This window comes from Ciceribacter sichuanensis, assembly GCF_024055605.1.
GTDB lineage: Bacteria > Pseudomonadota > Alphaproteobacteria > Rhizobiales > Rhizobiaceae > Allorhizobium > Allorhizobium sichuanense.
The window spans coordinates 57,672-173,014 of record NZ_JAMXLX010000003.1 but is presented as its reverse complement, the minus strand read 5'-3'; the positions used below and the strand labels follow the sequence as shown (position 1 = coordinate 173,014).

Sequence of the window (115,343 nt, the reverse complement as noted above, 5' to 3'; positions counted from 1 at the left end):
TTCGGCGCGATCAACGATACCGGCCACAACGTTACCTTCGTGCTGGATGCGGACCTGATGGAACACGATATCATCAACGGCCACCCGCTTTCCAACGATGCGACGACCTCGATCGGTCGCAACGACCTTTTACGCTTTCTTGAAGCGACGGGCCATACGCCGCTTGTCTTGAAAGTCACGGCCTGACATACGATCTTATGCCAAACTCGGCCCCCGAAGAGGCCCCAAGGTGCGGGAGAGATTTCGATGAGTGACAACAGCAATCCCTATGGCGGTTTCGGCAGCCAGATGACGGGCCAGGCCCATTTCGGCGGCGCATCCGCCGCTCCGGCGCAAGCTGCCGGCGGTGCAGCCATCAAGGACACCACCACATCCGGCTTCACCAAGGATGTCATCGAGGAATCCCGCAACCAGCCGGTTCTCGTCGATTTCTGGGCGCCCTGGTGCGGCCCCTGCAAGCAGCTGACCCCGGTGATCGAGAAGGTGGTCAACGAGTCCGGCGGTCGCGTCAAGCTCGTCAAGATGAACATCGATGACCACCCGGCCATTCCGGGCCAGCTCGGCATTCAATCGATCCCCGCCGTCATCGCCTTCGTCAACGGCCGTCCGGTAGATGGTTTCATGGGCGCGCTTCCGGAAAGCCAGGTCCGCCAGTTCATCGACAAGGTCGCAGGCCCCGCCGGCGCCGACCAGGCAGCCGAGATCGAGGCAGCGCTGGAGGAAGCGGCAACCCTGCTTGCCGCCGGCAACATCCAGGAAGCTGCACAGCTCTTCGGCGCCGTCATGCAGGCCGAGCCGGAAAATCCCAAGGCGATCGCCGGCATGGCCGAATGCATGCTCGCCGCTGGCCAGCAGGACCGCGCCCGGCAGCTGGTGGAAGGCCTGCCGGAAGAGGTGAAGAAGGTTGCCGAAATCCAGGCGCTTCTCAAGAAATTCGAGCAGATCGACGAGGCCCGCAAGCTGGGTGACCCGGTGGCGCTCGAACATGCGCTGGCGCTCAATCCGGACGATCACGAAGCCCGGATGAAGCTCGCCAAGATCCGCAATGTCGAGGGACGGCGAGAAGAAGCGGCCGAGCACCTGCTGCTGATCATGAAGCACGACCGCGAATTCGATGACGACGGCGCGCGTCGCCAGTTGCTGCAATTCTTCGAGGTGTGGGGTCCCAAGGATCCCGCAACCATCATGGCGCGCCGCAAACTTTCGTCGATCCTGTTCTCGTGAGCGAGGAAATACGCTTCCGCCCTTGAGATTTCCCTCGCCGCAACCACATTATGAAGATGGTTGCGGCCGGAAGCGGCCGGAGTGGGTGCAATTTTATGCATGTCGGGAATGCCAGATATCTGACTGAAAACGACGTTCCGGGGATTTTGCCGATCTTTCCGGTCTCGGGCGTGCTTTTGCTGCCCGGCGGACAGCTGCCCCTGAACATCTTCGAACCGCGTTATCTCGCCATGTTCGATCATGCGCTGGCGGGCAATCGCCTGATCGGCATGATCCAGCCGGCGCTTGGCGAGGTGCCGGAGGCGGATATCCTGCCGGAACGGCCACCGCTGGCGCAGGTCGGCTGCATGGGCCGTATCACCTCGTTCACCGAGACAGGCGACGGTCGTTATATCGTCTCGCTCGGCGGCGTCTGCCGCTTTCGCCTGATGGAGGAAGTTCCGGGCTCGAAACCCTACCGCAACTTCCATATTGCGCCCTTCATGGCTGATCTCGCCACGGGCGGGGATGAAGAGGCGCAGGTCGATCGCGCCGCCCTCCTTGCCGCCTTCCGCGCCTATCTCGATGCCAACAAGCTCGAAGCGGACTGGGAGAGCGTCGAACGGGCAAGCAACCTCACCCTCGTCAACTCCCTGTCGATGATGTCGCCCTTCGGCCCGGCCGAGAAGCAGGCGCTGCTCGAGGCACCCGATCTCAAGACCCGCGCGGAAACACTCGTCGCCATCACCGAAATCGTGCTCGCCCGCACCTTCGGCGATGCGGACTCCGTCCTGCAATAGAGCAATTCCAGCAAAGGCCTGCAGTGGCTTTGCTGGAATTGCGTCAAAACAAACAGATAGAGCATTGAAGGCGATTGCGTTATCGCCGGAATGTTCTGGAACCCCTGCTGGAAGACACCCATGGAAAATCGCCCTGCGGATCATCGGATGAGCACCGTCGACCCGAAGCTTCTGGAGCTTCTGGTTTGTCCGTTGACGCAAGGGAGACTGACCCTCGACCGCGAGAAGGCCGAACTTGTCTCGGAGCGCGCCGCCCTTGCCTACCCCATCCGCGACGGCATTCCGATCATGCTCGTTTCCGAGGCCCGCAAGCTGGAGAACTGAGCGAAAGACAGCCGGTCGAGCCGTCGCGATTTTCGGTGAAGGGTTTGAGACCCGGTCAGATCGCCTCACCCGCCAAAAGCTTCGGCGCGCCGCCATTGGTCGTGCCGGCCGCTTCCCGGATGAAGAAGGACTTCAGCGACGGCATCCGGTCGACCACCCCAAGCCCGAAATCCCTCAGCACCCGAATCGGCGTCACGTCGTTGGAAAAGAGCCGGTTCAGGACGTCGGTGGTGACCCCCATGCGGAAGGTGTCGAACCGACGCCAGGTCTGGTAGCGCTCCAGAACATTGAGGTCGCCGATATCGAGGCCGAGCCGGTCCGCCTCGACAATGGTCTCGGCGAGCGCCGCCACGTCCTTGAAGCCGAGATTGAGGCCCTGGCCGGAAATCGGATGGATACCGTGGGCCGCGTCACCCGCCAGCGCCAGCCGCGGCGCCACGAATTCACGGGCAAGCGTCAGCCCCAGCGGAAAGGCACGCCGGTCGGCGGTCGCGCGGATCGCACCGAGCTTGTGACCGAAACGGCGTTCCAGCTCTTCCTCGAAAACCAGTTCGTCCGATGCCACGAGACGTTCGGCATCGCTGGTGCGCTCCGTCCAGACCAGCGAGGAACGATTGCCCTTGAGCGGCAGGATGGCAAAGGGACCGGCCGGCAGGAAATGCTCCTCCGCGCAACCGTCATGCGGCCGCTCGTGCTCGACGGTGGTGACGATGCCGGACTGACCGTAATCCCATGTCACGGTCTTGATGCCCGCCATGTCGCGCAGCTTCGAGCGCACGCCGTCGCAGGCGACGACCAGCCGCGCCGAAACCACGCTGCCATCGGAAAGGGAGAGATCGGCTGACGGCCCGGTATTGTGGAAGCCCGTCGCCATGACGCCATGACGGATCCGGATCCCGGCAGAGGCGCAGGCGTCGCGCAGCGCCCCCACCATCGCCACGTTCGGGATCATGTGGGCGAAGGGACGCCCCTCCTCCACCGCACCGTCAAAGGTCAGGAACACCGGCCGCACCGGATCGGACGTCTTCGAATCGGTCACGATCATCCTGGTGATCGGCTGCGCTTCAGGCTCGATCCGGTCCCAGATGCCGAAGACTTCCAGCATCTTCGTCGCCGCGGCGATGATCGCCGAGGCGCGCGGGTCCTTCTTCCATGCGTCTTCCGGCGCCGCCTCGATCACCTCGACGGCGAGATGCGGGGCCGCCTGCTTGACCGCGACCGCGACCGCCAGACCGACATAACCACCACCGACGACCAGAACATCCAGCATGGCGAACTTCCTTTATCCCGGCACCCGGGGCAGCGTCTTTGCCCTTGTGCATCTCACTTGCCGCTATATAGATCAGCCTTGAACGACTTCCTACAACCGGGAGCATTATAATATGTCGCAGGCGGAAGAGAAAACGCGGATCATGGAAAAGCTGATCGCAACGCTCGACCTCGAGAAGCTGGAAGAAGATCTCTTTCGCGGCAAGAGCCCCCAGAACGGCTGGCAACGCGTATTCGGCGGGCAGGTCATCGCCCAGGCCCTGATGGCCGCCCAACGTTGCGTCGCGACCGACCGCTTCGTCCATTCGCTGCATGCCTATTTCATGCGTCCCGGCGATCCCGCCGTGCCGATCATCTACCAGGTCGAGCGCATCCGCGACGGCGCAAGCTTCACCACCCGCCGGGTCGTGGCCATCCAGCATGGCAAGGCGATCTTCTCCATGTCGGCATCCTTCCAGCTCGATGAAGAGGGTCTCGATCACCAGGTCGAAATGCCTGACGTGCCGGCGCCTGAAAGCCTGATGGGCGAAAAGGAGTTCCGCGACGTCTTCCTCGCCAAGGCGCCCGACGCCGTGCGCCGCTACTGGGGCCGCGAACGGCCGATCGAAATCCGTCCCGTCTCGCTCGTCCACTACCTTTCCGACGAGAAGCTGGAGCCGAAAGCCCATATCTGGGTGCGCACCAGCGCGCCGCCGCCGGACGACCGTCACTATCAGGCGGCCATTCTCGCCTATCTCTCTGATATGACGCTGCTCGATACCTCGCTTTATGCCCACGGAACCTCCATCTTCGATCCGTCGCTGCAGGCGGCAAGCCTCGATCACGCCATGTGGTTTCATCGCCCGACACGGCTGGACGACTGGCTACTCTATACCCAGGACAGTCCGAGCGCTTCCGGCGCACGCGGCATGACCCGCGGCAGCATTTACAGCCGTGAAGGTGTGTTGATCGCGTCAGTGGCTCAGGAAGGGCTGATTCGGAAAAGGGCAAATGACTAATCGGAAGGCAAAAAGATATTTTTGCACATAATTTGTGCGCACATCTGCCGTCCAAATGCCTGTTTATTAGATTTGCTCTTTATAGCCTTTAGATTTCAATAACTTATTAGTCGTCACGAAACTGGCACATACTTTGAATGTCTGACCACAGTCGCTGGACGCTTTGGGGGCTGGCGGCAAGGAGAGTCGGCTCCGAGCCGAGGACAAGCAAAGGATGGGAAACCAGATGAAGATTGTGATGGCCATCATCAAGCCGTTCAAGCTGGATGAGGTGCGCGAAGCCCTCACCGCTGTTGGCATTCAGGGCCTGACCGTGACCGAAGTAAAAGGTTACGGCCGCCAGAAGGGGCACACGGAAATCTACCGCGGCACCGAATACGCCGTAAGTTTTCTGCCGAAACTGAAGATCGAAATCGCCGTCTCTTCCGAACTCGCGGACAAGGCCGTCGAGGCAATCGCTTCTGCTGCCAAGACCGGCCAGATCGGCGACGGCAAGATCTTCGTCTACTCGATCGACCAGGCGGTCCGCATCCGCACCGGCGAAACCAATTCTGAAGCTCTGTAAGAACGGCTGTTAGGGGAGTTGTTACTGATGTCGTTTACCAAGTTTTCTTCCACTTTCGCGCGGATCGGCGCCGCTTCGGCCGCGCTGCTGGCGCCGGCCATTGCCTTTGCGCAGGAAGCCGCACCGGCCGCCGCGGAAGCTGCAGCCGCAGCACCCGTGCCGGACAAGGGCGATACCGCCTTCATGTTCCTTTGCACCATCCTCGTCCTCTTCATGCTGGTTCCGGGCCTTGCCCTGTTCTACGGCGGCCTCGTGCGCGCCAAGAACATGCTCTCCGTCCTGATGCAGTGCACCGTCATCGGCGCCTCCATCATGCTGGTCTGGGTCATCTACGGCTATTCCTTCGCCTTCGGCGGCTCGACCAACGCCTTCTTCGGCGGCACGGCCAAGCTCTTCCTGTCGGGCGTGACGATGGACTCGACGGCTGCCACCTTCTCGGATGCCGTTATTCCGGAATACATCTTCATGCTGTTCCAGATGACCTTCGCGGCAATCACCCCCGCGCTCATCATCGGCGCCTTTGCCGAACGCATCAAGTTCTCGGCCGCGATCCTGTTTTGCCTTCTGTGGGTCACCTTCGTCTACTTCCCGATCGCTCACATGGTCTGGGACGCAAACGGCCTGATCTTCGGCTGGGGCGCATTTGACTTCGCCGGCGGCACCGTCGTGCACATCAACGCCGGTGTTGCCGGTCTGATCGGCGCGATCATGGTCGGCAAGCGTACCGGTTACGGCAAGGACATGATGGCTCCGCACTCCATGACGCTCACCATGGTCGGCGCAGCCATGCTCTGGTTCGGCTGGTTCGGCTTCAACGCCGGCTCCAACCTCGAAGCCTCCGGCGGCGCCATGCTCGCAACGGTCAACACCTTCATCGCGACCGCTGCTGCAATCGTCTCCTGGGCCTTCGTCGAAAGCCTGACCCGTGGCAAGTCCTCGATGCTCGGCGCCGCTTCGGGCATGATCGCCGGCCTCGTCGCCATCACGCCTGCTGCCGGCATCGTCGGCCCGATGGGCGCGATCGTCATGGGCCTGATCGTTTCGCCGCTTTGCTACTTCTTCGTCTCCGTAGTGAAGAACAAGTTCGGCTATGACGACACCGCGGACGTCTTCGGCGTTCACGGCATCGGCGGCCTGTTCGGCGCTCTTGCAACCGGTATCTTCGCTTCCACCTCACTCGGCGGCATCGGCTATGCTGAAGGCGTTACCATGGGCGCCCAGTTCTTCACCCAGGTGAAGGCCGTTCTGGTCACGCTCGTATGGTGCGGCGTCGGCTCCGCGATCCTCTACAAGATCACGGACGTCATCGTCGGCCTGCGCGTTCCGGTCGAAGCAGAGCGCGAAGGTCTCGACCTCGCCTCCCACGGCGAAGCCGCATACCACTCGTAAGGATATCGCCGCACCGGACGCCGGTGCGGCTCTTCCTCCCGTCGCGGCCGTCGAACGGCGAGCCGCTCTTGGCCCGGACCCCGCGTCCGGGCTTTTTTTTGTCGCTGAAGCAATTCCAGCAAAACTGCGCTGCGGTTTTGCGTCCGGGATTGCGTGAAACCAGAAAGATGGAGCGTTTTCGCGTTTCCAAAAAAAGCGAAAATGCCCAAAAGCCGGAAAACCAGCCATTTCGGGCGGTCGATGGTTAATGCACCATTAACCCTGTCCCATGTAATGTGCCCTATGGAGCCGTGACAGGATCGCCTCGCCTCGTGCCGGGCGGCCCCCGGCAGGACCTTACTTCGACGAACGGGCAGGCAGGGGATGAACAGAGGCAATTCGGCAGCGATGGGCGATCAGCCCGGCCGCTTCGCGCTCAGCGCTTTCATCGTGCGGCAGATGCTGGCACTCCTGGGTTTCGCTATTTTCCTGGCGCTGGTGCTGGCTGTCGCCGCCCTCGCCACATGGAATGTCGCCGATCCCAGCCTTTCCTATGCAACGGCCAACGAGCCGACCAACATTCTCGGCCATGGCGGCGCGATCTTCGCCGACGTCATGATGCAGTTCTTCGGCCTCGCCAGCCTACTTGCCCTGCTTCCCGTGCTCGCATGGTCGCTGGCGCTCATCACCGGGCGCCCGCTTCATCGCATCCCGGCCCGCATCGCAGCCTGGCTCGTCGGCTCGATCGTCTCCTCCGCCGTGACAGGCTGTTTTCCGCCCCCGGCCACATGGCCGATCCCGAACGGTATAGGCGGCGTCTTCGGCGACATGATCCTGCGTTTCCCGAGCCTCTTCATCGGCGCCTATCCCACCGGCACCGTTTCCATGATCCTCGGCGCCGTCCTGGCATTTCCCGCCGCCTGGCTGCTTCTCTTTGCCGCCGGCCTCATCGGACGTGAACCGGTGGCCGAAGAAGAAGACGAGGCCCCCGCCGAGCGCCGCAAACCGGTCGCCCGCACTGTGGCGGCAGAAGACGAAGATGACGGGGAAGGACCGATCGCGCTTGCGCTCGGCGCCTTCACCCACCACTGGTACACGACGCGCGCGCGCATGCGCCGCCTGCTCGGTATGAAGCCGGTGGATCGCAGCCATCGTTTCGAACAGCCCTACGATTTCAACGATGACGAATTCGGCACGCTGAACGAGCCCGTGCGGCCCAAGGCGCCGGGTGCCTACGAGCGCCTCGAACCCTCGCTCGATGGCGCTCCGCGCGTGCTGTCGCCCAAGCGCAATATCGTCTCTCCGCCGCCGATCAGCGCGGACGACGACTATGATGACGATCCGCCCTTCGATCTCGATGACATGCCACGTCCCGCGGGCATCCTGCCCGACAATAGCGGCTGGTCGCCTTCGCCGGCCGCAGGCCGCGGTGCCGATCGCGGCTCGCCGCGCGTTGTGGCGCCCGCGCCCCGCCCGAAGCCGGGCGCGCGCGTCGAACGGGATGCGCAGGCTTCGCTGCTGAGGCCCGAAGGTTTCCAGCTGCCCTCCGTGCATCTTCTCGCCGAACCGAAGACGATTGCCCGCGACGCGACGCTCTCGGCCGACGCCCTGGAACAGAATGCCCGCATGCTGGAAGGCGTGCTGGAGGATTTCGGCGTCAAGGGCGAGATCATCCATGTCCGCCCCGGCCCGGTGGTGACGCTCTACGAACTGGAGCCCGCGCCCGGCATCAAGTCGTCGCGCGTCATCGGCCTTGCTGACGATATCGCCCGTTCCATGAGCGCGATTGCCGCCCGCGTCGCCGTCGTTCCCGGCCGCAACGCGATCGGTATCGAACTGCCCAACCAGACGCGGGAAACCGTGTACCTGCGCGAACTGATCGGTTCGCGCGATTTCGACACCAACAAGGCCAAGCTCGCCATGGCGCTCGGCAAGACCATCGGCGGCGAGCCGGTGATCGCCGATCTCGCCAAGATGCCCCACCTTCTGGTCGCCGGCACCACCGGTTCCGGTAAATCCGTCGCCATCAACACCATGATCCTGTCGCTGGTCTACCGGCTCCCGCCGGAAAAATGCCGCCTGATCATGATCGACCCGAAGATGCTGGAACTTTCCGTCTATGACGGTATCCCGCACCTGCTCTCACCCGTCGTCACCGATCCGAAAAAGGCCGTCGTCGCGCTGAAATGGACCGTGCGCGAGATGGAAGAGCGTTACAAGAAGATGTCGAAGATCGGCGTGCGCAACATCGACGGCTTCAACAGCCGCGTCGAGCAGGCGCTGGAGAAGGGTGAGGTGCTGACCCGCACCGTCCAGACCGGCTTCGACCGCCAGACCGGCGAGGCGATCTACGAAACCGAAGAATTCGACCTGAAGCCGATCCCCTATATCGTCGTCATCATCGACGAAATGGCCGACCTGATGATGGTTGCCGGCAAGGACATCGAAGGTGCGGTCCAACGCTTGGCGCAGATGGCGCGTGCGGCCGGCATTCATGTCATCATGGCGACCCAGCGTCCGTCGGTCGATGTCATCACCGGCACGATCAAGGCCAACTTCCCAACCCGCATCTCCTTCCAGGTGACGTCGAAGATCGACAGCCGCACCATCCTTGGCGAACAGGGCGCCGAACAGCTGCTGGGCATGGGCGACATGCTCTACATGGCCGGCGGCGGCCGCATCCAGCGTGTCCACGGCCCCTTCGTCTCGGACAATGAGGTCGAGGAAATCGTCGCCTACCTGAAGACTCAAGGCGCACCCCAGTATCTCGAAGCGATCACCATCGACGATGACGACGATGAAGGCGGCGGCGGCCCGGCCGGCACCTCCAACCTCGCCGATTCGGACGATCCCTACGATCAGGCCGTCGCCATCGTGCTTCGCGACGGCAAGGCCTCCACCTCCTACGTCCAGCGCCGTCTCGGCATCGGTTACAACCGTGCTGCCTCCCTGATCGAGCGCATGGAGCAGGAAGGCATCATCGGCCCCGCAAACCATGCCGGAAAGCGCGAAATTCTCGTGCCGACCGAAGGCGACATCATCGAACGTTGAACCCCGGGGCAGCTCGCGCGTTAAGCCCCGGCAACGATATCTCGGCCATGAAGACGCCGCCTTTTTCGGCGATGGAATGACCACATGAAGGAGTTCCGGATGATTGAAGAAAATGCCGAACGTCTGGCGATTGCGCCGACGTCCACGACCCGTCGACAGTTCGTGCTCGGTGCTGGCGCGCTGCTTGCGCTCGCCGCCCTGCCGATGCCCCGCGCCCAGGCCGCGGCCGACGCCGCCCAGAAGATTGCCGACCATTTCTCCTCGGTAAAGACGATGATGGGCGAGTTCGTCCAGTTCGGTCCGCGCGGCGAACAGACCGGCGGCAAGTTCTTCATCCAGCGTCCGGGCAAGCTGCGTTTCAACTACGAGAAGCCCTCGCCGATGCGCGTGATTTCCGATGGCAAGAACGTCGTCATCGGCAACATGAAGCTGAAGACCTGGGATCTCTATCCACTGTCGAAGACGCCGCTCAGCCTGCTGCTCGCCGAAAAGATCGACCTCGGAAACCAGCTGGTGCGCGACGTCAAGGAAGAGGCCGACCTCACCACGATCGTTCTCGGCGACAAGACCATCTTCGGCGATTCGACCATTACCCTGATGTTCGACCCGAAGACCTACGACCTCCGCCAGTGGACGATCACCGACGTTCAGGCCAAGGACACCTCCGTGATGATCTTCAACGTCCAGACCGGCGTCAATCTCGATCCGAGCGTCTTCGAAATCCCCTATGCCGACGTTCACGCGCCGAAACGTTGATTTGCGCGGACTCTGACGGTCGAAAACCGTTTTGAATTTCGCCGGGATCCGATAGACCATGCCCGACCCAATCGGAGCACGAAGCATGTCACTGTCGATCACCACGTGGAATATCAACTCGGTCCGGCTGCGCCTGCCGATCGTCGAGGATTTCCTGAAGCGGGTGAGCCCCGACATTCTCTGCCTGCAGGAAATCAAGTGCCAGAACGACCAGTTCCCGGCCGATGCGCTGAAGGCGCTCGGCTACGAGAACATCATCCTGCATGGCCAGAAGGGCTATCACGGCGTCGCCATCGCTTCGCGTTTCCCGCTCACCGAGGATCACCGCCAGGATTATTGCGGCGTCGGCGACTCGCGCCACATCTCGGCGATCTTCGAATGGCAGGGCAAACGCATCCGCCTGCATAACTTCTACGTTCCCGCCGGCGGCGATGAACCTGATCGCACGATCAATCCCAAGTTCGGTCACAAGCTGGATTTCATCGAGGAAATGAAGGCGCTGAAGGCCGATGCCGAGCCCGGCGTTTCGGCCATCCTCGTGGGCGACCTCAACATCGCCCCCTTCGAGAACGACGTCTGGTCGCACAAGCAGCTCCTGAAGATCGTCAGCCATACGCCCGTCGAGACCGAGGGACTGCTGGATGTCGTCCGTCAGGGCGGCTGGGTCGACCTGATGCGGCAATTCACGCCCGAGCCGGAAAAGATCTACACGTGGTGGAGCTACCGCGCCAAGGACTGGGAAGCCGCCGACCGCGGCCGTCGTCTCGACCACATCTGGTCGTCGCCTGATATGACCGGCCATCTGAAGCGGATCGATATCCTCAAGGAAGCCCGCGGCTGGGAAAAGCCGTCGGACCATGTGCCGGTGACAGCCTGGTTCGATCTCTGAGAGCAGCGACCGATCAGCGGAAGCGGTCAGCCATGGCGGCAGCCCCATCGATCAGCCCGCTTATCGATGCGCGGATACGCGCCTCGATGATCGCCGCCATCTCGGGATATTCCTCGAGCAGCCTGTGAAACAGCGCGCGGGTGATGCGGATGACATCGGCATCCTCCATCGCAACCGCCGTATACTTGCGTTCGACCATCGTCACCAGCGCCAGTTCGGAAAGCATGGTGCCGCGTTCGGCAACGGCCTCGACCCTGGGCTTGCCGCCGCGTCCGAGCGAGGAAAGCTCGAAACGTCCCCTCGCCACCACATAGGCGCATTCGGCCGGCGATTTCTCGCGGAAAAGCGCCTGCCCGCTGGCGACCGGCCTGTGCTCCGCACCGAAGGCGATCAGCCTCAATTGGTCGCCGTCGAGCCCTGAAAACAACGGAACGCCGGAAAGCAGTTCAATGTCGTCGGCAAGCGCCATGCGGGTTCTCCGGCGTCACGGGGGTCAGGGGATGATCTTGTAGCCACCGTTTTCCGTGACGAGGATTTCGGCGCTGGACGGATCGCGCTCGATCTTCTGCCTGAGACGGTAGACATGGGTTTCGAGTGTATGCGTCGTTACACCCGAATTATAGCCCCAGACCTCTTCGAGCAAGACGTCGCGCGTCACGACCTTCTGGCCGGCGCGGTAGAGATAGCGGATGATCGCCGCTTCCTTCTCGGTGAGCCGGATCTTCTTGCCGTCCTCGGTGGTCAAGAGCTTCTGGCTCGGCTTGAAGAGATAGGGACCGACGCCGAAGGTCGCGTCCTCGCTCTGTTCGTGCTGACGAAGCTGGGCGCGGATGCGGGCGAGCAGCACGGCAAAGCGGAAAGGCTTCGTCACATAATCGTTGGCGCCCGCTTCAAGGCCGAGGATCGTGTCCGAATCGGTGTCGTGCCCGGTCAACATGATGACGGGAGCCTTGAACCCGCCCTTGCGCAAGAGCTTCACCGCTTCGCGACCGTCCATATCCGGCAGGCCGACATCCATGATCATCAGGTCCACCTGACCGCTGCGAGCCGCTTGCATGCCTTTCGTGGCGTTCGGCTCCTGCAGCAGATTGAACTCGTCATAGAGCGAAAGCTGCTCGACCAGCGTTTCCCTGAGATCGTCGTCGTCATCAACCAGAAGGATGGTGCGCGCGCTCATGTCTGTGCTTCTCCTGCATTCTCCGTCGCCATTCATGCAACGGCTTGAACCCGAAACGCCGTCACGCCGGAAGAAACGCTGTCACTTGCGTCCTCGGCGCTAATTTGAAGTGCTATGAATACACCGAACTTCACAGACAACGCAAAATCTCGTGAGCGGTTTCAATGGCTCGCCCTGCAACAATGCGTGAAACCCGCCTGAAGCGTTCCACGCCCCCCGGAACGCCGCTCAAAGCCTGCTCACTCAGACAAGCGAACGTGGGGTAACGAAGCGTTCAAGGACACCCGAGCCGGAACCGATCGTCTGCCACGTACCCGCCGTAAAATCGATCACCGCCAGTCCGCCCGTCGGATATTTCTCTGAAATTCGCCGCCGCGCCTCAGGATCACCGCCACCGATCAGCTTGGCTGCAAGATCCTCCATGCCGGGATTGTGACCGATCATCATGACGACGCGAAAGGCCGGTTCCACGCATTTGAGGACGGACATCAATGTCTCGGCCGGCGCCTCGTAGATCGCATCGACATCGCGAACCTCAGGCGCTTGCGAAAACGCCTTCTTCACCCGCCCCCAGGTCTGCTGCGTGCGTTCGGCGGTCGAGACCAGCACGAGGTCGGGAACGAGCCCCTCCCGCTCCAGATAATCCCCCATGACAGAGGCCGCCTTGCGGCCCCTGTCGGCAAGTGGACGTTCCTTGTCGTCCACGCCTTCAGGCCAGTCCGATTTGGCATGACGAAGCAGGATGAGCCGCCGTCCACCGGCGGGCGCGTCCCTGTTCTTGTTCGACATGACCTCCCCTCCTCCCATGATTCACGTGTGACAATCATGGTTAACAATATGTTGCATCCGGCCCAGCGAGCCGCCCGCTCCCCAAGCTAACGCATGTCGCGCAAAAGTATGCAGTGGTTTTACAATTAAGATCCGGGTGTCAGAGGCTGACGCAGATCGCGCCCAGCGCGACGATCAGGCAGGCGACGAGCCGCTTGACGGTCAGCCGCTCTCCGAGGAAGAGCGCTCCGATCAAAACGGCAAACACCACGCTCGTCTCGCGCACGGCAGTCACGAGGCCGGCAGGCGCAAAGGAATAGGCGACGACCACGAGGCCATAGGCGATCATCGCCACCACGCCGCCGCCAAAGGCCTTCCATGTGACCGATGAACGAAAATCGATGGAAAGCCCCTTCCGCAGCACCGCATAGGTGACCGCAAGTATCAGGCCGTAGAGGAACAGCACCCACATGGCATAGGCCGCCGGCTGTTCCACGAACTTCACACCCTTGGAATCCACCGTCGAATAACAGGCGATGATCAAGCCGGTCGCAAACGCAAAAAGCAGCGACGAGGTCGCGGCCCGGGTCTTGCCAAGCGAAAGGCTCATGATACCGGCCGCCACCAGCATGACCCCGATGGTCTGGAACGTGCCGAGGATTTCGCCGAAGAACAGGAAACCGCCCAGCGTCACCAGCAGCGGCACCGTGCCGCGAACGATGGGATAGACCTGCCCGAGTTCGCCATGTCGGTAGGCGGCCACGAGAAACAGGCTGTAGCCCACCTGCAGCGATGCCGACATCAGGATATAGAACCACGCCTCGCCCTCAGGCAGCGGGAACCAGGCGATGAACGGCAGGGCGACCAGCGTTCCCGCAAGGCTCATCACCGTCACCGACCACAGCCGATCCGCTCCGTTTCTGAGGAACGCATTCCAGCTCGCATGCAGAATGGCCGCGACGAGGGCAAGCACGACGGCAATCGTGCTCACGATACCACCCCGGCAAGACGATGAAGGAGGAAGGACGAGATCGGCGAAATAGGCATCGGCAAAGGTCAATATGACAGTTTTGTGAAGCCCCGGACCATAGCTCCTTTCGGCTGCTTTACAATGCCGCTTTCGCGTAAAACTATCGACCGTGGACCCGCTGCACGCAATCGATCAACGTGCGGAAACGCTCAGCCTCGCGCGGTGATCACATGGGCGCTCAGCCCACCTTCGATCGGTCCCGAGCCAAAACGTTTCTCGAGTGCCTCCGCCACCAGTTCGGTAACGGCCTGCAGGCCGCCCGGCGCGCGTTCCTCGATCTCGTTGCGCATCGGGTTGGCCTGACAGTAGCCGGTGGCCGCGTCGAGCGCCGAGGGCGAGCGACCCGTCAGTTTCAACGTTTCGGTCTCGACAGCCGAAAAGCCGGCTGCTCTCAACTGGCCATCGATCAGCCCGAGATCGTGATAACCATGCGGTGCGCGCCGCATGAACTGCGGAGGATTGTCGGCAAAACGCTTCGACAGGACTTCGCTCACCACGCCGACAAAGGCGTTGTTCTCGATCCCGTCCCAGACGGCAAAGAGATAGGCGCCGCGCGGCTTGAGAACGCGGCGAACCTCGCGATAGGATGCCACCTTGTCGGGAAAGAACATCACCCCGAACTGACAGACCACCGCATCGAAGGCGTGATCGGCAAAGGGCAGCGCCATCGCATCGGCCTGCTGCCAGAGAACATTCCCGGTCTCCTGTAGCGTCATCGCCAGATCGATCATCGGCTGATTGAGATCGGTCGCGGTGATCGCCGTCATCTCAGGCAATTTCTCCGCCATCGCGCGGGTTGCAACGCCCGTTCCCGCGGCAAGCTCCAGAACGGTGGCAGGCCTCAGCACCGCCACCCTCGAAGCCATCTCGCCTGCATACGGAATGAAGATCATCGGCACCATGAACCGCTCGTAAAGCGCGGGAATGCTGCCTGCAAATACCTTGTCGGCCTCGGTCATGGCTGCGTCCTCCCAGACGGGGCGATTATACCGCAGGAGCGCTCCGGCGAGAAGCAGAGCATAGACCTGGGAACCGTGCGTCCCTGAAACGACAAAGGCCGCCCGCATTTCTGCGGGCGGCCCTGACAGCGAGACTTTCAGGCCGGCGGGGCCTTGGATCTCACTTCCAGTCGCGGATATCGACGAAATGGCCGGCAACGGCAGCAGCAGCAGCCATGGCCGGGGAGACCAGATGCGTGCGGCCCTTGTAGCCCTGACGGCCCTCGAAATTGCGGTTCGAGGTCGAGGCGCAGCGCTCGCCCGGCTTCAGCCGGTCGTCGTTCATGGCAAGGCACATGGAGCAGCCCGGCTCGCGCCATTCGAAACCGGCTTCCCTGAAGATCTTGTCGAGGCCTTCGGCTTCAGCCTGTTCCTTGACGAGGCCGGAGCCCGGCACGACCATGGCGGAGACGGTCGATGCGACCTTCTTTCCTTCGATGACAGCGGCGGCAGCGCGCAGGTCCTCGATACGGCCGTTGGTGCAGGAACCGATGAACACGCGGTCGATCGCGATGTCGGTCATCTTGGTTCCGGGGGTGAGGCCCATATAGTCGAGCGCCCGCCACTTGGAGACCCGCTTGGTCTCGTCCTGGATCTCGTCCGGGTTCGGCACGACGCCCTGGATCGACACCACGTCTTCCGGAGACGAGCCCCAGGAAACGATCGGCGGCAGGTTGGCGGCGTCGAGCACGACGGTCCGGTCGAAATGCGCGCCTTCGTCGGTGTGCAGGGTCTTCCAGTAGGCAAGGGCCTGTTCGAGGGTTTCGCCGGTCGGAGCCTTGGGCTTGCCCTTGATATATTCGAAGGTCTTTTCATCGGGCGCGATCAGGCCGGCGCGGGCGCCACCCTCGATCGTCATGTTGCACACGGTCATGCGGCCTTCCATCGACAGCGAACGGATCGCCTCGCCGGCAAACTCGATGACGTGGCCGGTGCCTCCGGCAGTGCCGATCTCGCCGATGATGGCAAGAATGATGTCCTTGGCGGTGACGCCTTCCGGAAGCTTTCCATCGACACGCACCAGCATGTTCTTGGCCTTCTTCTGGATCAGCGTCTGGGTTGCCAGAACGTGTTCCACTTCGGACGTGCCGATACCATGCGCCAGCGCACCGAAGGCACCGTGCGTCGAGGTGTGGCTATCGCCGCACACGATGGTCATGCCCGGCAGGGTGAAGCCCTGTTCGGGGCCGACGATGTGCACGATGCCCTGGCGCTTGTCGCGCTCGGAATAGTATTCGACGCCGAATTCAGCGGCATTGTGGGCGAGAGCCTCGACCTGGATGCGGCTTTCCTCGTTCTTGATGCCTTCCAGACGGTCGGCGGTGGTCGGAACGTTGTGGTCGACCACTGCCAGCGTCCGCTGCGGCGCGTGTACCGGCCGGCCGGCCATGCGCAGTCCTTCGAAGGCCTGCGGGCTCGTCACCTCATGCACGAGATGACGGTCGATGTAGAGAAGACAGGTGCCGTCGTCCTGACGGTCGACCAGGTGGTCATCGAAGATCTTGTCGTAAAGTGTACGCGGTGCGCTCATGGCGTGTTTCCATCCGGCTGAAGAAGTGGGATTGGTTCTTGGTATTCTGAAGCGCCGCCGATGCGGCCGGCTACGTTCAGCCTAGGCGGCTGTTGAGCGCTCCGGAGACGCACGCGAAGAACCGTGCCGGCAGACGCTTGTGGTCCTGCAGCACGATGAACTGGTTCGCGAGACATCCGAATTTAGATCCCATGGCGTGGCAATAACAGTTTTCCACAAAATCGGCAACGGATTTGCGTCGTCAGCCGCCTGACATATGCCTGTCATAAAGTGTTCGCGGAAACATGCTTCATCTGTCGTGCCAAACGGAGATAGACCACATGTCCGAACCCATTCACGACGAAATCAGCCGCATCAAGGAAGACATCATCGACAGCTTCGACGAGGAGCTGGAACAACAGATGGAAGAGGAGCGGATGGAAGAGATGGTCGCCGAAGGCCTCTCGGAGCCGACCATCGACCGCCGTATCTATTTCCGTGAACTTTTCCGGCTGCAGCATGAGCTGGTCAGCCTGCAGGACTGGGTGCAGTACAAGAAGCTCAAGGTCGTCGTCCTGTTCGAAGGCCGCGATTCCGCCGGCAAGGGCGGCGCGATCAAGCGCGTCACCCAGCGGCTCAACCCGCGTGTCTGCCGCGTCGTGGCCCTGCCCGCCCCGTCCGAGCGTGAAAAGAGCCAGTGGTATTTCCAGCGCTACGTCAACCATCTGCCGGGCGCCGGCGAAATGGTGCTGTTCGACCGCTCCTGGTACAACCGCGCCGGCGTCGAGCGCGTCATGGGTTTCTGCACCCCGGAAGAGCTGGAGGAGTTCTTCCGCTCCGTGCCGGAATTCGAGCGCATGCTGGTCCGCTCCGGCATCATTCTCCTGAAATACTGGTTCTCGATCACCGATGAGGAACAGGAATTCCGCTTCCGCATGCGCATCCACGATCCGCTGAAGCAGTGGAAGCTCTCGCCCATGGACCTGCAGAGCCGCATTCACTGGGAAGAATACACCAAGGCCAAGGAAGACATGCTGGAACACACCCACATCCCGGAAGCGCCGTGGTGGGTCGTGCAGGCCGTCGACAAGAAGAAGGCCCGCCTCAACATGATCGCCCACCTTCTCGGACAGATCCCCTACGAGACGGTGCCGAAGGAACACATCGTGCTGCCGGAACGCGTCCGCAACTCCGACTACATTCGTCATCCGGTCCCGCCGGAAATGTATGTGCCGGATGCGTTCTAACGAGCGTGGTGCCGGCGCTAGCGGCCGGCACCTTTCCGGCGCATGCGCTTTTCCACGCGCCTCAGCAGCATGGACAGGCCTATCGTCAGGATAAGATAGATATAGGCGACGATGGAATAGGTCTCGAAGAAGCGGAAGGAACCGGACGCATAGATCTTGCCGGCCTGGCTGATATCGGCGACGCCGAGCACCGAGACCAGCGAACTATCCTTCACCATCGCCACGAAATCATTGGAGAGCGGCGGAAAGATCACCCGGATGGCCTGCGGAAAGACGATCAGCCGGAAGCGCTGGTAGCGGTTGAGGCCGAGCGACATCGCCGCCTCTACCTGCCCCCTGTCGATCGACTGGAAACCGGCGCGGAAGATTTCGGCGATGAAGGCCGAATAGCCGATCATCAGCGCGAAGATCGCCCGCCACATCAGCGATACGTCGCGGACCTGAAGGGCCGACAGCCAGCCGCCCTCGACCAGCGGACCGATCAGGAAATTGTAGAGGCTGACGAAGCCCGGAGCACCGACGAAGGCGATGTAGAACAGAAGGACGAGGATCGGAATGCCGCGGATCACCTCGACATAGAACCGCGCGATCTGCCTGACGATCAGGCTGTCCGACATGCCGGCGAGCGCCACCAGCAGGCCGAGCATGGTTGCCAGCGCAAAGCCCACCACGGTGACGAAGACCGTCACCCCTATGCCGCGCGAAATGGTGGCAAAGACCTGCGCATAGAGATCATTGAAGGCAATGACGGCGGCAATTCCAAGCGCGATCGCGACAAGGGCGACCAGCCACCACGGCCGGTCGCCCTCGCCCTTTCCATTGCCTGCGCCCGAAAGTGTCTGAAAACCCATCAGCTCATGGCCCCGGCTTTCTCAGCCTCGGCTCCCGCACCCTCACTCGCCCATCTTGTATTCGAGAAACCACTTCTTGTTCAGCGTATCGAAGGTGCCGTCGGCCTTCAGTGCCGCGATCGCCGCATTGACCGGCGCCACGAGATCGGAACCTTTCGGGAAAATGAAGCCGAAATCCTCCGCACCGAGCGCGCCGCCGACAACCTTCAGGCCGCCATTCGATGCATCGACATAGCCCTTGGCGGCGACGCTGTCGGTGAGGACGAGGTCGACGTCGCCGGCTTTCAGCGCCTGAACGGTAGCGCCGAAGGTTTCGAACAGCTTGATGCGCGGGTTTTGCTCGTTGCCGTCGAGGATTTCATAGACGGCGGTGTAGAAGGGCGAAGTGCCCGGCTGCGCGCCGATCAGGCCATCCTTGAATTCGCCGAAGCTCTTGGCGTCCGAAAAGCGGCTCTCGTCGCCCCTGACCAGCATGAACTGCTCGGAACGCATGTAGGGGTCGGAGAAGTCGACCTTCTCCTTGCGGTCGTCCTTGATGGTGATGCCGGTCATGCCAATCTGGTACTGACCGTCCGACACCGCCTGGATCATCGCGTCCCACGAGGTGTTCTGGTACTCGACCTTGAAGTTCAGCCGCTTGGCGATCTCGTTCATCGCATCGTATTCCCAGCCGATGGCCTGGCCCGACTTCGGATCGACAAACTGCAGCGGCGGATAGGCATTTTCCGTGACCACCACGACCGTCTTGCCGCCGAGATCCGGCAGGTCGGCGGCAATGGCGGTGAACGGCAGCAGCGAAAAAACGGACAGACCGGCGAGCACGGCGCGGCGAAGAAGCATCATTGTCTCCCTGATTGTGGCGGGCCGACAGTGTCACAGTTCAATCGCGCCTTGCAAGCGGGCGGCGTTGCGTCCACAGCACCGGGTGAGAAACGGCCTTCTCAATCCCGCACACCCCGCCGAAAAGCCATCCGCTCACGCTTTCTGGCAATGGCTCGCCTGAACGCCGTCACCGACCTCGAAATCACCCTTCTGCGGCGGGGCGATCGGCTTGAACAGATTGCGGTCGGGCTTGAGGTCGATGAGCGGTGTCCCGTCGAGGCAATCGAGACCACGAACGAACAACCTGCCACCCTCGACCTTCTCCAGAACGACGATGGAGGTACCGATCGGATTGGGCCTGACCGGCGAGCGGATGGAGAAGGTGCCACGCACCTCGCCATTGTTTCCCGGACTCTGCAGCACGAGATCGCGTCTGGAACGGTCGAGCCAGTAGAGAATTTCCAGCCGCTCGAATGTCTCGACGCCTTCCAGCGCCGGCACCCAGGGTTCGAAGATCTCGATCTCGCAGAGCGGACCATCATGGCGTCCCTGCCGCGGCGTCTCCATCCGCGAGGTCCACGGCGTATGGATGCGGCCGATGAAGACCAGCCAGGCATCGCGGGCCTCCGGCGCCTCGATCTGCACTTCGTTTTCCCGGATCTCGTTCTCACGCACCATTGTCATGTCTCCAGCAGGCCTTCCCACGATATATCTGACGGAATACATCGTGGGAAGAACCATATCACCGGTCGCAGGCGTTCAACCGAGCGCCCGCTTCAGCGGCCCGATGTGCCGCAGAACGGCGAAGTCCAGCAGAAGGACGCCGATCAGCACGGCGCCGGTCAGCGGAAAGAGCAGCGATACGGCAAGCATGATGATGGCACCGGACTTCCACAGCGGGCCGGACTCCCCAACACGCGGCGCAAGCAGGCGTGCTCCGGCGCCCTTCGGCCGTCGCATCCACCACATCGCTACACCGGAGACCGCAAGAAAGATCACCGAGAGGCAGAAGATCGTCACGAGGGCGACGTTCCAGGCACCCATGTCGCCTTCATGAAAGGCGATACCGGCAGCCATGGCCTTGCCCGCGACGCCGTAATCGGCAAAACCGACATCCGCCAGCACCTTGCCGGTATACTGGTCGATATGCACTGTCCGGTCGGAGAAGGGATTGCCGCTGTCATTGCTCATGGTATCGCGCGCAATCGTCCAGACACCCGTCTCGCCCGATGGCAGGCCAAGCTGGAAACGGCCGTCGAAACCGAGCGAGCGGGCAAGAGCCACGACCGAATCGATATTGACTGCCGCCCCTTCCGGAATTCCCGGCACGCCTGCATGCGAGCCGGAGGCCGGCATCGGCGTCTGTTCGAGCGTCCACGGCACTTCCTTTATGCCGCCGTGGTTCATGCTGGCATGGGTGGAATCGGAGAGCGGCACATTGTCCCATTTCTCGGCGGGAAAGGTGCTCCAGGCTTGGGTAAATTTCTCGCCCCATATACCCGCCCAGGTCAGCCCCGACAGCAGGAACACGAGAAGAATGGCGGAAACGTAGAATCCGACCGTCAGGTGCAGCGACTTCCAGAATTGCCGGCCCCTCGCCGAAAGCCTCGGAGCGAGCACGCCGGCGAAACTGCCTTCACGAGGCCACCAGAGGTAAAGCCCGGTGATAATCAGCACGACGCCGAACCCCGCGGCGATCTCGATAAGCCTGTCTCCGACATCTCCGATCAAAAGCGTGCCATGGATCGTGTCGGCGAGATCGTAAAGCGCGTTTCGCCGCTGCCAGTCGCCCAGCACCTTGGCCGTATGGGGATCGACGGCGACCATGGTCGACTGATCCCCCTGATTGATGCGGAGCACCGCCGGCTGCTCGGGCGTGCGCGGCACGATATACTGGACGAGCTTTCCTCCGGGAATGATGGAAAGCGCCGCTTCGGCCTGCTGCGACACGGCGAGTTCAGGTCCGGCTGACGTTACCTTGTAGTATTTTTCGCCGTCTCGGCCGACGAGCACGGCCGACCACAGCATGATGAGACCGGTTACGGCCAGCATGACGAGAAAGGGAGCGACATAGAGCCCGGCGTAGAAATGCCAGCGCCATGCAGTGGTGTAGAAGCGTCGCGAAAACGACGCCGATGCCGGCGCGGCCGGCACATCGGTCAGGATGGTCATGGGCTTCCTCAAGGGGTGTTGGAATTGTCGAATTGACGCCGGCCAGCGGCGATTGCCTGGAGAACGGTCGGCTGCAGCAGCGTCACGATCTGCGGATCCGTGAAGCCGACGAGGCCGGCCCGCCTGAAGCGCTGGAAACAGCGACTGACGGTTTCGACCGTCAGTCCCAGCCAGTCGGCCATTTCTCCCCGGGTGAGATAGAGATTGAAGGTCGTCGTGCCCTTGCGCTTCGCGCGCGGCCGGGCAAATTGATCGGCAAGGTCGAGAATTGCCGAAGCGACGCGCTCCGGTGCGGTCTTGCGCCCCAATAAAATGGCATGCGACTCGACCCTCAACACCATCTCGTTGACCGCCCCGCGAAACTCGGCCAGGCCGAGTTCACGCGCGGGTTCTATCTGACAATAGGTGAGCGTTTCCGCGGTGGTCCGGTTGTGTTCGCCAAAGACGAGACCGATCAGCCGGCCCGGCCCGACGATGTCGATGATCTGGCGGCGTCCGTCGGAGAGCGATCGGGAAAGGGCGACACAGCCGTCCGTCAGCCGCAATTGCGGCACCGCGTCGAACCCCTCACGGAAGATGATGGTTCGGGGCGCAAGGAATTCGCGACTCTCGGCAGGGGTATCGGGGTGCGATTTGGCAGGCAGCGCGCATCCCAGCGCTGCCAAGGATGCAAGTTGGAGCATGGTGAAATCCGGATATCGGACCGGACCTCATGCGCGCGGGCACGGTTCCGGCCTGTTGAACGTAACGGTTCGCACGGCGGGGCCATGCGGAAACCAGGTTCAGGCGATAACCGGAAGAGGAGGCGCCCTTGGCGCCGCATTGGGTGGGAAAAGCTGCCTGTAAAGGGCCTCGGCCCGTTCGGGAACGAGGATTTCAAGCGTGACGGAAAGGGTCCGCCCCGTAATGTCCACGGGAGCGGGCAAAAGGGTGGAGCCGGCGATGACGCAGGCCTCGCATCCCGTCATGCCCATCTTGTGTCCGGCCTTGCCATCCCCGTCCTGGCCGGGCAGGCAGAGTTCCGGAAGCGTGCCGTCAGGCAGCGTCAGCGTGGCGATCTCGGCCGCGGAAAGCGCTGGAACAACCCCCGCCGGGACCTGATGCGCAAACCCGACGGCAAAGAGCGCCAACACGCACAGGGCGCGTATCGCGGTCTGCCATGTCGGTCGCCTGCGCTGCATCGATGATCCCCTGCCTGAGGGAAGAATTACCAGTCGCATCACTTGGACGCAAGCATCCGGGTCCGCGCCAAGAGGTCGCGAAAACGGACCTGAAAACAGAAAAGGCGGCCCAGAGGCCGCCTTCCCAAAAACCCGAAATCGGGAATTCTTATTCTGCAGAGGCTTCGGCTGCAGCTGCAGCTTCGGCAGCAGCCTTTGCTTCGGCGGCTTCTGCTGCTGCCTTTTCGGCGGCCAGAGCCTGTGCTGCTGCGATCTTTTCAGCTTCCAGACGTGCCTTTTCCTCGGCAATTGCGGCGCGCTCGGCGTCGTTCAGCTTGCGGGCGCGGGTGCCGGTGTTCTCGACGATACGAGCCGACTTGCCGCGACGGTCGCGCAGGTAGTAGAGCTTGGCGCGACGGACCTTACCGCGGCGAACGACTTCAACGCCTTCGACCATCGGGGAGTAGATCGGGAATACGCGCTCGACGCCTTCGCCGTAGGAGATCTTGCGAACGGTGAAGCTCTCGTTGAGGCCGCCGCCGGAACGGGCGATGCAGACGCCTTCATAGGCCTGCACGCGGGTACGGTTGCCTTCCGTGACCTTCACGTTGACGCGGACGGTGTCGCCCGGGGAGAATTCAGGAAGCGTACGCTTGGCGGCGATCTTGGCGGCCTGTTCGGCTTCCAGCTGTTCAATGATGTTCATTTGTCTAACCTTCGGTTCTTCTGGAACAGCCAGAGCGCTCAACGGATCATCCTTCGGTCGAAGCCTCCGGATTTGCCTTGTGGGCAGGAGCGGGTACGCATGCTCTTTGTTGTGGCAGACGGGCAAAAGCCCATTTCCGTGGGCGCAAATACACCAAACGCCCCCGGTTGTCACCCCCGGTACAACACTTTTGTCGGAGGCGACCGTCCGCCGCTTGCCCGCACGAACGGGAAGGCATAAGCCTTGTCGCCGTGGCCGGGGACATGACATGCCGATTGCGACGATCCTTCTTCTCTTTGCCGCCGGTTTCTTTTCCGGTGTAGTCAATGCGATTGCAGGCGGCGGCACCTTCCTGACCTTCGGCGCGCTGACGCTGGCCGGCCTGCCACCGATTGCAGCCAACGCCACATCGTCCATCACCCAGTTTCCCGGCTACGTCACCTCGACTCTTGCCTATATTCGCGAGCTGAAGAGCTTCTGGCAGGGGGCCGTCGTACTCGCCCTCGTTTCGGCGGCGGGGGCGTTCGCCGGCGCGCTCCTCCTGGTTTCGCTGTCCAATCCGACATTTCGCGCCATGGTTCCCTGGCTGCTGATCGCCGCCACGGCCGTCTTCGCGGCCGGGCCGAAGCTCAGGCCGAAAACCGCGGGCGAGGGCCATCCGGCGACGCCGCTCGGCCTTGTCCTGCAGACGCTGACAGCCTTTTATGGCGGCTTCTTCGGAGCCGGGATGGGTATCATGATGCTCGCCTCGCTCGGCCTTGCGAGCGGCGGCGATTATCATCGGCTGAACGCCTTGAAGAACTTCTTGTCGATCGTCATCGCGGCGGTGGCGATCGCAGTCTTTGCCACCGCCGGCGCCGTCTCTTGGACTCATGCGCTGGTCATGGTCCCGGCCGTCGCGCTCGGCGGCTATGCCGGCGTCAGCCTCGCCAGGCGGGTCCCCCAGTCGATCCTGCGTTTCCTGGTCGTCGCGGCCGGCCTTCTGCTCGCCGTCTATTATTTCCTGACCGGCTGATCCTCGTCCGCACTCAACAGATCCGGCCGCCGTTCGGCTGTCAGTTTGACCGCTTCCGCCAGCCGCCATTTCTCGACCGCCGCATGATCCCCCGAGGTCAGCACCGCCGGGATCTCGCGACCCTCAAACACCTGCGGCCGGGTGTAATGCGGATGCTCCAGAAGCCCCGCCTCGAAGCTTTCATGCACGCCGGAAAGCTGGTTGCCCATCACACCGGGCAGGATGCGCACGACCGCATCGAGCAGCGTGAGCGCCGCAGGCTCGCCGCCGGAGAGAATATAGTCCCCGATGGAAACCTCTTCGAGATTGCGGGCATCGATCACCCGCTGGTCGACCCCCTCGAATCGCCCGCAGACGATCACCACGCCTTCGCCGCCGGCGATCTTGCGCACGCGTTCCTGCGTCAGCGGCCGCCCGCGCGGGCTCATCAGCAGGCGCGGACGGGTATCGGCCGCGACCGAATCGATAGCGCGGGCAAGCACATCGGGCTTCAGCACCATGCCCGCCCCGCCGCCGGACGGCGTGTCGTCGACGCTGCGATGCTTGTCGATGGCGAAGTCGCGGATCTGCACCGACTCGACCGACCAGTCGCCGCGCTCCAGCGCGCGGCCGGCAATCGCAGCACCGAGATGGCCCGGAAACATCTCCGGATAAAGGGTCAGAACCGTCGCCTTGAAAGCCATCAGCGTCTCACCCGTCCTTCCTCGGACGCGCCTTCCCGCCGCCATAGGGCTTTTCGTCGTCGTCCTTCAGGCCGGCGGCAATCGGATCGACGAGGATCTTGCCGCCCTCGAGGTCGATTTCAAGAACGGCCGCCTCGGAGAAGGGAATGAGGACCGGACGCTTGCCGGGACCTTTCAGCTCGAGAAGATCGCCAGCTCCGAAATCGTAGATGCCGGTCACCGCGCCGTAGTGGTTGCCCTCGGCATCATGCACTTCGAGGCCTTCGAGGTCGGCATAGTAGAATTCGTCCTCGTCGAGTTCCTCGTCGGGAAGCGCATCGCGGTCGATGTAAAGCTCCAGCCCGTTCAGCGCTTCCGCCGCATTGCGATCGTTGACCCCGCGAAACCGCACGATAGCGACATTCTTGCCTTCGCGGATCTCGAGGATTTCGAAGACGCGACCGTCGAGGCTGTGCAGGTTGCCGTATTCGCCGAGCGACATGGGATCGCCGGTATAGGCCCTCACCCTGACTTCGCCGCGCAGCCCCTGGGCCGCGCCGATCACGGCCATCAGAACGGGATTTTCTAGCTTGGTCATGGGTTCTGTCGCATTTTCGGGCAATTGTCGGATACCTGCCTTGTAGTGCGAAAGTTGCCGAAAGAAAACGCTAAAACGGGCGGCAGGAGACCTGCCGCCCGTTCAAACCGGACAAATCCGGTGCAAAAATTATTCAGCAGCAGCTTCGGCGGCGGCAGCAGCGAGCTCAGCAGCCTTTGCTTCCTTTTCCTTGACACGCTCCATAGCCTTCTTGCCCGGCTTTGCCTTTTCCGGGTTGTTGCGGGCGTCGCGGGCGGCAACGCCGGCTTCAGCGAGGAAGCGCAGGACGCGGTCGGTCGGCTGTGCGCCCTTGGCAAGCCATTCCTTGATGCGGTCGACGTTCAGTTCGATGCGCTTTTCATTGTCCTTGCCGAGCATCGGGTTCCACGAACCGACCTTCTCTAGGAAGCGGCCGTCGCGCGGCGAACGGGCGTCGGCGACGACGATCTGGTAGTAGGGGCGCTTCTTGGAACCGCCGCGGGCGAGACGAATCTTGAGGGACATGATGTACTCCTTGAGTTTTCTTTGGGCCGCCTTCCGGCGGTCCGGTTGTTGTTGAGGCCGCCGTCAGGCGGTCTTTTCGGTTGCACCGCCATGTTCGGCGGCAATGGCTTCATGATGCCGGATGACTTCCGTGATGATGAAGTTCAGGAACTTCTCGGCGAAATCCGGATCCAGATGCGCGTCCTGTGCCAGCCGGCGCAGGCGAGCGATCTGGTATTCCTCGCGCGCCGGGTCGGCCGGCGGCAGATCGTACTTGGCCTTCAGCATGCCCACTGCCTTGGTGCAGCGGAAGCGTTCGGCCAGAATGTGCACCAGCGCGGCGTCGATGTTGTCGATCGACTGGCGATAGCTGGAAAGCTGTTCCTTGACGGCTTGATCGACCATCTTTTCTTCCCTCACTTCTTCTTCGGCAGGCCCGGCAGACCGCCGAGACCGGGAAGCTTCGCTCCGCCCATACCCGGAAGCCCTCCGCCACCGAGACCCGGAAGACCGCCCATGCCACCGAGACCCGGCGGCGGCTTGAGGCCGGCGGCTTCCGCCTGCTTGGCCAGCGCTTCGAGCTGCTTCGGGTCCATGCTGGAGAGGTCGGGCATGCCGCCCATACCGCCACCGAGCCCCATCTTGGAGGCAAGGCCGCCCATCATCTGCTTCATCATCCCGCCTTTGCCCTTGCCGCCCATCATCTTCATCATGTCGGCCATCTGGCGGTGCATTTTCAAAAGCTTGTTGATCTCGGCGGCGTCCGTGCCGGAGCCTGCCGCGATGCGCTTCTTGCGGGAATGCTTGAGAATGTCGGGATTGGCGCGCTCGGCCCGGGTCATCGAGGAAATGATGGCGATCTGGCGGTCGAACAGCTTGTCGTTCAGACCAGCGGACGCCATCTTGTCCTTCATGCCGGACATGCCGGGCATCAGGCCCATGATGCCACCCATGCCGCCCATCTTCTTCATCTGCTTGAGTTGTTCGGACAGGTCGTCGAGGTCGAACTTGCCCTTGGCCATCTTGGCGGCCATGGCGGCCGCCTTCTCGGCGTCGATCGTCTCGGCCGCCTTTTCGACCAGCGAAACGATGTCGCCCATGCCGAGGATGCGGTCGGCGATACGCCGGGGATGGAACTCCTCAAGTTCCGTCATCTTTTCGCCGACGCCGATCAGCTTGATCGGCTTGCCGGTGACCGCGCGCATCGAAAGGGCGGCGCCGCCGCGGCCATCGCCGTCCATGCGGGTCAAGACGAGACCGGTAATACCGACGCGCTCGTCGAAATTGCGGGCGAGATTGACGGCGTCCTGACCGGTCAGGCTGTCGGCGACGAGCAGGATTTCATGCGGCTTCGACCTAGCCTTGATCTCGGCCATTTCGACCATCAGCGGCTCGTCGATATGGGTACGGCCGGCGGTGTCGAGGATGACGATGTCGTGGCCGCCGAGCTTCGCCGCCTGCACGGCGCGCGATGCGATGTCGGTCGGCGACTGGCCGGCAATCACCGGAAGCGTGTCGATGCCGGTCTGTGCGCCAAGCTGGCGAAGCTGTTCCTGGGCGGCCGGGCGTCGCGTATCGAGCGACGCCATCAGCACCTTCTTCTTCTCGCGCTCGGTCAGCCGCTTGGCGATCTTGCCGGTGGTGGTGGTCTTGCCCGAGCCCTGCAGGCCGACCATCATGATGACGACCGGAGCCGCCGCATTGAGGTCGATGCCGACGCCCTCGGAGCCCAGCATCTCGACGAGTTCGTCATGGACGATCTTGACGACCATCTGGCCGGGCTTGATCGATTTCAGGACCGCGGCGCCGACTGCCTTTTCCCGCACCTTGTCGGTGAAGGAACGCACCACTTCCAGCGCCACGTCGGCTTCCAGAAGCGCACGACGCACCTCGCGCAGCGCGGCGGAAACATCCGCCTCGGACAATGCGCCACGGCCGGTCAGTCCATTCAGAATGGATCCAAGGCGGTCCTGGAGGTTTTCAAACATCGGCTCTTCCTTATCGTTCCGGTTTCGTCGCTTGCCCCGGAACGTTGGTCTTTTTCCCGCCGAAAACAAGACGCAAAGCCAAAAAGCACCCGAGGGCGCATCGCGCTGTCGGGTGTTGACCTCCGGGATCTCTTTATACCTGTCAGGGTCCCGGTCGGCGGCTCGGAGTTCTTGTCTCGTCGCAGATTTCGCCGCGATAAACAGGAAAAGCCCGGGAAAGTCAAGGCTTGCCGGAAAACAGGCCCAAAAGCACGCAATTCACGCAATGCCTCTTCCAAACCGGCCGCCCCGTTCCCAGATGCATGTCCTCATCGACAACGGCAAGGCACCATGGCGAGAAAACCGGCCAACCCCTATTATTCAGGCCCCGTCACCGATCATTTCGACGGCATCCGCTTCTTCAATCCGGAAGGCGTGGAACCCGGCAATCTCCGCGATCTCTGGAAATGGCGAACCAACGGCGAGCGCGCCCGCTGGCCGAAGCGGGTCGAACGCCCGTCGCAGCCGGCAGCGCCTGCCGAACGCATCGGCGGTGACGGCCTGCGCGTCACCATGATCGGCCATGCCAGCCTGCTGATCCAGGTCGCCGGCCTCAACATCCTCACCGACCCCGTCTGGTCCGAACGCGCCAGCCCCTTTTCCTTCGCCGGGCCGAAACGCGTCATCGAACCGGGCATCCCCTTCGAAGCTCTGCCGCCGATAGACCTCGTGATCGTCACCCACAATCACTACGACCATCTCGATCTTCAAACGCTTTCCCGCCTCGGCAAGCGTCATGCGCCGCAGGTCGTCACCCCGCTCGGCAACGACCCGCTGATCCGCAAGGCGATGCCCGAGGCCCTGATTTCGGTCATGGACTGGGGCGACCGCATCGCGCTTTCCGACGGCGTTTCCATCGATGCGGAACCCTGCCATCACTGGTCGGCGCGCGGCATCAACGATCGCCGCATGGCGCTCTGGGCAGCCTTCATCATCTCGACACCGGCCGGCAAGGTCTACCACATCGGCGACACCGGCTTTCACGACGGCATCAACTACAAGGCTGCCGCAGCAAAACACGGCGCCTTCCGCCTCGCCGTGCTGCCCATCGGCGCCTACGAGCCGCGCTGGTTCATGAAGGGGCAGCACCAGAACCCGGAGGAAGCCGTCGCCGGCATGCGGCTCTGCAACGCGGCTTACGCCGTCGGCCACCATTTCGGCACCTTCCAGCTCACCGATGAGGCCATCGAAGCGCCGGTGGAACACCTGTCGCAAGCCCTTGCCGCTGAGGGCGTGGAGCCGCAACGCTTCCGCCCCTTGCGCGCCGGCGAGGCCTTCGACGTGCCGACCGTGGCGTGAACCCATCTCTTCCAGCCATTGACAGGCGCGCCGGAATTTTCGAAAATCACCGAATTCACCAGGGGTGTCCCGACAAGGGGCTGAGATTCCGCTGGGCCATCCGGTATGACCGATGGCAGCGCGGTGACCCGTTGAACCTGATCCAGTTCATACTGGCGTAGGGACGGTGCGAGCGCTGCCAGATCGATTCCGAACACGGGACCCTTGGGTTCCTCCGGAATGGCTAGGGCAAACCTGGGATCCGAAACAGGATCCGCAAGGCGCATTCCATCATTCCGGCTGACATGACTGGGTCTCCAACATCAAACCTTGGAGCTCCACGATGAACATCGCCCCGCAGATCGTAAAACCCGAAATCACCACGGCCCCTCTTCCCGCCTCGACCCGGATCTACATTCCCGGCGAGATCCACCCGGCGATCCGTGTCCCCATGCGCCAGATCGCCGTCCATCCGACCGCCGGCGAGCCCCCGGTTAACGTCTACGACACCTCCGGTCCCTACACCGATCCCGCCTGCGACATCGCCATCGACCGGGGCCTTGCCCGCCTCAGGACCGAATGGATCGCGGCCCGCGGCGACGTCGAGACCTATGAGGGACGCATCGTGAAGCCGGAGGACAACGGCTTCGTCTCGCCCGAAAAGCTGACGCCCGAATTTCCGCTCTGCCATGCGCCGCTGCGCGCCAGAAACGGCAATGCCATCACCCAGCTCGCCTATGCCCGCGCCGGCATCATCACGCCGGAGATGGAGTTCGTCGCCATCCGCGAAAATCTCGGCCGCAAGGCGATGCGGGATGCTTCCCTCCCCACGCCCCGCGATGGCGAGAGCTTCGGCGCCCACATTCCCGACTTCGTCACCCCCGAATTCGTGCGTCAGGAAGTGGCCGCCGGCCGCGCCATCATTCCCGCCAACATCAACCATCCCGAAAGCGAGCCGATGGCGATCGGCCGAAATTTCCTCGTGAAGATCAACGCCAATATCGGCAATTCCGCCGTCACCTCGTCGATGGCCGAGGAGGTGGAGAAGATGGTTTGGGCGATCCGCTGGGGCGCCGATACGGTGATGGATCTCTCCACCGGCCGCAACATCCACAACATCCGTGACTGGATCGTGAGAAACGCCCCTGTGCCGATCGGCACCGTGCCGCTCTATCAGGCGCTGGAAAAGGTCGGCGGCATCGCCGAGAACCTGAGCTGGGAGGTCTATCGCGATACGCTCATCGAGCAGGCGGAGCAGGGCGTCGACTATTTCACCATCCATGCCGGCGTGCGCCTCGCCTATATCCCGCTCACCGTCGACCGTGTCACCGGCATCGTTTCGCGTGGCGGCTCCATCATGGCCAAGTGGTGTCTGCATCATCACCGGGAGAGCTTCCTCTACGAACATTTCGAGGAGATCTGCGACATCTGCCGGACCTATGACGTGTCCTTCTCGCTGGGCGATGGTCTGCGCCCCGGCTCCATCGCCGACGCCAACGACCGCGCGCAGTTCGCCGAACTCGAAACGCTCGGCGAACTCACGAGGATCGCCTGGGCGAAGGACTGCCAGGTTATGATCGAGGGTCCGGGCCATGTTCCCATGCACAAGATCAGGGAGAACATGGACAAGCAGCTGGCAGTCTGTGGCGAGGCCCCGTTCTACACACTCGGACCGCTGACCACCGACATCGCGCCGGGCTACGACCATATCACGTCTGGCATCGGCGCGGCGATGATCGGCTGGTTCGGCACGGCCATGCTCTGCTACGTCACCCCGAAGGAGCATCTCGGCCTTCCCGACCGCAACGACGTGAAGGTGGGCGTCATCACCTACAAGATCGCCGCCCACGCCGCCGATCTCGCCAAGGGCCATCCGGCGGCAAGAACCCGTGACGACGCGCTGTCGCGCGCCCGCTTCGAGTTCCGCTGGGAAGACCAGTTCAACCTGTCGCTCGATCCCGATACCGCCCGCTCGATGCATGACGAGACCCTGCCGAAGGAGGCCCACAAGGTCGCCCATTTCTGCTCCATGTGCGGCCCGAAATTCTGCTCCATGCGGATTTCCCACGACATTCGCGCGGAGGCTCAAAAGGAGGGCATGGACGCCATGGCTGCGAAATATCGCGACGGCGGCGATCTCTACATGCCAAAGGCATAAACCGTTCGCCCGCTTCGCCCGACTTTGCCCCTCTCCCCGCAGGCGGGGAGAGGGGACGGTAGCGTTGCGGCTCGTCCCGCGTCTTGTTCTGCGCCGTGCCCCGGACCCCTTCTCCCCGCTTGCGGGGAGAAGGTCCCGGCAGGGGGATGAGGGGCAGGCTTCCCCTCGTTTCGCGGTGCCCCCCTTTCTTCCCCGTTTTCCCACAAAATCCCCGCGCTCCGTGCCTGGCCTAGAATGGCCCCGTCCCGTCGCGGTTACACCGGCTTGCGTTGCCGGCGAGGCGGGACCGGTGATCCGGCTGTCTGTTCGAAACGCGGAACAGGCTCCGGGGGCTGGATGAGAATGGTCTCCCTCTCGCCTGAAACAGGGCGGGGCGTGCCTGCAGGGCACACATGACTGGACCGGCGACTGGCCGCCAACACGGCCTTTCGTGGCGTCACGAACGAGAATGTTCGCGAGCGCAACCCTGGAAAGGTGCCGTCATCCGCGCAGAGAGACCGAGTTCGTTCGGAAAAACACACCGAACGGGGCGCCGGAAGGTGTCACATATTTTTACTTTACGAGGCAGCTTCCAGCGCCCCGACCGATCCCTTGGCTGAAAGGCCGAAAAGGGGAACCGAAATGACCCGAACCACGCGACCGGAAGGTCCGCGCGGCGCATTCGCTCGTGTAACGGGAGGTGCACTGGTAATTTCCGCCCTTTTCCGCCATATAGACGGCAATGGAGCATAATCCGACCGGAGTGAAACGAGGATCGATAAGATTATGCTTCAAACAAAAAGGGCTTAGAGTGCCGATCTGATTCAATCAGATCGAACAGCGCTCTAGCGCAAGGAATGACTTTCAGGAAAGATACCATGGCAGCAACGGTCGAATTCGCGAAGATGAACGGGCTTGGCAACAAGATCCTCGTCGTCGATATGCGCGGCCGTGGCGACCGGGTAACACCGGAAGCGGCCGTCGCCCTTGCCGGCGAGGCGGAAACCAGCTTCGACCAGATCATGGCGATCCACGATCCGAAGATCGACGGCACCGACGCCTATATCGACATCATCAACTGCGACGGTTCCAAGGCGCAGGCCTGTGGCAACGGCACACGCTGCGTCGTGCAGGCGCTTTCAGCCGAAACCGGCCGCAAGGCCTTCACCTTCCAGACCGTCGCCGGCATCCTCAACGCCGTGGAACATGAGGACGGAATGATCTCCGTCGACATGGGCAGGCCGGTGTTCGAATGGAACCGCATTCCGCTGGCGGAAGAATTCCACGACACCAGCCGCATCGAACTGCAGATCGGCCCGATCGACGATCCCGTCCTGCATTCGCCCTCCGTCGCCTCCATGGGCAATCCGCACGCGATCTTCTGGGTCGACCGCGATCCCATGTCCTTCGATCTCGCCCGCTTCGGACCGCTGCTCGAAAACCATCCGATGTTCCCCGAAAAGGCAAACATCACGCTCGCCCAGGTCACCGGCAAGGATCGCCTGCGCACCCGCACCTGGGAGCGCGGAGCGGGCCTGACGCTCGCCTGCGGTTCCGCCGCCTGCGCCGCCGGTGTCTCGGCCGCGCGCACCGGACGAACCGGCCGCAAGGTGACGATCGACGTCGCTTCAAGCCCCAGCCGCCAGCCGCTCGTCATCGAGTGGCGCGAGCGCGACGATCACGTCGTCATGACGGGCCCCGCCGAATGGGAATGGTCCGGCCATCTCGATCCCGTGACCGGCTCCTTCGAACGCGATGTGGAAGCCGGGGCCTCGGCAAGGTGAGCCGCGACGCTTCGAGCGCGGGCGGACAGGGCGGCATCGACGTCGTCACCTTCGGCTGTCGGCTCAACACCTATGAATCCGAGGTGATGAAGGCGGAGGCCGCCAAGGCGGGGCTGAACGGCGCAATCCTGTTCAATACCTGCGCTGTCACCGGCGAGGCGGTGCGTCAGGCCCGTCAGGCGATCCGCAAGGCACGGCGCGAAAATCCGGAAATCCGCATCATCGTCACCGGCTGCGCCGCCCAGACCGATGCGGCGGGCTTTGCCGCCATGCCGGAAGTGGACGCCGTGCTCGGCAACGAGGAGAAGCTGCGCTCCGAAAGCTACCGGTCGCTGCCCGACTTCGGCATTTCCGCCGAGGAGAAGGTTCGCGTCAATGACATCATGAGCGTGACCGAGACCGCCCCGCAGATGGTCGGCCATCTCGACGGTCATGTCCGAGGCTTCATTCAGGTGCAGAACGGCTGCGACCATCGCTGCACCTTCTGCATCATCCCTTTCGGCCGCGGCAATTCGCGGTCCGTGCCCATGGGCGCGGTGGTCGAACAGGCCCGCAAGCTTGCGGAGAACGGGTATCGCGAAGTGGTGCTCACCGGCGTCGACGCCACCTCCTACGGCGCCGATCTGCCGGGAGAACCGACGCTCGGCCTGCTCGCCAAAACGCTTCTGAAGCAGGTGCCGGAAATCCTCAGACTCAGGCTCTCCTCCATCGACAGCATCGAGGTCGACCGGCACCTCCTCGACCTGATCGCCGAGGAGCCGCGCTTCATGCCGCACCTGCACCTCTCGCTGCAGCATGGCGACGACCTGATCCTCAAGCGGATGAAACGGCGTCACAGCCGCGCCGACGCGCTGAAATTCGTGTCGCACGTGAAACAATTACGCCCCGGCATGAGTTTCGGAGCCGATATGATCGCAGGCTTCCCGACCGAAACCGAGGAAATGGCTGCAAATTCCGCCCGTCTCGCGGAAGAGATCGGGATTTCCCAGCTTCACGTCTTTCCCTACAGCCCGCGTCCGGGCACGCCCGCCGCCCGCATGCCGCAGCTCGACCGCCGTCTCGTCAAGGAGCGCGCCGCCCGGCTGCGCGAAACGGCGGAGAAGCTTCAGGCCCGCCACCTCGCCGCAATGGTCGGCACACGACAGACGGTGCTTGTGGAAATGAGCGGCATGGCCCATACGGAAAACTTCGCGCTCGTTGCCACGCCCGGCTTTCAGCCGCGCGACCTTGTGACGGTCACGATCACCGGCCACAATGGCCGCCACCTCGACATTCAACCGGCCTCAGCCTCGGCCGCCTGATCGGGCAAACCGGTCAAACGGGCTGATCGAACGGAAAGACAGAACGGAAAGCTTCATGGCGCTCGGCTTCATCAAGAAAGTCTTCACCTTCGGCAAGGAGAAGCCGGCAAGCGAAAAACCGCCGGAGGGCGAGGATTTCGCAAGCCTGATCGAAGCCGCCGAAAAGGCCGAAACCGACGCAACGCCGGAAGAAGCCGTCATCGCCGCCGAACCGGTGCTGCCCGAAGTGATCGAAACCGCCGGCGGCCCAGCGCCGGACGAGACGGTCGAGGAGGAGCAGGTCTCCGCAGCCGAGGAAACGCCTGACGTTGCCGAGATCCCGCAAGAGACAGAAGCCGCCTTCCACCCGCAGCCGGAACAGCCTGCCGACGTTTCCCATGGGGAAATCGCACCGCAGGCGGACATCGCTCCGGAGCCGGAAGGGCCGGTGGCGCTTCCCAGGGGCTTCGCCACGGTAGAAACGACGCCCGAGCCGGAAGCGGAAACGCCGAAGGAAAAGCTCACCTGGTTCCAGCGTCTGAAGGCGGGCCTCTTCCGCACCTCCTCGCAGCTGACCGGGCAGATCGCCGCCCTCTTCACCAAGCGTAAGCTGGACGAGGATACGCTCGACGAACTTGAAGACCTGCTGATCCAGGCGGACCTCGGCGTCGAGACTGCCATGCGCATCACCGGTGCGCTGTCCTCCGAACGCTACGGCAAGGATGTGAGCGGCGAGGATGTCGCCCGCATCATGGCGGCCGAAATCACCAAGGTGCTGAAGCCGGTGGCCAAGCCGCTGGCGCTGGACCTCAACCACAAGCCGCACGTCGTCCTCGTGGTCGGCGTCAACGGCACCGGCAAGACCACCACCATCGGCAAGCTCGCCGCCAAGCTTTCCGGCTCTGGCCTCAAGGTCATGCTCGCCGCTGGCGACACCTTCCGCGCCGCCGCAATCGAACAGCTGAAGATCTGGGCCGACCGCACCGGCTCAACCTTCATCGGCACCAAGCTCGGTGCCGATGCCGCAGGCCTCGCCTACGACGCCTTCGAAAAGGCGAAGGTCGAGAAGAGCGACGTGCTGATCATCGACACCGCCGGCCGGCTGCAGAACAAGGCCGAGCTGATGGCCGAGCTCGAAAAGATCGTGCGCGTTCTCGGCAAGCTCGATCCGGAAGCGCCGCACACCGTTCTCCAGACGCTCGACGCCACCACCGGCCAGAACGCCATGAACCAGGTGGAGATCTTCCGCAACGTGGCGGGCGTCAACGGCCTCATCATGACAAAGCTCGACGGCACCGCCCGCGGCGGCATCCTCGTCGCCATCGCGGCGAAGCACAAGCTGCCGGTCTACTTCATCGGGGTCGGCGAAGGCGTCGACGATCTCGAGCCCTTCGAGGCCGAGGATTTCGCCAGTGCCATTGCCGGCATCGCCCGCTGACGACCGACTGCAGGCCGAAGCCCAGGGATTACAAACGGACATCTCAATGAACAACTTCGAAAGCGACACCCAGCCAACCACCGAGGAGCGTCACCATCCGCTTCTCAAGATGGCGCTCGAACTTGGCCCGCTGCTTGTCTTCTTCTTCGGCAACCTGCGCGGCGAATGGCTGGCGAAAACCTTCCCGGCCCTCACATTGGTGGGTGGACCGCTGTTGATCGCGACCGCCCTCTTCATGGCCGCGACGATCACCTCGCTGATCGTTTCCAAGATCGTCTTCAGGCACCTGCCGGTCATGCCCTTCGTCTCGGGCGTGGTGGTCATGGTCTTCGGCTCGCTGTCGATCTGGCTGCAGGACGAGACCTTCATCAAGATGAAACCGACCATCGTCAACACGCTGTTCGGCGTGGTGCTGCTTGGCGGCCTGTTCTTCGGCAAGTCGCTGCTCGGTTATGTGTTCAACGCCGCATTCCAGCTCGATGAGGAAGGCTGGAAGAAGCTCACCCTGCGCTGGGGCGTCTTCTTCCTGTTCCTCGCCGTCATCAACGAAGCCGTCTGGCGCAACTTCTCCGACGATGTCTGGGTGAACTTCAAGGTCTGGGGCACCATGCCGATCACCATTCTCTTCACCCTCGCCCAGATGCCGCTGATCATGCGTCATAGCGTCGAGCAAAACACGGAAGGAAAGACGAAGTGACGACGGGCGCCGGCAACCTTGAGATACGCAACAGTTCCACCCGCTTCTGGCTGATCGTCGCCGGCGCGCTGCTGCTGGCCCAGATCGTCGTGCTGCTCGGCATGGGCCGTATCCCGATCTGCGAATGCGGCTACGTCAAGCTGTTCGAACCCGGCGTCAACACGCCAGGCAATTCCCAGCACATCGCCGACTGGTACACACCCTCCCATATCATCCACGGCTTCCTGTTCTACCTGCTCGGCTGGGCGGTGCTGCGCCGCGGCTCGTTCGGCGCCCGCCTGACATTGGCCGTGATCATCGAGGCCGCCTGGGAGATCCTCGAGAACTCGCCGATCATCATCAACCGCTACCGCAGCGAGACCATGGCTATCGGCTATAGCGGCGACAGCGTGCTGAATTCGGCGATGGATACGGTCGCGATGATGCTGGGCTTCCTCTTCGCCGCCCGTGCGCCCGTCTGGCTGACGGTCGTGATCGCCATCGCCTTCGAACTCTTCACCGGCTGGCTGATCCGCGACAACCTCACCCTCAACGTGCTGATGCTCGTCTGGCCACTGGATGCGGTCCGCGCGTGGCAGGGCAGCTAATTGCTCCTCAAGCCGACCATTGTTGACGATCTTCAAATGGCGGCCGGCGAAGTGCCGGCCCTGCGCATCATTTCGTCGTCGTGACCTGAGGCCCGCCGAGCGCCTTCTCGATGGCCGGGAAAAGGCCGTTCTCCAGCGACTGCGGATCGAAGGGACCGACCTTCTTGTAGAGGATCGTGCCGTCGGCTGCGACGAGATAGCTTTCCGGAATGCCGTAGACACCCCAGTCGATCGCAGCCTTGCCGTTCGGGTCGACGCCGATCGCATGATAGGGATTGCCGAGTTCGCCGAGGAAACGCAGGGCGTTCTCGTTTTTATCCTTGTAGTTGATGCCCACCACGTTCAGCCGCGGATCCTTGGACAGTTCCTTGAGGATCGGATGCTCCTGCCGGCAGGGTACGCACCAGGACGCGAAGACGTTGACCAGCGTCAGCTTGCCGGAAATGGCAGCCGTGGTCAGCGGCACCGTGTTCGAGCCTTCGAGTGCCGGCATATCCAGTGCCGGCGCACGCGTGCCGATCAACGCCGAAGGAATGTCGGAAACGTTCTTGCCGTTGACGTCCTGCTCGTAGAGCATCTTGCCGGCCGTACCGGCAATGATGGCGAACACGGCGAGCGGCACGAGCGCCAGCGCATAGCGGGCAATGCCCTTGCGGGCCTTTTCATCCTCGACGACGGGCTCGCTCATTGGCCGGCACCCTCGACCCTGGCCGAGGCGCTGCGGCGGCGCATACCGGAGGCTTCCAGCACCTTGAGTTCGGCCTGACGGGCACGGCCATCCAGCCAGACCCAACCGATCAGCGCCAGGATGATCAGGCCGGCAATTCCGTAGGACAGGTAAACGTAAAAGGCGTGGCTCATGGAGAAGCCTCCCGGCCCGCCATGCGGGCTGCCATGCGGCGCTGCGTCGCTATGCGCCGGCGCCAGATCTCGTTGCGCATGGCCATCAGATGCAGCGTGAAGAAAAGCATGGTGAAGGCGACGGCCATGATCAGCAGGGGCCAAAGGAATTCCGGATCGATGGTCGGCCCGTCAAGCCGGATCACCGACGCCGGCTGGTGCAGCGTGTTCCACCACTCGACCGAGAACTTGATGATCGGGATGTTGACGAAACCGACGAGGATCAGCACGGCGCTGACGCGCGCGGCCTTGGAGGCATCGTCCATCGACCGGTTGAGGGCGATCAGGCCGAGATACATCAGGAACAGCACGAAGACGGAGGTGAGACGCGCATCCCAGACCCACCACGTCCCCCACATCGGCTTGCCCCAGAGAGAGCCGGTAATCAGCGCGATCAGGGTGAAGGCAGCGCCCAGCGGCGCGGCAGCCTTGTGGCTGACATCGGCCAGCGGATGACGCCAGACGAGCGTGCCGATGGCCGAAAGCGCCATGACCGAATAGCACATCATCGAAAGCCAGGCTGCCGGCACATGCACATACATGATACGCACCGTCTCGCCCTGCTGGTAATCGCCCTCGGTCGTGAAGCTCAGATAGAGCCCCACGGCAAAGAGCGTGGCGGTCAGACAGACAAACCACGGCAGGACGCGGGCAACCAGCGCCAGGAACCGGGTCGGGTTGGCGAGATCGCTGAACTTCGAAATGGCAAGGCTCGTGTCGTTCATGGAATGCTTCTAACCTGAGAGAGGGTCGTCTGCAATTGATCCGGGTCAATCGGACGCGTTGCGCAACGCCAGTGCGGCGGCAAGCGGACCGATCACCGCGAAGAACAGCGTGATCGCAATCAGAAACAGGAACGGCGGCATAAATGGGGCCGGCTCCTGCACCGCCGCATAGGAGGCGCTGACCCCGAAGATCAGCACCGGAATGGCCAGCGGCAGCACCAGAATGGATACCAGAAGTCCGCCGCGGGGCAAGGCAACGGCAACGGCGGCACCGGCCGCTCCAATGAAAGTGATCGCCGGTGATCCGACCAGAAGCGTCAGCATCACCGCGCCGATCGCCACCTCGTTCATGTTCATGAACAGGCCGAGCAGCGGCGAGGCGATGACCAGCGGCAGGCTGGTGGCGGTCCAGTGCGCCAGGCATTTGACGAAGACGGTCAGGACCAGCGGCGTCTCCTGCATCAGGATCAGGTCGAGCGACCCGTCGTCGCGATCCGCCTGGAACAGCCGGTCGAGCCCGAGAAGGGCTGCAAGCAAGGCTCCGATCCAGACGATGGCCGGCCCGATGCGCGACAGAAGGTTGAGATCGGGACCGACTCCGAACGGGATGACGGCAACGACCGTCATGAAGAACAGGACGCCGATCAGCGCGCCGCCGCCCGCCCGCACCGAGAGTTTGAGGTCGCGGAAGAAAAGGGCGATCATGCGGAAACTCCATGCACGGCGGGGCAGAGGGAGGTAATCAGCATCACAAGACCTCCTCCGCCTCGTGATATTCAAACCCCTTCATCACCAGCGTCTGCGTGCCCTTGAGACCGAGCGGCTGGTGGGTGGCGGCGATCGCCATGCCGCCCTTGGCGAGATGGGCGTGGACGAGGCCGGCGAACATCTCGTCGGCGCTGGCGTCGAGCGCGGCCGTCGGTTCGTCGAGGATCCAGACCGGCCGGTGGGCGACGATCAGCTTGGCCATGGCGAAGCGCCGCTGCTGGCCGGCGGAGAGATAACCATAGGGGAGATGCGTGATGCTGCCGAGGCCGACGGCTTCCGCCGCCTCTTCGACAGAAAGACCCGACCCTCCCTCGGCATCGCCAAGGAAGTCCCGCCAGAAGACGAGGTTCTCGCGAACGGTAAGCTCCTGCTTCATGGCGTTGCGATGGCCGAGATAGTGGCTCGCCTCACGCGCCGGCCGCGGTTCTTCGCCGTCGCCGAACCGGAATTCCACCCTGCCCCGGTCAGGCCTCAGAAGCCCCGCGACCACCCGCAGTAATGTCGATTTTCCCGAACCGTTGCGGCCGGTCAGCACCATCGCCTCGCCGGCGCGCAACTCGAATGAAATATCGAAAAAGATCAGGTCTTCGCCCCGCCTGGCGGCGAGCTTTTCGGCGGTGAGCCGCATCCCCGTTCGCTTTCCGGCAACCATATTGGCCGCCTGTCGAAAAAAATTGTCTCGTTTCGCCATTGCTTGGTCTGGCAGCTTTCTTAGAAATTATCTATATGAGTTTCAACCACGCCAGCGATCGGCGTGAACTTCATCCTTGTGCCGAACTTGATGATTGCTAAGGGCAATTTTCACGGGCGGGCAGCGGAAATGGTCGCACCCGCATCCTGATGTGCATGAGTGCATGGGCGTCCGCACGTATGTGTAGGCTATCAGAATAAGCGGGGTTTCTATCCGTGTCCAAATCCATCGACAGCTTTCAATGTCGTTCGACGCTGACCGTCAACGGCAAGGATTACGTCTATTACAGCCTGCCGAAGGCGGAAGCCGCCGGTCTTGCCGGCATTTCCAGGCTTCCCTATTCGATGAAGGTTCTGCTTGAGAACCTGCTGCGCAACGAGGATGGCCGTTCGGTCACCAAGGCCGACATCGAAGCCGTTGCCGCATGGCTGGTGAACAAGGGCCTGAAGGAAGCGGAAATCGCCTATCGTCCGGCCCGCGTGCTGATGCAGGACTTCACCGGCGTTCCGGCGGTGGTCGACCTCGCCGCCATGCGTGACGGCATCAAGACGCTCGGCGGAGACCCCGAAAAGATCAACCCGCTGGTTCCCGTCGATCTCGTCATCGACCACTCGGTGATCGTCGACGAATTCGGCACCCCGCAGGCCTTCGCCCGCAACGTGGAACTGGAATACCAGCGCAACGGCGAGCGCTACCGCTTCCTGAAGTGGGGCCAGCAGGCATTCAAGAATTTCCGCGTGGTTCCGCCGGGCACCGGTATCTGTCATCAGGTGAACCTTGAATACCTCGGTCAGACGGTCTGGACGAAGGAAGAGGACGGCGAAACCATCGCCTATCCCGACACCTGCGTCGGCACCGACAGCCACACCACCATGATCAACGGCCTGGGCGTTCTCGGCTGGGGCGTGGGCGGTATCGAAGCGGAAGCCGCCATGCTCGGCCAGCCGGTCTCCATGCTGCTGCCCGAGGTCATCGGTTTCAAGCTGACCGGCAAGCTCAAGGAAGGCGTGACCGCAACCGACCTCGTGCTGACCGTCGTGCAGATGCTGCGCAAGAAGGGCGTGGTTTCCAAGTTCGTGGAATTCTTCGGCCCGGGCATGGACAACATGCCGCTCGCCGACCGCGCCACCATCGGCAACATGGGCCCGGAATATGGCGCGACCTGCGGCTTCTTCCCGGTCGATGGCGAAACCGTCAACTACCTGACCATGTCCGGCCGTTCCAAGGACCGCATCGCCCTCGTCGAAGCCTATTCGAAGGCACAGGGCATGTGGCGCCACGGCGACGGCTCCGACCTCGTCTTCACCGACACGCTCGAACTCGATCTCGGCGACGTTGTTCCCTCGATGGCCGGTCCGAAGCGTCCGGAAGGCCGCCTGGCCCTCGAAACCATCGCCCCGAACTTCGCAACGGCTCTTGAGAACGACTACAAGAAGCCGGGTCAGCTCACCGACCGCTATGCGGTGGAAGGCACCGATTTCGACCTCGGCCATGGCGACGTGGCGATTGCCGCCATCACCTCCTGCACCAACACTTCTAATCCGAGCGTGCTGATCGCCGCCGGCCTTCTCGCCCGCAACGCCGTGGCCAGAGGCCTGAAGACCAAGCCGTGGGTGAAGACCTCGCTTGCACCGGGATCGCAGGTCGTCGCCGAATATCTCGAGAAATCGGGCCTCCAGACGGATCTCGACGCGCTCGGCTTCAATCTGGTCGGCTTCGGCTGCACCACCTGCATCGGCAACTCCGGCCCGCTGCCGCCGCCGATCTCGAAGACGATCAACGACAAGGGCCTGATCACCGCGGGCGTGCTCTCGGGCAACCGCAACTTCGAAGGCCGTATCTCGCCGGACGTTCAGGCGAACTACCTCGCCTCGCCGCCGCTCGTCGTTGCCTATGCGCTCGCCGGCACCGTGCAGAAGGACCTGACGAAGGAGCCGATCGGCGAGGACAGGGACGGCAAGCCGGTCTACCTCAAGGACATCTGGCCGACCTCGCAGGAAGTCCAGTCCTTCATCCAGAAATACGTCACCCGCGAACTTTACGAAACGAAGTACGCCGACGTGTTCAAGGGCGATGCCAACTGGCAGGCCGTGCAGGTTCCGGAGGGTCAGACCTATGCGTGGGACGACAAGTCGACCTACGTTCAGAACCCGCCGTATTTCGTGGGCATGGGCAAGACCGGCAGCGGCCTGAAGAACATCAAGGGCGCCCGCGTCCTCGGCCTGTTCGGCGACAAGATCACCACCGACCACATCTCCCCGGCCGGTTCGATCAAGGCGGCTTCTCCCGCAGGCGCATACCTGATCGACAACGGCGTTCAGGTCGCGGACTTCAACCAGTATGGCACGCGCCGCGGCAATCATGAAGTCATGATGCGCGGCACCTTCGCCAACATCCGCATCCGCAACCACATGCTCGGCCCGAACGGCAAGGAAGGTGGCTACACCATCCACTATCCGTCGAAGGAAGAGATGTCGATCTACGACGCGGCCATGAAGTACAAGGAAGAGGGCGTTCCGCTCGTCATCTTCGCCGGTGTCGAATACGGCAACGGCTCGTCCCGCGACTGGGCTGCGAAGGGCACCAACCTGCTCGGCGTGAAGGCCGTGATCGCCCAGTCCTTCGAGCGTATCCACCGCTCGAACCTGGTCGGCATGGGCGTCGTTCCCTTCACCTTCGAGGACGGCACCACCTGGGCCTCGCTCAACCTCAAGGGCGACGAAACCGTCACCATCGAGGGTCTCGAAGGCGACATCAAGCCGCGCGAAACCAAGATCGCCAGGATCACCTATGCCGATGGTTCGGTGAAGGAAGTTCCGCTGCTTTGCCGCATCGATACGCTCGACGAGGTCACCTATATGGAGAACGGCGGCATTCTGCAGACTGTTCTTCGCGATCTCGTAGCCTGATCGGGCTCGTCTCCATCCGCAAGAACCGCCGGTCGACCTTATCGGCCGGCGGTTTTCTTTGCCATTCCGGTTCCGCTCGGGTCTCGTCTCGTACAGAGCATTTTCAGCGAAACGGTTACGCCTCCAATGCTCTGTCTCCTTCTTTACCCGCAATTCCAGACGCAAAACCGGTTCCCACTTTTGCTGGATTTGCTCCAGTTTCACCCCATCGTGACTTTGCCTTGAACGCCGGAAGAGCTATGTGTCGGCACGCACAAGGGAAGATCAACGGCGGCGCATCCACGAGCCGCCGGATCGAAGGACGGGGCACTCCATGAACCGGAGCATGTTCAAAAGTCTGGCATTCTTGCTGACGCTGGCGCTGAGCGGCCCGGCGCTTGCCGGCGACGGCACGCCTCTGAGGGGCGTCGTGGAACTGTTCACCTCGCAGGGCTGCGGCTCCTGTCCGCCGGCCGACCGCGCCTTCGAGACGCTGGTGCGCCAGGGCGATGTCGTGGCGCTCGCCTATCACGTCGATTACTGGAACTACATGGGCTGGGCCGACACGCTCGCCTCGAAAGAAAACACCAAGCGCCAGTATGGCTATGCCAGCAGCCTCGGCCGCAGCGGCGTCTATACCCCCCAGGCGATCCTCAACGGCCGCGACCACATCAAGGGCACCGATGTCGGCGCTATCAACCAGAAACTCGGCGCGCTGGAAAAGGCTGGCGGCGGCCTGACCATTCCGGTTGCTGCCGAACGCAAGGGTGACGAACTGGCGGTGAAGGTCGGCGCAGGCGTCGGCAGGGCCGACGTGGTCGTCGTCTATTTTCGCCGCAAGGAAACGGTGGAGCTATTGAAGGGCGAGAACATCGGCAAGAAGATGGTCTATTGGAACAGCGTCACCGACGTCCAGACCGTCGGCATGTGGGATGGTTCCGCGCTCGATCTCGTGCTGCCGGCCAAGCTGATCGACAAGGACGGCAACAGCGGCTGCGCCATTCTCCTGCAGTCGACGGGACCGCAGGGCGAACCCGCGGGCATTCTCGGCGCGACCATGATGACCGGCCCGACGAAATCCTGAGTTTTTCTGGAGTTTGCCTTGGCCGGTCCGGCCCGGGTGCATTGGGGGGCTGGGGGTAAGGGGTCAATGCGCCAGACCGGACCGTTTTGGCGCACCGCGCCAACCAAGAGCCGGCAGTCTCAATTCAAATTTGGGCGGTGTTTTGTCCAAAATACGGCGGAGCTAAAAAAAGCACATTCGACCGGACCGATGCTTTTCGCAGGCCTGTGACGGCGCCCGAACCGGGACACGACAAAAGTTCGCCCTATGTTCTTGCCGAATCGCCCATAGTCAGGCACATGATGGGCATGACCTCCAGCCCGACACTGCCGGTGCAATCGACCTATCTGGATGCCCTGAACGAGCAGCAGAGGGCAGCCGTCGCTCATGGCATTCCGGCCCCCGAGGGTGGCGCCGGGCCTCTTCTGATCATCGCGGGCGCCGGATCGGGCAAGACCAACACTCTGGCCCACCGCGTCGCCCATTTGCTGGTCAACGGAGCCGACCCCCGCCGCATCCTGCTGATGACCTTTTCCCGGCGCGCCGCAAGCGAGATGGCCATCCGCGTGGAGCGCATCTGCCGCAAGGTGCTGGGCAACGACGCATCCACCCTGACGGACGCCCTGACATGGGCCGGAACCTTTCACGGCATCGGCGCACGCATCCTGCGCGAATACGCCTACGAGATCGGCCTCGACCCGGATTTCACCATTCATGACCGGGAGGATTCGGCCGACCTGATGAATCTGGTCCGTCACCAGCTCGGCCTTTCGAAGCTGGAAAGCCGCTTTCCCACCAAGGCGACTTGCCTTGCAATCTATTCCCGCGTCGTGAATGCGGAATGTCCGCTGAAGGAGGCGCTACAATCCTCCTTCCCCTGGTGCAGCAACTGGGAAAGCCAGTTGAAGGAACTGTTTGCCGGCTATGTCGAGGCCAAGCAGGCGCAGAACGTGCTCGATTACGACGATCTCCTGCTTTACTGGGCCCATGCCGTTACCGATCCCCATCTCGCCGGTGCGATCGGCGGCCGCTTCGACCATGTTCTGGTCGACGAATACCAGGACACCAACCGGCTGCAGTCGACGATCCTGACCGCGATGAAACCGGAGGGCATCGGCCTGACCGTGGTCGGCGACGACGCCCAGTCGATCTATTCCTTCCGCGCCGCGACGATCCGCAACATTCTGGATTTTCCCAAGCAGTTCGATCCGCCCGCCGATGTCGTGACGCTCGACCGCAACTATCGCTCCACCCAGCCGATCCTGACGGCGGCAAACGGCGTCATCGGCCTTGCCCGCGAACGCTTCACCAAGAACCTCTGGAGCGAGCGGGCAAGCGAGGCACGCCCGATGCTGGTCGGCGTGCGCGACGAAGCCGATCAGGCCCGCTATATCGCCGAACAGGTGCTCGCGGCCCGCGAGACCGGCACGACGCTCAAGCAACAGGCCGTGCTTTTCCGCGCCTCCAACCATAGCGGCCCGCTGGAAATCGAACTCACCCGGCGAAACATTCCTTTCGTGAAGTTCGGCGGGCTGAAATTCCTCGACGCCGCCCATGTGAAGGATCTGCTGGCAACCCTGCGCTTCGCCCAGAATCCGCGCGACAAGGTGGCAGGCTTTCGCCTGTTACAGCTGCTTCCGGGTATCGGCCCGCAGACGGCCGGCAAGATCCTCAACACCTCGGCCGCCGATCCTGAACCGCTTATTTCGCTTGCCGAAATGCCGCCGCCGCCCCGCTGCGGCGAGGAATGGGGCGCATTCACCAGAATGCTCATGGAGCTCAGAGGCATGGGCCTCGGCTGGCCGGGCGAAATCGCCAGGGCGCGGGAATGGTACGAGCCGCATCTTGGCCGCATCCATGAGGATGCCGAGACCCGCATGGCCGACCTCCTGCAGCTCGAACAGATCGCAGGCGGGTATCCGTCGCGGGAACGCTTCCTGACCGAACTCACGCTCGATCCGCCGGATGCGACCAGCGATCAAGCGGGCGTGCCGCTGCGCGACGAAGATTACCTGATCCTTTCGACCATTCACTCGGCCAAAGGGCAGGAATGGACGTCCGTCTTCGTGCTGAACTGCGTCGATGGCTGCATTCCCTCGGATCTCGGGGTTGGCACCACCGACGAGATCGACGAGGAACGCCGCCTGCTCTATGTCGCGATGACGCGCGCCAAGGACAGCCTGCATATCATCACGCCGCAACGCTTCTTCACCCATGGCCAGAACGCACAGGGCGACCGTCATGTCTATGCCGCCCGCTCGCGCTTCATCCCCGCCATGCTGCTGCAATATTTCGAGAAGGTAAGCTGGCCGCTGGCCACCGCCGGCGAAGGGCTCGGCGGACAGGGCGAGCGGCAGAAGCGGATCGACGTCGGCGCCCGCATGCGCGGCATGTGGCGCTGAACACTGCGAAATCATCATCCGCAAACGAAAAGCCGCCGGAAACCGATCGGTCCCGACGGCTTTCTGGAGCCGTTAAGTCGGCAGACCTGTATTACCAGGTCTTGCTGAGCTTCAGCGTGAAGGTACGTCCCTCGCCATAACCGCAGGTCAGCGTGCCCTGGCAACCCTTGACGTATTCCTTGTCGAACAGGTTCGCGACATTCAGCGACAGACCCCAGCCATCCTTCTCGTAGCGGACAGCGGCATCGGCGAGCAGCGCATCCGGCACCTTGAGCGTATTGGCGTAGTCGGCCCAGGATTCGCCCTGGTAGCGCAGGCCGGCACCGACGCTCAGGCCCTCGAGAACACCCGTCGGCACGGTGTAATCGAGCCAGGCGGAAGCGGTAACAGCAGGAATGAGGTAGGGGCTGTTGCCGACAAGGGTCGGATCGGCATGTTCCGTCATTTCGAGATCCTGCCAGGTAAAGGCCGCCGTCGCCTTCCAGTCGTCGGCAATCTGCACCTTGGCTTCGAGTTCGATGCCGGTGGAGGTGACTTCGCCGATCTGCGACTGCAGGAAGGTAGCCGGATCTGTAACGGTCCAGTTCTGCTTGACCAGATGGAAGACCGACGCCGTGAACAGGCCTTCGAATGCGGTCGGCTCGTACTTGAAGCCGCCCTCGACCTGATAGCCTTCTTCCGGCTTGATCGGCGCGGTGGCGCTGGAACCGATCACGGGATTGAAGAAGGTCGAGGCGCTGGCATAGGGCGTGAAGCCGTTGGCGAACTCGTAGGCAAGACCGACACGGCCGCTCGCCGCCTTGTCGTCGGCATCATAGGAATAGCCGACGGTCGCATCCGATTCCGTCTTCACAAAGTCGTAGCGGCCATTGAGCGTGGCGATGAAGCCGCCGCCGAACTTGATCTGGTCCTGCGCGTAGATGCCGACCTGCTGCTGGGTCAGAACCTGGTCGAGATAGACAAAGTTGGTGCCCTGCGGTGCGCCATAGACCGGGTCCGTCACGCTGATCGGCGTCGAGCCACAGCAGGCCTGCTCATGATCGAGGCGGTAATATTTGTAGTCTAAGCCAATGGTCAGGTCGTGGTCCAATCCGCCGGTTGCGAATTCGCCGTTGACCCGATTGTCGATCACGAAGCTGTCGACCTTGGACTTGCCCTCGAAACCGATGCGGTAGAACTCGTAGTCCGGGCCGGCCGGTTCTTCGAGATAGCCGGTACCGGTGGAGGAGTCGTAGTAGCCGTAGGTGTAGGGTGCGTTCTCGTACTTGTTGAGATGGGCGTAGCGGGCGTTCTGGGAAAGCGTCCAGCCGCTGTCCAGCTCATGCTCGATTTCGTAGCCGATCATGGTCTGCTGGTATTCGCCATGGTCGATATCCGGCTCACCATAGAAGGACTTCGGATCGATCTTGCCAAAGGGAGCATCGACCACCGTGCCGACATAAGGATAGAAGCCGTTGCCGACATGCACCTGATCGAGCGCGGAGTAGAAACCGTAGACGTTGAGCTTGGTGGATTCATCCGGCTTCCAGGTGAATTGCGGCATGATCCCGCCGCGGAAATCCTCGGAATAATCGGTATACTGGTCGCCACCGGCAATCTTGCCGGTCAGGCGATAGCTGAACGCGCCGTCCTGCAATACATCGCCCGCATCGAAGCCGAAGAAGGCATTGCCGTCGCTGTTGATACCGGCTTCGGTGTAGAGCAGCTTTTCATCCGGCGCCCGCTTGCCGACCATGTTGACGAGACCACCGGGGTTCGATGCACCGTAAAGAACGGAGGCCGGTCCCTTCAGCACCTCGACGCGCTCCAGGAAGAACGGGTCCATCTGGAAGCCGCCGAAGCCATAGGAATAGAGGCTGAGGCCATCGAGAAACACGCCTGTCTGCGTCGCGTCGAAGCCGCGGATATAGATCCAGTCGGTGTCCGGATCGACGCCGAAGGGTTCGGCGAAGACGCCGGCGGTATAGCGAAGGGCTTCGTCGACCTTGTTGGTGACGCCGCGATCGTCGAGTTCCTCGCGACCCACGACGGAGACCGACTGCGGGATCTCGGAAATCGGCGTATCGGCCTTGGAACCCGTCGAGGAGCGGCTTGCCGCATAGCCGTCGACCGGACCGGTCGAGGTTTCTTGTTTGCCCTGAACCACGATGGTCTGAAGCGTCGTGCCCGCATCCTGGGCTGCGGCTGCTGCCGGCCAAGCCAGTATCGCCAGCGCTGCCCCCGCGCGCCAAGCCCTGCTCATCGAGCGATATCCCCTGTTTCTCTGCATGATTTACCCCGCTTCACCGGCTGGTCCTGCAACCCGCCGGATCGAATAGTGTCGAAAATAAGATGAGTATTTATATCAGGATTAACTGCCCTGCTTGTCCGTTCCTGCTCGCGCTTGACCGTATTTGGTCAAACTTCGGCCGACGGACCGGTGCTCATCCTCAATCGAGGTTGGCCTTGCGCCAGATGGACGGCGATACGCCGACCTGCCGACGGAAGACGCGGGCGAAATGCGCCGGATCGGCAAAGCCCGTTTCGGCCGCAACCGTGGTCAGCGACATGTCACGCCGGCGCAGGAATTCCTTGACCCGCACCATGCGGACCTTCATCTGCCAGCGATGGGGTGGCAGTCCGGTGGACGCCTTGAAGGCATGGCTGAAATGGGAGGGCGACAGCCCGGTCAGAGCCGCAAGCTCGTCCAGACGAATGGCGCGCAGGCAATGCTCCTCGATGAACTCCGTCGCCTTGCGCAATTGCCAGGCGGCGAGCTTGGAGCGCTGCCGCTCGACGGTGGCGCCGATCTTCAGGACGTCGATCAGCAGGGCCAGCGTCAACCCGTCGCCATAGAGACCATGTAGGGGATCGGGAGCTGCGCATTCGGCGGCAATCAGATCCGCAAGCGCAAGCAGGCGCACCTCGTCGCAAAGGAACCGCGGCTCCTCAAGTGTCTGCGGAGGCAGATCCTCGCCGAAACGGCGGGTCAAACCATCGACGTCGAAATGCAGGTCCAGATGGCGCAGGAAATGGATGCCCCGCATTTCGGTGCGCATCTCCATGCCGGCCGGAATGAAGGAAATGGCGCGCCGCTGGCAAGCCGTCAGCGGAACGTTTCCGAGTTCCGCCATGCTGAAATCGCCGTCCGCTCCGAACTGGGCATCGAGCACCGCAAAGAGCCGCGGATCATGCCCGACATAATAGCCTCCGGCTTCCGGCGCGCAGTCGACATTCCAGAGATCGGCGACCATGCCGTCCCAGTAGCGGCGATGAAATCCCTGAATGACCGAGAAGCCATCGATGCGATTGTTCATGCGGGGCAGATAACTCATTCCGCTCCTCGTAAGGCAGACCCGGGTAAGGCGGCACCTCGAGTCGATGACGTTGTTGGAAAGATATACTTGATCACAATTATCATATTTAGTAACGCAGTGACAACCGATGTTGCGCGGGTGCGAAGGAGCGGAGCATGACGAAGAACCAGTGGCCGATCGACGGAACGGACCGAGCCCGTCAGGCCTTCCGCGTCGAAGCCGTCGGACTCACCCTCCAGGGACGCGCCATCCTGAAGGATGTGTCGCTGGATTTCGCCGCGGGCGAGATCACCGCCCTCGTGGGTCACAACGGCTCCGGCAAGTCGACGCTCCTGAAGATCATGGCCCGCCAACAGGGCCAGAACTCCGGCACGGTCTATTATGGCGGACAGCCCACCTCGTCCTTCGACGCGCGCGCCTTTTCCCGCTCCGTCGCCTATCTGCCGCAGGATGTCGGCGCCGGCGCCGGCATGACGGTGCGCGAACTGGTGGCCTGCGGGCGTTACCCCTGGCACGGCGCGCTGGGCCGCTTTACCGATCGCGACCGCCACAAGGTCGAGGAGGCCCTGGCGCTCACCCATCTCGACCCCTTCGCCGACCGGCTGGTGGAGACACTGTCGGGCGGCGAACGGCAACGCGCCTGGATCGCCATGCTGGTGGCCCAGGACAGCGAATGCCTGCTTCTGGACGAGCCGACCTCTGCACTGGATATCGCCCATCAGATGGAAGTGCTTTCGCTCGTTCGCCGGCTTTCGCGCGAAAAGGGGCTCAGCGTGGTGATTGTGCTGCACGACATCAACATGGCGGCCCGTTTCTGCGACTGCATCCATGCGCTCAAGGGCGGCATCGTCGCCGCGAGCGGTACTCCCGCCGAGATCCTGCAGCGTGACGCGCTCGAGAACATCTACGGCATCGCCATGGATGTCATGCCTCATCCTGCGCTCAGCATACCGCTCGCCTATGTCTCCTGACGATCACGGCCGGCGCGGAGTGCAGCGGCGGGCGCTGCTGAAGATGATGGCGGGCGCCGCGGCCCTGCCTGCCCAGCTGGCGACATTGCCTGCCCGGGCAGAAGGCATACCGACGAAGATCGTCAGCCTCGACTACGGCCTCGCCTCCACCATGCTGTCGCTCGGCGTTACGCCGGCTGCAGTGGCCTCGCTCGCCGACTGGGACAGGTGGATGGTCGAACCGGAAATGCCGGCAAGCGTCATCGACCTCGGCAGCTCGTGGGAGGTCAACTTCGAGATTCTCACCGCGCTGAAGCCCGATCTGATCCTCACCACGCCTTATCTCGACGCACTGCTTCCCAAACTAGAAGCGGTGGCGCCGGTGCTGCGTCTGGAGATCTACACCCCTGAAGGCGGGGAAATCCTGCCGGCCGCAATCGCGGCCACCCGCAAGCTTGCCGCCGCCATCGGCCGGACGGAAGAGGGGGAACGCTTTCTTGCAGAGGTGGACGCCTTCTTCGCCGATTGCCGCCGCAGACTTGAACCTTTGTCGCCGCCGCCTCTGGCTCTGGTCAGCTTCATGGATGCCCGCCACGCCCGCATCTATGGGGCGCCGGGCCTGTTTGATAACGTGCTGCACAAGATCGGCGTCGAGAACGCCTGGAAGGAGGCGTCGAACTTCTGGGGCTTTCAGACCATCGGCATAGAGGAATTGTCGCGCGTGACCGATCAACAGGCACGGCTGATAGCCTTCGAACCGCTTCCCGGAGACGTCCTGCCGAAACTCGACCAGAGTCCGCTATGGCAGGCCCTGCCCTTTGCCCGGCCCGGACATTTCTCGGTCGTGCCCCCTGCCCTCATGTTCGGCATGGTCAACGAAGCCATACGCTTCGCCTCGATCATAACCCGCGAACTGGAATCCGGCTCATGACCGAGACATCCACGAGACTTTCCCTCGGGCCGGCGATCGTAACGCTTGCAATGGTACTGCTCGCGGCAGCCATCGCCTGGCTGCAGGTCGCGCCTGCCCTCGAGGCCGCACCGGCAGCCGGCTATGATGTTACTCGCATGGTGCTACTCTATTCCACCCTGCCCCGCATGGCGACCGCACTGCTGGCCGGCGCGGCACTTGCGCTTTCCGGCGCGCTCTTCCAGCAAGTGCTGCGTAATCCTCTGGCTTCGCCGACGACACTCGGCATTTCGGCCGGTGCAAATCTGGCACTGGCGATCGCGACCCTCTTTTTTCCTGCGCTGCTCGGTTTCGGCCGGGATCTTGTCGCCATCGCCGGCAGCGGGATTGCCGCAGCTCTCGTCTTCCTGCTCGGCGCGCGCCGGGGTTTCTCTCCCTTCTCGCTGGTGCTCTCGGGCCTCGTCATCAGTCTCTGGTGCGGCGCGCTCTCGGCGATCCTGATGCTGCTGAACGAGCGCTACCTGGTCAGCCTGTTTATCTGGGGGGCGGGGTCCCTCTCCCAGCAAAGCTGGTCCATTCCGCTTTCGCTGCTGCCGAAAATCGGCGCCGTCGCACTCCTTTCAACGCTGATCATCCGGCCGCTCTCCCTGCTGGAGCTTGGCGAGGCCGGCGCATCCGCTCTTGGCCTGCGCATAGCCCAGCTACGCTTCATTGCCGTCGCCGCAGCCGTCACGCTTGCGGCCTTCGTTACCAGCGCCGTCGGCGTCATCGGTTTCATCGGTCTGGTCGCCCCCACCATCGCCAGACTTTCCGGCGCAAGACGTCCGGTCGAAATTCTCGTATGGTCGACCCTGATAGGTGCATCGCTCCTGTGGTTTGCCGACGGGGCCGTACAATATCTGGCGGGGGCAATGGCCGACTTCCTGCCGACGGGAGCCGTCACGGCAGTGTTTGGTTCGCCCCTGCTTCTCCTGCTCCTTCCGCGGCTGAAGACCCGCCACAGGATCCTGCAGGGACGCACAAGGCAAGCAAGCCGGCTGACCGTCGGCCCCAAGGCGCTCCCTCTGGCGCTTGCGGCCGTCATGCTGGCCGTGCTGGTCGGCCTCTTCATCGGCCGCGCGATCGACGGCGCCTGGGCCCTGCCCGATGCCTCCATCGCAAGCGAGATCCTGGGGCTGAGAACGCCAAAGGTCTTCGCAGCACTCGCCTCCGGCGCCATGCTCGCCGTTGCGGGTGTTATCCTGCAGCGCCTCACCGGCAACGAGATGGCAAGCCCTGAAGTTCTCGGCATCAGCGCCGGCGCAACCTTCGGCGTGACCATCGCCGTCTTTGCGATCGCCGCTCCGGGCCTTGCAAGCCAGCTCGGCTTTGCCGCTTTCGGGGCTCTCGTCGTCCTTGCGGTGATCTTCGCCTTCGCCATCCGCTCGGGCCTGGCACCGGAAAGAGTTCTGCTCGCCGGCATCGCGCTCAGCGCCATGGTCGATGCCGTCGTCGGGATCCTGACGGCGAGCGGCGATCCCCGTTCCCTGTTCCTGATGCGGTGGATGAGCGGATCCACCTACAATGTCGATGGCGTCACGGCAATCACGGTCTCGGTCGCCGGGGTCATCCTGATCGGGGCGGCGTTCTCGACGCGGCGTTGGCTGGATATCCTGCCGCTCGGCCCGGAGGCGGCAACTGCCGTCGGCCTGCCGCTCACACCGTCCAGGCTGGTGCTGTTCGGCCTTGCCGGACTGCTGAGTGCCGCGGCGACCCTGAGTGTAGGCCCGCTGAGTTTCATTGGCCTGATGGGGCCGCATCTGGCTCGCGAGGCGGGCCTTGTCCGGGCGTTTCCCCAGATGGCGGGTGCGGCTGCGATCGGCGGTGGACTGATGGTGCTGGCAGACTGGGCGGGGCGCACCGTGGTCTTTCCTTACGCCATACCGGCAGGGCTGGTCTCCGCACTGGTCGGCGCCCCCTTCCTGATGCTGATGCTGAGACGAAAAGCCTGAGAAATCAGTTGCGGCCCTGCGGAAGCGGACAGACCATGCCGCAGCCGGCAATGCCCGGCAGCGCATAGCGCAGGCAGCAGACCCGGCGACGGTCGATGGTTTCGCCACCCTGCCCGCATTCCTGCCGGATCATGCCATGCATCGGGTTCTTCCAGCCATCCGGCCAGAACGGATCATCAAGCAGCGCCCTGCCTTCGACGGCAAGCACCGGATCGGTGAGACGCCCGATTTCTCCGGCGATCCAGCCGAGATAGCCGGCCGCATTGGCCCACAGGAGCTTGCGGCTGACACCGGCCTGCGCAGCGATTGCGTCGATCAAAGGCTCCGCATGCTCGCGGATGACCTCGTGAAAGGCTTCGTGGACGCTGGCCCCCTCGTCCTCCCGTCCCCAGTCGGAAAGCACGAAGGCGCGCGGTTCGCCGCTTTTGGCGTCGACGGCAAGGCTCAGGCGATCGAGACGGAGCGGCAGGACGCGCCGCAGTTCCAGCCAGGAAACGGCCGCGCCGATCATCAGGGTGCTGAAGTAAGACATGGTCCACATGGAGACCACTGCCCGCCGGTCGCCATCCCCGTAACGAAGAGCGTAGCGGTCGATAAGGCCGGAGAATGTTTCCTCGCTTGTCAGCGCCCGACAGCTCAGGACTTCGGTATCATCAGGTGCGCGCGAGACGAACTTGCCGGTGCAATAGACGTATTTCGCCCCGGCCTTCCGCGCCAGTATATCGGCAAAATCGACGACACCGGCCACGTCCTTCGACGCGGCCGGATGATCGATCATCGGTTCTTCGCTGGCGACGCCCGGGTTCACGGCCTCACCAGGTGTATTTCAGCGTGCCGACGACCTTGCGGCGGTCGCCATAATAGCAGGTGCCATAGTAGCAGGTCGTCTGATACTCGCGGTCGAACAGGTTGGTCGCGTTGACGGCAAGGCTGAGGTTGTCCGTCACCTTGTACTTAACCGAGGCATCGACCACGGTGTAGGCGTCAACCGATACGGTGTTTTCGGCGTCGCCGAAGGTCTGGCCAACATAGCGCACGCCGCCACCGAGCGTCAGGTCGCCGCGAATGCCGTCACCGGGGATGGTGTAGTCGAGCCATGCGGAAGCGATATGCTCAGGCACACGGTCCGGCCGGTTGCCGGCATTGCCGCTGATGCCGTCCTCCACAATTTCGCCGTCCCAATAGGAATAGGCGAGCGTGAGGTTGAGGCGATCGTTCAGCGCCATCTTGCCTTCAAGCTCGATGCCGCGCACCCGGACCTCGCCGATCTGCCGCTGCTCGACCGGCGAGATGTAGGTGGGCACATTGCTCTGCGTCAAGTCGAAGAAGGCGAGCGTGAAGAGCGCGTCGAAACTCTCTGGGCGATACTTGACGCCGACCTCGTACTGGGTGCCTTCCTGCGCCTTCAGCGAACCATCCACCGCATAGCCATTGGCATTCGCAGCAACCAGCGGCTGGAAGGATTCCGAATAATTGGCGTAAACGGCCAGTTCCGGATTGATCTTGTAGGTAAGACCGACGCGCGAAGTGAAGGCCTTTGCCGTGTCGTCGTCCTGCAAGCCGGTATCCAGATAATCGGCCACCGTGTTGACGTAGTCGTAGCGGCCGCCAAGCGTGAGGATCCAGCGATCGTCGAAGGTCAGCTGTTCCTGTGCGTAGATGCCGAGCGCCTTCTGCTTCACACGCCAGTCGACATAAGGTCCGAGCGTGATGCAGCTTCGGCCGCAATAGACGGGATCGTAGATGTCGATGCCCGGCGCCGTGCCGATATCGATATCTTCCCGGGTGTTGTCATAGGTGTAGTCGAGACCGACCAGCGTCTTGCTGTCGAACGCCCGCCAGCTCGCATCGTACTGGAGCTGATTGTCGATGGTGAAGCGATAACCGCTGCTGTAGACCTGAAATGCCGTGCGATCGTTGGCCGGATCGGTCGTGCCGCCATAGACCTGCTCGTAATCGAGATCGATATGACTGTAGCGGGCGTTCTGCCGGAAGGTCAGGCCGTTGTCGAACTCATGCTCGAACTGATAGCCGAGATCGGTCTGCGTGGTATTGAACTTGTTGTATTCGGGCTCGCCCAGGAAGGTGTCGAGGTCCATATCGACGCCTTCGAAGAAACCATAGGACAGGCTGCTGTCACGCTTCGAATAATCCGTGAGGATGGTGAGCGAGGTGCCTTCCTCGGGCTTGATGGTCAGGGCCGGCGCGATATAGAGCCGGTCGTCGTTGGAATAATCGTAATTGCTCGCCGCATCCTGCCACTTGCCGGTGAAGCGGTAGCTCCAGACGTCGCTGTCACCGATCGGACCGCCGAAATCGGTGCCGGTCTCGATGTGCTCGTCACCGAAGGTCGTGTAGACCTCCGCATGGAAATCATCCTGCGGGCGCTTGGTGATAGCGTTGACCAGACCGCCGGGGCCATTGAGGCCGAACAGGGTCGATGTGGAGCCCTTGAGCACCTCGACGCGCTGCAGGCCATAAGGCTCGAGGCGGCTTGCGGTGAACCATGCCGGGATGCGGGCCGGGAGGCCATCACGATAGCTGCCGAGCGCAGTCTGGTCGAAGCCGCGAATGCGGAGATAATCGTAACGATCGTCAGACCCGAACTCGTCCACGAGGACGCCTGCCGTATAGGAAACAGCCTGCTGAATGTTCTCGACGCCGCGTGTCTCCATTTCCTTCTGCGTCACGACCGAAACGGAAGCCGGCGTATCGAGGATCGGAGTGTCGGTTTTTGTGCCTGTCGCCGACTCGCTCGCGACCACCGTCGCATCCGGGCCAATGGGTCGCTCCTGCTTTCCTGTCACCACGATGGGCTTCAGTTCGGTGGATGCTTCCTGGGCAGCATCCTGCGCAACCGTACCCCCTGCGGCAGCAAACAGCGAGAGTGTCGCCGCGCCCGCGAGAAGAGCTTTGCGCCTCGCCCCTGACACCTTTCCGGTTAAACCCGTTCCGACCGCCGGTCGATCATTCCGCCGCTTCATAGACCTCTCCTGTTCATGTCCGTCCACAGGCTCGCTGCGGGTTTCCCCCACCGCGTTGCGAACGAGTGGACACTATAAAGTGAACGAAAAGAGTCAACTTTAAACTTGATAAAAAAGGAAGAGATTAACAGCTCTTCCCTTTCCTCAAGGCGATGTCAGCCGGCCGAAACCGCCTCATCATAGACGACTATGGTCTTGACCGCCCGCTCCTCGACGGCAGCGGCATCGTATCCCGGCTTGTAGAGGCTGGAGCCAAGCCCGAAGCAGGTGACGCCGACCTTGAGGTAGGCGGAAAAATCGGTCTCGGAAACGCCGCCGACGGCACCGATCGGCAGGCCGGCCGGCAGGATCGCGCGGATGGCATTGATGCCCTGAGCGCCAAGCACGCTGGCCGGGAAGAACTTGAGCGCCGCAGCACCGGACTTGGCAGCGAGAAGTGCCTCGGTCGGTGTGAAGACACCCGGCATGGTGACCATACCATGACCGACCGCGCGACGAATGACATCCGGCTCGACATTGGGCGTGACGAGAAGATTGCCGCCGGCATCGGCGAGACGGTCGACATTGGCGACATCGAGTACCGTCCCGGCACCAATCAGGCAGGACGCCGGCGCGCGCTTGCGTGCCTTTTCGATCGACACGAAGGCATCAGGCGAATTCAGCGGAACCTCGATCGCCTCGAATCCGGTTTCAAGCAGAACATCGACGATCGGCTCGATTTCATCCGGCCTGACGCCGCGCAGGATAGCCACCAGATTGCGCTTGAGTTGAGGCCAGGCGACTGCGGAAGTTGTCATGACGGGTTACTCCTTCAGGAGGCGGAAACGAGGGAGCGGGCGGCTGCGAACAGGCCCTTGCGGACGAGTTCGCCGCCATCGAGCGCCACGGCGCGGATGCCGGACAGGGCAAGCGCCCTGGTGTAGAGGCTGGCGAGCGCACCGGTGCCAATGATGTGAACGTCGCCGGCCGGCGAGTAGCGACGGCGCATGGCGGCCACTTCCGCACCGATCAGCAGGCCGGAAAGACGTGCGGCGGCGGCAGCGCCGTCCGCAGCACCGAGCAAGCCTTCAGCGCGGATCGAGAAGAGGCGCGTCGTCAGCGAAAAATGCGGCTCGGCCGCCTCGGAAACGCCAGCGGCAAATGACGGATGATCAGCTTCGGCGCGTACGTCTTCAGGCACGGAAAGGCGCAGGATCGACTGGCGGCTCAGGAGCTGGAAAAGCTCGCCCGTCATCGCCGTGGTGAAACCGCGAACCATTCCGGCATCAAGCTCTGCCCATTTGGAATGGGTTCCGGGTAGGCAGAAAAGACCGCTGGCAACACCAGATTCGATGGCGCCGGCAAGCTGGGTTTCCTCGCCACGCATCACGTCCTCGGCACCGGCTGTGCGCTGGCACACACCGGGTAGAATGAACACCCGGCGGCCGGAGTGCTCCGGCGTTACGGCATGGCGGAAAAGACCCTCGAGCGGTGCGGGCGTTTCGACATAGGCTGCTTCCAGCCAGCCGCTGCGGGCTCCCGCCATGCCGGCAATCACCACAGGCAGGTCCGCAGGCGCGGAAAGCGCCTGCAGATGTCCTTCCAGAACGGCACCGAAACGATCCCGTTCGAGGCGACCCATGCCGTCATCCGATTGGCGCTCTGCGAGAACCCCGCCTCCGGCATCGACGATCCAGAGACGGAAATTGCTGGTTCCCCAGTCAACGAGGGCGGCAAACGGTGAGCCGGTCATGGATGCAGGGCCTTCTTACTGCAGATCTTCGGGCAGAAGAGCGGCCGGGATATCCTGATAGCAGACCGGACGGAGGAACCGGCGGATCGCCATCGTGCCGACCGAGGTCGCGCCGAAATTGGTGGAAGCCGGGTAGGGACCGCCATGCACCATGGCATCGGCAACCTCGACACCCGTCGGGAAGCCGTTCGCCAGGATGCGGCCAGCCTTGCGCTCAAGCACGGGCAAGAGACGGCTGGCGACCGGCTCGTCACCGGCTTCGAGCTGCAGCGTAGCCGTGAGCTGGCCCTCGAGGCTGCGGGCAAGCTTCACCATCTCGTCGGCGTCCTTCGCCGTCACAATGATGCCGAGCGGGCCGAAGACTTCCTCGCCGAGTTCATGGTTCGCCAGCCAGTTTTCGGCCGTCGTCTGGAACAGGTAGGGCTTGGCATTGCGCAGGTCGCAGGTCGAGGTCAACACCGAGCGGACGTTTTCGACGGCGGCGATGCGGGCAGCACCCTTGCGATAGGCATCGGCGATGCCGTCCGTCAGCATGGTCTGAGCGCCAACCTGGGCAAGGGCCTCTTCTGCGGTCGTCGTGAAGGTTTCAGCGTCCGTACCCTCGGTCACCACGACGATGCCCGGATTGGTGCAGAACTGACCGGCGCCATTGGTAAGAGACGCGACCCAACCCTTGGCAATCGCCTCGCCACGGGCGGCAACGGCCTCGGGAAGCAGGAACATCGGGTTGACAGAGCCAAGCTCGCCGAAGAACGGGATCGGCTCGGGGCGACGGGCGCAGAGATCGAACAGCGCGCGGCCAGCGCCGAGCGAACCGGTGAAACCGACGGCCTTGATCAGCGGATGCTGGACGAGTGCGGTACCGACTTCGCGGCTTCCGCCCTGAACGAGCGAGAAGACGCCCGGATGCACACCGGTACGCTTGATCGCCGCATCAATGGCCTGGCCGACAATCTCGGCGGTGCCGGGATGGGCTTCATGACCCTTGACGACAACCGGGCAGCCGGCGGCAAGCGCCGACGCAGTGTCGCCACCGGCCGTCGAGAAGGCGAGCGGGAAGTTGGAAGCGCCGAACACGCCGACCGGACCGATCGGACGCTGGACCATCTTCAGGTCAGGACGCGGCAGCGGCTTGCGATCTGGCAGTGCCTCGTCATGGCGACGGTCGAGATAATCGCCCTTGCGGATGTGGGCGGCGAACAGACGAAGCTGGCCGACGGTGCGGCCACGCTCGCCAATCAGGCGGGCTTCCGGCAGGCCGCTTTCCTGCGAGCCGATCTCGGTGATCGCATCGCCGCGCGCATCGATTTCCTCGGCGATCGCCTCAAGAAAGGCGGCGCGCGATTCGCGGCTCGAATAGCCATAGGTCTCGAAGGCTTCCTCGGCGGCCTTCACCGCCTGATCGACCAGCGCGGTCGTCCCGATGGAGAAGGAACGGACGGGGCCCGTAGCCGGCGAAGAGTCGAAGGTTTCGCTACCTGCAATCCAGTTGCCTGCGATCAGGTGCTTTCCGGTCAGTGTATAGGCCAAGACAGGGCCTCCTCGTTTTGATCAATCTTCGAAGGAAGCGACAACCTTCCGTTCGCCGCAGAGGAAGGAATCCGCCACGAGTCTCAACGGTTGGTAGTCGGTATCGCTTTCACGCGCGCGGATGAGTGCGCCGAAGCGCTCGTAGATGCCGGCATATTCCCGGTCGGAACCTGCCGTATGGAGCACATCCCCGATATAGAGTTCCGAACCGCCCTTTGAAAGACGCAAAAGACCCTGATCGGTCTCAATCGTGATGTCCCAGGTCTGCGGACCTTCCTGGCGCCAGTCGAATTCGGCGCTGACGGGCGCGCCATCGACGGTGCGCATGGCAATCGAGGCGGCAATCGGCTGCTTTTTGTTTTCCGGGAATTCCAGCGTCGAACGCTCGACGAGGATCGGACCCGGTACGACCGCGGTCAGGATCGACAACGCGTTGATGCCCGGATCGAACACGCCAAAGCCGCCCGGCTCCCAGATCCACGCCTGGCCGGGATGCCAGCGGCGGACATCTTCCTTCCACACGATGGATACGGTCTTTATGGTCTTGTCCGAAAGCCAGATCCGCGCCGGCTCCACGCCGAGCGCAAAGCGCGAATGCCAGGTGGCAAACAGCGTCACGCCGGCTTCCGCAGCAAGCGCGCTCAGCGCTTCCGCTTCACCGAGCGTTGTTGCCGGCGGCTTTTCCATCAGGACATCGCGGCCGGCGGCAATCGCCTTCTTCGCCATGTCGAAGCGGACTTCCGGCGGCGTGCAGAGCGATACGACCTTCACATCCGGGCGAGCGGCGAGAAAGGCATCGAAGTTTTCGAAGTTCTCCACTCCATCGACCTTGCCGTGCCGGCTGACGGCAGCGGCGAGCTCGAAATCCGGCCCCCCGGCAATCGAGGGAATGTGCTGGTCGCGGGCAATCTTGCCGACGCCCACGAGCGCCAGCGGAATACGCTTCGTCATGGGTCTCTCCTCAGTGCGAATCCTTGCCGACGGCGCTGCCGCGACAACCCTTCAGGAAGTCGAAGTCGGCACCGGTATCGGCACCTTCGACATGATCGTGGAAGAGACGCTCGTAACCGCCATTCGGGGCTTCCGAGGCCGGACGCCATGCGGCAAGCCGGCGCTGCAGCTCGTCATCCGGAATGTCGAGATGGACGCGACGATTAGCAACGTCGATCTCGATCATGTCGCCATTGCGAACCACGGCGAGTGGACCGCCGACAGCGGCTTCCGGCGAGGTGTGCAGGAGGACGGTGCCGTAGGCCGTGCCGGACATGCGGGCATCCGAGATACGGACCATGTCAGTGATGCCCTTGCGCAGGACCTTGGGCGGCAGGCCCATGTTGCCGACCTCGGCCATGCCGGGATAGCCGCGCGGGCCACAGTACTTCATGACCATGACGCAGGTCTCGTCGATATCGAGCGCTTCGTCGTTGATCTTCGCCTTGTAGTCGTCGATGTCCTCGAACACGACGGCGCGGCCGCGATGCTGCATCAGGTGCTCGGAGGCAGCCGACGGCTTCAGCACACAGCCCTTCGGGGCGAGATTGCCCTTGAGTACGGCAATGCCGCCATGTTGGGTCAGGGCCTTTTCGACCGGACGGATGACGTCCTCGTTCCAGTTGCGAACGTCCTTGACCTCATCCCAGATTGGGCCGCCGGAGACGGTCAGCGCATCCTTGTTGAGCTTGCCGGATTCGCCGAGCATCTTCAGGACGACGGGCAGGCCGCCGGCATAGAAGAACTCTTCCATCAGGTACTCACCCGATGGCATCAGGTTGACGATGGTCGGGATCTCGCGGCCAAGGCGATCCCAGTCGTCGAGCGACAGGTCGATGCCGGTACGGCCGGCAATGGCGAGAAGGTGCACGACCGCATTGGTCGAGCCGCCGATGGCACCGTTGGTGCGGATCGCGTTCTCGAAGGCAGCCTTGGTCAGGATGTCGGAAGGCTTCAGGTCGTCCTTCACCATCTGTACGATGCGACGGCCGGAAAGCTGCGCCATGACGCGACGACGGCTGTCAACGGCCGGAATAGCGGCGTTGCCCGAGAGCGTCATGCCGAGCGATTCCATCATCGACGCCATGGTCGAAGCGGTGCCCATGGTGTTGCAGGTGCCGGTGGAACGCGACATCGAGGCTTCGGCTTCCAGGAATTCCTCCTGGGTCATTTCACCGGCCTTGACCGCCTCGGAGAACTTCCACAGATGCGTGCCGGAACCGACGCGCTCGCCGCGGAAGTAACCGTTGAGCATGGGGCCACCCGACACCATGATCGCCGGCAGGTCGACAGATGCAGCGCCCATCAGCAGCGACGGCGTGGTCTTGTCACAGCCGACGAGAAGCACGACGCCATCGAGCGGCTGGCCGCGGATGGTTTCTTCCACCGCAAGAGCCGCGAGGTTGCGGTACATCATCGCGGTCGGACGATAGGTGTTTTCCGAAGCGGAGAAGACCGGCACTTCGAGCGGGAAGCCGCCGGCTTCCCAGACACCCGCCTTGACCTTCTCCGCGAGTTCGCGAAGGTGGCCGTTGCAGGGCGTGAGGTCCGACCACGTGTTGAGGATGCCGATCACCGGGCGCCCGTCGAACAGGTCGTGCGGGTAACCCTGGTTCTTCAGCCAGCCGCGGTGATAGATGTTGTCACGCGAGTTGCCGCCGTACCATTCCTGGGATCTCAGTTTGCGTGGCCAAGCTGCCGGTTTGAAAGCGCTCATGGCTTGTCTCGATTCTGTTTGGTCGAAGGGCGGGCGGCTCATGTCGCCCGATTTTGTCCAGGGGCCGCTCTCAGAGGGCCTTGACCGCCGGCGCCTGCTCGGCCGCGGTCTTCAAGGGATTGCGGAGCGCAAGCCCGAACTGGGTCGCGCTGACTTCGAACACGTCACCGTCCTGCGTCTTGATGCCGTCGGCAAAGGAAAGCGTCGCCGTGCCGAACATGTGCACGTGCAGATCGCCCGGCTGGCGGAAAAGATCGTATTTGAAGTGGTGGTATTCGAGGTTGGCGATGGTGTGGGACATGTTGCCTTCTCCCGATAGGAAGGGCTTTTCCCAGATCACCTTGCCGTCGCGCAGGATGCGCGAGGCACCCGTCACGTGTTCCGGCAGTTCACCCACCAGCAGTTCCGGGCCGAAGGCGGCCGGACGCAGCTTGGAATGGGCGAGATAGAGGTAGTTGATCTTTTCCGTGACGTGGTCGGAAAACTCGTTCGCCAGCGAGAAGCCGATGCGGAACGCCGTGCCGTCCTCGCCCATCAGGTAGAAGCCGGCAATCTCCGGCTCTTCACCACCATCGAGTGCGAAGGAGGGCGATACCAGGGCTTCGCCCGGCGCAATCGCGTTGACACCCGTTCCCTTGTAGAACCATTCCGGCTGAACCCCGGTTTCGCCCGGCTTCGGCTTGCCACCCTCAATGCCCATGCGGAACATCTTCATCGAGTCGCTCATGCCGGTGGTATCGGCATGCATGCTGTCGCGGGCGGAGGCCGAACCGGTGTGGGTCAGACCCGTTCCGGTGAGGAACATGTGGGCAGGATCCGGATGACGGACAGGGCAATCGAGCTTGCCGCCTGCGGCAAGTGCCGCGAGATCGACGGCATCGCCGGCGCCCTGACGCTCGATGAGGGCTGCAATCGATATCCCCGACGCGATGGCGGCTTTCGCCAGCTCGTAGGTGGAAGCGAAGCCCAGAACGAGGCGCGCAGAGTCTCCCTGGCGGCAGATTACCCCACCACCCTTCAATTGCGACAGATACATGGCCTTTACCTCAGACTGCTTTGTTCTTGTTGTAGACGTCGAAGAACACGGCAGCGAGCAGCACCAGGCCCTTAATGAGCTGCTGGTAGTCGATACCGATGCCCATGATCGACATGCCGTTGTTCATGACGCCCATGATGAAGGCGCCGATGACGGCACCCGTGATCTTGCCCACACCACCCGAAGCCGAAGCTCCGCCGATGAAGCAGGCCGCGATGACGTCGAGTTCGAAGCCCACGCCGGCCTTCGGGGTCGCCGAGTTCAAGCGGGCCGCGATGATCATGCCGGCAAGAGCCGCCAGCACGCCCATATTGACGAATGTGTAGAAGGTCAGCCGCTCGGTGTTGATGCCCGAGAGCTTCGCAGCTTTCTCGTTGCCGCCCATCGCATAGATGCGCCGACCGATGGTCGTACGGGTGGTGACGAAGGAATAGACCGCGATCAGCACGCCCATGACCACCAGAACGTTCGGCAGGCCGCGATATGTTGCGAGCTGGTAACCGAGGAACACGGCGACCACGCTGATGATCAGCATCTGGGCGGCGAAAAAGACGAAGGGCTCGTTCGGGGTGCCGTGACGCTCGTTGATCTGGCGTTCGCGCATGCCGGAATAGATGGCGAGCGCGACGAGAACGAGAACGACGATCAACGCAACATAGTTCTTGATATCGCTGGTGGCCGGATCCGTGAACGACAGGAAATCAGGAATGAAGCCGGTCGACAGGAGCTGGAATTCCTTCGGGAACGGCCCGATCGGCCGTCCCTCGAGTACGACATAGGTCAGGCCGCGGAAAACCAGCATACCCGCCAGCGTCACGATGAAGGACGGGATTTTCTGGTATGCCACCCAGTAGCCCTGGGCGGCGCCCATGGCGGCGCCGATTATGAGGCAGAGCGGAACAACCAGCGAGAAATGCCAGCCCCATTTCACCAGCATGATTGCCGATATGCCGCCGATGAAGGCGACGATCGAGCCGACCGACAGGTCGATATGGCCCGCCACGATGATTAGCAGCATGCCCAGCGCCATGATGACGATGAAAGAGTTCTGCAGAACCAGGTTGGTGATGTTGACCGGGCGGAACAGCACGCTGTCCGTCGTGTACTGGAAGAACAGCATGATGACAACGAGAGCCAGAAGCAGGCCGTATTCGCGGATATTCTTCCTGAGGTAATCGCTGACGGAAACTTTCGGGGTTTCGGTTCTTGTGTCGATTGCCATTAGTGTTTCTCCCCCGAGCGCATGATGGCACGCATGATGGATTCCTGACTCGCCTCTTCCTTCGAAAGCTCGGCAACGATCCGGCCTTCGTTCATCACGTAGATGCGGTCACAGGTTCCCAGAAGCTCCGGCATCTCAGACGAGATCATCAGGATGCCTTTGCCCTCTGCGGCTAGCTGGTTGATGATGGTGTAGATTTCGTATTTCGCACCGATGTCGATACCGCGTGTCGGCTCGTCGAGGATAAGCACCTCGGGATTGGTGAAGAGCCACTTGGACAGCACGACCTTCTGCTGGTTGCCGCCCGAAAGATTGACGGTTTCCTGATAGATCGAGTGGGAACGGATGCGCAGCTTGGTGCGGTAGTCCGACGCGATCGAGGCTTCCTTGCGGTCATCGATCACGCCATTCGCGGAAACCGCCCGCAGGTTCGCAAGCGTGGTGTTTTCCTTGATGTTGCTGTTCAGCACGAGGCCGAGATGCTTTCGGTCCTCGGTGACATAGGCGAGACCGGCATCGATCGCCCGCGGGATCGTACTGACGTCGACCGCCTTGCCGTTCATCAACACGTCGCCGGTGATCTTGTGACCCCAGGAGCGTCCGAAAAGGCTCATCGCGGTTTCGGTACGACCCGCGCCCATGAGGCCGGCAATGCCGACGACTTCGCCCGCGCGTACGTTGAAATTGACATCGTGCAGGAATTTACGGTCGCGGTGGTTCTGGTGATAGACGTTCCAGTTCTTCACCTCGAGCAGCGTTTCGCCGATCTTCGGCTCGCGCGGCGGATAGCGATCTTCCATCGCACGACCGACCATGCCGTTGATGATACGGTCTTCGCTGACATCACCGGTGTGACAGTCGAGCGTCTCGACCGTTCCGCCATCGCGCAGGATGGTGATCTGGTCGGCGACCTTGCGGATCTCGTTCAGCTTGTGGGAGATGATGATCGACGTCATGCCCTGCTTGCGGAATTCCATCAGCAGGTTGAGCAGAGCGTCGGAATCGGTCTCGTTGAGCGAAGCGGTCGGCTCGTCGAGGATGAGCAGGCGTACCTTCTTGGAAAGCGCCTTGGCGATTTCCACCAGCTGCTGCTTGCCGACGCCGATATCGGTGATCCGCGTCGTCGGCGAATCCTTCAGGCCGACCTTGGAAAGCAGTTCCTGAGTGCGGGAGAAAGTCTCGGCCCATCGGATGACACCATTGGTCGCGACTTCGTTCCCGAGGAAGATGTTTTCGGCGATCGACAGGAGCGGCACGAGCGCCAGTTCCTGATGGATGATGATGATGCCGAGCTCTTCGCTATCGGAAATCGTGGAGAAATGACGGACCGTGCCGTCGAAATGAATTTCGCCTTCATAGGTACCGGCCGGATAAACCCCGCTGAGCACCTTCATGAGGGTAGACTTGCCGGCACCGTTTTCGCCGACCAGAGCGTGGATTTCGCCTTCGCGAACCTTGAGATTGACATTGTCCAGGGCCTTCACGCCCGGAAACGTCTTGGTGATGCCACGCATCTCGAGAATGATATTATTCATGTGCAGAATTCCAGCGCGGATGCGGCAGACCAGGGCCGGCCAAAAGCGCAAGCTCCCTCAATGCGACGGGAAAGGGGTCCGCGACTGATCGCGGACCCGACATGTCCTAAAGGATCAGTTGCCGATCTGGTCGGCCGTGTAGTAGCCGGAAGAGATCATGACGTCCTTGACGTTGCTCTTGTCGACTGCAACCGGCTTCAGCAGGTAGGACGGAACGACCTTGACACCGTTGTTGTAGGTCTTGGTGTCGTTCACTTCCGGTTCCTTGCCGTCCATGATGGATTCAACCATGTGCACGGCAACCTTCGCCAGTTCGCGGGTGTCCTTGAACACGGTCGAGTACTGCTCGTCTGCGAGGATCGACTTGACCGACGGCAGCTCGGCGTCCTGACCGGTCACAACCGGCATGACCATGTCGCCCGAACCATAGCCGACGCCCTTGAGAGCGGACAGGATACCGATCGAGAGACCGTCATAGGGAGACAGAACGCCGTTGACCTTGGCGTCGGTGTAGGTCGAGGACAGCAGGTTTTCCATGCGGGCCTGGGCGACGGTACCGTCCCAACGCAGCGTGCCGACCTGCTCCATGCCGGTCTGGCCCGACTTGACGACGATGTCGCCGCTGTCGATCAGGGGCTGCAGGACGGACATTGCGCCGTCGTAGAAGAAGAAGGCGTTGTTATCATCAGGCGAACCGCCGAACAGTTCGACGTTCCACGGCTTGGTGTCGGCGAACTTTGCCTTCAGGCCGTTGACCAGGCTGGTAGCCTGCAGGACGCCAACCTGGAAGTTGTCGAAGGTTGCGTAGTAGTCGACATTGGCGCTCTCACGAATGAGGCGGTCGTAGGCAATGACCTTCACGCCGGATTCGCCGGCCTTCTGAAGGATATCCGACAACGTCGTACCGTCGATCGCACCGATTACGAGAACCTTGGCACCCTTGGTAACCATGTTTTCGATCTGAGCGAGCTGATTGGGAATGTCGTCATCGGCGAATTGCAGGTCCGGCGTGAAGCCGGCTTCTTTGAACAGCTTTTCCATGGTCTCGCCGTCCGAGATCCAGCGCGTCGAAGTCTTCGTCGGCATCGAAATACCGACGACGCCCTTCGTTTCTGCGAATGCCGACGACGCGAATACGGCAACGCCGATAGCGACAGACGCAATAAGACTGCTGATTTTCTTCATGGATTCCTCCCTTGGCTGATCGTCCGGCCCCAGCTCCTTCTGGCAACCGTCCATTGCTAGAACCGGCGCTCGCACAAGCGGCCCCCGATCTGTGGCGAGTCTTAACGGCTCGGATATATCGATCAAATGAATTATTTGACTTTCTTCATACCATAATCGATATGTCGCTCATGTCCGACATCATCGCCAACCGACTGCTACCCAAGCACTTCAATCTCATCCGGGCCGTTGTCGACCTCGGACAGCTGAGCCTTGCCGCCAACTCTCTGGCGCTCACACAGCCCGCCGCGTCCCGTATGCTCTCGGAAATCGAACATATTGTCGGCAGCCCGCTCTTCAGCCGCACACCGAAGGGCATGGAGCCAACCGCGGTCGGCCGCGCACTGGCGCTCAGAGCGCAGAACCTGCTCATGGAGATCCGGGAGGCGGCCCGTGAGGTCGAGGCGATCAAGCGCGGCCTCTCCGGCACCGTGCGCATCGGAGCAGTGACCGGCGGCGCGGTCGGTTATGTCGTCCCGGCGATCGACGTGCTGAAGGCGGAAGCCGAGACGGCCGACATCCATGTCGATGTTGCCCCGAGCGGACCGCTGATCGCCGATCTCATGGCTGGCCATCTCGATTTCGTCCTTGGACGCATCCCCGCCGGCATCGACGCGCGCCAGTTCAACATACAGGCATCGTTGTCCGAAGAGGTCGACCTTCTGGTGCACCAGCGTCACCCGCTGGCCAATGCCGAGCATCTGACCTTTGCGGACCTTGTGCATTTTCCCTGGGCCATGCAGGCGCCCGGCGCACCGGTGCGTCAGGCCGTCGAGGAAGCGTTCCTTGAGCAGGGCGCTCCCATTCCCGTCAACATCGTCAACACGACCTCCCTCCTCGTCATGATCGGCATGCTCGCATCCTCGAACGCGATCGCGCCGATGTCGCGCGAAGTCTCCGACCTCCTCTGTCGCCAGACCACCGGCGCGGGGCTTTGTCAGCTCGACATAAGGGCGCCGATCAGCGTGGCGCCCTATCATCTGATCAGCATGGGCGGGAAACGCATGTCTCCCATTGCTCTGCGTCTGCGCGACCTGCTGCTGGCCGAATTCGAAAACCGCAAGAGGCTGGGAAACTGACTTTCACGACCGTTGGTCATCACTCGCGAAGGCTTGCAATTTCGATCCGGTCAGGCAAACTGTCATCTATCCGTCACGATGGAGACGTCGAGGAGTCTTGATGACCGATGAGCCGGATTTGCAGGGACAGCCGTCGCACAGACGGGACGGCGGACCCGCTGCCATCGTTGACCTGCAGGAATATCGCCAGAGTCGGGATCCGCTGCCGGTCACCTTTCACCGCCGGGAACTCGACGCGATCCTCTGGATCTACGGCCGCATGGTCGGCGAGGGCGAATGGCGCGACTACGCGATCGACCACCTGAGGGAAAAGGCCGTCTTTTCAGTCTTCAAGCGATCCGGCGAATATCCCCTCTACAGGATCGAGAAGAACCCGAAGCTCGCGGCAAAGCAGGGCGCCTTTTCCGTTGTCGGGACAGATGGCCGCATTTTGAAACGGGGCCACGAACTCAAGCAGGTGCTGAAGGTCTTCGACAAGGCTCTCAAACTCGTCGACTGAAGCATTCCGCACAAGAGCGCGCGAGGCTTTACGATAAAGCGAAGCGAAAACGTAAGGCGCGCGGTTCTGCTGTATCGCGGTGCGCTTTGTTTTCCCGGAGGAACATCCGCCGAGACCTCAGCCAGCGAACAAGGTTCCCGGATAACGTTTCGGATCAGGATGGCTCGTATCGCCGTCCCCAAGCGCGATCTGCATGAAGATGGTATCCAGCCATTGTTCGTGCTTGAAGCCCGTGCCGTTCAGCGTACCGACCATTCGGAAGCCGCAGGACCGGTGCACCCCGACCGAGGCCGGGCTGGCGCCGCCGATCACGGCCACCATCTGGCGAAAACCAAGCGCGGTACAGCGTAAAACCAGCTCCTGCAGCAGCAGGCGGCCGATCCCCTTGCCCCGGCCTTTCTGCGCAATGTAGATCGAATCCTCCACCAGCCAGCGATAGGCCGGCCGGGTGCGAAATGCCGAGGCGTAAGCATAGCCCACCACGTCTCCGTCTTCATCGACAGCCACGATGTAGGGATAGCCCTGCCCGGTGATTGCCTGAAAGCGCCGTGTCATCTCCGCTTCATCAGGCGGTGCGATCTCGTAGCTCGCCGTGCCGTTGAGCACGGCTTCCGAATAGATCGAGGCAATGGCGGGAATATCGTCCGACATGGCGTCGCGAAGAGCAGGGGTCATGAAAATGCAACCGATAGAAACAAGGTATGCTTTTCTGTTTCACACTCATCCCACTCACGCAAGGCGGATAACACTGTGATGCCTTTCAGCGCGCAAACCCGAGGAGAGATAACTGCGGACAAAGAAAACCCGGCGGTTTCGCCGGGTTTTCCTGGATCTGGCCTGATGCGCGATATCAGGCGTTGATGTCGTTGTCCTTGGTCTCGCGAAGGAAGATCATGCCGACCACGAAGGAGAAGGCAGCGATCACGATCGGGTACCAGAGGCCGTAGTAGATGTCGCCCTTGGCGGCGCTCATTGCAAACGCCGTCGCCGGAAGCAGACCGCCGAACCAGCCGTTACCGATGTGGTAGGGCAGGGACATGCCGGTGTAGCGGATACGCGTCGGGAACATCTCGACGAGCATGGCGGCAATCGGACCGTAGACCATGGTGACGTAGATCATCAACACGGTCAGGACGGCAATGACGCCAACCCAGTTCACGCTGGCCGGATCGGCCACCATCTTGAACGCACCGCCCTTGGCGATGGTGTAGACGGGCATCTCGGTAGCGCCGGCAGCTTCTTCGGCGGTCAGCAGCTTGTCGGTGACGAGCTGGCTGGTCGCAATGGTTTCCTTCCCACCGGCACGGACGGCAGCAGCGTCGAGCGCGAGTTCCGGATTGGCGGCGACGAAGGCGTCGAGCTTGGAGTCCGGAACCTTCACGGGACCGCGAACCAGCGGGTAACCGTTGGCCTGCAGTGCAACGTTCATGCCCTTCTGCATCTTGGCGTCCAGCGCCTTGGACTGGTCGGCCGCCTTGATCGCATCATAGCTTTCGATCGTCGCTTCGCCGATCTTGATCGTCGCGGCAGATCCGGCCGGTCCGGCAACGACGTCATAGGGAACCGAGTTCTTGGTCAGCGTTGAGGTTGCGATATCGCAGGAGGTGGTGAACTTCGCCGTGCCGGTCGGGTTGAACTGGAAGTTACAATCCTTCGGATCGGCGGTGACGGTCGCGCGGATATTGGACTGGGCTGCGGCAAGCGCCGGGTTGCCGAACTCGGTCATGGCCTTGAACAGCGGGAAGTAGGTCAGCACGGCGAGCAGCAGGCCTGCCATGATGATCGGCTTGCGGCCGATCTTGTCGGACAGCCAGCCGAACACGACGAAAAACATGGTGCCGATGGCAAGCGCGATGGCGACCATGATGTTGGCGTTCTGAGCATCGACCTTCAGGACGTTCTGCAGGAAGAACAGCGCGTAGAACTGTCCAGAGTACCAGACCACGGCCTGGCCGGCGACGGCGCCGAGCAGGGCGAGAATGGCAACCTTGGCATTCTTCCACTGGCCGAAGGCTTCGGAAATCGGCGCCTTCGAATGGGTGCCCTCTTCCTTCATCTTCTTGAAGGCGGGGGATTCGTTCATCTTCATGCGGATCCAGACCGAGACGGCCAGGAGAAACGCGGAAAGAAGGAACGGAATGCGCCAGCCCCACGCGGCGAATTCCTCGCGACCCATGGCCGTCTGGATGCCGAGGATGATCAGCAGCGAAAGGAAGAGACCGAGCGTCGCGGTCGTCTGGATCCACGAGGTGTAGAAACCACGGCGACCATGCGGCGCATGTTCTGCGACATAGGTCGCGGCACCACCGTATTCACCGCCGAGCGCCAGGCCCTGCAGCATGCGAAGCGCGATCAGCAGGATCGGCGCGGCAATGCCGATGCTGGCGGAACCCGGCAGAAGACCGACCAGGAAAGTCGATGCGCCCATGATCAGGATGGTGATGAGGAAGGTGTACTTGCGGCCAACCATATCGCCGAGCCGACCGAACACCAGCGCACCGAAAGGGCGCACGAGGAAGCCCGCCGCAAAGGCGAGAAGGGTGAAGATGTTACGGGTCGCTTCCGGATACTGCGAGAAAAAGGTTGCGCCGATATAAAGCGCCAGTGAACCGTAAAGATAGAAATCATACCATTCGAAGACCGTACCGAGAGACGACGCAAAGATAACCTTGCGTTCCTCGGCGGTCATGCCACGCGGCGAGCCGCTAACGGCTGCGACATTTGCCATTGTAATTCCTCCACTAAGATAAGTTCCCCCTTCACAACGACCGACCCATGCTCCTCCGGGTCGTTTTGTCGCGATACAGGTTGTTAACAGACTGGCAGAAATCCGGAAAAAGCAGAGAGATGCTTTGGGCGTATGACTTAAGTCTAATTTCATGGCTCCGATATGTCGTAAATAGAATGAAAAGTTCGATTAATATCTTCTTAACGACGAAATTGGAGATTGCCATTGACATTGACCGCTCCGCCATTGCGGATGGCAGGCGTGGCGCAGGCCTGAAATCACGACAATGAACCCGATTGCGTGCTTTTGCTTGACTCCGAGCAAAAACGCCTTATTAGCTCGGCGCGAAAAGGGACCTGATCATGCAATTCTTCGGCTCATCCGTTATTGATGTGTCCGACCTGGTGCTCGCCGCCGGGGCGATTTCGCATATCGCCCTTTCATCCACGACCAAGGCCAAAACGACGACGAAAACCGTCTAACGTCTCTGGCCACCGCTCTCTCCCCGGCACGGCCGGGGACATGGAAGGTGTGCGCTCGAGCTTCCTTCCTCCCTCACCACCCGCGGAGAGACAGAAAGAGAGCTTTTAAATGGGTTTCAAGATTGCAGTCGCGGGCGCTACCGGCAACGTCGGGCGCGAAATGCTGGGCATCCTCTCCGAGCGGGGCTTCCCTGCAGATGAAGTCGTGGCGCTGGCCTCCGCCCGCTCGCAGGGCACCGAAGTCTCCTTCGGCGACAAGACGCTGAAGGTCCAGAACCTCGAAAACTACGACTTCTCCGACACCGACATTTGCCTCATGTCCGCCGGCGGCGCCGTATCGCAGAAGTGGTCGCCGAAGATCGGCCAGCAGGGTTGCGTTGTCATCGACAACTCATCCGCATGGCGCTATGACGCCGACGTTCCGTTGATCGTTCCGGAAGTCAATCCGGACGCGATCGCCGACTTCAAGAAGCGCAACATCATCGCCAACCCGAATTGCTCCACGGCCCAGCTCGTCGTCGCGCTGAAGCCGCTGCATGACGCGGCCACCATCAAGCGCGTCGTCGTATCGACCTATCAGTCGGTATCCGGCGCCGGCAAGGAAGGCATGGACGAGCTGTTCACCCAGACCCGCGCGGTGTTCGTCGCAGATCCGATCGAAACCAAGAAGTTCACCAAGCGCATCGCCTTCAACGTCATTCCCCATATCGACGTCTTCATGGAAGACGGCTACACCAAGGAGGAGTGGAAGGTTCTCGCCGAGACCAAGAAGATGCTCGATCCGAAGATCAGGGTCACCTGCACCGCCGTGCGCGTACCGGTCTTCATCGGCCACTCGGAATCGGTCAACATCGAGTTCGAAAAGGAAATCACAGCCGACCAGGCCCGTGACATCCTTCGCGAAGCTCCCGGCTGCCTCGTCATCGACAAGCACGAGAACGGCGGCTACATCACCCCGGTCGAATGCGCAGGCGAAGACGCGACCTACATTTCGCGTATCCGCGAGGACGCAACCGTCGAGAACGGTCTCAACATCTGGGTCGTCTCCGACAACCTGCGCAAGGGCGCTGCACTCAACGCCGTCCAGATCGCCGAGCTTCTCGTCAATCGCGGCCTGATCAAGCCGAAGAAGGCTGCCGCCTGAGGATGATGTTACGGCCCGCCAATCACGACAGAGGCGGGCCGGTTCATCTTTTTGTGAGTGGTAACCAGTCGGAAATACTTCCGGAATAGTTGAATGACACGTGACAGAATCAGCGTCTGCTGGCATGTTGCGGCAAAGACTAAATAAGCGAACAACGAGGCATCGATGCGACTGTCCAGTTTCTCGGCAGCAGCTCTTTTGACAGCGGCAGTATTTTCCATGACGGCCGGCAGCGCCGCTGCCGCTCAATGCAGCAGCACGTCAGCCGGGTTCGATCAGTGGATAGACGAATTCAAGCAGGAAGCCAGCAGGCAGGGTGTCAGCCCGTCCGTGCTGAACAAGGTCTTCTCGACGGTCTCTTACAACACTGCGACGATCCGTGCCGATCGTGGCATGAAGAGCTATAAGCTGTCCTTCGATCAATTCATGCAGAAGCGCGGCGGAGCCGCGATCATCTCCCGCGGCAAGGGCATGAAGAAAAACAATGCCGCTCTCTTCGCCAGGATCGAGCAGCGCTACGGCGTTCCGGCCGGTCCGCTGATCGCGATCTGGGGCATGGAAACGGGCTTTGGCTCCTTCCTCGGCAAGGAACACACCCTTTCCGCCGTCGCCACGCTCGCTTTCGATTGTCGCCGCACGGAATATTTCACCGACCAGCTCTATGCAGCCCTTGAACTCGTCGCCAGCAACGAACTCTCCCTGACGGCCGTTGGCGCCGCCCACGGGGAAATCGGCCAGACGCAGTTCCTGCCGCGCAACGTCGTGCGCTATGGCGTCGATGGGGACGGGGACGGCCGCATCGATCTCGTCCGCTCGAAGGCTGATGCGCTGGCTTCCACCGCAAACTTCCTGAAGGGCCACGGCTGGCAGGCCGGCGCCGGTTACCAGCAGGGTCAGCCGAACTTCGCGGCCATCCAAGGCTGGAACGCGGCCACCGTCTACCAGCAGGCGATCGCCTATATCGGTGCCCAGATCGACGGCCAGTAAGTCGCTGGCCCGATAAAAATTCCGAAAAGTCAGTTGGCCTCAGGTCTTCTGTGAATTGCGACGTTCAACGGTAGGCATATCGGCTTCGCCGTCGATGACGACCCGGTTTCGGCCGGAGAATTTCGCCGCATAGAGCGCCAGATCCGCCTTCTTGATCAGCTCGTTGATCGCGCCGCGAACGTTTTCGTCCTCGGTCCCCGAACAGCCGAAGCTTGCAGTCACCGTCAACGCGGTGCCGTCGGCCAGACGGATTTCGGTTGCCTCGATGGTCGCCCGCACCCGTTCGGCGATGGTGGCCGCCTCATCGAGAGAAGTATCGGGCAGCAGAGCCACAAATTCCTCCCCGCCATGGCGCGACAGGAGATCCTGTGTGCGGAAGCTGCTCTGGGCGACCTGTGCCACGCGCTGAAGCACCATGTCTCCGACATCATGGCCATGAGCATCATTGATCTGCTTGAAACGATCAAGATCGAAAATGACCATGGAAAGGGCGCTTGATCCACTTTCTCCGCGCAGCAGGGAGGTCGTCGCCGCATCGAAGCCGCGTCGATTGTAGAGACCGGTCAGAAGATCCGTCTGGGCCGCATTGCGAAGCTCGCTCACGAGCAGTTCCCTGTCCCGTATCAGCCGGTCTGCCAGCGCCACGCCCTTGACCGCCAGCAGGATGACGACACCGACCAGCAGGGAGAAGACGACAGTCGCGCCGACCAGCATCTCGAGGAAGAAGCGGGAGCGCAAGGCAAGGGCATCGCCGCTCGCTCTGGTCTCCTCCACGACCGAGCGGATGCTGTCTTGCCACAATTGGATACGTTCGTTCTGTAACTGCGACCAGCGCCGCAGCATCAAGCGTGATGGCGTGGCGTCCCCGGTGGCGATCTCGTGGGCGGTGCGGGCCAGCCATCGGCCATCAAGCGAACGAGCGAAATCGTCGATCGGCTTGATGGCGGCTGAATCCGGAAAAGCGGAAAACCTGCCCACCGTAACGTTCAGAAGAGCCAGGGCCTGATTGAAAGTCTCGCGATCCTGATCCGATAACCGTAGCCCCCTGAAGTGTTCGGTTCCATAGAACGAGACGACCAATCCGGCCTCGTTGGCATCAAGAATGTCGATCAGCAAACTCAACTGTCGCGAAAGCGCCGGATCGGCGATCTCGTAGCGAAGAGAAGTGACCAGTTCCAGAAATGCCATGGAAGCGGGCTTGTATTGCCCGATCACCTGTTCGGGCCTGGCTGTCCCCTGATCGACCGAATCTCGGAACGCTTTCAGATGCTCGGCAGCCTGCCAAAACCCGCGAATTCGCGCATCGAACGACGGCTGCGTCTTCGCTGCCTCAGCCAGAAACGCGAGAAAACGGTCGAACCGGGTGTCGACATCGAACCTTCGAGCCGCCAGCTTGCTATGATTTTCATTGCTGCGATCGGCAAGGAAAACAAGCGTCGCACGGGCTTCATCGGGGATAACGGATGAACCGATATTGCCGGCGTCGGACGCGATATAGGCATAATGCTTGCCGGCGGCGAAATCCCGGTAGCTATGATAATAGTTGCGCAGGAGAAGAACGGCTTCAGCAGCCATGATCAGGCTCGGCAACAGCAGTGCCGCAATGACGATCTTCTTCGTGCCTTCGAGATTCATCCACTCACCGCGAGCGTCGGGTAAGCGCCGCTCTTACGCCAGCATCTCCCCGCACGGAGCCGCCCCCTCCAAAACTCGGGGCAGTCTAGGGTGAACTTAATAACAACCTCTAAATTAGGTTTATTGATACCCTTGGAGCACTGTGCATCCGAATTGACGCGTTGAGGACAACTCCGACTTATTGAATCTTCGCGTCATGCTTTCCGGAAAACGATTCCGGTTTTCAGGTCGATGCGCCAGCCGCTCTCAGATGTCGAGACGGGAAAAATCCTGTGAATCCGGGTCCATGATCCAGAGCTCGCCATTGGCGATGTCAAACCACGCGCCATGAAGCTGCAGCTTGCCGCGTTCTTCGAGAATGCGAACGCAGGGGAAGGTTCTGAGATTGGCGATCGAATTGCGGATCGAGATGCGTTCGAGAGCCGTCTGGCGCTCGCTGTCCGTCATCACGGAATTGCCCTGGATCTGCTCGGCGGCGGAACTGACCAGCCCCATCCATTTTCCGATGAAATCGCCGGGGGAAAGCGGCTCGGCATTGGGATCGAGCGCTGCGCGAATACCGCCGCAACGGCCATGCCCCATGACGATGATGTCCTTCACCCGCAGCGCCTGCACGGCGAATTCGAGTGCTGCCGACGTCGCATGGTAGTTGCCATCGGGTTCATACGGCGGGACCATGTTGGCAACGTTGCGCATCACGAACAGTTCGCCCGGACCGGCGTCAAAGATCGTCTCGGGCGCCGCCCGCGAATCGCAACAGGCGATCATCAGGGTCTGCGGCTTCTGTCCCTGGTCGGCGAGGTGTCGATATCGCTCGCTCTCGGCGGTGTAACGACCGCTCATGAAGTTGCGATAACCGGCGATGAGGGAGGAGGGAAAACGCTTCATGTTTTTGAATTAGCGTGTGCTGACGCTCAAGGCAACAGTTTCGCGCAAGCTTCGGCGTTCTGGCAGCCTTGCATTTTCAACTTTGCTTCGGACGCTGGGCCGGATGGACCAGCCGCCGCATCTGCACCAGCGCCATCGGCGACGACAAACTGGAAGCGTCGCTTTCCAGCGTCAGTTCGTCTCCGCCCTTCTTCGCCGTGCGCGCCAGCATTTCATAGACACCGGCCGTGGCGAGCTGCAGCGCCCGTTCTTCGGACAACCCCTCGAGCAACCGCGCGAGGAACAGCGCCGATAGCAGATCGCCGAGGCCGTTCGGCGGATTGTCGATCAGCCTGTGCTCGGCAAGAAGCGCATTGCGGCCACTGAGATAGAGATTTCCCGTGCCCCCCGCCATCATCGGCACCGCGGACGTCACCAGCATCTGCGGCGGACCGAGTGAAAGCGCTGCATCCATGATGTCCTTGTTGGTCTCAAGCGCGCTACCGACCAGCCAAGCAAGCTCGTAGCGGTTCGGCGTGGCGATCGTCGCAAGCGGGATGAGATGGTCACGAATGCCGATGGCGGTCGCTTCGGGAACATAGAGCCCGCCGAGATCGCCCATCACGGGATCGCAGACATAGATGAGATCGGGATTACGCTCTTTCAGTGCATTGATGAGTCGCGCCACGGAACGCGGCTGCGCGCCATTGCCGAAATAGCCGGTCAGCACCGCGGACACTTCGGAAAGCCAGGGCGCCCGGATGAGATCGTCGATCACCTTGTCGAAATCCGCCTCCGGAAAGGTCAGCCGCGTCGAGGGGCCATGACCCGGATGCCACGGCAGCACCACGGTCGGCAGCGCCCAGACGGGGAAGCCGAGGCTTTCGAGCGCGAAGACGGCGGCCCGGTTGCCGACCGACCCCCGCACGACATGGCTCGAAATGACGATGACCGCGCCCTGCGACTTTTCTGTCATGACCGGATACTCACCTTTGTTCGCGTCGTTGATCATCCCTTTATGTCGGATCTGTCAACGCTTCGCATTCTTTGCTTCATATTTATCGCATATTCAAACAGCGGAAATTTCCGTATCGCGGTCAAATGCGGATACATCATCCTGCAAACTGCTTTATGAATCAGCTGCACGACATAAAAGTGACATTGAAAGGGAGAGAGCAATGGTCGCGAACAGGAAGCTTAAGCGGGAACCCCAGCTGGAGGCCGCCTGCAAGATCGCGGAGGCGATCCAGGAGCCGTTCATCGATCCGGCTATCCTTTTCGGCCGCGCCAGCGGTGACGATCTCGACAATTACACTCCCGAAATGCTCGCATTCTCCTCGCTTCGCGCAGCAAGCGACATTGCCGCCTGGGACGGCAAGGCGCCGCGCGTCGTCATAGCGCCGATTGCCGATGTCACACCTGCCGGCACGCCGGTCAGCGTGCTCTCGATCATCGAGCGCAACAAGCCCTTCCTCTATGATTCGGTGATGGGCGAGGTCACCAGCCTCTACCGCGATATCTTCATGGCCGTTCACCCGATCCTGTCGATCGTGCCGGGCGGCCCGGTCTCGCTCGCCGGCGCCGACGAGGAAGCGCAGGGCGCGATCCGCACGAGCTATATCCAGCTTCACCTCGCGCCGCTGACCGATGCGCAATCAGCCGCCCTCAAGTCGCGTCTGGAAATCGTTCTCGCTCAGGTCCACATGGCCTCGGCCGACTGGAAGCAGATGCTCTCGCTTCTCGACACGACCATGCGGGAACTCGGCGAACTCTCCCCCGGCCGCCGGAAGGGCGACCGCGATGAGGCGCTCGCCTTCCTCGACTGGCTGCGCGATGACAATTTCACCTTCCTCGGCATGCGCGAATACGTCTATTCCGGCGAAGGAGAGGCCGCGATCCTCGAGCGCGACAAGGGCACCGGGCTCGGCATTCTTTCCGATCCCGACGTTCTGGTCCTTCGCCAGGGCAGGAACGCCGTCACCACCACGCCCGAGATCCTCGAATTCCTGCAGGGACCGGATTTCCTCATCGTCACCAAAGCGAATGTGAAATCCATCGTGCATCGCCGCGCCTACATGGACTATGTCGGCGTCAAGCGCTTCGACCAAGACGGCAAGGTGGTGGGCGAACTACGTATCGTCGGTCTCTTCACCTCGACCGCTTATACCGGCTCGGTCAGCCAGATCCCGCTGCTCAGGGCCAAGGCCCGCAAGGTGACCGACCATTTCGGCTTCGACCCGCAGAGCCATTCGGGACGCATTCTGCAAAACACGCTGGAAGCCTATCCGCGCGACGACCTCTTCCAAATCGAGCCGGATCTGCTGGCCAAGTTCTGCGAGCAGATCAACGATCTCTCGGAACGGCCACGCGTGCGGGTCCTTCCGCGCATCGATCAGTTCGACCGCTTCGTTTCGCTGATCGTCTACGTTCCGCGCGAAGACTATAATTCCGTCGTGCGCGAGAAGATCGGGGCCTATCTGACCAAGGTCTATCAGGGCCGCGTCTCCGCCTATTACCCGGCTTTCCCGGAAGGCGGTGTGGCGCGTGTGCATATCATTATCGGCCGCTCCGAAGGCAAGACGCCGCGCATTGCGCAGGCGACGCTGGAGGAAGCCGTCCGCGAAATCACCGCCCGCTGGAGCGACCGCTTCGAAGCGCTGGCCGGGCCGAAGGCGCCTGCGCTTGCCGTCAGCCAGGCCTATCAGGAGGCTTTTTCGCCGGAAGAGGCGGTCCGCGACCTCGCCCATATCCAGGCCTGCCTCGCCGGCGAGCCCGTCTCGATCGCCTTCCATGAAACCACGACGGAAGCCGGCAGGCAGCTTTACCTCAAGATCTTCCATGCGGGCGTTCACCTGCCGCTGTCGCGGCGCGTCCCGCTCCTTGAAAATCTCGGTTTCCGCGTCATCAGCGAGCGCACCTTCGACATCCATGTCTCACCGGAAGGGGGAAACGAGATTCTCGTCGTGCTGCACGACATGGAACTGACGGTTCCTGACGGGGAGAGCTTTGGCATCGCCGAAAAGGGACCGATCACCGAGGAAGCCTTCTTCGCCGCCTTCACCGGCAAGGTGGACAACGATATCTTCAACCGCCTGGTGCTGGCCTCCGGCCTGACGGCACGGGAAGTCACGGTGCTTCGCGCCTATGCCGCCTATCTCAGGCAGGCCGGCTTCGTCTATTCACAGGGCCATATCGCCGAAACGCTGAACCGGCACCCCGCGATCGCAAAGCTGATCTTCGAACTCTTCCATGTGAGCTTCGATCCCAAGCTCGCCGAGAAGGCGCGTACCCGCAAACTCTCCGACATCCACGGAGAAATCGAGACGGCGCTTCTCGCCGTACCGAGCCTCGATGAAGACCGCATCCTGCGGCGCTACATCAACGCGGTCGATTCGACGCTGCGCACCAACTATTTCCAGAAGAACGACACGGCAGCCACGATGCTTGCCTTCAAGTTCGACCCGCAGCTTCTCGACGGTCTGCCGGACCCGAGACCCTTCCGCGAAATCTTCGTCTTCGGCGTGGAAGTCGAGGGTGTCCACCTTCGTTTCGGCAAGGTCGCCCGCGGCGGCCTGCGCTGGTCGGACCGCGCCCAGGACTACCGCACGGAAGTGCTGGGCCTCGTCAAGGCGCAGCAGGTCAAGAACGCGGTCATCGTGCCGGTCGGCGCCAAGGGCGGCTTCTATCCGAAACAGCTGCCGGTGGGCGGAAGCCGCGATGCCTGGCTTGCCGCCGGCACCGAGGCCTACAAGACCTATATCCGCACGCTGCTGTCGATCACCGACAACATCGTCGACGGCAAAGTCGTGGCCCCGGCCGACACCGTGCGGCTCGATGAGGACGATCCTTACTTCGTGGTGGCTGCCGACAAGGGCACCGCAACCTTCTCCGACACCGCCAACGGCCTTGCCCAGGCAGCCGGCTTCTGGCTGGACGACGCCTTCGCCTCCGGCGGTTCCGCCGGCTACGACCACAAGAAGATGGGGATTACCGCGCGCGGCGCCTGGGAAGCGGTCAAGCGCCATTTCCGCGAGATGAACACCGACATCCAGACGACGCCGTTCAGCGTGGTCGGTGTCGGCGACATGTCCGGCGACGTCTTCGGCAACGGCATGCTGCTTTCGGAAAAGATCCGCCTAATCGCCGCCTTCGACCATCGTGACATCTTCATCGATCCCGACCCGGATACCGCGATCTCCTTTGCCGAGCGCAAGCGGATGTTCGAGCTGCCGCGTTCGAGCTGGCAGGATTACGACCGCAGGACCTTGTCGAAGGGTGCGATGATCATTTCGCGTGCGGAAAAATCCGTGACGCTCACACCGGAAGCCGCAGCAGCCATCGGGCTCGGCAGGACGGTCGCCACGCCCTTCGACATCATGAGCGCTATCCTGAAGGCACCGGTCGACCTGCTCTGGTTCGGCGGCATCGGCACCTATGTGAAGGCGGCGAGCGAAACGGATACGGAGGTCGGCGACCGCGCCAACGACGCAATCCGCGTGACCGGCACCGAGGTGCGGGCCAGGGTGATCGGCGAGGGCGCCAATCTCGGCGTCACCCAGCGCGGCCGTATCGCTTATGCGCTGAACGGCGGCCGCATCAATTCCGACGCGATCGACAATTCCGCCGGCGTGAATTCGTCTGACGTCGAAGTCAACATCAAGATCGCGCTCGCCCCTCCTATGGCCGATGGCCGTCTGACCCGCGACAAGCGCAATCGTCTGCTCTCGGAAATGACCGAGGAAGTCGGTGAACTCGTGCTGCGCAACAACTACCTGCAGAGCCTCGCGATCTCGCTCAGCGAACGCAAGGGGTCTGGAAACAGGGAAGAACTGAGCCGGCTGATGAATTATCTCGAGGCGGCTGGCAGGTTGAACCGCAAGGTCGAGACGCTGCCGGATAACACCGCGCTTGCCGAGCGTTATGCCGGAGGGAAGAGCCTCACCAGACCGGAAATCGGCGTGCTGCTCTCCTACGCCAAGATCGTTCTGTTCGACCAGATCGTTGAATCCGGCCTGCCGGACGATCCCTATTGCGCAGCCGCTCTGACCAATTATTTCCCCGCCCGCATGCGCAAGACCTATGCAAAGGACATTGCCGGCCACCGCCTGCACCGCGAAATCATCGCAACCGTGCTTGCCAACCACGTCATCAACCGTGGCGGACCCGGCTTCGTGGTTGCTGTCGGCGACGCGACCGGCACCCTGCCGGCGGAAGTGGTGAAGGCGGCATTGCTGACTCGGGACGGCCTCGACCTGCCGGCACTCTGGGACCGCATCGACGCACTCGACGCCACCATTCCCGGTGAAATCCAGAACCGTCTCTATGCGACTGTAGGACGTGTCTATGAAGGAATGACCCGCCTGATCGTCGAGACGGGACTGTCCACTATCCCGCTCGGCGAGGCGCTGCCGCGCCTGAAGACCGCCGTGAAGGCCAGCGAAAAAGCGCTCTCCTCGACCCTTCCCGCTCATCTCAGGCAGCAGTTCGAAGCCGAAACGGCGGAACTGACGGCTGCGGGCGTGCCGGCGGACGTGGCCGCCGATGTCGTGAAGCTGCAGGCGCTGCTGCTGGTGCCGGAGGTCATGCAGATCGCGGAACGGACGGGAGCCCCGCTTGCCCGCGCCATCGAGGGCTATTTCGCGGTATCGGAAATCTTCCGCATCGACCGCATTCTGGCGCTCGGCGCCCGCGTCGCCACCAACGACCACTATGACAGCCTCGCGCTGTTCCGCAGCCTCGACCAGATCGGTGCAGCGCGCCGCGAAATCGTGATCTCGGCGCTGACCAGCCATGCGGGCGAGAAGCAGCCGGTGCAGGCCTGGCATGCCGCCGACCTCCAGCGCATCAATCGTCTCGGGGCCGAACTGCTGGCACTGAGCGAGGGCGCGGAGGCAAGCCTGTCGAAGATCGCGGTCGCGGCCGGTCTCGTAAGCGACCTTGCCCATGGCCGGTCACGATAAGCGTGGAGCGGGTTAAGGGGGACGGAAATTGACGGCGACAGTGGAAACGGCGAAGCAACCCGTCTTCAGCCGCGGGGTCGTGAGCTGGATGTTCTTCGACTGGGCCGCCCAGCCGTTCTTCACTGTCATCACGACCTTCATCTTCGGCCCCTACTTCGTCTCGCGGCTGACCAGCGACCCGGTCAGTGCGCAGGCGATGTGGAGCAACATGGCGACGATCTCCTCGGTGATCATCGCGGTGCTTTCCCCGGTTCTCGGCGCAATAGCCGATGAATCCGGCTCACGAAAGCCGTGGATCGCCTTCTTCGCCGTCATCAAGATCGTAAGCCTCTGCCTGCTATGGACCGCCGCACCGGGTTCACCGGTTGTCTATCCGGTGTTGCTGATGATTCTGGCGACGATTTCGGCGGAGTTTTCCATCGTCTTCAACGATTCGATGATGCCGCGGCTGGTCAACACGCGCGATGTCGGGCGTGTCTCCAACATCGCCTGGGGCCTCGGCTATCTCGGCGGAATGATCGTGCTGATCGGCATCGTGCTGTTCGTCGCCGCAAGCCCGGAGAAGGGCACAACACTGCTCGGTGGCACGCCGCTCTTCGGTCTGGATCCCGTGACCGGCGAAGATGCCCGCGTCACCGGCCCGATATCGGCGCTCTGGTATCTGCTCTTCATCCTGCCGATGTTCCTCTTCACGCCCGATGCCGGTCGCGGCAAACCGCTTCCGGCAGCCGTACGCGCAGGCTTCAACGAACTCGGCAGGACACTTCTGGAACTGCGCGGGAAGCCCGGCATCTTCCGTTTCCTGATTGGCCGCATGATTTATCAGGACGGCGTCAACGGGCTTCTGACCCTTGGCGGCATCTTCGCAGCCGCCATGTTCGGCTGGTCGACCATGGAAATCGGCATCTACGGCATCATCCTCAACGTCGTGGCGATTTTCGGCTGCATGGCGGCAAGTTCCATCGACCGCCTGCTCGGCTCGAAATTCGTCGTGGTGCTGAGCCTTTTCTTCCTGCTGACAGCAACCGTCGGGATCATTTCCACCGGCAGGGATTTCACCCTGTTCGGTCTCGTTCAATGGCCAGCCAGCGTCGGCGAAGGCCTGTTTTCGTCTCCGGCGGAGAAGGCCTATATTCTCTACGGCACCCTGATCGGCATCGCCTTCGGTCCAGTGCAGGCTTCCTCGCGCTCCTATCTCGCACGAAGCGTCAGCCCCTCGGAAGCCGGACGCTATTTCGGCATCTATGCCCTGTCGGGCCGTGCCACGAGTTTCATGGCGACGCTGAGCTTTTCGCTGCTCACCTACTGGACCGGATCGGCACGCGTCGGCATGGCGAGTCTGATCGTCTTCCTTCTCGTCGGTCTCATCATCCTCCTGCGCACGCCTTACCCGGCTGCCCGTCCGGCTGTTTCGGCGGAGGCATGAAAAAGGCCCGGTCTCTCGACCGGGCCTTTGAAGCATTCTGACACCCCAAAAAAATCAGTGCCGGAAATGGCGGATGCCGGTGAAGACCATGGCAACGTTGTGCTCGTCGGCAGCGGCGATCACTTCCGCATCGCGCATCGAACCACCCGGCTGGATGACTGCGGTAGCACCCGCAGCGATTGCCGCCAGGAGACCGTCGGCGAAGGGATAGAAGGCTTCCGAAGCGACGGCGGAACCCTTGGTCAGTGGTTCGGCGAAACCGAGCGCCTTGGCGGCATCCTCTGCCTTCAGCGCTGCGATACGGGCCGAATCCACGCGGCTCATCTGGCCAGCGCCGATACCGGCCGTCTGGCCGTTCTTGGCGTAGATCACCGCATTCGACTTCACATGCTTGGCGATCTTGAAGGCAAAGCGCATGTCTTCGAGTTCGGTCGCCGTCGGCGCACGCTTCGTCACGACCTTGAGATCCAGATCCTCAACCAGGACGTTGTCGCGCGACTGGACGAGCAGGCCGCCCGAAACCGTCTTGGCAACGATGCCGGCTGCGCGCGGATCGGGCAGGGCGCCGGTGGTCAAAAGGCGCAGATTGGGCTTGGCCGCAATGATCGCCCTGGCTTCATCCGTCACTTCGGGAGCGATGATGACTTCGGTGAAGAGCTTGACGATCTCGGTTGCCGTCTCCGCGTCGAGCAACTGATTAAGCGCGATAATGCCGCCGAAGGCCGAGACGGAATCGCAGGCGAGCGCCCGCTTGTAGGCCTCGACGAGACTCGGACCGGTCGCGACGCCGCAGGGGTTGGCGTGCTTGATGATCGCGCAGGCCGGACCGTTTTCCGGGCGGAATTCGGCCACCAGTTCGAAGGCCGCATCGGTGTCGTTGATGTTGTTGTAGGAAAGCTGCTTGCCCTGCAGCAGTGTTGCCGTCGCCACGCCCGGGCGCTGGTCGCCGGTGACGTAGAAACCGGCGCTCTGGTGCGGATTTTCGCCGTAGCGCATCTTTTCCTTCAGGACGCCACCGATGGCGCGGTAATCCGGCATGTCGATGCCGAGCGCTTCCGCCATCCAATTGGAGATGATCGCGTCATAGGCCGCCGTGCGGGCGAATGCCTTGGCGGCAAACTTCTGACGAGCCGCATAGGAAATGTGACCGTCATCAGCGTGAAGAGCGTCGAGCAGCACCGCATAGTCGGACGGGTCAGTCAGGACCGTTACATAGGCATGGTTCTTGGCCGAGGCACGGATCATCGCGGGACCGCCGATGTCGATGTTCTCGACCGTGGTCGGATAATCGCCGCCGGCCGCGCGAACGGCTTCGAACGGATAGAGGTTGATGACCGAAAGGTCGATGCCCTCGATACCATGTTCGCGCATCGCAGCCTGGTGTTCCTCGTCATCACGGATTGAAAGAAGACCGCCATGCACGCGCGGATGCAGGGTCTTTACCCGGCCATCCATGATTTCCGGAAAGCCCGTGACCTCAGACACGTCGATGACCGGCAGGCCCGCCGCCGCAATCGCCTTGTGCGTGCCGCCGGTTGACAGAAGCTTGACGCCAAGCGCGTTCAGCGCCTGCGCAAGTTCGACGATGCCGGTCTTGTCGGACACCGACAGGAGCGCTGTGCGGATCCGGATGCGGTCCGGCACGGGAATTTTCTTGGAAACGACGGCCATGGTTTTCTCCGATCTGAATTGCGCCTTCGATGGAGATCGCAGACGCGATGCCGCCGCCTACCACAGCCGGCCACAGGAGGAAACCTTTTCCCTTAGAAACTATGCATGATGGGCAAGAAACCAGCGGATTTCCGGACCGGCAAAGCTCAGTTCGAGCTGTTGCGAGGGACGCACGCCCGAAACATCGGCGAAGAACACGTCCTCGCCGATCACCAGATCATTGGCAGGCGACGAAAACACCCAGCTCTCACCATCAGGCGCGACGAGACGCACCTTGCGCTGGTCGATCCGCTCTATCGTGATCGCCGGATGGATGTGAAAGCGCGCCACCGCGGTTTCCGAAGGAGCATTCGCGGACGGCGTCCTGTCCGGCAGCATGAAACGGTCGCGTCCCGCGATCTTGTTGCCGGCTTCGTTGAGCCGGATTTCGCGTTCATGCAACAGGCCGAAGCGGGTGAGATAGCCGTCATGGCTGACGCAGAGCCGGTCGCTGCCATCGGGTCCGGTCTGCCGCTGCTCCGCGACATCGGAAACACCGCCGCTCATCAGCGGACCAAGGAAGGCGGAAGACGAGATGCGCGCCGACGAACTGGTGCCAACGGCAACAGTCGAATGCGCCGCCGTTGTGCGGGCAAGCTGCCGGAGTTGGTCATTGGCGAAGCGGGGAGAACCGCTGTTGACGATGAATCGGTTACGCCCCGACGACAGCTCGAAGGAAAGGCAGCCGGCATGGGCCGTCTTCGAAAGCTCCGGGCAGAGCGGATGGCCGGTGTCCATAATGATTACGGTCGCACCGGCCGCAAGCCGGTGAAAATGCGAGTGGGGCAGGGCCTTGAATGGTTGGCCGGCACTTTCATCGTAGCGCAGGACGCACATCAGTTCATTGGCAAGCGTTGAACTCGCACCGTTGAACAGCGCCAGATCGCCGCCCTGATGGCGGAAAAAGCGGATCGCGGGATACATGCGATCGATGGCCGGGATGAGCCGCGCCGGAACCTCATGGCCGAGATTGATATAGGTCTGGCGAAGCGGCAGGAGGTCGAACAGAAGCTCGACCGCTGCCTGCGGATTGCGCGAAACATGGCCGCCATCGGGAAGAATCTGCCGGTCGATCTCCCGGTTGAGATCGCGCGCAGCGCGACGGATCGTCGAGGAACGGGACTCCATGGCGATGGAGGCCATGGCAAGTGCAATCCGGACACGCAGCCGCTTCAGGCCGATCGGCAGGAAATCCGCCTCGCGACGCAGGAAACGCACTTGAAACACCAGGCTCGCAAGAAAGCGCCGGTAGAAGCCGCCATCTGTATCCTGCAATACGATGGGTGAATGGGAAAGCCAGGCAATAATACGCTGGGCGACCACGTCATGATCCCAAGCCGCACCTCCGGTCCGCGCTCCGTACTGACCGATCCAGGAATCGGTGATGGCACGCGCATTGGCGCAGGCACGAGCGCTCTTGTCGGAGCGGATATGACGAAGCCATGCGAAGCTGTGGAGTCTCGTCGCGAAAGCCGGCGATGGAGGTTCGAAGTCGAAGGGCGAACGGTCGCCCGCATCGAGAACGCGGCCGGCGAGCGGAAAACGTCCCTGAAGGATTTCCTCCGCCACGAAAGGATCGACGACCCGCAGATCGGTCGGAGCGACGATCAGCTTGGCGGCATTGGCCGGCGACCATTTGAGGCGCATGGAGCGGCCGATCGCCAGCCCGCGCGTCGCCCGTCGCCAGGCTTCGCCGAGATAGAGAGAGATCAGCCTCTGGCGTTCTGTAATCTGCATTGTCTTTCCATGCCGCCCCGAAGAGATCGGGCGCGCAAGACCCTGCGAACGAGACCGGTCATATACCTTGTCCCCCCACGCAGGTAGCCATCGCTCCGCTCCGTCCGGTGATCCCGGTTTCCGGAGACGACTCGTCCACATAACGCCATCTGCCGCCGCCAACGGGCAGGCGATGCCGAGCCTCTTCAAGTTCCAACAATTTTAGTGAAGTTTCCGTTAAATTTTAGCAAGAACGCAAGCATAGAAACCATCCATGCCACCGAGATCCGCCAGAACGGCAGGGGTGGCGCGGAAATCCCCCTTCGGGGAGATGGCGGCTTCCATGCCCGGCCAGCCCGAAGGACCGATCGGGACCCGGCTGAAGGCGGGATTATCAGCGAGAACGCGCTCGATCAGCTCTTCGCCCTCGAGCGGATCCAGCGAACAATTGGAGAAAACCACCCGGCCGCCCGGCCCGACCAAGGTCAGCGCGTGCCGCAGGAGCTTCTCCTGAACGCCTGCCAGCTTGACGATGTCCTCCTGGCCCTTGGTCCAGAGCACATCCGGATGACGTCTTGTGGTTCCCGTCGAGGAACACGGCGCATCGAGGAGGACGACGTCAAAAGGCTGTTCGCCCGAAAAATCGAGAAGATTGGACCGGACGCAATCCGCCGAAAAGCCGAGCCGCTCGAGATTGCCCTTCAGCCGCTTCAGTCGGGATTCCGACTGTTCGACCGCCGTCACGTCCGCTCCTGCTGCGACGAGCTGCGCGGTCTTGCCGCCGGGTGCAGCGCAGAGATCAACGACACGCTTGCCGCGGACATCCCCCATCAGGCGAGCGGGCACGGCCGCTGCCGCATCCTGCACCCACCAAGCGCCATCCTCGAAACCCTCGAGCGTCGTGATCGCCCCGCGGAAGGGATCGAGCCGGACGCTACCGGTCGGCAGCACCTGTCCTCCGAGTTTCGCGGCCCAGCCGGCTGCATCTTCCTTCACCGTGATATCGATTGCCGCCGGCTGCAATTGCGCTCTGGCGATCGCATCCGCTGCCTCGCGACCATAGGCCTCAACCAGCCGGTCGAAAAACCAGCCGGGCATGCAGACGACATCGGCGACGCTTTCCAGAAGCTCTGCCTTTTCCCGGCCGAGGCGGCGCAGGATGGCATTGGTGAGCTTGGCGAAGCGGCGATTGCGCGGGTCGCGATTGGCCTGTTCGACGGCGAGATCGACGGCCGAATGGTCGGGAACGTCGAGATAGAGCATCTGCACGGCGCCGACGACCAGAAGGTGATGCAGCGAACGCGCGCCTTCCGGCAGTGGCGAATCGAGCAGCTGACCGAGGATCGCCTCGATCCGCGGCAGATAGCGCAGGGCCGTCTGCAGGATCGCCCGGACGAGACCACGGTCGGCGTCACCCAGCGCCAGGAAGGCGGGATTGCCATGTTCGGCGTCCAGCATGCCGTCAAGTGAGGTCTTTCGATCGACGACGGCCGACAGGATCTTGGCGGCGGCTATGCGGGCATCGAGCCCGGCTTTGGGCGGAGCGGCCGGCACCTTTTCCTTGCCGTCAGCCGATCCGCCGCGCGGTTTCGCCTTGTGGAAGAATTTGCCTGATTTGCCGCGTTTCTGTTCGTTCAAGACCATGGTCCCTTGGGGCGTTCTGGGGGGCGTTCGGAGGGGCGTTCGGAGCCGCCACGCCCCCAGCCCGTATTCGGAACGGAGCGTGATTTACGGGTGGCATTATCAGCGGGCGCCTGCCGCGTCGATCCCCCAAAGCCGCTCTCTTCCATCTGCATGAGCGCCGCGATGCGGTTTTCAGTGTCCGGATGGGTGGAAAACAGGTTGTCCATGCGCTGGCCGGAAAGCGGATTGATGATGAACATATGCGCCGTTGCCGGATTACGCTCGGCATCGGCATTTTCGATGTGGGCGGCATCGCCGGCAATCTTCTGCAGGGCAGAAGCAAGCGCACGAGGGCTGCCGCAGATTTCCGCGCCGCGTCGGTCCGCCGAATACTCGCGTGTACGGCTGATCGCCATCTGCACCAGCATCGCCGCGAGCGGCGCAACGATCATGGCGACGAGGACCCCAATGAAGCCGAAGGGATTGTTGCGGTCGTCCCGGTTGCCGCCAAACAGGAAGGCGAAATTGGACAGCATGGAGATCGCACCGGCAAGCGTCGCCGTGATCGTCATCGTCAACGTATCGCGGTTTTCGACATGCGCCAGTTCATGCGCCATCACGCCGGCGACTTCCTGGGGGGTAAGCCGACGCAGAAGTCCGGTCGAGGCGGCAACAGCCGCGTTCTCGGGATTGCGCCCGGTCGCAAAGGCGTTCGGCTGCTCGCTATCGAAGATATAGACTTTCGGCATCGGCAGATTGGCATTATGCGCCAGTTGCCGGATCGTCGCATAGAATTCCGGTGCGTTGCGCTCGTCCACTTCCTGGGCGTGGTAGTTGGAAAGCACCATGCGGTCGGAGTTCCAGTAGGAAAAGAAGTTCATGGCCGCAGCGACGACGAACGCGATCAGCATGCCGCTCTGGCCGCCGATCAGGTAGCCAACACCCATGAACAAGGCCGTCATGAAGGCCAGGAGCATGGCGGTTCGCATGAAATTCATCGTTTCCCTCCGTCGTTGGGCGCAAATGGGGCTTCAAGCCTTGGTTGGTGCGCAAGACTGAACTAGATGTAAAGGGACTTGGCCAAGTTTCAATGATCGCTGGACGAAACGGACATGAGCAGTAACGCCGACAATGACAACAATCCCGTCAATACCGAAAGCGAAGCACCCGTGAAGGTTCTGAGCGAAGCGGCAAAGCGCGCCCTTGCAGAAGCCGAGGAACGCCGGCGCAATGAGCAACAGGCCGCGCCGCCGACTGAAATCGGCGGCCGGGGCGGTGCCGACCCCGCCCGTTTCGGCGACTGGGAGATCAACGGCCGCGCCATCGATTTCTGATTGTATCGGCCGCAGAATAAATACCTATTGTTCGACGGTTTGCATTGGAATATATTCCTTTCATGCAAAGCCGCCGATTCTGTTTTTCATGTCTCCTCCTTGCCAGCCTGATCGCGCCCGGTCTGGCGGAAGAAGTTTTGGCTGGCCAGCGCATCAGCGGCCCGGTGGAAGCCTCGGCAATCCGGGTAATCGACGGAGACACCGTTCTCGTGGATGCGACGCCGTGGCCGAACCAGCATGTGACGACCTATGTGCGGCTGCGCGGCATCGATGCGCCCGAGCTCAAGTCTCGCTGCCCTGAGATACACGACGCGGCGGAACGCGCGCATTCGGCTCTGGAGGAACTCGTCGCCTCCTCCTCCACGCTTTCGCTCTCCAATATTTCCGGCGACAAGTATTTCGGCCGCGTCGTTGCGAGCCTTGAGCTGGAAGATGGCCGCGACGCATCCTCCATCCTGCTGGATGCGGGCCTTGTGGATCCCTATCAGGGCGGACGGAAGAAAACCGCCTCCTGCCCTTGAGAAACAGGAACCTGCACGCCTGAGCTGTCAGCGATTGCTGGACAGGTCCCGCCCCATCCTCTTCTATTCCTCAGCAAGGGACCGAAGATGAAGATGTCGCTCAAGCACCTGTTTCCGATCGCATTACCGCTGATAGGTTTTTTGCTGGCAGCCCCGGCTGCCGATACAGCTTCGGCAAGGAACTCCGGGGGCACGATCATGCTCGTGGCCGCCCAGACCTGCAAGCAGGTCTCAAGCTGCCAGGAAGCGGTCGAACTCTGGTGCAACGGCTATCGCCGCGCCGATGCCGACAAGGATGGAATCCCTTGCGAAAACATCTGCCATTCGCTGGAGCAGGTCGAGGAGATCCGCAGCGCCATCGGCTGTTGAGCAATTCCAGCAAAAGTGTCGAGCGACTTTGCGTCAAATTAGACAGATGGAGCATTGAAGGCGATTCCGGTTTCGTCGGAGGTGCTCCAAGCGACATGAAAAAGGCCCCTCGAAAGGGACCTTTGTCTTTTTTTGGCAGCCTTGGAAACTCAGGCGCTGCGGTTCTGGCGGTTCTCGATCAGATCGTCGACCACGGCCGGATCGGCAAGCGTCGAGGTATCGCCGAGTGCGCCGAAATCGTCCTCCGCGATCTTGCGCAGGATGCGGCGCATGATCTTGCCCGAACGGGTCTTGGGCAGGCCCGGCGCGAACTGGATCTTGTCCGGCGTGGCAATCGGTCCGATCTCCGAGCGGACATGCTTGATCAGCGCCTGTCGCAGCGCCTCGTCGCCATCGTGATCGGCCATCAGCGTCACATAGCAATAGATGCCCTGTCCCTTGATCGGATGCGGATAACCGACGACGGCAGCTTCCGACACCAGATGATGCGAAACCAGTGCCGATTCGACTTCCGCCGTGCCGAGACGGTGACCCGAGACATTCAGGACGTCATCGACGCGGCCAGTGATCCAGTAATAGCCGTCCTCGTCACGCCGGCAGCCATCACCGGTGAAATACTTGCCCTTGTAGGTTGAGAAATACGTCTGGGCGAAACGGTTGTGGTCGCCGTAGATGCTGCGTGCCTGACCGGGCCAGCTGTCGGTGATGCAGAGATTGCCGTCGGTGGCGCCTTCCAGCACTTTCCCTTCATTGTCTACCAGCTCCGGCTTGACGCCGAAGAAGGGCAGGGTGGCCGAGCCCGGCTTCAGATCCGTGGCGCCCGGCAGCGGCGAGATGAGGATGCCGCCGGTTTCCGTCTGCCACCAAGTATCGACGATCGGGGACTTCTGGTCGCCGACAACGTTATAATACCATTCCCATGCCTCGGGATTGATCGGCTCGCCCACCGATCCGAGAAGGCGAAGAGAGGATCGGGAAGAACGCTTCACGAACTCGTCGCCGGCGCCCATCAGCGAACGGATGGCAGTTGGCGCCGTGTAGAAGACGTTAACCTTGTGCTTGTCGATCACTTCCCAGAAACGACCCTGATCCGGGAAGTTGGGCACGCCCTCGAACATCAGCGTCGTGGCGCAATTCGCCAGCGGTCCGTAGACGATATAGGAGTGACCCGTTACCCAGCCCACATCGGCCGTGCACCAGTAGGTCTCGCCGTCCTTGTAGTCAAACACGTACTCATGGGTCATCGAGGCGTAGACGAGATAACCGCCCGTCGTGTGCAGCACGCCCTTCGGCTTGCCGGTCGAACCTGAGGTGTAGAGAATGAACAGCGGATCTTCCGCCTTCATCTTGACCGGCGGGCAGTCCGGCTTCGCCTTGGCGACTTCCTGATGATACCAGATGTCGCGGCCCGGCGCCCAGCCGATCTTGCCACCCGTGCGGCGAACGACCAGAACCTTGTTGACGATGACATACTGCTTGGCGGCGATATCGATGGCGATATCGGTGTTTTCCTTGAGCGGAACAGGCTTGCCGCCGCGCACGCCTTCGTCACAGGTGATGACGAAGGTGGATTCGCAGTCGACGATACGGCCCGCCAGAGCCTCGGGGCTGAAGCCGCCGAAGACCACGGAATGGATCGCGCCGATACGGGCGCAGGCGAGCATGGCATAGGCCGCCTCGGGGATCATCGGCATGTAGATGGTGACGCGATCGCCCTTCTTGACACCCTGCTCCTTCAGCACGTTGGCGAGACGGCAGACGGCGTCGTAGAGTTGGTTATAGGTGATCTTCTTGTCGATATAGGGGTTGTCGCCTTCCCAGATGATCGCGGTGCGTTCGCCATGGGTCTTCAGGTGACGGTCGATACAGTTGTAGGAGACGTTGGTCAGGCCGTCTTCAAACCACTTGATGGAAACCTTGCCCTTGAAATTGGTGTTCTTGACCTTGGTGTAAGGCTTGAACCAGTCAATACGCTTGCCGTGCTTGTCCCAGAATTTCTCGGGGTCTTCGATGCTTTCCTCGTACCATTTCAGGTACTTGTCCTTATCGATCAAGGCACGGGTTTTCGCCGATTTGAGCACCGGATAAATCTTGGCTGACATGAACTCCTCCTCATGTTGACGCGCCAGTTTCCTGACGGCCGCGGACCACTCCTCCCCGGCCCATATGATTTATTCATAGCAGTTCGCAAGCCACCAGCAATTAGACAAAGGTCATTCGGAGCTTCAAGAATTGCAATTACGATACAATCCGGGTATAAGACCGATGATTTCCCGGAAATTGTGGTTAAGACCCACGGCCCGCGACACCCGGCGCGGACGCGAAGAAGGATTATATCCATGGCTCAGACCTTGCTCATGCCGAAGGCCACCGCCGTATGGCTCGTCGACAATACCGCGCTGTCATTTGATCAGATCGCGCAGTTCTGCAAGCTTCACCCGCTTGAGGTCAAGGCCATTGCAGACGGCGAAGCAGCGCAGGGCATCAAGGGTCTCGACCCGATCTCCACCGGCCAGCTCTCCCGCGACGAAATCGCCCGCGCGGAAGCCGACGTGAACTACAAGCTGAAGATTTCCGAGCCGAAGGTGCGAGTTCCCGACTCCAAGCGCCGCGGTCCGCGTTACACACCGGTTTCCAAGCGTCAGGATCGCCCGAACGCCATTCTCTGGCTCGTGCGCAACCATCCCGAACTCAAGGATGCCCAGATCTCGCGTCTCGTCGGAACCACCAAGAGCACCATCGAGCAGATCCGCGACCGCACCCACTGGAACTCGGCCAACCTGACGCCGATGGATCCGGTGACACTCGGCCTCTGCAGCCAGATCGACCTCGACCTCGAAGTGGAGAAGGCATCGAAGGGCCGTCCGCTGCCGACCGCCGCCGAACTCGGCGCGACCTTGCAGGCAGCCAACGAGACCGAAAACCTCGGCTTCAGCTACGAGCGCGAGGAGGAGAAGGAAATCGACGCCAATGCTGTCTTCGCAAAGCTGCAGTCGCTGAAATCCGACCGTAACCAGGACGAGGATGACGACCGCTTCTGAGGCGGTCGAATCCGGCTAAAGGAAAGCCCCGGCGTTTGACGCCGGGGCTTTTTTCATGTCCGCTGCCGGTCAAGCTGCCCAAGGGCGGCCCGCACGGAGCTTGTCACGCAAAAGCTTGCAGCCCTTCTCAGCCGTGCCCGTGCGACTTCAGCACGACCGTGATCTCGTCGAGGATGGCGGGGTCGTCGATCGTCGCCGGCATCTTCCAGGGCAGGCCGTCGGCGATCTTCTGCATGGTTCCACGCAGGATCTTGCCAGACCGGGTCTTCGGCAGGCGCTCGACCTTCATCACCGTCTTGAAAGCCGCGACAGGTCCGATCTCGTCGCGTACGAGCTGTACGATCTCACGCTGGATCGCCGAGAAATCGCGGCTCACATCGCGTTTCAGCACCAGGAAGCCGCAGGGAATCTGGCCCTTAAGCTCATCGGCAATGCCGATGACCGCGCATTCCGCGACATCCGGATGCATGGCACAGACTTCCTCCATCGCGCCGGTCGAAAGGCGATGACCGGCGCAATTGATGATGTCGTCCGTGCGCGCCATGACGAAGACATAACCATCGTCATCGATGATGCCGGCGTCAGCGGTCTTGTAATAGCCCGGAAACTCCTCGAGGCAGGACGAGCGGAACCGTTCATCGGCATTCCAGAAGGTCACAAGGCAACCGGGCGGCAACGGCAGTTTCACGACGATATTGCCGAGCGTGCCACGCGGCACCGGGTGGCCTGCATCGTCCAGCACCTCGACCCCGTAGCCCGGCATCGGTACGGCGGGAGAGCCGTATTTGACCGGCAGGAGACCGAGGCCCGCAGGATTTGCGGCAATCGCCCAGCCGGTTTCCGTCTGCCACCAGTGGTCGATTACCGGCACCTTGAGCATCTTCTCTGCCCATTTGATGGTTTCGGGATCGGCCCGTTCGCCGGCAAGGAACAGCGCCCGGAGACCGGAGGTGTCGTATTTGCGGATCAGCTCACCATCCGGATCGTCGCGGCGAATGGCGCGGAATGCGGTCGGCGCTGTGAAAAGCGCCTTGACGTCATGCTCGGCCACCACGCGCCAGAAGGTTCCGGCATCAGGCGTTCCAACCGGCTTGCCTTCGAAGATCACCGTCGTATTGCCGGCAAGCAGCGGTCCGTAGACGATATAGGAGTGACCGACGACCCAGCCGATATCGGAGGCCGCCCAGAAGACTTCCCCGGGCTTGACCCCGTAGATGTTTTCCATCGTCCAGGCGAGCGCCACCATGTGACCGCCATTGTCGCGCACCACGCCTTTCGGCTGGCCGGTCGTGCCTGAGGTATAGAGAATATAAAGGGGATCCGTGGCCGCAACCGGCTCACAGGCGACGGGGGTCCCGTTGATCCGCTCGACCTCGACGGCCTTGGCAAAGTCCACGTCGCCATGCTCGTAACGCAGTGGAGCATGCAGCTCGTCACGCTGCAGTACGAAGCAGTATTCCGGCTTCACCTTGGCCATGTCGAGCGCGTGGTCGAGCAACGGCTTGTAGGGAACGACACGTCCCGGCTCGAGGCCACAACTCGCGGAGATCACGACCTTGGCGCCGCAATCATCGATGCGCGTTGCAAGCTCGCTTGCGGCAAATCCGCCGAAGACCACCGAATGAATAGCCCCGATGCGGGCGCAGGCCAGCATGGAGAACACGGCTTCCGGGATCATCGGCATATAGATGATGACCCGATCACCTTTCGCAACACCGTGGTTCTTGAGTACGGCGGCAATCGCCGTCACTTCGGCAAGCACGTCATCGAAGCTGTAGTGCTTCTTCGCACCGGTCATCGGGCTGTCGTAGATGACAGCCGTATCCTCGCCGCGGCCGGCGGCGACATGACGGTCGAGACAGTTATGGCAGGTATTGGTTTCGGCACCCGCAAACCATCGGCCATAAAGGCCGGCGTCGCCGTCGAACACCTTGTCCGCCGGCTTGAACCAGTCGAGCCTGTCCGCCTGGGCTTTCCAGAATGCCTCCGGTTCCCCCATCCACGACTGATAGGTTTCCAGATAGTTGCTCTGCATGACTTCCTCCCAATGCAATGCCCGACGTGATGTCGCGCGCGATAGTAGGCACCGGCCCACAGGGAGGAAAGTCAGACCAAAGCTCTAGGTCATAAGGCGAAGACGTAAGGTGATACCTCCGCTCAGCGGGCACCAAAAATGGCCGACCCGACACGCACGCTCGTCGCACCAAAGCCGACCGCCGTCTCGAAATCGCCGGACATGCCCATGGAAAGCTTCGCCAGACCATTTTCCGAGGCAAGCTTTGCCAGCAACGCGAAATGCGGACCGGGATTTTCGTCAGCCGGCGGAATGCACATCAGCCCTTCCACGGAGAGCTGCAGTTCCGACCGGCACAGATCGACGAAAGCAGCCACATCGTCAGGAGCAATACCGGCTTTCTGAGGCTCCAGTCCGGTGTTGACCTGGATATAGATGCCGAGCTTCCGGCCCTGCCGTTTCATTTCATCGGCAAGCGCCCGTGCTATCTTCTCCCGGTCCACGCTTTCGATCACGTCGAACAGCGCCACCGCATCGGCCGCCTTGTTCGACTGCAACGGGCCAATCAGGTGAAGCTCGATACCAGCGGTCTCCGCCTTCAGCTCAGGCCATTTGCCCTGCGCTTCCTGAACCCGGTTCTCGCCGAACACCCGCTGACCCGCACCGATCGCGGGGCGGATCGCATCCGCATCGAAGGTTTTGGAAACCGCTACCAGCGTTGCCGAATCCGGCTTACGACCTGCCTCCCTGATTGCTTTCGCAAGCCGCACCTTGACCTCGTTCAACCCTTCGACTGCTGTCATATTCCTGTCCGTTCGATTCCTGCTGTGCTTCGGCCATAATCGCCTGCCCTTGTGGGACGATGCAAGCCCGAAGCATGTGCCTGCCACACCTGCCTCCGCCGTCGTCTCCAAAGCCGCTTTAGGGCGCTCAGAAACTTGACGCTTGGCCGGTTTCGTGGTGAAGGTCACGCCTTCCTTTCTTACTACTCCGGAAATGCGATAAATGGCCACCGAACGTTACAATCCGCGCGACGCCGAGCCCCGTTGGCAGGCGAAATGGTCCGAAGCAGGCGTCTTCGTTACCGACAACAACGACAAGCGCGAGAAGTATTACGTGCTCGAAATGTTCCCCTATCCGTCGGGGCGCATTCATATGGGCCATGTCCGCAACTATGCGATGGGTGACGTGGTGGCCCGTTACAAACGTGCCCGTGGTTACAGCGTTCTGCACCCGATGGGCTGGGACGCTTTCGGCATGCCGGCCGAAAATGCCGCCATGCAGAACAAGGTTCACCCGAAGGAATGGACCTATCAGAACATCGCCACCATGCGCGGGCAGCTGAAGTCGATGGGACTGTCGCTGGACTGGTCCCGCGAATTCGCCACGTGCGATGTCGAATATTATCACCGCCAGCAATACCTCTTCCTCGACATGATGGAAAAGGGTCTCGTCTACCGCAAGCAGTCCAAGGTGAACTGGGACCCGGTCGATCAGACCGTACTTGCCAACGAGCAAGTCATCGACGGCCGCGGCTGGCGCTCCGGCGCGCTGGTGGAACAGCGTGATCTCGTTCAGTGGTTTTTCAAGATCACCGACTTCAGCCAGGACCTGCTGGACGCGCTCGACACGCTCGACCAGTGGCCGGAAAAGGTCCGGCTCATGCAGAAGAACTGGATCGGCCGTTCGGAAGGCCTGTCGCTGCGTTGGGAAATCGCGTCCGGCGCGCCTGCTGGCCATTCGGAAGTCACTGTTTACACCACCCGTCCGGACACGCTGTTCGGCGCCTCGTTCCTGGCGATCGCCGCGGATCATCCGCTGGCGAAGGCGATTTCCGAAAGCAACGCGGAAGTGGCCGCCTTCTGTGACGAATGCCGTCGCGCCGGCACGTCTTTAGCCGCCCTGGAAACCGCTGAGAAAAGGGGCATGGACACCGGTGTCAAGGTTCGCCATCCCTTCGATGCCTCCTGGGAACTGCCCGTTTACATCGCCAACTTCGTGCTGATGGATTACGGCACGGGCGCAATCTTCGGCTGCCCGTCCGGTGACCAGCGCGACCTCGATTTCGCCCGCAAGTACGATCTTCCGGTCGTGCCCGTCGTCATGCCCGCAGATGGCGATGCAGCAACATTCACCGTCGGCGACACCGCCTATGACGGCGATGGGGTCATGATCAATTCCCGCTTCCTCGACGGCATGTCGACGACGGAAGCCTTCGAAACGGTCGCAGGCCGCCTTTCCGACACCTTGCTGGGCAACGCACCGCAGGGCGAGCGCAAGGTCAATTTCCGCCTGCGCGACTGGGGCATTTCCCGTCAGCGTTACTGGGGCTGCCCGATCCCGGTCATTCATTGCGAGGCCTGCGGCGTCGTCCCCGTTCCCAAGAAGGACCTGCCAGTAAAGCTACCCGACGACGTGACCTTCGACGTTCCCGGCAACCCGCTGGATCGCCATGCGACCTGGCGTCATGTGGCCTGCCCCGAATGCGGCAAGGATGCACGGCGTGAAACCGATACGATGGATACCTTCGTCGATTCGAGCTGGTATTTCGCCCGCTTCACCGCCCCTCGCGAGGATCTGCCGACGGTGCCGGCCATCGCCGACCACTGGCTGCCGGTCGATCAGTATATCGGTGGCATCGAGCACGCGATCCTGCATCTTCTCTATTCCCGCTTCTTCACCCGCGCCATGCGCGAGACGGGCCATGTCAGCGTCAAGGAGCCCTTCAAGGGCCTCTTCACTCAGGGCATGGTGGTGCATGAGACCTATCGTCTGGGAACCGGCAACAACGGCCAATGGGTAACGCCGGCCGATATCCGTATCGAGGAGATCGACGGCGGCCGCCGCGCGACCCTGATCGCCAGTGGCGAGGAAGTCACCATCGGCTCGATCGAGAAGATGTCGAAGTCGAAGAAGAACGTCGTGGATCCGGATGATATCATTGCGTCCTACGGCGCTGATACCGCCCGTTTCTTCGTCCTTTCCGACTCTCCGCCAGATCGTGACGTCATCTGGTCCGAAGCCGGTGTGGAAGGCGCTCATCGTTTCGTTCAGCGCGTATGGCGCCTGATTTCCGAAGCCGCCGATGTGCTTGCCAAAGCACAATCGACTCCGGCTAAGGAAGGCGAAGCGCTGGCGATCTCGCAGATCACTCATCGTACGTTGAAGGCCGTGCAGGGCGATCTCGACAAGCTGTCGTTCAACAAGGCGATCGCCCGCATCTATGAACTGGTGAACGCGCTCGCAACGCCGTTGACGACAGTCGCCGCCGGCAAGGCCGACGCGGTCTATGTCGCCGCGGTTCGCGATGCTGCCGGTATCCTCGTCCAACTGGTCGCTCCGATGACCCCGCACCTAGCGGAAGAATGCTGGCAGGCCATTGGCGGCGAAGGCCTCGTCGCCAACGCGCCCTGGCCGACTTTCGACCCGGAACTCGTCGTCGAGAACGAGGTTATCCTGCCCGTCCAGATCAACGGCAAGAAACGCGCTGAATTGACAATCGCACGCGACGCGGATCAAAATGCCGTGCAAGCTGCGGTTCTTGCACTGGATGTCGTCAAGGCAGCCCTCAATGGACAGCCGCCGAAAAAGGTCATTGTCGTCCCGCTAAGGATTGTGAACATTGTCGTCTGATTCCGTACGCCTGCCGCGGCGCCGGGCCAGCATCCTGCTTGGCCTTGGTCTTGCCACTCTTCTCGCCGGTTGCCAGGTTCGTCCACTCTATGACGAAGCTTCTGGCACCAGCGAAAATTTGGCCGCAATTGCCTATTCCGACGTAAGCAGCCGCGTCGGCCTCGAAGTTCGCAATCGCCTGATCTTCCTGACAGGCGGTGGCGCAGGCGAGGCGAAGACCCCGCAATATCGGGTCGAGTTGAATATCACGTCCTCGGTGATGGGTGTCGAGCTGCAGAAAAATACGGACAATCCGAATGTAGGTCGCGTCACGGTGACCGGTTCCTACACGCTCAAGCGCGTCTCGGACGACGTAACCCTTCGTACAGCCAGACGCCAGGCCACAGCGCTTGTCGATTTCCCAGAGCAGGAGTTTGCCAAGGTTCGCGCCATACGCGACGGCGAGGACCGGGCAGCCCATCAGCTCGCTGACCTGATCAAGGCCGATCTGGCAGCGACCCTCGGCCGCTGAGCCTTCAGGGATGGTAGAGGTAAAATCACACGAGTTCGACGGCTTCCTGCAGAAGTCGGCTCGCCATTACCGTCTCTTTCTGATCTATGGGCCCGATCGCGGCCTCGTTGCCGAACGCGCGGCCCAACTTGCCAAGACGACCGGCGTCGATCTATCCGACAGTTTCGCGCTAATCCGTCTCGATGTCTCGGATATTCAATCCGATCCCGGCCGTCTCCTAGATGAAGTCAACTCCCTCGGTCTTTTTGGAGGTGAAAAGCTCATCTGGATACGGGGTGCGCAGAATGAAAAGGCGCTCGTCGACGGGCTTCAAATACTTTCGGAAGCACCGCCAGAGAGCAGCCTTGTGGTTATCGAAGGCGGCGATCTGAAGAAGGGGGCGGCGTTGCGCAAGGTCGCCGAGGGGTCGCGAGCCATTGCCGCAATCCCATGCTACCAGGACGATGCCCGTGCACTCAATGCCCTGATCGATACGGAGCTTTCCACCGCTGGTCTGAGGATCACGCCCGCCGCCCGTGAGCTTCTGGTGGAATCGCTCGGCGGGGACCGTATCGCTTCAAGGAACGAGATCCGAAAGCTGTTGCTCTACTGCCTTCACGACAGCGTTGTCGACGAACAGCAGGTCACCGAGATCATCGGTGATGCCAGTGCAATTTCCACGGATGAGGTCGTTGATGCCGTGCTGAATGGCGATGCCGATGGCTTTCTTCATGCGATCCAGAAGGTTGTTACCTCGAAAACACCGGTGTTTCTTGTTCTGCAATCCTGCCTCAAACAGTTCCAGCAGCTCGAACTGATGCGATGCGAACTGGAAGAAAAGCGCCAGCAACCCGCACAGGTGATGCAGACCCTTGGCAGGGGCATTCATTTCAAGCGAAAGCCTGTTGTCGAGAAGGCGCTGCGGAACTGGACATCAACCGACCTCGCGCGTGAGGCCGGCCGTATTCAGTCGGCCATTCTGCAAAGCCGTCAGAAGCCTCTTCTGGAAGACAATCTGGCGCTTCAGACGCTGCTATCCACCACACTTCAGTCTGCGCGCCGCAACCGCCGAGCTTGATTGCCGCCGCTCATTACCGGCTAAAAGGCTTCTGAGGGAAGGGCGCTCAGCGCCCTTCAAGCAGACGGCAGACTTCCTCGAGCTGGTCGAGTGTCTTGTAGCTGATCCGAACCTGCCCACCATTTCCCTTGTGGTTGATGGCAACGGACAGCCCCAACCGATCAGAGAGACTGCGTTCCAACGCGACGGTGTCCGAGTCCTTTTCAGGTCGAAGCTCCGGTTGTGGCGGAGCGTTCTGGGCCTTGATGTGGGTCTGCGCGAGCTTTTCCGCATCACGCACCGACATGCCCTTGGACGTGATAGTCCGCGCCAATGTCACCGGATCCGGCGTAGAGACCAGTGCTCGGGCATGTCCGGCAGACAGGCTTCCGTCGGCCAGCATATCGCGAACCGGATCGGGTAATTTAAGAAGGCGGAGACTGTTGGCGACATGGCTGCGGCTCTTGCCGATAATTTCACCAAGGTCGTTCTGCGTATAGCCGTGTTCCGCGATGAGCTGCTCGTAGCCGAGCGCCTCTTCCAGCGGGTTGAGGTCTGCGCGCTGAACGTTTTCAACGATAGCAAGTTCCAGAGCAGTACGATCATCCACATCGCGTACGATGACCGGAATTTCGACCAGACCGGCGAGTTGAGCCGCACGCCAGCGTCTTTCACCAGCTATGATTTCGAAGCGATCAGTGCCACGGGTACGAACGACGACGGGCTGGACGATTCCATGCTGACGAATGGAACCGGCAAGATCCTGGAGCTCCGCCTCATCGAAGTAACGGCGAGGGTTCTTGGGATTACGCGTGACGAATTCGATCGGGACCGTACGATCTGCACTGACACTCGCCTTGGCCTCACCAACCGGAACCGCCTGATCCATCTCGCCGATCAGGGCAGCAAGACCACGGCCAAGCCGCCGCTTCGATACATCGTCACTCATATTTTATACCTCATAACAAACGCGCAGATTACGCAGCCTTGCGTTGCCGCTCGCGCTGAATAACCTCCGAAGCGAGTTGCAGATAGGCCTGGCTTCCGGCGCATTTCAGATCGTAAAGGATCGCCGGCTTACCGTAAGACGGCGCCTCCGAAACCCGGACATTGCGCGGGATCAGTGTCGCATAGACCTTCTCACCCAGGTGCTCCCGCACATCGCTGACCACTTGTTGCGCCAGATTGTTGCGTGCATCGAACATGGTGAGCACGATACCCTGGATATCCAGCGTAGGATTAACGGTATGGCGCACCTGACTGATGGTTTCCAGCAACTGGCTGAGACCTTCAAGCGCAAAGAATTCGCACTGCAACGGGACCAGCACGGAATGCGCAGCAGCCATGGCGTTCATCGTCAGAAGATTGAACGAGGGCGGGCAATCGAGCAGGATATAGCTGTATTGCTGCGCGGATTCGCTGCTCAATGCCTTCCTAAGGCGAAAGACACGATCCGCGTGTTGCGAAATTTCCATTTCGAATCCGAGAAGATCCATCGTCGACGGCACAATGGCCAGATTCGGTACTGCGGTATCGACAGCAGCCTCTCCAACCGAATGGGTTCCGATCAGGACATCATAGGAAGACAGCTTGCGATCGCGACGGTCAATACCCAGGCCAGTACTCGCGTTACCCTGTGGATCCAGATCCACAATGAGGACTCGCTCACCGATCGCGGCAAGCGCAGTTGCAAGATTGATCGCGGTGGTCGTCTTGCCAACACCACCCTTTTGATTTGCAATCGTAATGATACGGTTGATTTCGACAGCCATGCCGCACCCGCTGTTATTGAGCCGTGCGCCTCAAATGAGCGATCTCCAGAACAACGGAGTCCGCTTCCACCGCGCTCTGATGTATTACCAGATCAAAACCCCAGCGACCACGCGCTTTCTCGATTTCCGATTGATAATCCCGTCCTTTATGCAGAACACAGACAAGTTCGGGGTTGCGAACCGCCCAAGGCTCGGCATAGCCGAACAAACGATCGAGATCTGCAAGCGCGCGCGCTGATATCATATCCGCAGACACTATTTTGGTAGACGCATCTTCAATGCGAACGGTATGAACGGCACCGCGCGCACCTGTCTCGGACAAGGCGAGGCGAAGAAAACTCGCCTTCTTGTGGTTGCTTTCCACCAGATCAACCCAGCCTTCACCGTTTTCGGAGAGCAGAATGGCTGTTACGATGCCTGGAAAGCCGCCACCACTACCGAGATCGATCCAATGTTTCGCTCCCGGAGCAATCTGGAAGATCTGAGCACTATCAACGATATGGCGACGCCACAGGTCGTCTCTTGTTGATGGGGCCACCAGATTGATCGAAGCGGACCATTTATGAAAAAGGGCCGCGAAGTGCTCCAGCTTCTCAAACGTTTCACGTGAAACGTCAAGCTTCAATACACTCTTCAAAATGTCATTTACCATGCGTTATCCTGCTTCCCGCAGTCGCTCATTCTTCTTGATGTAACCGACGAGCAAGGCGATTGCCGCTGGCGTCATGCCGTCAACGCGCGCCGCCTGGGCAATGCTCCAGGGTTGGGTCGCAGTTAGTTTCTGCTTCAGCTCATTCGAAAGGCCTGAAAGTGCATGGAAGTCGAAATCGCGGGGAATGAGACGCTCTTCCTCACTTCGCATTCCCGCAATATCATGAGCCTGCCGCTCTATGTAAACCGAGTAGAGTGCATCAATGGAGACGGCTTCTGCCATCTGGGACGGGACCTCCAGAAGCTCGGGCCAAATTCGGCAGACATCCGTCCAGTCGATATCCGGATAGGAGAGCAGTTCTCGGGCAGAGCGCCGACGCCCGTCCTGATTGACCGTCACGCCCTGTGACTGAGCCTCCTTCGGCGTCGCCGTCAGCTCCTCCAAATGGGAAAGAAGACCCTCTCGCTCGGCCCGGTAGGCTTCAAAGCGCTCTCGCCGTTCGCGAGAGACGCATCCCAGATCAATCCCGCGTTGGGTCAGGCGCATATCCGCATTATCCGCGCGCAAGGTCAGGCGATATTCGGCGCGCGAGGTGAACATGCGATAGGGCTCCAGAATCCCCCTCGATGTCAAATCGTCGATCATCACTCCGATATAGGAGTCGGTGCGACTGAAGACGACCCCTTCACCGCCGGCAGCAAACAAAGCCGCATTCAGACCCGCCACGCATCCCTGCGCGGCGGCCTCCTCATAACCAGTGGTACCATTGATTTGGCCGGCGAGGAAAAGTCCAGGCGCCTTGCGCACCTGCAGCGTCGGCTCAAGTTCCCGCGGATCTACATGGTCATATTCAATGGCATAGCCACATTGCAGAATGCGAACATTTTCCAAACCCGGAATGGAATGAATGAAAGCGTCCTGCACCTCCTCGGGAAGGGAGGTCGAGATACCATTCGGATAGACCGTATCATCATCGAGACCTTCGGGTTCCAGAAAGATCTGATGTCCGTCACGATCACCGAAGCGAGTAATCTTATCCTCGATGGAGGGGCAATAGCGGGGTCCGACACCCTCGATCTGGCCGGAATACATGGCGGATCGGTGAATGTTATCGCGTATGAGTTTATGCGTTGCATCCGTCGTGCGGGTGATGCCGCAGGCAATCTGCGGATTCACGATGCGATCCGTCATAAAGGAAAAAGGTATCGGATCCGAATCGGCTTCCTGGCGATCAAGCGAAGCCCAATCAATCGTCTTGCCATCCAGTCGCGCCGGCGTACCCGTTTTCAGACGGCCCAACTTGAGACCAAAGGCCAAGAGATCTTCGCTTAGACCGGTGGAAGGCGGTTCGCCGATACGCCCGGCCGGTATTTTCCGATCGCCGATGTGGATAAGTCCGCGCAAGAAGGTGCCGGAAGTCAAAACAACCGACCTCGCCAACAACCGACATCCATCCGAAAGCCCAATGCCTTTTATTTCGGAATCGTTTCGAATAAATGTGTTGACGTTACCTTCAATCAGATCGAGGTTGGGTGTGTCGCGAAGTGCATTCTGCACCGCTTGCCGATAGAGCTTTCTGTCGGCCTGGGTGCGCGGACCCCAGACAGCGGGACCCTTTTTACGATTGAGCATACGAAACTGGATGCCGCCGAGATCAGCGCAACGGCCCATGATGCCATCAAGGGCATCCACTTCGCGGACAAGGTGTCCCTTACCCAATCCCCCAATCGCGGGATTACAGGACATAGCGCCAATGGTTTCGAGCTTCTGGGTAACGAGCGCGGTTCTTGCGCCCATGCGCGCAGCCGCTGAAGCAGCTTCCGCGCCGGCATGGCCGCCACCTATGACGATCACATCATAACTTGAAACGCTCATGGCATTGCTCCATGCCTCCCACTGTGAGGCTGCGGGCACCGAACTGCCCATGTTTCACGTGAATCACTTGCCGACGCAGAATTCCGAGAAGATCTTGCCCAGCAACATCTCAACGTCGATCTTGCCGGTTACACGCCCAAGTGTATCGGCAGCACGTCGAAGAAACTCGGCCCGGATTTCCAGACCTTCATTCTCCGCCCGCACCGCGTTCCAGATATAATCGGCGGCGTCGCGCAGGTGCTGTGCATGCCTCAATCGGCTCGGAATGGCAAGAGAAACCGTGCTGGTTCGTTCCTTCAACTCTGTCAATATCGCGGAACGCAGGGTATCGAGCCCCTGACCACTCTGCGATGAGATCAGTATTGCCTCTGATCGTTGCGGAAACGAATCAGTATAAAGGTCGATTTTGGTTACAACGTTAAGCACGGGGATGCCCTTGGGAATATCGAGTTCCTCCGCTGCCGAACTCGCATAATCCCTCAGGGACAGAACAAGATCTGCCTCCCCCATCTTGCGGTAGGCGCGACGAATTCCCTCACGCTCTACTGGCTCTGATGTATCCCGTACGCCGGCCGTATCATAGAGATGCACGGCATAGCCGCCGATATCCAGTTCACAATGCAGGACATCCCGCGTGGTTCCAGCATATTCTGTAACAATCGCCACCTCACGATGCGCAAGAGCATTTAGCAGACTGGACTTTCCGGCGTTCGGCGGACCCGCGATCACAATGGCAAAACCATCGCGTATGATTTCACCTGCCTTCAGGTTGGCCAGCACCTGCTCGACATCCCGCGCCAGAGACGACATCTCAGACCAGATGCGGTCGGAAACGCTGCCGGGGATATCTGCCTCGTCGGAGAAATCCAGCTCGGCCTCTATGAGAGCACGAGCGCTCAGCAATTGCTCTCGCCATTTCTGATAGATCGTGGAGAGATGGCCGGAGCTTTGTTCGAGCGCCAAGCGTCGCTGCATCTCGGTCTCTGCCGCCAGAAGATCCGCAAGGCCTTCCGCCTCGACCAGATCGAGCTTGCCGTTCTCGAAGGCCCTGCGGGAAAACTCGCCGGCCTCCGCAAGGCGGCAATTTTCGTATTCCGTCGCCGCGTTCAAGGCGCTCTCAACTACCGCTCTGCCGCCGTGCAGATGGAGCTCGAGACAATCCTCGCCGGTAAAGGAGTTCGGACCGGGGAAAAAAAGAACGAGTCCACGATCGAGTAAAAGACCGTTACGGTCTCGAATCGGTCGCAGCGCTGCCATGCGGGGAGGCGGCAAAGTCCCAGTCATTGCTTCGCAAATCACCGCGGATTGCGGACCGCTCAGGCGAATGACCGCTACTCCAGAGGGCAGAGCGCCCGATGAAAGGGCGACAATGGTCTCTCGCTCAGGGGAACTCATGCATAATAATCCCTATCCTCAAGCCGGAACGGAAGCGAATCGTTTCGGGGAACAGCGATTGGCGCACGAGAAGACACAAGGTCTTCCCGCGACTTCCTGCGATATCAGGTGTTCATCGAATCGAAGAAATCACCGTTGTTCTTCGTCTGCTTCAGCTTGTCGATGAGGAACTCGATGGCATCTGTCGTGCCCATCGGCGCCAGGATACGGCGAAGTACGAAGATCTTCTGTAGATCCTGACGCGGAACAAGGAGGTCCTCCTTACGCGTACCGGACTTGAGGATATCCATAGCCGGGAAGATGCGCTTGTCGGCCACCTTGCGATCCAGAACAATTTCCGAGTTGCCGGTACCCTTGAACTCTTCGAAGATGACTTCGTCCATGCGGCTGCCGGTATCGATCAGGGCCGTCGCGATAATCGTCAGCGAGCCGCCCTCCTCGATATTACGAGCGGCGCCAAAGAAGCGCTTCGGGCGCTGCAGCGCATTTGCATCCACACCGCCGGTCAGAACCTTGCCCGAAGACGGAACAACCGTGTTGTAGGCACGGCCGAGACGCGTGATCGAATCGAGAAGAATGACAACGTCACGCCCGTGTTCGACGAGACGCTTTGCCTTCTCGATGACCATTTCGGCGACCTGGACGTGGCGAACGGCTGGCTCGTCGAATGTCGAGGAGACGACTTCGCCGCGAACGGAGCGCTGCATGTCCGTCACTTCCTCCGGTCGCTCATCGATCAGAAGAACGATCAGGTAGCATTCAGGATGGTTGGCCGTGATGGAATGGGCAATGTTCTGCAGAAGAACGGTCTTACCGGTACGCGGCGGTGCGACGATCAGGCCACGCTGGCCCTTGCCGAGCGGAGCAACCAGATCGATGACGCGCGCCGAAAGATCCTTCGAGGTGGGAACGTCCAGTTCCATCTTGAAGCGTTCGTTCGGATAAAGCGGCGTCAGGTTATCGAAGTGGACCTTGTGACGGATCTTTTCCGGATCCTCGAAATTGATCGTGTTAACCTTCAGAAGCGCAAAGTAGCGTTCGCCTTCCTTGGGACCACGAATCGGACCCTCGACCGTATCGCCGGTCTTCAGCGAGAAGCGACGGATCTGCGAAGGAGAGATATAGATATCATCAGGACCCGGCAGATAATTGGCGTTAGCCGAACGCAGGAAGCCGAAACCGTCCTGCAACACCTCGACCACACCCTCGCCGATGATCTCGATGTCCTGGCTGGCGAGCATTTTCAAGATCGCAAACATCAACTCCTGCTTGCGCATGGTGCTGGCGTTCTCCACCTCCAGCGATTCCGCAAAGGTCAGGAGATCGGTAGGCGATTTGCTTTTGAGTTCTTGTAGCTTCATTTCAGCCATGAAGAGGGACCACGTCTTTGATTATTTTTGTCGGGGAAGGCGAGCCGGTGGAATTCGGTACGATCGCGAGAGAGGCCGCAAATGACAGAATGTTACGCAAGCCAGAAGATAGGATTGGCGGAAAATAGCGATTCAGCCATTTACCCGCAAGCGAAAAGCAGAAATGACCCAAAATAATGCGACAATGTCGCAGGCGGGATCAAAACGGCTTAACAACCACGAGAATGACGATGACGATCATCAGCAAGGTCGGAACCTCGTTCATCAGCCGCCAGAAACGGGCATTCCTCACATAATGGCCCTTGCCGAACGACGCAACCGCGCGTGAAAAGAACACGTGCACGCCGGTCAATGCGACCACCGCAGCGAGTTTTGCGTGCAGCCAACCGCCGTGAAAGCCGTAAACCGACCAGGCGAGATAAAGGCCAAGGATCCACGCCACCATCATGGCGGGGTTCATAATCACCTTCAAAAGCCTCTGCTCCATGATGGCGAATGTTTCAGCCTGCGCAGAACCCGGTTCGCTGTCGCCGTGATAGATGAACAGCCGCGGCATATAGAGCAGGCCCGCCATCCAAGAGATCACGGCGATGATATGCAGGGCCTTGATCCAGAGATAGGCCTCGTCGGCACCGAAGATCATGATGGCGAGCGCGATGGCCCCGAAGAAAACAATCGCCGTGGCTGCCCGGAAGGCTGCTCTACGGCCGGCACCTCTCCCGGTCTGCTGCTCGTTGTCGCTCATCGTTTCCCACGCACCCGATCAACCAACCGGGTCACGTTCGCCGGATCGGCTTGCGGCGTGATCCCATGCCCGAGATTGAAGATCAGCGGACCATTCCCAAGCGCATGCAGAATGGCGTCAATGCCTTCCTCCATGGCCGAACCGCCGGCAACAACCCTCATCGGATCGAGATTGCCCTGGATAGCGCCCTCCTTCTGCAGTTCCACCGCAAAGGAAAGCGGAATGGTCCAGTCGAGCCCGATCGCATCGGCGCCCGTCTTGCGACGGTAATCCTTGAGAAGCAGGCCTGCCCCCTTGGCGAAAGCAATCACTTTTGCCCCCGGCCGTTGAGCACGCACCGAGCGGATCATACGGGCGACGGGACGAACACAGAAGCGTTCGAACTCTTCCTCGCCCAGAACACCGGCCCAGGAATCGAAGATCTGCACGGCATCGGCGCCGGCATCGATCTGCGCCACCAGATAGGAGGCAGAGATATCGGCAAGCAGATCGAGCAGCTTTTCGAAAGCCTTCGGATGGCGATAGGCGAAGAGCCGGGCAGGGGCCTGATCCGGTGTTCCATGTCCGGCAATCATGTAGGTCGCAACAGTCCAGGGCGCACCACAGAAGCCAAGCAGGGTGGTCTCGTGGGGCAGTTCCGCTCTCAGACGCCTGACGGTCTCCAGGACAGGAGCGAGATGGGTCAGCGGATCACCTACTTCCAAAGCTTCGATGCCATCGACATCGATCGGATCCATCTGTGGTCCATGCCCTTCGGTAAAGCGAACGTTGCGGTTCAACGCGTCCGGTATCACCAGGATGTCGGAGAAGAGGATTGCTGCATCAAAGCCGTAACGCCGGATCGGCTGCAACGTCACTTCGACGGCAAGGTCCGGCGTATAACAGAGATCGAGGAAGCTGCCGGCCTTTGCTCGCGTCTCACGATATTCCGGAAGATATCGGCCTGCCTGTCGCATCAGCCAGATGGGCGGCGGTGAGACGGTCTTGCCGTTCAGGACATCGAGAATCTTGCGGTCGCTGGCGCTCAACGGTCAGCCCTTTCAAAAAAGAAATGATATATGAATCCTCTTCTATTTCTAAGAGTCTCTGACTATCAAGGATTAATCCCGGCACACAGGTTTCCCGGCCTCCCCGGCAAATCATCATTTTCGGCGAATAAAACCTGCGATGTCTGGCGATAAACGCTGTTTATTTCGATAAACGCTTTAGAGTCAAACTGATAGGTGAAATGGCAGAAAGACACGGCTTGTGGATAAGCTGTGAGTCATTTCGCAAAACTGCGGCGTCTTACCACAATCCACAGACTCGCCTTTCAACTGTCCTGTCCGGTGTCATTTGTGGATAAATCGGCATTTTTCCCCTTGCCTCTCTGGGCGGGTGATCGCTACCTCTCTTACTCCCGAATTATCAACAGGCGGCCGAGAACAACGTGGAGAACCGAAAAAGCTTCTTCCATCTCCACCTGATTTCTGACTCGACCGGCGACACTCTGATCTCGACGGGCAGGGCTGCTGCTGCCCAGTTCAATTCCTACAGCGCCATCGAGCATGTCTATCCGCTGATCCGCAGCAAGCGACAACTGCTCCCGGTGTTGGAAGCGATCGATCAGGAACCGGGTATCGTGCTCTACACGATCGTCGATCGCGAACTCGCCAATCTCTTGGAGGCAGGCTGCCGGGATATGGGTGTGCCAAGCGTCAATGTGCTGGAACCGGTAATCGACAAGTTCCAGTCTTATCTCGGGGCTTCGTCGCGCGGGCGGGTTGGAGCCCAGCACGCTCTCAACGCCGAATATTTCGCTCGCATCGAGGCACTGAATTACACGATGGATCACGACGACGGACAGGCGCCGGACGGATATGACGATGCCGATGTCGTCATCATCGGGATCAGTCGTACCTCGAAGACGCCGACCAGCATCTATCTCGCCAACCGCGGTATCAAGACGGCGAATATTCCGATCGTCTGCGGAGTGCCGTTGCCGGACAGTTTGTATCGCGCGAAGAAGCCGTTGATCGTCGGACTGATCGCAACATCGGATCGGATTTCCCAGGTTCGCGGCAATCGCGAACTCGGCGTCACGCCCGGCTTCAACGCCAGCGACTATACCGACAGGGCCTCGATTGCCGAGGAACTGAAATATGCCCGAAGCCTTTGTTCGCGTAACAACTGGCCGATCATCGATGTCACCCGCCGCTCTATCGAGGAAACGGCGGCGGCCATCGTTGCCCTGCGTCCGAAGGTGCGTTAAGGCGAATCCTCGTGTCATCCCTTTGGAAAAGGTGCCCCAATGGCAGGGAAGCTGATGCTTGCTTCGGCAAGCCAGTCACGTCGGATGCTGATGGAAAACGCCGGCCTTCAATTTGAAGCTGAAGCGGCGCATATCGATGAGCGCGCAGCCGAGGCCGGCCTGGGCGGTAACCCGTTGTCTCCGGATCGGCTTGGGCTGGAGCTCGCGCGACTGAAGGCACTCGATGTTGCTTCCAGGCATTCAGGCGCACTCGTGGTCGGATGCGACCAAACCATGTCCCTTGATGAGGTTGTCTTTCACAAACCTGTCGATATCGATGAAGCGCGACGCAATCTGAAGACCCTGCGCGGCCGGACCCATCGCTTGAACAGCGCCGTTGTTCTGGTCCGGGATAAAGAGGTTCTTTGGGAGAATGTCTCTATTGCCGAGTTGACGATGCGGGAGTTCTCCGACGAATTTCTGGACGGTTACCTGCAGCGGACCGGAGACGCGGTGCTAAGAAGCGTCGGTTGTTATCAACTGGAGGCTGAGGGAATCCGGCTATTCAATAAGATAAGTGGCGACTATTTCACCATTCTCGGTTTGCCGTTATTGCCGCTGCTGGAGGAGTTGCGGGTCCTGGGGGAGATTGATGGCTGATTCACGTGAAACATTTGTTAACCATGCTTTCGTTGTCGGCTATCCGATCAAGCATTCGCGTTCTCCGCTCATTCACCGACACTGGCTGAAGAGCTTCGGGATCAAGGGCAGCTATGAGCGCGTCGCGGTCAGCCCGGAGAATTTCGAGGCGTTCATTGCCGAACTGAAGAGCGGAGCATCCGTTTTTCGCGGAGGCAATGTGACCATCCCACACAAGGAGGCGGCCTGTCGGCTCGCCGATCTGCCGGATGCGTTGGCCGAGGAGCTTGGAGCGGCAAACACGCTCTGGATGGAAGAAGGTAGGCTGAACGCAACCAATACCGACGGTATCGGTTTCACCGCCAGCCTCGACGCGGGTCATCCGGGCTGGGATAATGTCGATCGGGCTGTGATCCTTGGCGCGGGCGGTGCCAGCCGGGCTGTGGTTCAGGCAGTGCGGGATCGCGGCATCAGGGAAATCAACATCGTCAATCGATCCATGGAAAGAGCCGTGGAACTGGCCGACCGTTTCGGCCCGGCGATCCATGCCCATCCGATGTCGGCGCTTGGCGAGGTATGTGAAGGAGCCGGTCTCTTTATCAACACCACCTCACTTGGCATGGATGGTGAAGCCGTCGACGAAATGCCGTTCGAACGGCTTCTGCCATCGGCCATGGTGACCGACATCGTCTATGTTCCGCTGATGACACCGATCCTGAAGCAGGCGGAGGCAAAAGGCTTGGCGACGGTCGATGGTCTGGGCATGCTGTTGCATCAGGCCGTTCCCGGTTTCGAAAAATGGTTTGGCCGCAGACCTGTGGTGGATGAGGAATTACGCAATCTCGTTATCGCCGACATGGAGGCGCATGCATGATCGTCATCGGACTCACCGGATCGATCGGCATGGGCAAATCGACCACGGCGAAGATGTTTGCCGACGCCGGTATCTCGGTGAACGATTCCGATTGGGTCGTGCATGAACTTTATCGTGGCAAGGCGGTTATACCAATCGAGGCGGCGTTTCCCGGGAGCGTCCGCAATGGTGAGGTGGACCGTTCCGAGCTTTCACGGAATCTGGCGAAGAATCCGGCTAATTTCAAACTTCTCGAATCCATCGTTCATCCGCTTGTACGCGAACGGGAACTTGCATTCCTGGAGGCGGCGCGCGAATCCGCTGCTGACATGGTCGTTCTCGATATTCCACTGCTTTATGAAACGGGCGCTGAAAGACGCGTTGATGTCGTGGTGGTCGTAAGCTGTGATCCCGAGATACAGCGCAAGCGGGTTCTGGAGCGACCGGGCATGACACCGGAGAAATTCGAGATGATCCTTGGGCGGCAGGTGCCGGATGCCGAAAAGCGTCGACGGGCTGATTACGTGATCGATACCGGACGTGGGCTTGATGCCGCACGAAAACAGGTTCAGGACATTATTGAAACCCTGCGTCGACAGGCCAGAACGGAGGCATGAATGCGCGAGATCGTCTTCGATACGGAAACCACGGGGCTCGAGTTCAAGAATGACAGGGTCATCGAAATCGGTGGCATCGAGCTTCTGAACCATTTCCCGACCGGCAGAAGCTTTCACGTCTATATTAATCCCGGTGACCGAAAGGTGCATCCGGACGCTCTTGCGGTTCACGGCATCACCGACGAGTCCCTGAAGGACAAACCGCCCTTTGCCGATGTCGTCAATGATCTCCTCGAATTTTTCGATGGCGCAAGGTGGGTGGCGCATAACGCGACCTTCGACATGAACTTCATCAATGCCGAATTCGAGCGGCTCGGTCTTCCGCCGGTACCAGGCGAGTTGGTGGTGGACACGCTCGCGATAGCGCGTCGCAAACATCCCATGGGTCCGAACTCGCTCGATGCGCTCTGCCGCCGATACGGCATCGACAACTCCCACCGCACGAGGCACGGCGCGCTTCTCGACTCCGAACTGCTCGCCGAAGTCTATATCGAAATGCTCGGGGGCCGGCAGGCCGCTTTCGGCCTGGTGCAGTCGGAAACGCAAGGCGGAGCGAGTGGCGGCGACGAAACGGAAGTCATCGAATTGTCCTATGAACGCCCGCGGCCATTGGCAGCACGGGTGAGCAAAGCCGAAGCGGATAAACATGCGGGCCTGCTCGGTCGCCTTGGCGGCA

100 protein-coding genes and 1 riboswitch (2 of these 101 cut by a window edge) are annotated in these 115,343 nt (G+C 61.4%); of the genes, 43 read left to right on the top strand and 57 right to left on the bottom strand.

All coding sequences use genetic code 11. The features are described 5' to 3' along the window. From NBH21_RS11480 to NBH21_RS11465, 4 genes are all read left to right on the top strand, one after another. A protein-coding gene (locus tag NBH21_RS11480; protein ID WP_250913567.1) for a prolyl-tRNA synthetase associated domain-containing protein crosses the window boundary here: on the top strand, positions 1-186 show its final stretch. It extends 336 nt beyond the left edge of the window; 186 of the gene's 522 nt are visible here — the last part of the coding sequence; its start codon lies beyond the left edge, outside the window; it ends in the stop codon at positions 184-186. Between the two features lie 60 nt (positions 187-246). Beyond that, positions 247-1,224 (top strand): thioredoxin, encoded by a 978-nt coding sequence (trxA, locus tag NBH21_RS11475; RefSeq protein ID WP_250913568.1) that lies wholly within the window; start codon positions 247-249, stop codon positions 1,222-1,224. Positions 1,225-1,319: 95 nt separating this feature from the next. Then, on the top strand, positions 1,320-2,003 hold the full coding sequence (locus NBH21_RS11470; RefSeq protein WP_250913569.1) for an LON peptidase substrate-binding domain-containing protein: 684 nt from the start codon (positions 1,320-1,322) through the stop codon (positions 2,001-2,003). 147 nt (positions 2,004-2,150) lie between these two features. After that, a complete protein-coding gene (locus tag NBH21_RS11465) occupies positions 2,151-2,327 on the top strand; it encodes a Trm112 family protein (protein ID WP_250913570.1) in 177 nt (58 codons plus the stop codon). Positions 2,328-2,382: 55 nt separating this feature from the next. On the opposite strand, the gene NBH21_RS11460 is transcribed toward NBH21_RS11465, so the two are convergent. Next, on the bottom strand, positions 2,383-3,597 hold the full coding sequence (locus tag NBH21_RS11460) for a ubiquinone biosynthesis hydroxylase (RefSeq protein WP_250913571.1): 1,215 nt from the start codon (positions 3,595-3,597) through the stop codon (positions 2,383-2,385). Positions 3,598-3,709: 112 nt separating this feature from the next. On the opposite strand from NBH21_RS11460, the gene tesB reads away from it, so the two are divergent. From tesB to xth, 6 genes are all read left to right on the top strand, one after another. Further along, complete coding sequence (gene tesB / locus NBH21_RS11455; protein ID WP_250913572.1) at positions 3,710-4,594, top strand: acyl-CoA thioesterase II; 885 nt, start codon at positions 3,710-3,712, stop codon at positions 4,592-4,594. A 214-nt stretch (positions 4,595-4,808) separates the two neighbouring features. Beyond that, entirely contained in the window at positions 4,809-5,159 is a 351-nt protein-coding gene (locus NBH21_RS11450) for a P-II family nitrogen regulator (protein WP_162708326.1), read from the top strand. A gap of 27 nt (positions 5,160-5,186) precedes the next feature. Beyond that, positions 5,187-6,548 carry an ammonium transporter gene (locus NBH21_RS11445; protein WP_250913573.1) on the top strand — a complete coding sequence of 454 codons (1,362 nt, stop codon included), beginning with the start codon at positions 5,187-5,189 and terminating at the stop codon, positions 6,546-6,548. A 363-nt stretch (positions 6,549-6,911) separates the two neighbouring features. After that, complete coding sequence (locus tag NBH21_RS11440; RefSeq protein ID WP_250913574.1) at positions 6,912-9,578, top strand: FtsK/SpoIIIE family DNA translocase; 2,667 nt, start codon at positions 6,912-6,914, stop codon at positions 9,576-9,578. A gap of 99 nt (positions 9,579-9,677) precedes the next feature. Further along, positions 9,678-10,334, top strand: a complete 657-nt coding sequence (locus NBH21_RS11435) for an outer membrane lipoprotein carrier protein LolA (RefSeq protein WP_250913575.1) — start codon at positions 9,678-9,680, stop codon at positions 10,332-10,334. A gap of 85 nt (positions 10,335-10,419) precedes the next feature. Continuing rightward, positions 10,420-11,223, top strand: coding sequence for an exodeoxyribonuclease III (gene xth / locus NBH21_RS11430; protein WP_250913576.1), 804 nt, complete (start codon positions 10,420-10,422; stop codon positions 11,221-11,223). Positions 11,224-11,236: 13 nt separating this feature from the next. On the opposite strand, the gene NBH21_RS11425 is transcribed toward xth, so the two are convergent. The 6 genes from NBH21_RS11425 to leuC form a co-directional block, all read right to left on the bottom strand. Continuing rightward, positions 11,237-11,692: a cyclic nucleotide-binding domain-containing protein gene (locus tag NBH21_RS11425; protein ID WP_250913577.1), complete on the bottom strand. Its 456-nt coding sequence runs from the start codon at positions 11,690-11,692 to the stop codon at positions 11,237-11,239. Positions 11,693-11,716: 24 nt separating this feature from the next. After that, on the bottom strand, positions 11,717-12,400 hold the full coding sequence (locus NBH21_RS11420; protein WP_163902272.1) for a response regulator transcription factor: 684 nt from the start codon (positions 12,398-12,400) through the stop codon (positions 11,717-11,719). Positions 12,401-12,643: 243 nt separating this feature from the next. After that, positions 12,644-13,189 carry a SixA phosphatase family protein gene (locus NBH21_RS11415; protein ID WP_250913578.1) on the bottom strand — a complete coding sequence of 182 codons (546 nt, stop codon included), beginning with the start codon at positions 13,187-13,189 and terminating at the stop codon, positions 12,644-12,646. A gap of 139 nt (positions 13,190-13,328) precedes the next feature. Then, a complete protein-coding gene (locus tag NBH21_RS11410; protein WP_250913579.1) occupies positions 13,329-14,159 on the bottom strand; it encodes an EamA family transporter in 831 nt (276 codons plus the stop codon). A 188-nt stretch (positions 14,160-14,347) separates the two neighbouring features. Next, positions 14,348-15,157, bottom strand: a complete 810-nt coding sequence (locus NBH21_RS11405; RefSeq protein WP_250913580.1) for a class I SAM-dependent methyltransferase — start codon at positions 15,155-15,157, stop codon at positions 14,348-14,350. 160 nt (positions 15,158-15,317) lie between these two features. Further along, positions 15,318-16,727, bottom strand: a complete 1,410-nt coding sequence (gene leuC / locus NBH21_RS11400; protein WP_250913581.1) for a 3-isopropylmalate dehydratase large subunit — start codon at positions 16,725-16,727, stop codon at positions 15,318-15,320. Positions 16,728-17,047: 320 nt separating this feature from the next. Here leuC and ppk2 point away from each other — a divergent pair, with 320 nt between their 5' ends. Further along, positions 17,048-17,953: a polyphosphate kinase 2 gene (ppk2, locus tag NBH21_RS11395; protein WP_250913582.1), complete on the top strand. Its 906-nt coding sequence runs from the start codon at positions 17,048-17,050 to the stop codon at positions 17,951-17,953. Positions 17,954-17,970: 17 nt separating this feature from the next. Here the strand turns inward: ppk2 and NBH21_RS11390 are convergent, their stop codons facing one another. The 7 genes from NBH21_RS11390 to rplS all read right to left on the bottom strand — a co-directional run bounded on the left by NBH21_RS11390 (position 17,971) and on the right by rplS (position 23,664). After that, entirely contained in the window at positions 17,971-18,804 is an 834-nt protein-coding gene (locus tag NBH21_RS11390) for an amino acid ABC transporter permease (RefSeq protein WP_250913583.1), read from the bottom strand. Between the two features lie 42 nt (positions 18,805-18,846). Then, positions 18,847-19,644, bottom strand: a complete 798-nt coding sequence (locus NBH21_RS11385; protein ID WP_250913584.1) for a transporter substrate-binding domain-containing protein — start codon at positions 19,642-19,644, stop codon at positions 18,847-18,849. Positions 19,645-19,779: 135 nt separating this feature from the next. After that, on the bottom strand, positions 19,780-20,304 hold the full coding sequence (gene tsaA, locus NBH21_RS11380) for a tRNA (N6-threonylcarbamoyladenosine(37)-N6)-methyltransferase TrmO (RefSeq protein ID WP_250913585.1): 525 nt from the start codon (positions 20,302-20,304) through the stop codon (positions 19,780-19,782). An 81-nt stretch (positions 20,305-20,385) separates the two neighbouring features. Beyond that, on the bottom strand, positions 20,386-21,798 hold the full coding sequence (locus tag NBH21_RS11375) for a PepSY-associated TM helix domain-containing protein (RefSeq protein ID WP_250913586.1): 1,413 nt from the start codon (positions 21,796-21,798) through the stop codon (positions 20,386-20,388). An 8-nt stretch (positions 21,799-21,806) separates the two neighbouring features. Further along, positions 21,807-22,481, bottom strand: a complete 675-nt coding sequence (locus NBH21_RS11370) for a Crp/Fnr family transcriptional regulator (RefSeq protein ID WP_250913587.1) — start codon at positions 22,479-22,481, stop codon at positions 21,807-21,809. Between the two features lie 99 nt (positions 22,482-22,580). Further along, positions 22,581-22,979 carry a DUF2946 family protein gene (locus tag NBH21_RS11365; RefSeq protein WP_250913588.1) on the bottom strand — a complete coding sequence of 133 codons (399 nt, stop codon included), beginning with the start codon at positions 22,977-22,979 and terminating at the stop codon, positions 22,581-22,583. 148 nt (positions 22,980-23,127) lie between these two features. Continuing rightward, the gene (gene rplS / locus NBH21_RS11360) at positions 23,128-23,664 is read right to left on the bottom strand and encodes a 50S ribosomal protein L19 (protein ID WP_250913589.1); all 537 of its coding nucleotides are present in this window, start codon (positions 23,662-23,664) and stop codon (positions 23,128-23,130) included. 268 nt (positions 23,665-23,932) lie between these two features. Here rplS and NBH21_RS11355 point away from each other — a divergent pair, with 268 nt between their 5' ends. After that, complete coding sequence (locus NBH21_RS11355) at positions 23,933-24,679, top strand: sulfite exporter TauE/SafE family protein (protein WP_250913590.1); 747 nt, start codon at positions 23,933-23,935, stop codon at positions 24,677-24,679. Here NBH21_RS11355 and trmD read toward each other — a convergent pair. From trmD to ffh, 5 genes are all read right to left on the bottom strand, one after another. Continuing rightward, positions 24,661-25,362, bottom strand: coding sequence for a tRNA (guanosine(37)-N1)-methyltransferase TrmD (gene trmD / locus NBH21_RS11350; RefSeq protein ID WP_250913591.1), 702 nt, complete (start codon positions 25,360-25,362; stop codon positions 24,661-24,663). The genes NBH21_RS11355 and trmD overlap by 19 nt on opposite strands. Positions 25,363-25,369: 7 nt before the next feature. Next, positions 25,370-25,939 (bottom strand): ribosome maturation factor RimM, encoded by a 570-nt coding sequence (rimM, locus tag NBH21_RS11345; RefSeq protein WP_250913592.1) that lies wholly within the window; start codon positions 25,937-25,939, stop codon positions 25,370-25,372. Between the two features lie 129 nt (positions 25,940-26,068). Next, positions 26,069-26,443, bottom strand: a complete 375-nt coding sequence (gene rpsP, locus NBH21_RS11340) for a 30S ribosomal protein S16 (RefSeq protein WP_250913593.1) — start codon at positions 26,441-26,443, stop codon at positions 26,069-26,071. Positions 26,444-26,506: 63 nt separating this feature from the next. Beyond that, positions 26,507-26,827 (bottom strand): chorismate mutase, encoded by a 321-nt coding sequence (locus NBH21_RS11335; protein ID WP_099059725.1) that lies wholly within the window; start codon positions 26,825-26,827, stop codon positions 26,507-26,509. A gap of 11 nt (positions 26,828-26,838) precedes the next feature. Continuing rightward, a complete protein-coding gene (ffh, locus tag NBH21_RS11330) occupies positions 26,839-28,410 on the bottom strand; it encodes a signal recognition particle protein (protein WP_250913594.1) in 1,572 nt (523 codons plus the stop codon). A gap of 330 nt (positions 28,411-28,740) precedes the next feature. Between ffh and NBH21_RS11325 the strand changes: the two genes are divergently transcribed. From NBH21_RS11325 to NBH21_RS11295, 7 genes are all read left to right on the top strand, one after another. Next, positions 28,741-29,748 carry an MBL fold metallo-hydrolase gene (locus NBH21_RS11325; RefSeq protein ID WP_250913595.1) on the top strand — a complete coding sequence of 336 codons (1,008 nt, stop codon included), beginning with the start codon at positions 28,741-28,743 and terminating at the stop codon, positions 29,746-29,748. A gap of 50 nt (positions 29,749-29,798) precedes the next feature. Then, positions 29,799-29,930: riboswitch (TPP riboswitch) on the top strand. A gap of 140 nt (positions 29,931-30,070) precedes the next feature. Further along, positions 30,071-31,885: a phosphomethylpyrimidine synthase ThiC gene (thiC, locus tag NBH21_RS11320; RefSeq protein ID WP_250913596.1), complete on the top strand. Its 1,815-nt coding sequence runs from the start codon at positions 30,071-30,073 to the stop codon at positions 31,883-31,885. A gap of 857 nt (positions 31,886-32,742) precedes the next feature. After that, the gene (gene dapF, locus NBH21_RS11315; protein ID WP_250913597.1) at positions 32,743-33,648 is read left to right on the top strand and encodes a diaminopimelate epimerase; all 906 of its coding nucleotides are present in this window, start codon (positions 32,743-32,745) and stop codon (positions 33,646-33,648) included. Beyond that, complete coding sequence (mtaB, locus tag NBH21_RS11310; protein ID WP_280924908.1) at positions 33,570-34,949, top strand: tRNA (N(6)-L-threonylcarbamoyladenosine(37)-C(2))-methylthiotransferase MtaB; 1,380 nt, start codon at positions 33,570-33,572, stop codon at positions 34,947-34,949. Before dapF ends, mtaB begins: the two co-directional genes overlap by 79 nt. Before the next feature lie 55 nt (positions 34,950-35,004). Then, positions 35,005-36,366: a signal recognition particle-docking protein FtsY gene (gene ftsY, locus NBH21_RS11305; protein WP_250913598.1), complete on the top strand. Its 1,362-nt coding sequence runs from the start codon at positions 35,005-35,007 to the stop codon at positions 36,364-36,366. Between the two features lie 46 nt (positions 36,367-36,412). Continuing rightward, positions 36,413-37,063 carry a septation protein A gene (locus NBH21_RS11300; RefSeq protein ID WP_250913599.1) on the top strand — a complete coding sequence of 217 codons (651 nt, stop codon included), beginning with the start codon at positions 36,413-36,415 and terminating at the stop codon, positions 37,061-37,063. Next, positions 37,060-37,650 (top strand): DUF2585 domain-containing protein, encoded by a 591-nt coding sequence (locus NBH21_RS11295; protein WP_425340404.1) that lies wholly within the window; start codon positions 37,060-37,062, stop codon positions 37,648-37,650. The genes NBH21_RS11300 and NBH21_RS11295 overlap by 4 nt, the downstream gene beginning before the upstream one ends. Before the next feature lie 67 nt (positions 37,651-37,717). Here NBH21_RS11295 and NBH21_RS11290 read toward each other — a convergent pair whose 3' ends face one another. From NBH21_RS11290 to ccmA, 5 genes are read right to left on the bottom strand one after another with little or no spacing between them, the layout of a single operon-like run. Then, positions 37,718-38,338: a DsbE family thiol:disulfide interchange protein gene (locus tag NBH21_RS11290; RefSeq protein WP_250913600.1), complete on the bottom strand. Its 621-nt coding sequence runs from the start codon at positions 38,336-38,338 to the stop codon at positions 37,718-37,720. Next, a complete protein-coding gene (ccmD, locus tag NBH21_RS11285; RefSeq protein WP_250913601.1) occupies positions 38,335-38,511 on the bottom strand; it encodes a heme exporter protein CcmD in 177 nt (58 codons plus the stop codon). Before ccmD ends, NBH21_RS11290 begins: the two co-directional genes overlap by 4 nt. Then, a complete protein-coding gene (locus NBH21_RS11280; RefSeq protein WP_250913602.1) occupies positions 38,508-39,275 on the bottom strand; it encodes a heme ABC transporter permease in 768 nt (255 codons plus the stop codon). The genes ccmD and NBH21_RS11280 overlap by 4 nt, the downstream gene beginning before the upstream one ends. A 45-nt stretch (positions 39,276-39,320) precedes the next feature. Further along, a complete protein-coding gene (ccmB, locus tag NBH21_RS11275) occupies positions 39,321-39,980 on the bottom strand; it encodes a heme exporter protein CcmB (RefSeq protein ID WP_250913603.1) in 660 nt (219 codons plus the stop codon). 43 nt (positions 39,981-40,023) lie between these two features. Continuing rightward, positions 40,024-40,671, bottom strand: a complete 648-nt coding sequence (gene ccmA / locus NBH21_RS11270) for a heme ABC exporter ATP-binding protein CcmA (protein ID WP_250913604.1) — start codon at positions 40,669-40,671, stop codon at positions 40,024-40,026. Between the two features lie 278 nt (positions 40,672-40,949). On the opposite strand from ccmA, the gene acnA reads away from it, so the two are divergent. From acnA to NBH21_RS11255, 3 genes are all read left to right on the top strand, one after another. After that, positions 40,950-43,643 carry an aconitate hydratase AcnA gene (acnA, locus tag NBH21_RS11265; RefSeq protein WP_250913605.1) on the top strand — a complete coding sequence of 898 codons (2,694 nt, stop codon included), beginning with the start codon at positions 40,950-40,952 and terminating at the stop codon, positions 43,641-43,643. A 313-nt stretch (positions 43,644-43,956) separates the two neighbouring features. Then, positions 43,957-44,706, top strand: a complete 750-nt coding sequence (locus NBH21_RS11260; protein WP_250913606.1) for a DUF1223 domain-containing protein — start codon at positions 43,957-43,959, stop codon at positions 44,704-44,706. 287 nt (positions 44,707-44,993) lie between these two features. Then, positions 44,994-47,087 (top strand): ATP-dependent helicase, encoded by a 2,094-nt coding sequence (locus NBH21_RS11255; protein WP_280924909.1) that lies wholly within the window; start codon positions 44,994-44,996, stop codon positions 47,085-47,087. A gap of 91 nt (positions 47,088-47,178) precedes the next feature. On the opposite strand, the gene NBH21_RS11250 is transcribed toward NBH21_RS11255, so the two are convergent. Together NBH21_RS11250 and NBH21_RS11245 are read right to left on the bottom strand one after the other, a co-directional pair. Beyond that, positions 47,179-49,329: a TonB-dependent siderophore receptor gene (locus NBH21_RS11250; protein ID WP_250913607.1), complete on the bottom strand. Its 2,151-nt coding sequence runs from the start codon at positions 49,327-49,329 to the stop codon at positions 47,179-47,181. A gap of 187 nt (positions 49,330-49,516) precedes the next feature. Next, positions 49,517-50,401: a helix-turn-helix domain-containing protein gene (locus tag NBH21_RS11245; RefSeq protein ID WP_250913608.1), complete on the bottom strand. Its 885-nt coding sequence runs from the start codon at positions 50,399-50,401 to the stop codon at positions 49,517-49,519. A 137-nt stretch (positions 50,402-50,538) separates the two neighbouring features. On the opposite strand from NBH21_RS11245, the gene NBH21_RS11240 reads away from it, so the two are divergent. Genes NBH21_RS11240 through fhuB form a run of 3 tightly spaced genes read left to right on the top strand, consistent with a single transcriptional unit; the run spans position 50,539 to position 54,234 of the window. Further along, positions 50,539-51,354, top strand: coding sequence for an ATP-binding cassette domain-containing protein (locus NBH21_RS11240; protein WP_250913609.1), 816 nt, complete (start codon positions 50,539-50,541; stop codon positions 51,352-51,354). Further along, complete coding sequence (locus tag NBH21_RS11235; protein ID WP_250913610.1) at positions 51,344-52,264, top strand: iron-siderophore ABC transporter substrate-binding protein; 921 nt, start codon at positions 51,344-51,346, stop codon at positions 52,262-52,264. Before NBH21_RS11240 ends, NBH21_RS11235 begins: the two co-directional genes overlap by 11 nt. After that, complete coding sequence (fhuB, locus tag NBH21_RS11230) at positions 52,261-54,234, top strand: Fe(3+)-hydroxamate ABC transporter permease FhuB (RefSeq protein ID WP_250913611.1); 1,974 nt, start codon at positions 52,261-52,263, stop codon at positions 54,232-54,234. The genes NBH21_RS11235 and fhuB overlap by 4 nt, the downstream gene beginning before the upstream one ends. Positions 54,235-54,238: 4 nt before the next feature. Here the strand turns inward: fhuB and fhuF are convergent, their stop codons facing one another. The 11 genes from fhuF to chvE all read right to left on the bottom strand — a co-directional run bounded on the left by fhuF (position 54,239) and on the right by chvE (position 68,165). Next, complete coding sequence (gene fhuF, locus NBH21_RS11225; protein ID WP_250913612.1) at positions 54,239-55,042, bottom strand: siderophore-iron reductase FhuF; 804 nt, start codon at positions 55,040-55,042, stop codon at positions 54,239-54,241. A gap of 4 nt (positions 55,043-55,046) precedes the next feature. Beyond that, the gene (locus tag NBH21_RS11220) at positions 55,047-57,218 is read right to left on the bottom strand and encodes a TonB-dependent siderophore receptor (RefSeq protein WP_250913613.1); all 2,172 of its coding nucleotides are present in this window, start codon (positions 57,216-57,218) and stop codon (positions 55,047-55,049) included. Between the two features lie 155 nt (positions 57,219-57,373). After that, positions 57,374-58,015 (bottom strand): 2-dehydro-3-deoxy-6-phosphogalactonate aldolase, encoded by a 642-nt coding sequence (locus NBH21_RS11215; RefSeq protein WP_250913614.1) that lies wholly within the window; start codon positions 58,013-58,015, stop codon positions 57,374-57,376. Between the two features lie 14 nt (positions 58,016-58,029). Continuing rightward, a complete protein-coding gene (locus tag NBH21_RS11210) occupies positions 58,030-58,950 on the bottom strand; it encodes a 2-dehydro-3-deoxygalactonokinase (protein WP_250913615.1) in 921 nt (306 codons plus the stop codon). A gap of 15 nt (positions 58,951-58,965) precedes the next feature. Next, a complete protein-coding gene (locus tag NBH21_RS11205; protein ID WP_250913616.1) occupies positions 58,966-60,480 on the bottom strand; it encodes an aldehyde dehydrogenase (NADP(+)) in 1,515 nt (504 codons plus the stop codon). Positions 60,481-60,501: 21 nt separating this feature from the next. Then, positions 60,502-61,431, bottom strand: coding sequence for a Gfo/Idh/MocA family protein (locus NBH21_RS11200; RefSeq protein ID WP_250913617.1), 930 nt, complete (start codon positions 61,429-61,431; stop codon positions 60,502-60,504). A gap of 10 nt (positions 61,432-61,441) precedes the next feature. Beyond that, complete coding sequence (gene araD / locus NBH21_RS11195) at positions 61,442-63,187, bottom strand: L-arabinonate dehydratase (RefSeq protein WP_250913618.1); 1,746 nt, start codon at positions 63,185-63,187, stop codon at positions 61,442-61,444. Positions 63,188-63,257: 70 nt separating this feature from the next. Further along, entirely contained in the window at positions 63,258-64,223 is a 966-nt protein-coding gene (gene araD1 / locus NBH21_RS11190) for an AraD1 family protein (protein ID WP_250913619.1), read from the bottom strand. Positions 64,224-64,233: 10 nt separating this feature from the next. Further along, the gene (gene mmsB, locus NBH21_RS11185; protein ID WP_250913620.1) at positions 64,234-65,445 is read right to left on the bottom strand and encodes a multiple monosaccharide ABC transporter permease; all 1,212 of its coding nucleotides are present in this window, start codon (positions 65,443-65,445) and stop codon (positions 64,234-64,236) included. After that, positions 65,445-66,980 (bottom strand): multiple monosaccharide ABC transporter ATP-binding protein, encoded by a 1,536-nt coding sequence (gene mmsA, locus NBH21_RS11180; protein ID WP_163902356.1) that lies wholly within the window; start codon positions 66,978-66,980, stop codon positions 65,445-65,447. Before mmsA ends, mmsB begins: the two co-directional genes overlap by 1 nt. Before the next feature lie 114 nt (positions 66,981-67,094). Continuing rightward, complete coding sequence (gene chvE, locus NBH21_RS11175; protein ID WP_250913621.1) at positions 67,095-68,165, bottom strand: multiple monosaccharide ABC transporter substrate-binding protein; 1,071 nt, start codon at positions 68,163-68,165, stop codon at positions 67,095-67,097. 170 nt (positions 68,166-68,335) lie between these two features. On the opposite strand from chvE, the gene NBH21_RS11170 reads away from it, so the two are divergent. Both NBH21_RS11170 and NBH21_RS11165 read left to right on the top strand, forming a co-directional pair. Then, positions 68,336-69,283, top strand: a complete 948-nt coding sequence (locus tag NBH21_RS11170; protein ID WP_250913622.1) for a LysR family transcriptional regulator — start codon at positions 68,336-68,338, stop codon at positions 69,281-69,283. 100 nt (positions 69,284-69,383) lie between these two features. Further along, complete coding sequence (locus tag NBH21_RS11165; RefSeq protein ID WP_250913623.1) at positions 69,384-69,782, top strand: DUF2794 domain-containing protein; 399 nt, start codon at positions 69,384-69,386, stop codon at positions 69,780-69,782. A gap of 117 nt (positions 69,783-69,899) precedes the next feature. Here NBH21_RS11165 and NBH21_RS11160 read toward each other — a convergent pair whose 3' ends face one another. Continuing rightward, positions 69,900-70,457, bottom strand: a complete 558-nt coding sequence (locus tag NBH21_RS11160; RefSeq protein ID WP_250913624.1) for a GNAT family N-acetyltransferase — start codon at positions 70,455-70,457, stop codon at positions 69,900-69,902. A gap of 175 nt (positions 70,458-70,632) precedes the next feature. Beyond that, entirely contained in the window at positions 70,633-72,510 is a 1,878-nt protein-coding gene (locus NBH21_RS11155; RefSeq protein ID WP_250913625.1) for an MFS transporter, read from the bottom strand. Positions 72,511-73,101: 591 nt separating this feature from the next. Here NBH21_RS11155 and NBH21_RS11150 point away from each other — a divergent pair. Continuing rightward, positions 73,102-74,136 (top strand): aspartate-semialdehyde dehydrogenase, encoded by a 1,035-nt coding sequence (locus tag NBH21_RS11150; protein WP_250913626.1) that lies wholly within the window; start codon positions 73,102-73,104, stop codon positions 74,134-74,136. A 219-nt stretch (positions 74,137-74,355) separates the two neighbouring features. Then, positions 74,356-75,123: a lytic murein transglycosylase gene (locus NBH21_RS11145; protein WP_425340412.1), complete on the top strand. Its 768-nt coding sequence runs from the start codon at positions 74,356-74,358 to the stop codon at positions 75,121-75,123. Positions 75,124-75,162: 39 nt separating this feature from the next. On the opposite strand, the gene NBH21_RS11140 is transcribed toward NBH21_RS11145, so the two are convergent. The 3 genes from NBH21_RS11140 to pdxY form a co-directional block, all read right to left on the bottom strand. Continuing rightward, positions 75,163-76,758: a diguanylate cyclase gene (locus NBH21_RS11140; protein ID WP_250913628.1), complete on the bottom strand. Its 1,596-nt coding sequence runs from the start codon at positions 76,756-76,758 to the stop codon at positions 75,163-75,165. A 246-nt stretch (positions 76,759-77,004) separates the two neighbouring features. Further along, positions 77,005-77,646 (bottom strand): carbonic anhydrase, encoded by a 642-nt coding sequence (locus NBH21_RS11135; protein WP_250913629.1) that lies wholly within the window; start codon positions 77,644-77,646, stop codon positions 77,005-77,007. Between the two features lie 76 nt (positions 77,647-77,722). Next, positions 77,723-78,601, bottom strand: coding sequence for a pyridoxal kinase PdxY (gene pdxY, locus NBH21_RS11130; RefSeq protein WP_250913630.1), 879 nt, complete (start codon positions 78,599-78,601; stop codon positions 77,723-77,725). A gap of 202 nt (positions 78,602-78,803) precedes the next feature. Between pdxY and NBH21_RS11125 the strand changes: the two genes are divergently transcribed. Both NBH21_RS11125 and NBH21_RS11120 read left to right on the top strand, forming a co-directional pair. Beyond that, a complete protein-coding gene (locus NBH21_RS11125) occupies positions 78,804-83,585 on the top strand; it encodes an NAD-glutamate dehydrogenase (RefSeq protein ID WP_250913631.1) in 4,782 nt (1,593 codons plus the stop codon). 88 nt (positions 83,586-83,673) lie between these two features. Then, positions 83,674-85,011: an MFS transporter gene (locus tag NBH21_RS11120; RefSeq protein ID WP_250913710.1), complete on the top strand. Its 1,338-nt coding sequence runs from the start codon at positions 83,674-83,676 to the stop codon at positions 85,009-85,011. Positions 85,012-85,065: 54 nt separating this feature from the next. Here the strand turns inward: NBH21_RS11120 and purH are convergent, their stop codons facing one another. The 4 genes from purH to htpX form a co-directional block, all read right to left on the bottom strand. Further along, the gene (purH, locus tag NBH21_RS11115; protein ID WP_250913632.1) at positions 85,066-86,682 is read right to left on the bottom strand and encodes a bifunctional phosphoribosylaminoimidazolecarboxamide formyltransferase/IMP cyclohydrolase; all 1,617 of its coding nucleotides are present in this window, start codon (positions 86,680-86,682) and stop codon (positions 85,066-85,068) included. Between the two features lie 99 nt (positions 86,683-86,781). Further along, positions 86,782-88,458: a heparinase II/III family protein gene (locus NBH21_RS11110; protein ID WP_250913633.1), complete on the bottom strand. Its 1,677-nt coding sequence runs from the start codon at positions 88,456-88,458 to the stop codon at positions 86,782-86,784. A gap of 216 nt (positions 88,459-88,674) precedes the next feature. After that, complete coding sequence (locus NBH21_RS11105; protein WP_250913634.1) at positions 88,675-90,081, bottom strand: RsmB/NOP family class I SAM-dependent RNA methyltransferase; 1,407 nt, start codon at positions 90,079-90,081, stop codon at positions 88,675-88,677. Further along, positions 90,072-91,058 (bottom strand): zinc metalloprotease HtpX, encoded by a 987-nt coding sequence (gene htpX, locus NBH21_RS11100; RefSeq protein WP_250913635.1) that lies wholly within the window; start codon positions 91,056-91,058, stop codon positions 90,072-90,074. The genes NBH21_RS11105 and htpX overlap by 10 nt, the downstream gene beginning before the upstream one ends. Positions 91,059-91,172: 114 nt before the next feature. Here htpX and NBH21_RS11095 point away from each other — a divergent pair, with 114 nt between their 5' ends. From NBH21_RS11095 to NBH21_RS11085, 3 genes are all read left to right on the top strand, one after another. Beyond that, the gene (locus tag NBH21_RS11095) at positions 91,173-91,394 is read left to right on the top strand and encodes a DUF1674 domain-containing protein (protein ID WP_163902386.1); all 222 of its coding nucleotides are present in this window, start codon (positions 91,173-91,175) and stop codon (positions 91,392-91,394) included. A 137-nt stretch (positions 91,395-91,531) separates the two neighbouring features. Further along, complete coding sequence (locus NBH21_RS11090; RefSeq protein WP_250913636.1) at positions 91,532-91,915, top strand: thermonuclease family protein; 384 nt, start codon at positions 91,532-91,534, stop codon at positions 91,913-91,915. An 87-nt stretch (positions 91,916-92,002) separates the two neighbouring features. Continuing rightward, complete coding sequence (locus NBH21_RS11085; protein ID WP_250913637.1) at positions 92,003-92,284, top strand: excalibur calcium-binding domain-containing protein; 282 nt, start codon at positions 92,003-92,005, stop codon at positions 92,282-92,284. A gap of 149 nt (positions 92,285-92,433) precedes the next feature. Here NBH21_RS11085 and acs read toward each other — a convergent pair whose 3' ends face one another. Next, positions 92,434-94,386, bottom strand: a complete 1,953-nt coding sequence (gene acs, locus NBH21_RS11080) for an acetate--CoA ligase (protein ID WP_250913638.1) — start codon at positions 94,384-94,386, stop codon at positions 92,434-92,436. A gap of 237 nt (positions 94,387-94,623) precedes the next feature. On the opposite strand from acs, the gene NBH21_RS11075 reads away from it, so the two are divergent. Then, positions 94,624-95,325, top strand: coding sequence for a DUF1013 domain-containing protein (locus NBH21_RS11075; RefSeq protein WP_250913639.1), 702 nt, complete (start codon positions 94,624-94,626; stop codon positions 95,323-95,325). A gap of 127 nt (positions 95,326-95,452) precedes the next feature. Here NBH21_RS11075 and NBH21_RS11070 read toward each other — a convergent pair whose 3' ends face one another. Both NBH21_RS11070 and NBH21_RS11065 read right to left on the bottom strand, forming a co-directional pair. Next, the gene (locus NBH21_RS11070; protein ID WP_250913640.1) at positions 95,453-97,360 is read right to left on the bottom strand and encodes a propionyl-CoA synthetase; all 1,908 of its coding nucleotides are present in this window, start codon (positions 97,358-97,360) and stop codon (positions 95,453-95,455) included. Between the two features lie 122 nt (positions 97,361-97,482). Continuing rightward, positions 97,483-98,142: a YggS family pyridoxal phosphate-dependent enzyme gene (locus tag NBH21_RS11065; RefSeq protein ID WP_250913641.1), complete on the bottom strand. Its 660-nt coding sequence runs from the start codon at positions 98,140-98,142 to the stop codon at positions 97,483-97,485. Between the two features lie 202 nt (positions 98,143-98,344). Here NBH21_RS11065 and leuS point away from each other — a divergent pair, with 202 nt between their 5' ends. The 3 genes from leuS to holA are packed head-to-tail and all read left to right on the top strand — an operon-like array spanning position 98,345 to position 102,540. Further along, positions 98,345-100,972 (top strand): leucine--tRNA ligase, encoded by a 2,628-nt coding sequence (leuS, locus tag NBH21_RS11060; protein WP_250913642.1) that lies wholly within the window; start codon positions 98,345-98,347, stop codon positions 100,970-100,972. Further along, positions 100,962-101,483, top strand: coding sequence for a hypothetical protein (locus NBH21_RS11055; RefSeq protein WP_250913643.1), 522 nt, complete (start codon positions 100,962-100,964; stop codon positions 101,481-101,483). The genes leuS and NBH21_RS11055 overlap by 11 nt, the downstream gene beginning before the upstream one ends. A 10-nt stretch (positions 101,484-101,493) precedes the next feature. After that, entirely contained in the window at positions 101,494-102,540 is a 1,047-nt protein-coding gene (gene holA, locus NBH21_RS11050) for a DNA polymerase III subunit delta (RefSeq protein ID WP_250913644.1), read from the top strand. Between the two features lie 46 nt (positions 102,541-102,586). Here holA and NBH21_RS11045 read toward each other — a convergent pair whose 3' ends face one another. The 8 genes from NBH21_RS11045 to hemE form a co-directional block, all read right to left on the bottom strand. Continuing rightward, positions 102,587-103,468 carry a ParB/RepB/Spo0J family partition protein gene (locus NBH21_RS11045; protein ID WP_250913645.1) on the bottom strand — a complete coding sequence of 294 codons (882 nt, stop codon included), beginning with the start codon at positions 103,466-103,468 and terminating at the stop codon, positions 102,587-102,589. A 28-nt stretch (positions 103,469-103,496) separates the two neighbouring features. Further along, a complete protein-coding gene (locus tag NBH21_RS11040; RefSeq protein WP_250913646.1) occupies positions 103,497-104,291 on the bottom strand; it encodes a ParA family protein in 795 nt (264 codons plus the stop codon). 13 nt (positions 104,292-104,304) lie between these two features. Then, positions 104,305-104,943, bottom strand: a complete 639-nt coding sequence (gene rsmG / locus NBH21_RS11035) for a 16S rRNA (guanine(527)-N(7))-methyltransferase RsmG (RefSeq protein WP_425340403.1) — start codon at positions 104,941-104,943, stop codon at positions 104,305-104,307. Between the two features lie 3 nt (positions 104,944-104,946). Further along, the gene (gene mnmG / locus NBH21_RS11030; RefSeq protein WP_250913647.1) at positions 104,947-106,818 is read right to left on the bottom strand and encodes a tRNA uridine-5-carboxymethylaminomethyl(34) synthesis enzyme MnmG; all 1,872 of its coding nucleotides are present in this window, start codon (positions 106,816-106,818) and stop codon (positions 104,947-104,949) included. Between the two features lie 63 nt (positions 106,819-106,881). Next, the gene (gene mnmE / locus NBH21_RS11025) at positions 106,882-108,213 is read right to left on the bottom strand and encodes a tRNA uridine-5-carboxymethylaminomethyl(34) synthesis GTPase MnmE (protein ID WP_250913648.1); all 1,332 of its coding nucleotides are present in this window, start codon (positions 108,211-108,213) and stop codon (positions 106,882-106,884) included. Positions 108,214-108,317: 104 nt separating this feature from the next. Beyond that, positions 108,318-109,583, bottom strand: coding sequence for a transcription termination factor Rho (gene rho, locus NBH21_RS11020; protein WP_099059781.1), 1,266 nt, complete (start codon positions 109,581-109,583; stop codon positions 108,318-108,320). Positions 109,584-109,782: 199 nt separating this feature from the next. Further along, a complete protein-coding gene (hemJ, locus tag NBH21_RS11015) occupies positions 109,783-110,328 on the bottom strand; it encodes a protoporphyrinogen oxidase HemJ (RefSeq protein ID WP_250913649.1) in 546 nt (181 codons plus the stop codon). Further along, on the bottom strand, positions 110,325-111,356 hold the full coding sequence (gene hemE / locus NBH21_RS11010) for a uroporphyrinogen decarboxylase (RefSeq protein ID WP_250913650.1): 1,032 nt from the start codon (positions 111,354-111,356) through the stop codon (positions 110,325-110,327). Before hemE ends, hemJ begins: the two co-directional genes overlap by 4 nt. Before the next feature lie 401 nt (positions 111,357-111,757). Between hemE and NBH21_RS11005 the strand changes: the two genes are divergently transcribed. The 5 genes in view from NBH21_RS11005 to dnaQ are tightly spaced (at most 39 nt apart) and all read left to right on the top strand, a layout consistent with a single transcriptional unit that may run on beyond the window. Further along, a complete protein-coding gene (locus NBH21_RS11005) occupies positions 111,758-112,579 on the top strand; it encodes a pyruvate, water dikinase regulatory protein (protein ID WP_250913651.1) in 822 nt (273 codons plus the stop codon). Positions 112,580-112,618: 39 nt separating this feature from the next. After that, positions 112,619-113,218 carry a Maf-like protein gene (locus NBH21_RS11000; protein WP_250913652.1) on the top strand — a complete coding sequence of 200 codons (600 nt, stop codon included), beginning with the start codon at positions 112,619-112,621 and terminating at the stop codon, positions 113,216-113,218. Then, entirely contained in the window at positions 113,211-114,071 is an 861-nt protein-coding gene (locus NBH21_RS10995) for a shikimate dehydrogenase (protein WP_250913653.1), read from the top strand. Before NBH21_RS11000 ends, NBH21_RS10995 begins: the two co-directional genes overlap by 8 nt. Continuing rightward, positions 114,068-114,667, top strand: coding sequence for a dephospho-CoA kinase (gene coaE / locus NBH21_RS10990; protein ID WP_250913654.1), 600 nt, complete (start codon positions 114,068-114,070; stop codon positions 114,665-114,667). The genes NBH21_RS10995 and coaE overlap by 4 nt, the downstream gene beginning before the upstream one ends. Continuing rightward, positions 114,668-115,343 carry the 5' portion of a DNA polymerase III subunit epsilon gene (dnaQ, locus tag NBH21_RS10985; protein ID WP_250913655.1) on the top strand. 26 nt of this gene lie beyond the right edge of the window, so 676 of the gene's 702 nt are visible here — the first part of the coding sequence; it begins with the start codon at positions 114,668-114,670; the stop codon falls past the right edge of the window.

What these genes read in the sequence shown, in the direction of transcription:
- trxA (WP_250913568.1), top strand. Translation starts at nt 247, where the DNA reads ATGAGTGACAACAGCAATCCCTATGGCGGTTTCGGCAGCCAGATGACG.
- NBH21_RS11470 (WP_250913569.1), top strand. Translation starts at nt 1,320, where the DNA reads ATGCATGTCGGGAATGCCAGATATCTGACTGAAAACGACGTTCCGGGG.
- NBH21_RS11465 (WP_250913570.1), top strand. Translation starts at nt 2,151, where the DNA reads ATGAGCACCGTCGACCCGAAGCTTCTGGAGCTTCTGGTTTGTCCGTTG.
- NBH21_RS11460 (WP_250913571.1), bottom strand. Translation starts at nt 3,597, where the DNA reads ATGCTGGATGTTCTGGTCGTCGGTGGTGGTTATGTCGGTCTGGCGGTC.
- tesB (WP_250913572.1), top strand. Translation starts at nt 3,710, where the DNA reads ATGTCGCAGGCGGAAGAGAAAACGCGGATCATGGAAAAGCTGATCGCA.
- NBH21_RS11450 (WP_162708326.1), top strand. Translation starts at nt 4,809, where the DNA reads ATGGGAAACCAGATGAAGATTGTGATGGCCATCATCAAGCCGTTCAAG.
- NBH21_RS11445 (WP_250913573.1), top strand. Translation starts at nt 5,187, where the DNA reads ATGTCGTTTACCAAGTTTTCTTCCACTTTCGCGCGGATCGGCGCCGCT.
- NBH21_RS11440 (WP_250913574.1), top strand. Translation starts at nt 6,912, where the DNA reads ATGAACAGAGGCAATTCGGCAGCGATGGGCGATCAGCCCGGCCGCTTC.
- NBH21_RS11435 (WP_250913575.1), top strand. Translation starts at nt 9,678, where the DNA reads ATGATTGAAGAAAATGCCGAACGTCTGGCGATTGCGCCGACGTCCACG.
- xth (WP_250913576.1), top strand. Translation starts at nt 10,420, where the DNA reads ATGTCACTGTCGATCACCACGTGGAATATCAACTCGGTCCGGCTGCGC.
- NBH21_RS11425 (WP_250913577.1), bottom strand. Translation starts at nt 11,692, where the DNA reads ATGGCGCTTGCCGACGACATTGAACTGCTTTCCGGCGTTCCGTTGTTT.
- NBH21_RS11420 (WP_163902272.1), bottom strand. Translation starts at nt 12,400, where the DNA reads ATGAGCGCGCGCACCATCCTTCTGGTTGATGACGACGACGATCTCAGG.
- NBH21_RS11415 (WP_250913578.1), bottom strand. Translation starts at nt 13,189, where the DNA reads ATGTCGAACAAGAACAGGGACGCGCCCGCCGGTGGACGGCGGCTCATC.
- NBH21_RS11405 (WP_250913580.1), bottom strand. Translation starts at nt 15,157, where the DNA reads ATGACCGAGGCCGACAAGGTATTTGCAGGCAGCATTCCCGCGCTTTAC.
- leuC (WP_250913581.1), bottom strand. Translation starts at nt 16,727, where the DNA reads ATGAGCGCACCGCGTACACTTTACGACAAGATCTTCGATGACCACCTG.
- ppk2 (WP_250913582.1), top strand. Translation starts at nt 17,048, where the DNA reads ATGTCCGAACCCATTCACGACGAAATCAGCCGCATCAAGGAAGACATC.
- NBH21_RS11390 (WP_250913583.1), bottom strand. Translation starts at nt 18,804, where the DNA reads ATGGGTTTTCAGACACTTTCGGGCGCAGGCAATGGAAAGGGCGAGGGC.
- NBH21_RS11385 (WP_250913584.1), bottom strand. Translation starts at nt 19,644, where the DNA reads ATGCTTCTTCGCCGCGCCGTGCTCGCCGGTCTGTCCGTTTTTTCGCTG.
- tsaA (WP_250913585.1), bottom strand. Translation starts at nt 20,304, where the DNA reads ATGGTGCGTGAGAACGAGATCCGGGAAAACGAAGTGCAGATCGAGGCG.
- NBH21_RS11375 (WP_250913586.1), bottom strand. Translation starts at nt 21,798, where the DNA reads ATGACCATCCTGACCGATGTGCCGGCCGCGCCGGCATCGGCGTCGTTT.
- NBH21_RS11370 (WP_250913587.1), bottom strand. Translation starts at nt 22,481, where the DNA reads ATGCTCCAACTTGCATCCTTGGCAGCGCTGGGATGCGCGCTGCCTGCC.
- NBH21_RS11365 (WP_250913588.1), bottom strand. Translation starts at nt 22,979, where the DNA reads ATGCAGCGCAGGCGACCGACATGGCAGACCGCGATACGCGCCCTGTGC.
- rplS (WP_250913589.1), bottom strand. Translation starts at nt 23,664, where the DNA reads ATGAACATCATTGAACAGCTGGAAGCCGAACAGGCCGCCAAGATCGCC.
- NBH21_RS11355 (WP_250913590.1), top strand. Translation starts at nt 23,933, where the DNA reads ATGCCGATTGCGACGATCCTTCTTCTCTTTGCCGCCGGTTTCTTTTCC.
- trmD (WP_250913591.1), bottom strand. Translation starts at nt 25,362, where the DNA reads ATGGCTTTCAAGGCGACGGTTCTGACCCTTTATCCGGAGATGTTTCCG.
- rimM (WP_250913592.1), bottom strand. Translation starts at nt 25,939, where the DNA reads ATGACCAAGCTAGAAAATCCCGTTCTGATGGCCGTGATCGGCGCGGCC.
- rpsP (WP_250913593.1), bottom strand. Translation starts at nt 26,443, where the DNA reads ATGTCCCTCAAGATTCGTCTCGCCCGCGGCGGTTCCAAGAAGCGCCCC.
- NBH21_RS11335 (WP_099059725.1), bottom strand. Translation starts at nt 26,827, where the DNA reads ATGGTCGATCAAGCCGTCAAGGAACAGCTTTCCAGCTATCGCCAGTCG.
- ffh (WP_250913594.1), bottom strand. Translation starts at nt 28,410, where the DNA reads ATGTTTGAAAACCTCCAGGACCGCCTTGGATCCATTCTGAATGGACTG.
- NBH21_RS11325 (WP_250913595.1), top strand. Translation starts at nt 28,741, where the DNA reads ATGGCGAGAAAACCGGCCAACCCCTATTATTCAGGCCCCGTCACCGAT.
- thiC (WP_250913596.1), top strand. Translation starts at nt 30,071, where the DNA reads ATGAACATCGCCCCGCAGATCGTAAAACCCGAAATCACCACGGCCCCT.
- dapF (WP_250913597.1), top strand. Translation starts at nt 32,743, where the DNA reads ATGGCAGCAACGGTCGAATTCGCGAAGATGAACGGGCTTGGCAACAAG.
- mtaB (WP_280924908.1), top strand. Translation starts at nt 33,570, where the DNA reads ATGGGAATGGTCCGGCCATCTCGATCCCGTGACCGGCTCCTTCGAACG.
- ftsY (WP_250913598.1), top strand. Translation starts at nt 35,005, where the DNA reads ATGGCGCTCGGCTTCATCAAGAAAGTCTTCACCTTCGGCAAGGAGAAG.
- NBH21_RS11300 (WP_250913599.1), top strand. Translation starts at nt 36,413, where the DNA reads ATGAACAACTTCGAAAGCGACACCCAGCCAACCACCGAGGAGCGTCAC.
- NBH21_RS11290 (WP_250913600.1), bottom strand. Translation starts at nt 38,338, where the DNA reads ATGAGCGAGCCCGTCGTCGAGGATGAAAAGGCCCGCAAGGGCATTGCC.
- ccmD (WP_250913601.1), bottom strand. Translation starts at nt 38,511, where the DNA reads ATGAGCCACGCCTTTTACGTTTACCTGTCCTACGGAATTGCCGGCCTG.
- NBH21_RS11280 (WP_250913602.1), bottom strand. Translation starts at nt 39,275, where the DNA reads ATGAACGACACGAGCCTTGCCATTTCGAAGTTCAGCGATCTCGCCAAC.
- ccmB (WP_250913603.1), bottom strand. Translation starts at nt 39,980, where the DNA reads ATGATCGCCCTTTTCTTCCGCGACCTCAAACTCTCGGTGCGGGCGGGC.
- ccmA (WP_250913604.1), bottom strand. Translation starts at nt 40,671, where the DNA reads ATGCGGCTCACCGCCGAAAAGCTCGCCGCCAGGCGGGGCGAAGACCTG.
- NBH21_RS11260 (WP_250913606.1), top strand. Translation starts at nt 43,957, where the DNA reads ATGAACCGGAGCATGTTCAAAAGTCTGGCATTCTTGCTGACGCTGGCG.
- NBH21_RS11255 (WP_280924909.1), top strand. Translation starts at nt 44,994, where the DNA reads ATGACCTCCAGCCCGACACTGCCGGTGCAATCGACCTATCTGGATGCC.
- NBH21_RS11250 (WP_250913607.1), bottom strand. Translation starts at nt 49,329, where the DNA reads ATGAGCAGGGCTTGGCGCGCGGGGGCAGCGCTGGCGATACTGGCTTGG.
- NBH21_RS11245 (WP_250913608.1), bottom strand. Translation starts at nt 50,401, where the DNA reads ATGAGTTATCTGCCCCGCATGAACAATCGCATCGATGGCTTCTCGGTC.
- NBH21_RS11240 (WP_250913609.1), top strand. Translation starts at nt 50,539, where the DNA reads ATGACGAAGAACCAGTGGCCGATCGACGGAACGGACCGAGCCCGTCAG.
- NBH21_RS11235 (WP_250913610.1), top strand. Translation starts at nt 51,344, where the DNA reads ATGTCTCCTGACGATCACGGCCGGCGCGGAGTGCAGCGGCGGGCGCTG.
- fhuB (WP_250913611.1), top strand. Translation starts at nt 52,261, where the DNA reads ATGACCGAGACATCCACGAGACTTTCCCTCGGGCCGGCGATCGTAACG.
- NBH21_RS11220 (WP_250913613.1), bottom strand. Translation starts at nt 57,218, where the DNA reads ATGAAGCGGCGGAATGATCGACCGGCGGTCGGAACGGGTTTAACCGGA.
- NBH21_RS11215 (WP_250913614.1), bottom strand. Translation starts at nt 58,015, where the DNA reads ATGACAACTTCCGCAGTCGCCTGGCCTCAACTCAAGCGCAATCTGGTG.
- NBH21_RS11210 (WP_250913615.1), bottom strand. Translation starts at nt 58,950, where the DNA reads ATGACCGGCTCACCGTTTGCCGCCCTCGTTGACTGGGGAACCAGCAAT.
- NBH21_RS11200 (WP_250913617.1), bottom strand. Translation starts at nt 61,431, where the DNA reads ATGACGAAGCGTATTCCGCTGGCGCTCGTGGGCGTCGGCAAGATTGCC.
- araD (WP_250913618.1), bottom strand. Translation starts at nt 63,187, where the DNA reads ATGAGCGCTTTCAAACCGGCAGCTTGGCCACGCAAACTGAGATCCCAG.
- araD1 (WP_250913619.1), bottom strand. Translation starts at nt 64,223, where the DNA reads ATGTATCTGTCGCAATTGAAGGGTGGTGGGGTAATCTGCCGCCAGGGA.
- mmsB (WP_250913620.1), bottom strand. Translation starts at nt 65,445, where the DNA reads ATGGCAATCGACACAAGAACCGAAACCCCGAAAGTTTCCGTCAGCGAT.
- mmsA (WP_163902356.1), bottom strand. Translation starts at nt 66,980, where the DNA reads ATGAATAATATCATTCTCGAGATGCGTGGCATCACCAAGACGTTTCCG.
- chvE (WP_250913621.1), bottom strand. Translation starts at nt 68,165, where the DNA reads ATGAAGAAAATCAGCAGTCTTATTGCGTCTGTCGCTATCGGCGTTGCC.
- NBH21_RS11170 (WP_250913622.1), top strand. Translation starts at nt 68,336, where the DNA reads ATGTCCGACATCATCGCCAACCGACTGCTACCCAAGCACTTCAATCTC.
- NBH21_RS11165 (WP_250913623.1), top strand. Translation starts at nt 69,384, where the DNA reads ATGACCGATGAGCCGGATTTGCAGGGACAGCCGTCGCACAGACGGGAC.
- NBH21_RS11160 (WP_250913624.1), bottom strand. Translation starts at nt 70,457, where the DNA reads ATGACCCCTGCTCTTCGCGACGCCATGTCGGACGATATTCCCGCCATT.
- NBH21_RS11155 (WP_250913625.1), bottom strand. Translation starts at nt 72,510, where the DNA reads ATGGCAAATGTCGCAGCCGTTAGCGGCTCGCCGCGTGGCATGACCGCC.
- NBH21_RS11150 (WP_250913626.1), top strand. Translation starts at nt 73,102, where the DNA reads ATGGGTTTCAAGATTGCAGTCGCGGGCGCTACCGGCAACGTCGGGCGC.
- NBH21_RS11145 (WP_425340412.1), top strand. Translation starts at nt 74,356, where the DNA reads ATGACGGCCGGCAGCGCCGCTGCCGCTCAATGCAGCAGCACGTCAGCC.
- NBH21_RS11140 (WP_250913628.1), bottom strand. Translation starts at nt 76,758, where the DNA reads ATGAATCTCGAAGGCACGAAGAAGATCGTCATTGCGGCACTGCTGTTG.
- NBH21_RS11135 (WP_250913629.1), bottom strand. Translation starts at nt 77,646, where the DNA reads ATGAAGCGTTTTCCCTCCTCCCTCATCGCCGGTTATCGCAACTTCATG.
- pdxY (WP_250913630.1), bottom strand. Translation starts at nt 78,601, where the DNA reads ATGACAGAAAAGTCGCAGGGCGCGGTCATCGTCATTTCGAGCCATGTC.
- NBH21_RS11125 (WP_250913631.1), top strand. Translation starts at nt 78,804, where the DNA reads ATGGTCGCGAACAGGAAGCTTAAGCGGGAACCCCAGCTGGAGGCCGCC.
- NBH21_RS11120 (WP_250913710.1), top strand. Translation starts at nt 83,674, where the DNA reads ATGTTCTTCGACTGGGCCGCCCAGCCGTTCTTCACTGTCATCACGACC.
- purH (WP_250913632.1), bottom strand. Translation starts at nt 86,682, where the DNA reads ATGGCCGTCGTTTCCAAGAAAATTCCCGTGCCGGACCGCATCCGGATC.
- NBH21_RS11110 (WP_250913633.1), bottom strand. Translation starts at nt 88,458, where the DNA reads ATGCAGATTACAGAACGCCAGAGGCTGATCTCTCTCTATCTCGGCGAA.
- NBH21_RS11105 (WP_250913634.1), bottom strand. Translation starts at nt 90,081, where the DNA reads ATGGTCTTGAACGAACAGAAACGCGGCAAATCAGGCAAATTCTTCCAC.
- htpX (WP_250913635.1), bottom strand. Translation starts at nt 91,058, where the DNA reads ATGAATTTCATGCGAACCGCCATGCTCCTGGCCTTCATGACGGCCTTG.
- NBH21_RS11095 (WP_163902386.1), top strand. Translation starts at nt 91,173, where the DNA reads ATGAGCAGTAACGCCGACAATGACAACAATCCCGTCAATACCGAAAGC.
- NBH21_RS11085 (WP_250913637.1), top strand. Translation starts at nt 92,003, where the DNA reads ATGAAGATGTCGCTCAAGCACCTGTTTCCGATCGCATTACCGCTGATA.
- acs (WP_250913638.1), bottom strand. Translation starts at nt 94,386, where the DNA reads ATGTCAGCCAAGATTTATCCGGTGCTCAAATCGGCGAAAACCCGTGCC.
- NBH21_RS11075 (WP_250913639.1), top strand. Translation starts at nt 94,624, where the DNA reads ATGGCTCAGACCTTGCTCATGCCGAAGGCCACCGCCGTATGGCTCGTC.
- NBH21_RS11070 (WP_250913640.1), bottom strand. Translation starts at nt 97,360, where the DNA reads ATGCAGAGCAACTATCTGGAAACCTATCAGTCGTGGATGGGGGAACCG.
- NBH21_RS11065 (WP_250913641.1), bottom strand. Translation starts at nt 98,142, where the DNA reads ATGACAGCAGTCGAAGGGTTGAACGAGGTCAAGGTGCGGCTTGCGAAA.
- leuS (WP_250913642.1), top strand. Translation starts at nt 98,345, where the DNA reads ATGGCCACCGAACGTTACAATCCGCGCGACGCCGAGCCCCGTTGGCAG.
- holA (WP_250913644.1), top strand. Translation starts at nt 101,494, where the DNA reads ATGGTAGAGGTAAAATCACACGAGTTCGACGGCTTCCTGCAGAAGTCG.
- NBH21_RS11045 (WP_250913645.1), bottom strand. Translation starts at nt 103,468, where the DNA reads ATGAGTGACGATGTATCGAAGCGGCGGCTTGGCCGTGGTCTTGCTGCC.
- NBH21_RS11040 (WP_250913646.1), bottom strand. Translation starts at nt 104,291, where the DNA reads ATGGCTGTCGAAATCAACCGTATCATTACGATTGCAAATCAAAAGGGT.
- rsmG (WP_425340403.1), bottom strand. Translation starts at nt 104,943, where the DNA reads ATGGTAAATGACATTTTGAAGAGTGTATTGAAGCTTGACGTTTCACGT.
- mnmG (WP_250913647.1), bottom strand. Translation starts at nt 106,818, where the DNA reads ATGAGCGTTTCAAGTTATGATGTGATCGTCATAGGTGGCGGCCATGCC.
- mnmE (WP_250913648.1), bottom strand. Translation starts at nt 108,213, where the DNA reads ATGAGTTCCCCTGAGCGAGAGACCATTGTCGCCCTTTCATCGGGCGCT.
- rho (WP_099059781.1), bottom strand. Translation starts at nt 109,583, where the DNA reads ATGGCTGAAATGAAGCTACAAGAACTCAAAAGCAAATCGCCTACCGAT.
- hemJ (WP_250913649.1), bottom strand. Translation starts at nt 110,328, where the DNA reads ATGAGCGACAACGAGCAGCAGACCGGGAGAGGTGCCGGCCGTAGAGCA.
- NBH21_RS11000 (WP_250913652.1), top strand. Translation starts at nt 112,619, where the DNA reads ATGGCAGGGAAGCTGATGCTTGCTTCGGCAAGCCAGTCACGTCGGATG.
- NBH21_RS10995 (WP_250913653.1), top strand. Translation starts at nt 113,211, where the DNA reads ATGGCTGATTCACGTGAAACATTTGTTAACCATGCTTTCGTTGTCGGC.
- coaE (WP_250913654.1), top strand. Translation starts at nt 114,068, where the DNA reads ATGATCGTCATCGGACTCACCGGATCGATCGGCATGGGCAAATCGACC.